The following is a 101,307-nucleotide window of genomic DNA, read 5'->3' as shown; positions in this document are numbered from 1 at the left end:
ATGTAAAACAACTTCTCTTTAATCGTATAGCGAGAACCTTTTCTGCCCATAGAAAAACTCCTCCTTAGGTAGGCAAGCTTTGATTATTTGCTTGTCTACCCAAAGAGGAGTATATCCCACTGCTTTTGAGATTAGTTTTTTCGGCTAGTTCGTTTAAAACATTTAATAAAAGTGTTTCTCTAGAAAAGATTGTCATGATTGCCTACCAGTTTTATAAATTAGTGGTGCGTTGAGCTTAGCGCTGATGACGTTACTAGTACTATCATGATTCAGTCACATTAAGCAGCCCATTGAATGATTTTTGAAAACGATACGCCTTTACAATGTCAGATACCATTGTATCTTATTTATTTAGGACGGTTCGGTCAAGGTCTGCTAGTAATTACAAATTTGAGCAGTAACTGTATGCTACTGACAGTGCGCTTAACTAACGAGCAAAAAATAGACGCTATCAGTGTATTCTAGCAGTTAGCAAAAAATAATTAAATCCGCTTGACTTATAGTCGGCTCTAACAACTATTATTAGTCTCGTTGGCAGATGTTTTTAACTATAATTCATCAAAAAGGGGATAACAATTATGAAGACAATTCAAATTGGCGCTAGTCAGCTCAAAGCGTCTGCGGTTGCGCTGGGTATTATGCGGATGGTTCGTTTAGATACCGATGCGGCAGCGAACGTCTTAGAGACCGTTCATGACCGGGGCGTTAACTTTATTGATTCAGCGGATATTTATGGTAACGGTGATTCGGAACGGATTTTCGGGCAGGCATTAAAACAGTCGAGTTTAAAGCGTGAAGACTTTTTTATTCAATCTAAAGGTGGTATTGTACTCGATCCTGAGAAGAGTTCTGGTGAACTAGTCTTTGGTCAACGCTATGACTTTTCTAAGCAGCATTTGATTGCAACGGTCGATAAGATCTTGCAACGGATGCAGCTGGACTACCTAGATTCGTTTCTATTACACCGGCCCGATCCGCTGATGGATCCCGCCGAAGTCGCCGCGGCGTTTGATGAATTGCAAGCTACTGGTAAGGTGCGTCACTTCGGTGTTTCCAACTTTAACCCGATGCAAGTCGAGATGTTACAAGCGGCAGTCAGCCAGAAATTGATGATCAACCAATTACAATTTGGTGTCATGCACACCGGTCCAATTCAGTTTGGGTTGCACACGAATATGCAGGATACGGCTAGCCTTAATCATGATGGCGAAATTATCGAATATTCGCGGCTACACCACATGACGATTCAAGCTTGGTCACCCTATCAATACGGCATGTTTGCTGGGACCTTTATTGATAATCCGAAGTTTCCAGAATTGAATGCGAAATTACAGGAATTGGCTGATCAATATCATGTGACTAAAAATGCGATTGCGACGGCTTGGATTTTACGTCACCCGGCCAATATGCAGGTCATTTTAGGTTCAATGAATCCGCAACACCTTGATGAGAGCATTGCGGGGACCGATGTGACGTTGACACGCCAGGAATGGTATGACGTTTACTTTGCAGCGGGCAATGATTTACCTTAATTTGAATAGTCCTTGTGATGATTAATTAATCATAATAGGTTTAGGTTCTTTCGAAACGGTTACTAGTCTCGAAAGAACTTTTTTGTGTGGTGCAATTGTGGTTGTTATAACTTGGTGTATTGATCAATTGCTGAATAAAGTCAGAATTGACTTTATTGGTAGTTAAGCGGTATTAATCATAAAATTGAGTAATGATAGATTATAAGGAGGAACGATTATTTGAACAAGGCAAGATTAGAGGCGTTTACAGATGCGATTATCGCGATTGTTTTAACGTTATTAGTATTAGACTTACCGCGGCCTCAAACTCCTTCAGTGCGGGCACTCTTTGCGGAATGGCAAAGTATTTATGTTTATATCATTACATTTACACTATTGATTTCAATTTGGCTTAATCATCACGATTTATTCGTGCAGGTCAAAAAAATCGATCGGGTTGTTTTTTGGGCGAATAGTTTCTGGTTGCTATGTCAGTCTTTTATTCCATTCATGGCCTCATGGATTACTAAATTTCCGCATTCAAAATGGCCCGCAGTATTTTATATTCTTACGGGTTTTGTTTGGATGTTGGCTTATCAGTTACTAGTAGCCGCCGTTAGAAGATTAAATCCACACATTCATCGTATGAGTAGTCCGGCATTAAGTGTTGTTTTTGGTGGCTTTTTAGTGGTTCTAACAGTCGCGTTAATTAATCCCGATGTGGGCTTGTTCCTAATCCCCGTTCACGCATTTGCTAGTGTTATTTTGGCGACTAAACGTAAGTGGCATTTACGCAAGTATTTTTAATATAAAGATGAAATTAAAAAGTAGGCTCATATCTGGTTTAGGCTAGTATCGCAATGATAACGAACGACAACGCCCGCAAGGTTGAATACTGAGTCCAATCTTGCGGGCGTTGCCGGTTAGTATTTAGTTGGTGTTAGTAGGAGTATGCTTATGGTTTGGTGACGATTCCTAGGTCAATCATAGATTGGGCGGTTGCAATAATCGATTCCGCAGCGGGACGGGGATGCCAATCCAACAATGTTTGGGCTTTATGATTGCTCGTTTCCGCGTAGGTGCCAACTAGTGAGGCGACCATTCGCAATTCTGGTCGGGCCTTAGCGGCTAGCTTAACCGCTGCATTGGGAATGGTTTTGGTTGGTAGCTGACTGGCAAAAGCTGGAAAGGCCTGTCTTAAGACATTTGCAACGTCAAGCATGGATAGCGTCTCACCCGTTGTGGCTAGAAAACGTTCGCCGTTAGCTTGCGGTGCGGTCATGGCAAGCAAGTGCAGACTAGCCACGTCACGAACATCAACATAACCGGAATCAACGTTTGGAACGGCTTTAACTTGGCCTTCTAAGAATTGTTGGATTTGAATATTGGAATGTGAATATTTGGCGGACAACACCGGACCCATGACGGCAACGGGATTGACCGTTGTTAATTCTAACCCGCGGCCCTCATGGTTAATAAAGTCCCAAGCTGCTAATTCAGCACGTGTCTTGGATTCTTGATAAGGATGGATCGCTTTCCAGTTGAGATCAGACCAGTCAGCTTCAGTGTAGGGGGTCGTACGATTTTTGTGACCAGCAAAGATGGCCCCGTACGCAGACGTTAACACGACTCGTTTAACGCCCGCATCACGACTAGCAGTTAGAACCCGCCGAACACCGTCAACGGCTGGTCGGATCATTTCAGCTTTGTTTTTGAAGTTGAGCTTTGGGGTTGGGGAAGCGACGTCGATCGCATAAGTGGCTCCGGCCATCGCTTCCGACCAGTGTTCATCATGCGCCAGGTCGGCCACAACAATTTCGAGAGCTGATAAGTCGGTGATACCACCATTGGTCAGCATTTCTTTAATAACGGGTGCTTTGGCTAATGAGCGGACCGTTGTGCGGACGGCGTAGCCTTGTTGTAATAATTGACGAATGATATGAATGGCGATAAAACCGCTACCACCAGTGACGACGACTAATTGTTTTTGCATGGGACTACCTCCAAATGAATTTATGAATTGCTGTTACACTTGTAACGTCTGTGCCAGTATCTTACAATGGGGTCACGACGAATACAAGGTAATCACGAGCATCTGTGACAGAATGGAGGAATTGTTATGGCAGCGACCAATCACGCGCAAGCAATCAAAAAGGATTCACAAACTTATTTAACTACGGCCTTATTACAATTATTAAGGACTCATGATTTAGATACGATTACGGTGACCCAAGTTGTCAAGCGAGCTGGGGTCAGCCGGATGGCCTTTTACCGTAACTTTACGACACTCGAAGATCTTTTGACAGCGTACTTCGCCCCGGCGATTGCAGCGCGGTTTCAGGACGTCTTGCAGCATGTACCGGCCAATCGGAAGTTATTAGCGATGGGTCAATTTTTTAGTGATTTTGCGCCGACGTTACGACTGGCTGAGCAACGTGGTTTTGAAAACATTATTCAACAACTTTTTAACGCTAATATGACTAATTATTACCAAGCAACGATGACTAATGGAATGCTCACGGCGGTGCAGCTTAAGTATTGGACAAGATTCATGAGTGCCGGGGTATACGCAATTTGGCGCGAATGGCTACTTGGCGGACAGTTGGAGTCCTTGACAACGATTCATGAAATACTAGCAACTTTGCAGACAGCAACGATGCAGGCGCTGACTCAGGCTCAAAAATGAGCAGTGGAAGAATGATCCTAAATTAGCGGTGTGAGGAGGTCGAAACGCCGATTTTAGCGTGTTGATTGGGTACTTATGAGCAATTGTAAAAGCCACCTAGCCATGCACCGGCAGAGCTCGGTGCGGTTAGGTGGCTTTTTTAATCAAATGAGCTGAGATTAAGCATCTTGGGCCGTGGCAGCAATGTCAACTTCACGGATATTGACATTTTGCGGCATGTCATACATGAACTTGACCGTGGCAGCTACGTGCTTGGGGTCCAAAGTCAGGCCACCCATGGAAGCTTTCCATGCTTCGTAATCGGACAGTGCCGACTTGCTAGTAACGTGGGTTAACAGCTCAGTTTCGGCTGCACCGGGGGCTACCAGCATGACGCGCACGTTCTTCGGCGCATTTTCTTCACGGAGTGTCTCGGATAGCCCGTGGACGCCAAACTTGGATGCAACGTAAGCGGCGTGATTGACGAACGTTTTCTTGCCAGCTAACGATGACATATTGAGAATCGTTCCATGTTCCCGGTCACGCATGTCATTTAGGACAATTTGAGTGCCGTTTAAAACACCCATCACGTTCGTATTAAGCATGGTTTGCCACTCTTGTGGGTCCTGATTTTGAACATTTCCTAGTAACATTAATCCCGCATTATTAACTAGTAAGTCGGTCTTGCCATACTTGGCTTCGGCCTTGCGAACGGCAGTTTCGAATTGGTGATAGTTGGTCACATCGACTGTGTCGATCATGGCATTTTCAAAGTTCGCAGATAAGGCGGCTAACTTTGCTTGGCGACGCCCTAATAGTAACAGTGGGTAGTTGTCAGCGGCGAATAACTTGGCAATCTCGGCACCAAAGCCAGAACTGGCTCCAGTAATGACGACTAATGGTTTCATTTTGTAATTCCTCCGTAATTTTGGATAATGGTTTTCGTTTGAATTTTCAACGATTTACAGTATACTTGGCTAGATTAAACGCGACAAGTACGCACTTTTAGGTAACCACCAATTGAGAGCAGGGAGTTAATAATGTTAAAAGAACGGGTAACTGCGCAACCACGCTACCGAAATGAATTTGATGCCACGATGCAGTTGATTCGTGGTAAGTGGAAAATCATGATTTTGTTTGAACTGGCCGAGGTTAAAGTCAGCCGTTTTGCTGACTTGCAACACCATATTCAAGCGGTATCGCATAAAACACTGGCGAGTCAATTGAAGGAATTGGAACAAGATGAGTTGATCGAACGGCATGATTTTAAGACCGCTCAGCCGCATGTCGAATACCGGTTGACCGCTAAGGGGCAGAGCTTGATTCCCATCCTAGATGCGATTTGTACCTGGGGTGATCAACATGTTGATCCAGCTTTGATTGAACGTTCACTGTGTGACGAATAGGCTAGTCTAAACGGGAGCGTGGGCTTTGTACGGCGCCATGGGAAAAGTACGTTGTCAGTCAAAAGCAACTAGCGGCGCTGTTTTGATGATCATTACTAAATAATCGCTTCAAGAATTTCTAATGACATTCTTGAAGCGATTATTTGTTATTCAATTAACTCGTGCTGTTTGAAAGCTGACAGCCAGCTATACGGGCTGTTTTATAAGATGAACCAACTATTGCCGCCGGGATGGGGGTGGGTCGTTATCATAGACGAGTACAACGCGGAATCGATGATTTGAATTAATCGATTGCCGTTACGGTGACAGCGACGACATCGCCAATGCTTTTGTGGAGTTTTGCACGAATATCCTTACGAATACCTAAGATATAACAAATACTACCATCAAGGTTTTTAACACCCATATTAACGATAGAACCGTTGTAAGGGACCTCATCGAAAGTGGCATGGACTTTGACGCGCCCCTTACCGAAAAGGTCGCGAATATCGAAGGGACAGGCCACGTAAGCCCCACCTTTGCCAATTGTTGCGGCTTGAATCGGTGCGTCAAATTGATAAGTCTTCATTATTATATGACCTCCGCCTAAGCGTAATTATGGAACGGCTTCATTTTTATAATCAGATTTCCATATTATCATAGCAAATTAGCAATTGTTGGTGAACTAAGTGGTCACTCACAACTAATTATAATTAAGGTGAACCGCTATTTGCGTGAAATATTAACCGGGTATATCGTTGGTATCAAAAATATTTATCGAAAAGTACAATTATTATACTAAATCCCCTTGCGAGCGGGGCAATCAACCGCTTATAATTAAACTGCTTTAAGTAAATTAAAAAAGGGTGTTTACATGAATTTTAAATCACAAAATCCAATTGATGCAAGTCAGTCGGAAAGATTCAAGCTTTATAAGTCGGGGAAACTTTGGCTGGTTGCTGGATTAACTTTCTTCTCATTTTTAGGAGGTTCCGTTCTTAACAATACAAACGTGCACGCTGATGCTACAAATGCAACGACAACATCGTCTTCAGCTGCAAGCACGGCCTCTAGTGCAAGTGTTGCAACGAGCTCTGCTGCTAGCGATGCGACGACTAAAGCGACCTCAGTTTCGTCAAGTGCTGCGACTCAAGTAACGAGTGCGGCAACAACTAAGACGACCAGTCAAGCAGCGACGGCATCGTCGAGTGCGGCCACTAGCCAATCGACCAGTACAGCATCTAGCTCGACTAGTCAAGCAACTAAGACGGCTTCGAGTGCAGCCACTAGTACTTCTGCAACGGCTACAAGCCAAGCAACCAGTGTCGCTTCTAGTACGGCAACCACTACTCAAGTAAGTCATACCGCAAGCAGTACTGCTGCCAGTGCTGCTTCAAGTACTGCAACGGTCAAGGCTGTTAAGGCCGCTTCAAGTACGGTAAGTAGTGCGGCGACGACCGCTACTAAAGCCACAGCTAAAGTTGCTGCCGTTGCTTATACCGCAGCAACGACGTCTTCAACGGATGTCTGGACGATTGGGGATACGACTCGGCCACGCGTTGATGTTGTTGACGTGGCGTCATATCAAAGTACCATGACGCAATCTGATTTCAATAAGTTAAAGGCTGCGGGTGTTAAGACGGTCATCGTTAAGTCGACTGAAGGCACTGATTACACGAACCCAGCTGCACTGAACCAAGCAAAGATGGCTAACAAAGCTGGCTTGAACGTTGATTTCTACCACTATGCAACGTTTAGCACGGCTGATGCGGCTAAATCTGAAGCGACTAACATGGCTGGTTTCTTAGTTAAGAACAATGTTTCAACCAAAGTTCTCTTGTTCGCTGACATGGAAGATTCATCTTCATACTCAGTTAACGCAACGGCGAACTTGAACGCGTTCTGGTCAACGTTAGATTCCTTTGGTTACAAGAATCACGGCGTTTATACGTCCAACTCATACTTATATCGGGATGCTGTTGTTAAGACAGTTGGCCAATCACGTGTATGGCGGGCCCAATACCCATACACGCCTTCTGCTAATAACCTTTGGAACACCAATGATGGTGCATGGCAATTCTCCGATACGGCACTCTTACCATCTGGTTCAGATTATACCGGTTACATTGATGTCAGCATCGATTACAATGGTTTAACTGAAGATAGTGCCGGGACCAATACATTCGTAACGACAACTAGTAGCAATGATACGACGACTAGTGAAGTAACGACTGACACTAGTGCTACGACCAATACGTCAACTAGTTCAACGACTAAGAAGGCCTCTGGTTGGTATACCTTTACCAAGAACACAGCCATCAAGAGCGCTGCCAGTGACAGTGCTAAAACCGTTGGAACTTATAGCAAGGGTAACCGCGTTTACTATAATGCTGAAATTACAACTAATGGTGAAACTTGGTTACGTTACTTAAGTTACAGTGGTAGCGAACATTTTGTTAAGATTGCCGCAGCTAAAACGACCACGACTAAGCCAGCCGCAAGCACTAGCAAGACGGTTACCAAGAATGAAACTGGCACTTACAAGTTTACTAAAACGACAGCTATCAAGGGTTCAGTTAGTGACTCAGCTAAGACTTTAGGGACTTACTACAAAGGTGACACGGTTTATTACAATGCCAAGGTTACTAAGAATGGTGAAACTTGGCTCCGTTACCTGAGTTACAGTGGTGCGCAACACTACGTTAAGATCAGTGGTGCAGCTACGTCAACGACTACCACCAAGCCAGCCACTAGTTCTAGCAAGACGGTCACTAAGGCTGAAACTGGGACTTACAAGTTTACTGGCACCACGGCCATCAAGGGTTCAGTTAATGATTCAGCCAAGACTTTAGGGACTTACTACAAGGGTGATACGGTTTATTACAACGCCAAAGTCACTAAGAACGGCCAAACTTGGCTTCGTTACTTGAGTTACAGTGGTGCGCAACACTACGTTAAGATTAGTGGTGCAGCCACAACAACGACGACGTCAAGCAAGTCAACGGCTACGGCTAGTGCTAAGACAGTTGCGCAAAGCGGGACTTACAAGTTTGCTAAGACGACTGCCATCAAGTCTTCAGCAAGTGATGCCGCTTCAACTGTTGGGACTTACTACAAAGGCAATACGGTCAACTACAACGCCAAAGTAACGACTAACGGTCAAACTTGGTTACGTTACACGAGTTACAGTGGTGCGCAACACTACGTTAAGGTCAGTGGCGGTGCCGCAACGACCACGTCATCTTCAGCAAGTAAGACGACGGCGGCTGCTGGTACGTACACATTTAAGACCACAACGAATATTCGGACCGCTGCTAGTCTAAATGCCTCAGTTGTTGGCCAATACTCCGCGGGCGAATCCGTTTATTATATTGGAACGGTTTCTGCGGATGGCTATCAATGGCTGAAGTACTTATCTAACTCTGGTGCTTACCATTACGTTGCTAAGATTGGCTAACAATTAGTTACCAATTACTAGTGCAATAACAAAACAGGCTTTGAGATCACGTCAAGCGACGCGATTTCAAAGCCTGTTTTGTTGTGTGATTGAGTTAGTGGCCTGTTCATCTTATTTTGACAAAAGTCGGCATAGACGCACTTAACAAAAAGTTTACACTGATTCGAACTTCTTTCAGCGGGCCTAAGCTGGTAGCTTTTGACACTAAAAGTTTGAAGCATGCTTCGTATTCAAGCACGTGTAATCGGTGCTGTAGTGAGGGGCTAATGTTTATAAAACAACTAAGCCACCAGCACCGTTGTCGTAGTCAGGTTTCTGAGCAGTGACAACCAGTTTTTCGTTAACAAAGGCCATTAAGCCCAGGCTGCTTAACTCGCGACCATAGCCGGAGCCCTTGACGCCACCAAATGGTAGTTCTGGTAAGGAGCTGAGGAAGGTGTTAACGAAGACCATCCCAGTTTCAATTTGTTGGGCAACCGCTTTGCCATGCGCCGCAGTTCCGGCGAAGACGATGCCACCTAAGCCCAGTTCAGAGTTGTTGGCTAAATCGATAGCTGCTTGTTCAGAATCAACTTTGAAGACTTGGGCAACTGGACCGAACATTTCTTCGTAAAAGAGGGGGTTGTCTTGATCAATGTCCGTTAAGATGGTTGGTTGGAAGAATTGGCCAGGTAAGTCGATTGGTTCGTTGCCATAAGCAACGGTTGCACCACCGGCAATGGCCCGGTCAACTTGGTCTTGTAGCTTTTCCTTAGCGCGTTTGGAATTCATCGGTGCCAGGGTAGTTTGTGGGTCCATAGGATCGCCAGGGACTAATTTGGCAAAACGTTCCTTCAACTTTGCTAAGAAATCATCGTACACATCCGCAGCGACAATAAAGCGTTTTGATGAGGTGCAGACTTGCCCAGCGTTGTATAACCGGACCCGCCATGCTAAGTTGACTGCTTCGTCAATATCAGCATCCGCTAAGACGACGAAAGCGTCCGAACCACCTAATTCCATAGAACTCTTCTTCAAGTTTGCACCGGCCGCTTTGGCAACCGCTTGTCCACCACGCTTAGAACCAGTCAGTGCGACGCCTTGGATGCGGGGGTCGGCAATAATATCGCTAACTTGATCATAGTTTAAGAAGAGGTTCGTTAGACTACCAGCGGGAGCACCAGCTTCTTCGACAATCTTGGCGAAGGCCGCAGCCGATCCCGGTGTATTAGAGGCGTGCTTTAAAATCATTGGATTGCCGACCATGTAGTTCGGTGCGAAGACCCGCATGATTTGGTAGTATGGGAAGTTCCAAGGTTCGACCAACATCAGGACACCGGTTGCTTGTTTTTCAATTTCGGCATCGCCCGTTGCTTGAGTGCTGATTGGGGTCGGTGCCAATAATTCAGCACCGTGATCAGCATAGTAATCAGCAATCATGGCGCATAGTTCGACTTCACCTTGAGATTCACTCAGTAATTTACCCATGTCGATTGTTGCAATTTTAGCTAATTCATCTTTATGTTCACGTAACAGTGCGGCAATCTTATGGAGGCTGGCTGCACGGGAACTAACGGGTTCATGACGCCATTGGTGATAAAGGGCGTCGCCGGTAGTTAAGGCCTGTTCGATTTGGTCAGTGGTTGCGTTGTCGTAAGTTTTAACAACTTCATTGGTATATGGATTAATTGTTTGATAAGCCATAGTAAACTCCTCCTATAAATGTTCAGGTATTGTAAACGGTTAATCTGCGATTGTATGGGACTGGTAACCGCCTTCACTATTGTACGCTACCACAAAAGTACGGACAAAGTCAGCTAATTTGACTTGACCAGCGCTAGTGTCAGAAGCATTTAGATCTGCATAAAGTCCTTCAGGTTCGCGCTGATAACGACTAGTTTGGACTAATGAAGCGGCAATTTTAACGGGAACACCGTGGTTCGTCAAGTTAGCTTGATATTGTTCATCTGAGATTTGTACCCATTGTAGATCGGGCATGTTTAAGGCGTCGCGCAGATCAGCAACGAATTGGTCACCGGTGAACGTATCACTGAAGGCATACTTGACGGTGATACCGGCTGGCGTGTGATCAATTAGGGGATAAACGACACTGGCAATGTCCTCGGGCGCAACGTATTTTTGTGCTGAAGCAGCAGGCGTGCTGGAATAAATTTTATGTTCAGCCTTGATTGTTGCTAAGTTACCGAACAAGTTAGCATAAAATCCGGTTGGACGGACAAAAGCCAGGTTAACCCCGTCAAGTTGTCGTAATTCATGTTCAATTAAGTTGTAAGCATGCAGCGAGCCAGCCACTTCATCGGCATCTGCGCCGATGCTACTGAGGTTGACGACGTTGGTGACGCCGGCATTTTCAATTGCCTGTTTCCAAATTTTAGCCTGAGCCACGGCCCCTTCGAAGGGATCATCACCGATACCACCAGAAAGCATGAGATAAACCACATCTTTGTCAGTAAAAGTGGTGGATAAGAAATCAACATCAGTCATTGTACCAATGGCGGCATGGGCGCCGATAGCTTCAATTGAAGCTTGGCGCTTAGGACTAGTTGAGATAACGGTGACGTCATGACCGGCTTGGACGAGCTTAGGAACAACGATCCGATTAATGTTTCCTAATGAACCTAACATTGCAATTTTCATAATTATAGAACCTCTTTAAAATTTGATTTTTATTTTTAAAAGATAAATCTATCTTTCAACGATTACTAGTTTAAAAGATAAATCTATCTTTGTCAAGCTTGAAAAAGATATTTTTATCTTTTATACTGAAGACATGAAGAAAAAAGATATGAACAAACAAGTTAAGATTCAAGATGCGGTTGCGGCTATCATTCTCGCTGAGGGTCCAGCCGGGGTTTCAACGACTAAGGTGGCTAAGCGCGTCGGCATTGCACAATCCAATGTTTATCTCTACTTTAAGAATAAACAGGCTCTGATCGATAGTGTCTATGCGCGTGAGACGAACCGAATTCTTAGTACTACCGACTTAGACCGATTAAGTGATTCAACAATCGATGTGACGACTCGGATTCGATTATATGTACAGCAGGTGTATGACTATTCGTTAGCCAATCCAGATAGCTTGACGATCATTCAACAGATCAAGGCATTGAATGGACAGGGGATGACGATTTCGGCGGCGGATGCCGATCCGAATAATATTGTCGCTAACTTATTAACGGCGGCTATCGATGCTAAGGTGATTAAGCAGTTACCGGTTAGTTTGCATATGGGGGTCGTGTTTTCAACTATTCATACGCATACGACGAATATCAGTAAGGGACGGTATGCTCAGGACCAATATACATTTGGTGATATTTTCCAAATGATTTGGGACGCGATGAAACAAGATTAGGAGGTTTAATGACAAAAGACGCGACTTAATTGATAGGCACGAGTGGATATCAATTAGGTCGCGTCTTTTTTTGCGTTCATGTAGCGATTAGTCGTCTTGAAATGACGGTTTAGTATCTTAAAGGCTGGTTGAATAATTCGGTTCATTGTGTATTCTTTTCAAGTGTCGGTGAGTGTTTTAAACTGTAGGTACCAGTTTGAGCAACCAATATGTAAGGGGGACTTTGATGGTACAGTGGGCAAAACGATTCAGTGAAACGAAGGAACCGGTTGTATTGATTAGTCATAATCAAAATAGGTGTGCCGGCAAAATAGTGGTGTTAATGATGAGTAGGCTGGAGTTGTGGGGTAGCTGATGAAGATTATTTTTGTGCAAACGCTGTTCCTATTCTTGTTTGTTAAGGTGCTTTTGCGTGATTGGCGGGTACTTAGTATTTGGGATATCAGTTATGCGGTGGTCAGTAGCCTAGTGAGCGGCTGGATTTTTTCAGTAATCGGGCAATATGCAGCATTGCCATTATTGGGACTGGTGGTGCTGTTTACTTGGTGGCATACACATAGCTTCAGTGAGTCATTATTTGTTAGCCTACAGGTGATTATCTGGTCAATTGTCGTCGATCATATCAGTTCACTTTTAACGTATATGTTGAAATTAGATGACGGGTATCTTTTGATTTTTATGGGATTACAGCTGGTTGGTTTAATCACATTGAATCTGATTTTAATGAATACGCATATCCAGACGACATTCAATCGTCCCAGACTGAACCGGGTTACGGCCTTGCTGCTACTCGCCATCTATTTATACATTATTGTCAGCGAGGGCCTCGACAGTGAATTGAGAATGGTCGTCAGTAACTTAGTTGTGTTGTTGGTCGTTATGGGGCTCGCGATTGCCATCTATGATGAGTATCGGGTTACGATTCGGGCCAAGTACCAGGTTCAACAACAACGCCTGCAAATCAAAAATGATACACGGTACATGCATGAAATCGAAACGCATTATAATGAATTGCGCCGGTTTCGTCATGATTATCAGAATATAATGTTGTCGATTAATGAGTATTTGAAAACGGATGATTTGGCAGGCTTACAGCAATATTACCAACAAAATATTGCCCCAGTGACCAAGCGCGTTTCGGATGAGCAGTATAATCTCGAAGATTTAAGTCGTGTTCAGGTCAAATCGGTCAAGAGTATTCTATTTAGCAAACTCAGCTATGCGCAATCACAGGGAGTTAAAGTTCAATTTGACTTGAAGCAAGTGCTTAATGGGGTAACGACGAATGAATTAGACTTGGCAATTGCGCTAGGTATTATTTTAGATAACGCGATTGAAGCCACGGCCGGTCACTATCACGGTGAGCTGATGAGCGCCATTTTTGTTACGGCCCACAGTACGGTGTTCTTAGTTCAAAATAACGTTTTTGATTCCTTGCCACCTTTATGGCAGCTAAAGGAAGCGGGGTATTCGACTAAGGGACAAGAGCGGGGCTTAGGCTTGAGTCAGCTCAGCGCAATTGTTAATCGAAATGAAAATATGATATTGGAAACGCGGTTATTGGCCTCAGCCTTTGTTCAGCGTTTAACGGTAAAGCGGGAATGATAAAATGATCAAAGTATATATTTGTGAAGATGATACTAAACAGTTACAAACCTTGCAGCAACTGGTCAGTAAAGTGATTATTGATCGTCAATTGGATATGGGATTTGGCCTAACGAGTGCCGATCCGCATGAAATATTAGCGCATGTCAAAAGTCAGCAACCAACTCAAGCCGTCTTTCTTTTAGATATTGCGTTGAATTCGGATATTAATGGCATTCAGCTTGCCAGTCAAATTCGTGATTTAGGCATCCGAAGTAAGATTATCTTTGTGACGACGCATACGGAGCTATCATTGACGGTGTTTCAGTATCAAGTGGAAGCCCTGGATTTTATCTTGAAGGATTTTCCGGATCGCTTATACGAGCGATTAAATACCGTCTTACGCGTGGCACAGGAGCGTTTCAAAGCTGAAGACAATGATCAAAATAGTTATATCCAAATCAAAATTGGCGAGACGATTCGATCGTTGGACGTGCAACACGTGTTATTTTTTGAAAGTTCAATGAGTCCACATAAGATTATCGTTCATTTAGATGATGGTGAACTTGAATATTACGGTTTATTAAAGGATGTGCCGGATTTGAATTCTGATTTTTATCGTTGTCATAAGTCATATGTCGTTAATCTGACCCGCATTCGGTCATTGGATAAACGGTATCGTCAACTAACGATGGCTAACGGTGAAACCGTCCTGTGTTCCGCAGCGGCCAGTCGCTACTTAGTAAGGCAGATTGGCAAAAACAATCGCTGATTGAAATCTTAGTCGATTTATATTGACGGCAGTAAAATTCAGATTGGCAAGATTCGGTTTGCTAACTAGTAAAATAATCGTTTCAGCAATTTGATTTCCCTGAAACGGTTATTTTTTTACTCTTTATTCAGGTGTATTGAATTATAGACCTAAGCCATTCCAATCAGTTCGCGCACATTTATTTTGAAATGATCTTCAACGGGCCAAATAAGGTCTTAATGGTTAGTCTGCCTGTCTTAAAACGGCCGTTGCGACGGGCCACACTAAATTATAATTAGAAGCAACCAGTTTGAATCAAGTGGGTTATGTTCGCTACAAGTGCGGCTGTTAATTATGGTCAAGGCGGGCTTGCCGTTATTCCGCAAGTCAAATCGCCGTACTGGGCATTGCCTATGATTTGAGCGTGACTTGTGATTGGTCACTAACGATAATATTGGTGATTAGTCGTAATAACTTAAGTGTGGGAGTGAATAGAATGTGTGGATTGGTTGGGTGCTTAACGGATCGGCGAAAAGTTGATAATGCCGCGTATGATCAGGTTGTGCGGGAAATGACTAAAATGATTGTGCATCGGGGCCCGGATGATGAGGGTTACTTTGCGGATGATAATATCACGATGGGGTTTCGCCGATTAAGTATTATTGATTTGGCGGGTGGTCATCAACCGCTGTCATATGATAATGAACGTTATTGGCTAACGTTTAACGGTGAAATTTATAACTATGTTGAGCTACGTGAACAGTTAATTCAAGAAGGCTACACGTTTAAGACGGATTCCGATTCGGAAGTGATCTTAGGGATGTACGCCAAATACCAGGCCAAGTTGACGACCTATCTGCGGGGAATGTTTGCCTTTGTAATCTGGGATAAGCAGGAAAAAACGTTATTCGCGGCGCGTGACCAATTTGGAATCAAACCGTTTTATTATGCGATTGCCGGGGATGATTTTTACTATGCGTCTGAGAGTAAGGCGATTTATAAGATTTTAAAAGATAAGCATTTTGATCAAGAGGCATTACAAGATTATTTGACGTTCCAATATGTGCCGGAAACTGAGACCCTGACAAAGGAAATCAAGATGCTGGCGCCGGGCTGTTCATTAACAAAACAGTTGGGACACGCGCCGCAAATCAAGCGTTATTATCATCGGGAGTTTCATCCAGTCGTCCGTTCTGAACAGGACTACGCGACACGGCTTAAGGAGACGTTGATTGATTCGGTTAAGATCCATATGCGTTCCGATGTCCCAGTTGGGGCGTTCTTATCGGGCGGGATTGATTCGTCAATTGTGGTGGCGATTGCCAAGCAGTTCAATCCAAATCTCAAGACGATCTCGGTGGGCTTTGAACGACCTGGCTATAGTGAATTAGACGTCGCACAGGAAACGGCTGCTAAGTTGAATGTCGATAACGTCCAAATGACCATCACGCCGGAAGCATTCATGGCAGCCTTTCCACATTTTGTCTGGAGCATGGATGATCCGTTAGCTGATCCGGCCGCTGTCCCGCAGTATTTCTTGACTAAGGAAGCCGTCAAGCACGTTAAAGTTTGTCTCACCGGTGAAGGGGCTGATGAACTTTTTGGCGGGTATACGATTTATCATGAACCCGAATCCTTGAAAGCCTTTCGGTATACGAAGCCAATCAACGGGGCCCTTCAACGGATAGCCGCGATGATGCCAGCAGGAATGCGGGGTCGTTCGTTGCTTATGCGGGGGACGACACCGTTAGAGAAGCGATACGTTGGCAATGCGTTTATCTTCAATGAAACTGAGAAGCAACAGTTCATGAAGCACTACAATCGTGACCATTCGTTCCAACAGACAACCCGGGTATTTTACGATGAAGCCAAGCATTATGATTTAATCTCTAAGATGCAATTTATCGATATGCACACGTGGTTAAATGGGGATTTGTTGCATAATGCGGACCGGACAGCGTTAGCCCACAGCCTTGAATTGCGGACACCCTTTGTTGATCGGGAGGTGTTCAATCTGGCAGCGGAAATTCCAGCCAACTTGCGAATTAGTCACGGTACGACGAAGTACATTTTACGAAAAGCGGTTGAAGATATTGTACCCGCGCACGTGTTACATCGCAAAAAGCTTGGTTTCCCAGTACCGATTCGGTTGTGGCTCAAAGATGAGATGTACGATTGGGCTAAAAATATTATTGTGACGTCGCAAACCGATCAGTATTTTGACAAGACATATTTCTTAAAACTATTGGATGACCATCGAGCGGGTATTCGTGATAATTCGCGTCAATTGTGGACCGTGCTGACCTTCATGATGTGGCATAAGTTATACGTGGAAGCTGATATGTTAATGGATAGTGTAACGGCCAATCATCTTGCTGAGCAAGTCGAAATCGGTTAAGCTGTTCATATTAAAGCTAAATAAGAACTCGTTCAACGTGCCAATGAGAATAAAAATCATCCAGCGACCTGATTGTCTTAATACAAATAGGTTGCTGGATGATTTATTTTGGTGGTTTTGTAGTTGTTTCGTTAGTCGATGACGACTTTAGTGCCATACTTGATGTTGTTATAGACCCACTTGGAATCTGCAACGCTCAGATGAATGCAACCGTGTGAAGACGGTCGCTTGCCAAGATCAGCAGCGTCTGATTTGATAAAGTGACCTTGGGCATCTACGGGTGTGGAGTGGAACAAATATTCACCATGGTTGAGCCATGAGACCCAGTAATAGGCACCTTCATCAACACTAGCGCTATAAAAATATTTTCCCCGTTCGGCTTGCACATGATAGGTGCCACGGGGTGTTTTGCGGTCAGCAGTTGGCACGCCACTGGATGCATACATTGTATAGAGAACGTGGTGATGGTTCATCAAGTATAGCCGTTGTTTAGCCAACGATACGTGAATCCATAAGTCCGGATAGCGGTTGACATTGGGATACGCGACTGTTTCGGATGATTGACGCCAGTTGATTGGTGTGCGCATGACCGTTGGTTTAGCCGTGGTTTTGGCTTTCGTCTTTGACACGACTTTTTTGGTGGTTACCGTTGATTGGCTAGGTCTGTGGGCATCACCAACAACTTTGACAGTGCCGACCGCCAGTAAGCCGATAACTAAAGTGATGCTAGTTAATAAAATTAATGTTGATTTGCGTTGCATGTTGCGCCCCCATAGTTGGTTGGTTCTGTCTGGCTCTGACTTGATAGTTAGTGGTAATAGTCAATACTGACCATTCAATCAGGACCTTCTCAGTAAAAGTGGAAACCAATCGTATATTACCGTTATAGCTTTCTGAAAGTGAAAATGCAACCCAGTCGAATGCTGGGTAAGTCGGTTTTACGAACAAATCGGGGTCGCGATGGTGTAAAGCGGGTATATTCGGGCTTTAAGTCAATTAAGACAGCCTAAAATGGCAATAATTGGTCTTCAAATAACACTGAAAATAAACAATAAATCCCAACTAAAAGTAGGAAGGCTGCCGGTGAAAATCGGGACGATTCATTGCTAACATTCCGAGTCGCCTCCTAATGAGGTTCCTGAACTAGTGACGGTTAAGTGGATTTAAAAGATAGTGACATAAAGAAAAACACTCAGCCTAGCGATAGGACAACCGAATTGGCGGTCATTGTTAAGCCGCTAAGCTTAGTGTTTTCGATGACCGTTTAAGACGACTACGGGTCATTTAGTTATTAATTTTGAACGCAATGCCGGTCGGTGCTTTTTGCGGGCCGCGCTAACCAAATTAGACCTAACAATAGGACTAAGCTAACAGCAACCATGATGGCACCAAAGATCGGTGTCCAGCCTAAGCCAAGGTTGGTCGTGACTTGACCACCAATACCGGAGCCGAGTGCGATACCGACGTTAAAAGCGGAAATATTTAACGCTGAGGCCATCGTAATATCGTGTGGTGTATTCTGTTCAGCTAACTGAACAATATAGAGTTGGAGCCCAGGGACGTTCATGAAGGCAAAGATTCCCATCAGTAGGACGGTCAATAGCCCTAGCCAGTGACTGTACCCGGTGACGCTTAGAATGAGTAAGGTGATGAGTAACCCACTGAACATCTTGAATAGTGCAATTAAGGGCCGTGCATTGGCCCAACGACCACCCAGTGTATTACCAAGGGCGACCATTAAGCCGTAAACGACTAGAATCAAAACGACAGCGCTCGCTGACCAATGCATCTGCTGTTCTAGTAGTGGTGATAGGTAGGTGTAAACTACGAAGGTACCACCGTATCCCAGCGCCGTGACGAGTAAGGCGAACAGTAGTTGTGGATTAGTGAGTACGCGGATAATCCCCCGGACCGTGGCTTTACTGGGTAACGGCAGATTACGTGGAATTAACCAGTAATCAGCTAACAAACCAATGACACCAATCATGCTAATAAAGATAAAGGACCAGCGCCAACCGCCTAATTGACCAATCATCGTTCCCAACGGAACACCAGTAACCGTTGCGACAGTCAGTCCTGTAAACATGATGGCAATCGCCGAGGCCCGTTTGGCAGGTGCGACCACGTCAGCGGCAATTACTGAGGCGACGGTCATAAAAATACCGTGAGCCAAAGCGGCCACGACCCGGCCTGCAAGTAAGACACCAAAGGTTGGGGCACTTGCTGCGAGTAAGTTACCAATAATAAATAAAATCATAATTAACATCATCAAGCGGTGACGGTTAAGCCGACCGGTGAGTAATGTCATGACGGGCGCGCCAATCATGATACCAATGGCGTAGATCGAGACGGTCAGCCCAGCTTGCGCCAAGTTGATGTGAAAGTTGCTAACGAGTAGTGGCATTAAACCAACACTAATAAATTCCGTTGACCCAATGGCGAAGGCACTGATTGCGAGTGCAAAAAGTGTCCAACTGGGATTAAACTGTTTTGTCATAAGATAAGCCTCCTGCTATTGCTAAGTTGATAAATAATGATTATACTAGCAAGTGACTTTTAGACAAGTACCGACTTTGAAGTGGAATACCCACTAAAAAGTAAGTATGGAATGGAGGGACAATTATTGGAAACCAAAACGTATCATATTGGGGTCGAGGCCACAATGGAAATTATTGGGGGTAAGTGGAAATCAATTATTCTGTGCCATCTGCGTACTCAGACGATGCGGACGAGCGAATTGGAACGCGCGATTCCACAAATCTCGCAGAAAATGTTAGTACAACAACTTAGAGAGTTGGAAGCCGCTAATATTGTGACGCGCAAAGTGTACCAACAAGTGCCACCGCGCGTGGAATACGGACTAAGTGATTATGGCCGGAGTTTGTCCGTTGTCTTACATGAGCTGTGCGTGTGGGGTGAGGATAATATTGATCGCCGCCGAGCTGCGGGTGAAGAGATTGCCTTGTTACATCGGGACGATTTATAGACAATGAGTTTAAATTAAAAATGGTGCGTCAAGAATGAAAATATTCTGGCGCACCATTTTTGATTAGGGGGAGTTAATGTTGGGTCGGTTGACGACTAAATAAACAACAAATCAGTGGAGTTAACTTATTGCTACTAGCTATTGTGTAGGGATTTGGCTAGGAGTTCATCTGCGAAACTCACTGGGTTGTTACTAAAGAACTGCGGGGGTATTTTACTATGCTTACTAAATATATAGAAATTCGCACAAATTCTGTACTAACCAGATTTAGTTTTGAAACTTAATATTAGTAGTAATGACTCCGCTTACATTTTCAAATGGTTATGATAAGCTTAGATTATTGACGATAAATAGACTGGAGTTGGTGAGTATGACGAAGGCAGTTATTTTTGATTTAGATGGATTATTGATTGATAGCGAGGTTATTTCATTAAAGATGTATCAACGAATCGTACAGGATTATGGGCAGACGCTTTCCATGGCGACTTATGCACAGGAATACAGTGGTAAGTCGGCGGTGACGAATATGCAACACTTGATTGAACGTTTTGACTTGCCGTTTAATGTTGATACTGGATTAAAGCGGGCGTTAACGTTGGAAAAGACGTTTATGCAGGATGGCGTTGAGCTCAAACCGGGAGCACGGGTGTTGTTACAGTTTTTACACCGGAATCATTATTCAGTGGCCTTAGCTTCATCTAGTATCAAGTCGCGGGCATTAGACATTTTGACGTCCCATGATGTGGCGCAATATTTCGACCAGTTTACCTTCGGACCGGATGTCGATCGTGGTAAGCCATATCCAGATATATTTTTGATGGCATGCGCCAAACTCCAACAACAACCTGCAGATTGTTTGGTTCTGGAAGACAGTGAAGCTGGCATTCAAGCGGCGACGTCCGCGAAGATTCCGGTAATTTGTGTGCCGGATATGAAACGGCCTAACCAGCCCTATGCTGATCAGGCGACTGCGATTGTACCGTCGTTAACGGATGTGATAACGCATTTAAAATCAGTTCGATAAGATTCAGTTGTAATTAAAGCATAAAGATTATTAAATTATTAATAAGGAGCGGTTGTCCGATAGAAAAACTGCTATACTACGAGGCGTAAATAAATCGCTGACAAGTTAGCCAGTGGAACGAAGGAGTCTTGATCAATGAAGAAATTGATGATTGCTGTAACTGGTTTAGCCATGGTGGCAACGCTGGGAGCAGCGGTACCCGTTACAGGGATTACAGCGAATGCGGCGACTAAGAAGACAACGGCTACGAAGAATGTCGCACCAAGTTTGAAGGTCAATGCAATTTACAATAATACGACGCAAATTACAGGTACGGCAACCAAGGGCGCTAAGATCACCGTAAAAAGTACGGCCAACGCCAAGAAAAATCTTGGAACTGCAACGGCCTCTAAAACGACGGGAAAGTACACGGTTAAATTAGCCAAGACATTGAAGGCGCAAAGCAATGTTTATGTGTACGCCAAGAATCCAACGACTAAGGCTTATTTCTACCGCGTCATCCGTGTTCAGACTGCCAAAACTACTGCCTCTTCAACTAAGAAGACGACTAACAAGACAACCACGACTAAGAAAGTGGCAACTAAATCGACGGCGGCCACTTCGTCATCCAAGAAGACGACTAAATCGTTTAAAGTCAACGCGCCAGCGGGTACTTGGAAGTCGAATACGACTAACAAGTACTCCCAAATCTTAACGTTTAGCGCTAAGAATGGCTTTAATCAGACGCTTTATAAGAATGGCAAACAAGTTAAAAAGCTGGTCTCGTATGCGAGTTATAGCATGACTGCCAAGACGCCAACGTTCTGGAAAGTCAGCTATAAGTCAGGCTCGACTACTAAGACCCTATATTTACGCTATACAGCAACTAATAAGTTTACGGTCGTTAATGCTAAAAATCAGATCGTTAAAGTTAAGGTTGGCAATGCCCCAGCAGCTGTTTGGACGTTTACCAAGAAGTGACGGGTCGTTAAATATCTTAAGTACGAACAATTCCTCGGTATTTTGGGGAATTGTTTTTTTGTTGCTTGCTGATCAATTAGATTGAACGTGGCCTAGTGAATATTAAAATAATTGAAAAAACGCAGATAGCTTATCGTCATTAGCAGGTTAGGTGAGCGCATATAAATTGGCCAATTTGGGCTGTTCATAGTGACCATGATGGAAAAGGCACTACAGCGTTGGTAAGTCATCTAGTTCGCTCGAAAAATGACTTGGTCGTGAGTCACTTCAAAAATGACCATCGTGCAGTTGTATCCATGAAGAATACTGAATAAACAAGTAAATGAAAATGGGTGTTCGTTAGCTGATACTTATCATTTAATTACGGTTATTAACACAAATAATATCACGGTGATAAAAATTTAATATTCGGATATCTGTAAAATTGTAAGTCTTTTTCTGAACGTCACAAACTGAAAATAATGTAAGATAATTAACGTCAAGAGATGTTAAAATACTATCTATGTGAAGGGAGCGATAGGCATGCAACACCGGCAATTATGGTATCGGGGCGGCCTGGGACTGGCACTAGCGCTAGTTGTGGTTGGATATCGTGGATCACGGACAGTTATTCGGGCGGTTCCCCGCGCACAATTGAGTGTTGATCAGAAAATGCCATCGACTAGCAGTGTTTTTTCTGCTTCGAAATTGACGTTGCAAGATGAGGCAAACAACTCGGCACCACAAGTGTCACCTGAGGCCCAGGAAAGTTCGGGACCTGACAAGCAGTCGGATTTAACATCAGGCAGTAGTACCAGTACCAGTAGCAGTGGTATCAGTAGTGGCAATAGCAGTGGCAATAGCAGTGGCAATAGCAGTGGCAATAGCAGTGGCAATAGCAGTGGCAATAGCAGTGGCAGTACAATACTGGAAAACGCTAAAAATAATCAAACATCAGAAACGGCGACGACCAAAGCGGCAGAAATGGTCAATGGGACGGTTAAAATGATCTTAGATACTAATGGCACATTGCATTTGAGTGGTGGGTCATTTGGTGCATCGCTAGGGTCAGCCACGGGGAGTTGGATTGTAAAAACCTTGACGGCTAACGGCTATCAACCGACCCAAGTTTCAAAGATCGTCATCGACGGTAAGATAACGGCAACTACTATGACTAATTATTCATATCTGTTTGCTAACTTACCTAATGTTACGGCGATTGATGGGCTAGCCAACCTTAATTTAACTGGCGTAACGGATATCTCGTGGCTATTTTTGAACTGTTCACAGTTAGGCGCGTTGGACTTGAATAGTTGGGATGTCAGCAGCGTCATCAGAATGGAGGGAACGTTTCAAAATTGTGCCAAGTTAGTTACGTTGAATGTTGCCAATTGGAACACGGATTCATTACAGTATCTAATTGACACTTTCAATGGTGACAGTTCATTAACGTCGTTACCAGTTGGCAAGTGGAATACCAGTAAAGTGGCGACGATGATGCGAACATTTACGGATTGTTCTTCGCTGACGTCATTAGACATCGCTAATTGGGACACCCGTGTCGTAACGAACATGTCCGCGATTTTTAGAGGAATGTCGAAGGTTAAGAGTTTACCCATTGATAAGTGGCAAACGGGACGCGTGGTTAATATGCAGTTAGTCTTTTCAGGTGATACTAGCTTGGAAAGTATTAACGTCGCTAATTGGGATACGAGTCGGGCCACTGCGTTGGATGGGACTTTTGCTAAGCTTCCTAATATCAAGTCCCTGCCACTCGACAACTGGAATACAAGTAACGTTCAAACGATACGGAGCACATTTTATGGCGATACTAACTTGACCCAGCTGCCGATTGACAACTGGAATGTCGGCAAAGTCTTTGATTTTAATTCAACCTTCAGTGGCTGTGCCAGTTTAACAACTGCACCGGTTGCGAATTGGAACACCCAGAGTGCCACCAATCTTGGTTATACTTTTGAGGGCATGACTAGTCTCACCTCGTTACCAGTAGATAATTGGCAGACTGGTACTGTCACGAATATGGCCGGAACTTTTTCTAGAGTTAGTCAGTTAAAGAGTCTCCCGATTAGTAAGTGGAATACGAAGAATGTACAAAATATGGCGGGGACTTTTTCTGAAATGAGTAGTGTCACGGCATTATCAGTAGATAATTGGCAGACTGGTAATGTGACGACAATGAGGGGCATCTTTACCAAAGTTAGCCAAGTTAAGAATTTGCCAGTTGGTAAGTGGAATACGGCGAAGGTCGTTGACATGGGACAAGTATTTTACGGCAACCCCCAGTTAACTAGTCTGCCCATTGAAAACTGGAATACAAGTTCAGCCACGGATTTTTCACAGCTATTTGCGGAAGATTCGGGTTTACAAACCTTGAGTCTAGGTGCTTGGAATACGACCAAAGTGACTAACTTTGAATCAGTTTTCCAAAATACCAGTCTAGACAAATTAGATTTGACTGGCTGGAATACCAACAGTGCGCAAACTTATACCAACGCTTTCAGTTCGAAGTTGCCGCCTAAACGTCTATTGTTGGGCCCCAGTTTTAACTTTTTTAAGAGTGAAAGTTGGCACTTGCCAAATCCTAGTAGTGAGGCACCTTATATTGGGAAATGGCGTAGTTTAAATAATAAAAAAGTTTATACTTCGGCTGATTTGATGACTAAATACGATGGTAAAACCATTGTTGGAGAATTCGAATGGGCCACTGGCAACACGATTACAGTAAAGTATGTGGACGCTGCTGGCAAGTCCTTGGCACCCGACACGAAAATCAGTGGTGCAACTGGTGATGCCTATCATATTAAACCAATTGAGATTGAAGGGTACGTGCCAGATCAACCAGATGGGGTTCAAGGGAATTTTACCGACAAAGATGAAACGATTACATTAATGTACAGTCCTGGAGGACTAATGTTTGCCTCAGCACCGCAGACCATTAATTTTGGTCAGAATCCGATTACTGGTAAATCAGAAAGTTACGGTGCCTCCTATGATACTGGGCTAGTTATTCAAGATGGCCGGTCAATAGGTTCAACGTGGTCGCTCAATGCAACGCTCTCAGCATCAGGCTTCACTAGTAAGCAGTCGGCACGACCATTAGCGGCTGTGCTCAGTTATAAGGATCAACAAACGGGTGGCGAGTCAATTCTTACGCCAGGTGTGGCACGGTTGATCGTCAATAACCATCAAACTGTTTCGAACCAAGGCGTCAATATCCTTGGTCAGAAAACGGCACTTGGGGCACTATCGTTACAAGTGCCAACCGATCGTGCCTTGACGGATACGTATCAGGCGACGGTCACTTGGACGCTTAATCAAGGGGTTCCTAATCGATGATGAAAAAAATAATGGTTAGGTAACATAAAATTTGTAAGACTGCTTGATTGTTGTTAGTAAGTTAGTTATGTATATTTACAATGTACCACAATAACTATTCTAGCTTAATGATTGGTTTCGGCCAGGGTTGGTTTTAGTTATGCCGCAAATAATGATATAGAGGAGGAGTGGTGTTGATGAAGCGTTTGGGGTTCATCACAATTGCCATCAGTACCCTACTTTGTTGGGGGTGGTTGTCAGCACCGATTATTGGTGTGGCTAGTACGGCTGAGAGCCCAGCAACGATTCGTTTCGACGGCCAGGCTGAGTCATCGAACTCAGACACTGGCGCTAATCAGTTACAGGTGACTGAAGCGTCAAAGTCGAGTCATTCGATTGTGCATCAGCCGAATGCTAGTCAAGCTGTTCATCATCAGAACCCGGGGTGGTTACCACAAACGAGTGAACAATGGTGGCTGAGTGCTTTCATTGGTGGTATTGGGTTATTGGTCGTTTTAATTGGTTGGCAATTGGTTAACTATCTAAAAAAAAGGAGTTCATTATCATGAAAAAAACATTATTAGGACTTTTATTCTCAGCAGCATTGATTGCAACATCAGGTTTGACCGCGAGTGCGGCCGATACGCCACAAACGTCTAATGGGACAGTTGGTTTCACTGGGGGCGACATCACTATTGATAATGGTGATACGGACTTAGCTGGTGCTAGTCTTGACTTTGGTACCAACCAAATCACCGCAGCTAACAAAGACGATAACTATGACAACACGAATAAGTCAGCGGCGGTATCCGTTGTGGACTTACGGGGAACGGCTGCTGGTTGGGATTTACGTGTGAAGCAAAATGACGTTTTTAAAAACGACAAAGCGGTTGCTAATAAAGAATTGACGGGTGCGATTCTAACATTGAATGGTGTTTTGGATTCAAATGCATCGACGACTGGTGCGGACGCAACGGCCAATACCGGTGTTGCGCTAGATACACTCAATAGTGACAAGGTTTTGATGACCGCCGCTGTGGGTAAGGGGAATGGTAAGAACGTGGCTGATATTGCTAAGTCACAACTAATGGTTCCCAAGACTACGGCACGAGCTACGGGAAGTTATAGTACAACGTTAACTTGGAGCTTGAATACTGCACCAGCGAATAGCTAATAAGTATTGATCGGAAAAATAATGGCTAGTAGGGGGTAATGTCATTTTTCCGAATCATGATTAGGGGGAGAAATGATGTTAACAAAGAGATGGTGGCAGTTAGGAATTGGTTTGCTAGTCGGATTAGTTAGTCTAAGCTGGGGACGAACGGGTTCGGCTAACACAGTCGGTTTTGAGGTCGCACCGGTGGCTTCCAAATATCAAATCGATAAGGCTGTTTCATACTATGATTTGAAACTAAAGTCTAGCCAAACAACCACTTTGGCAGTGAAAGTGACGAACACAAGTACCCATGAAATCACCGTGCATACGGCAATTGTACCGGCGACAACTAATCCCAATGGGGTGGTTGAGTATCAGGCAACGGCTGATGGCAAGAACATTGATTTGCCAGCTGATGCTAGTCAACTGATTACGACGGCGGCGAATAAGATTACCCTTGCTAAGGGAACCAGTAAGATCGTGACTTTTAAGGTGAAAATGCCGGCTCAGAAGTATGATGGTGTTGTCGTTGGTGGACTGAGTTTCTTAAAAAAGGCCGCCAAACAACAGAGTAAGAGCGCAATGGCGATTAAGAATCAATACGCTTACTCAGTGGCGGTCGTATTGCATGGTGACCACGCGCTCACCAAGAACAAGTTGACATTGGGTAAGATTGATGCGACGCAAAATAACGGGTATAACCAAATTAGTTTACCCCTACAAAATCGAACGGCCGCTTTCTTGAATCAAGTCAAAACTGATGTCCAAATCTATCGTCGTGGTAGTAACAAAGTGCGCTACAAGCAGGTCAATGAACATGGTCAGATGGCACCTAATTCAGTTTATGCCTTACCGTTACGGGTTGGCCGGGATGCGTTGAAACCCGGCCAATATACCGCTAAGTTGGCCGTGAAGTCCAAAAAGCAACATTGGACGTTCACCAAAGATTTTGAAATCACGCGTGATCGTGCGAACCAACTCAACAAAACCGCCGTGATTGAACATCATACTAACTGGGGGTTGTGGATCAGCCTCGGTCTGCTAGTCATCTTGTTGTTACTGATTGCTTGGTACATTCATCGCAAGCAGCTAAAGATCAAGCGATTAGAAGAACGGCTTAAAGATAAATCATAAATTCATAGCCATTAGTACTGTTATAAACGGACTCGGTCAGGTTGGCCGAGTCTTTTTTGTGGGTTCGGTGGCAATGAATACAAATTTACCTTTGCTAACTTACTCATTATCTTTTTGCAGGCAATGCGCAGCGGCTTGTTTCTAAGTATAATGAAAGTGTAGTTAACTTAAAGGATGTGAATGAAGATGAAGTATGAATGGCGTAAACAAGAAAAAACAACCTATGCTACTAAGAAGCAACCCCAACTGTTGACGATTCCAGCCCAAACTTTTATGAGTATCCATGGAACGGGGAATCCCAATGGCCCAGAGTTTCAGACGCACCTGCAAACGTTATATCCAGCTGCTTATGGGCTCAAGCATGCGTATAAGCAGTATGCGCAAACACAGGCGTGTGAATTTGATGATTACGTTGTTTTTCCGCTTGAAGGGGTCTGGTCATTGACGATTAAGGGACAGCAACTTGACCATCTTGACAAAGATGAGTTCAGTTATGACATTATGATTCGGGTCCCAGACTTTGTTCCCAATGAACTGATTGCACCGGCTTTGGCAGCGGTTAAAGCTAAGAAACAACTGCCAACTGAACAAATTAACGTGCAGCAGTTCGACGCAATGCAAGTGGCACAGATTCTGCACCTGGGTGCTTATGACGATGAACCCGCGAGTTTTGCCAAGATAGATGAACTGGTCGCCAATCAGGGGATGCATCGTACTAGCAAGATTCATCGAGAAATTTATTTATCCGATGCACGGCGGGTGACACCTGATAAACTGAAAACCATTCTCCGATATCGAGTGGCGTCGAATTAATGCGAAAACTTTTGACTGGCATTGGGCGTGAAGCACGAATATAATTTAATTATATTTTAACTCATATAAAATTATAATTAAGGGGTGCTGATAGTATGACGCAAATAGAGATTAGTGATCGGCTGAAAGCTTTATTGGTTGCGAAGGGCTTTGATAAGAAGCAATTGGTTTTGGTGACGGATGATGGTGGTGGCAAGTACTCTTTGCACGGGGGTGCTTGCAGTATTGGAACTAAATTTACGATAATCGTACTTGACCAGCCGGACCCCGAATACAACGTAACGGTGGTGAATGATCAAGGCCTCGCGCTTTGGACCTCCACATACGATCTCATTTTCTTTAACGATGGTATTAAGATGGATTACGATCAGGGGCGGATCGCTATTAAGGACAATGCTCATATGCTGGACAATGCCGTTCAAATCGCTAAAGGAGCGGAAGTTTTAGCTGCTTTTGAACAGGGCGTCCCAGCCGATAACCTAACTTGTTAATTGCGATATGAAGAAGGCATAATAATGAAGTCAGTTATTTTTGACGATTTTGGTAGTCCCGATGTATTGCGCATTGCTGACGTGCAACGGCCGGTGGCGACAACTGCGACCGTCTTAGTGAAGGTCATGGCGGTGGCCGTTAATCATGTTGATACGTTTGTTCGGAGTGGGGCGTTTAAGACGGCCCTGGCAGCACCACACGTGGCGGGACGTGATTTAGTCGGTGAGGTCGTAGCCAGTTCGCAACCGGACTTTCAAATCGGCGACCAAGTCTGGACGAACTCAATGGGCTATGAAGGCCGAATGGGCGCAACGGCCGAGTATGTGGCGGTGCCAACTGATCGCTTGTATCACGTTCCTGATGGCGTGGCGCCCATGCCACTCGTCGCGGCGGTCCATTCAGCTGCAACAGCCGCCATCGTACTTAACGACGTCATGGAAATTCGTCGCGGCCAGACACTCCTAATTGAAGGTGCCGCGGGCAACGTTGGCCGCAAGCTGATTCAACTTGCGCATCAAATGGGCGTGACGGTTGTGATAACCGCATCACCACGAGATTTTGCACGGTGTCAGCAGCTAGGTAGTACCGCCTGTTATGATTATCACGCGGGGTTTGCGGACCAGTTAACGACGGATCAGTGGACTTTTGACCATGTGATTGATACCTCGGGACGCGTACCACTGGCGATTAATTTAGCGTTATTACGATTAGGTGGTCAGGTGACATTGATTACGGCACCGCAGGATAACCAATTTGAGTTCCCTGTTCGCCAGTTTTACATGTCTCAACAACGAATCACTGGTTTTGTGATTAGCCATGCAACGGTTGACCAGTTAGCACAAGCGGCCAGTCGTTTAAACCGAGCTTTTAGCGCCGGACTGCTATTGGATGATCAGGTCAGCCAGCGATATTTTAAGGATGCCGCTCAGTGTCACGCTCAATTGGAAGCAGGCACGGATCATCACCAGCGCTTTGTGTTATTACCGAGTTGATTCAGCATAACGATTGAAAGCCTGATTAATTAATCAGTAATACTATGTCAACAATAGTATTGTAATTTTGGTGATTTAAAGTGATTACTTGGCAGGAGGACTGGACAGTCGGCTCCCGCGCGTCTAAAGTTGCGACCAATATTATCTGTGAAAGGACCGGCGTGCTAACAATCCGAAAGGTGATCGATACGGCGATCTTTACTAATGTTAATGGCATTCCTCCGTGGTAATACGCAGACTTGAAAAGAATATCGATGACGAAAGTCCAACACTTGTCAGCAAGGGTTGGACTTTTTGTGGTGCAGCACCAGAAGCAATGGCAGAAAAATAATTAATTTACTACCTATACTAGATTGTTGATATGAATTTATTTATTCGGATAGCCATCGATTGTTGGTGAACGGCTTTAAAGGAAGTTCGCCTAATTATCTCAAGCAACCCACGCTTGATAACGGTTACACGAACAATCCGGGTTTGTAAATATAGTTAACGTTATACATTATTAGCGCTGTTACTGACCAACCAATATAATGAAAATGTGGTCAAAGGAGTCGGCATTTAAATTAATTAATCAATCGTACAAGGTTATTGGGGGAGGTCACAAGTGATTTAGTGCCAGTAATTTATGAATTGTTATGAGAGCAATCATTGTTGATAATGACCACCGTTCTTAGTTGATGAAAGCTAAACAAGCGCTGGTAAATGAAAAAGGGGGATTTATACCATGAAGCCAATGTTAGGACACTTATTAATGGCAGGAACTTTATTATTAGCGGGTAGTACACCGATTGTTGCCAATGCTGCAGAAAATCGTAGTGGGAATACGGATATCAAAGCGGAATTTACGAAGAGTACGTCCACGGTGACGCCAGTTGATCCATCAAATCCTGATGTGCCAAGTACTGATGGCGATGGTGACAACGGGGCGGCAGCAGGTGGCGACCTGTCGCTGATTTTTGTGTCTAAATCGTTAGGATACGGGACGCATGAGCTGGACGTTTTAAATGATCAACAATATAAGGTTGACCCAACTAGTTCATATACTTTGCTATGGCAGGATAAGATGGTTGTAGAAGTTTCTGATGTTCGGGGAACCAATGCCGGCTGGAAATTAACGGTTACCGGCTCCAATTTAACAGGAACGGATGGTACGGCTGCAAAGGGCGCAACGCTCAGTTTACCAAAAGGTGACGTGGTCAACAGCGGCTCGGAGGCCAATGGTGCGGTTGCCACGGCTTCCGAAGTTGCTTTAAATGGTACGGTGGGATCAAGTGCCGTCTTAAATGCCGATAAGGGCGGTGGTTCTGGGGTAACTGTTAGTCGCTTAGATCCAAAGGCGTTGACACTGAATATTAAGGCTAATACGGTTAAGGCGCAGGCCTATAGTGCTAACCTGAATTGGACATTGAGTGATTTACCAACAAATTAAGCGTCATCGGGGCGAACGGCGCCCCAAGTACATATGTGAGTAATGGGGGCGAGAAGATGCAATTATTGAAGCGAATCATGGTCATTGTGGGAACGTTAATTTTAGGCCTGCAAGTTAGCAGCGTTAGTGGATTGGCAGCCAGTAGCGCAAGTAGCAGTAGCGGTAAAACCACGCAAAGCAATGACATCGGGTTTAGCGTGGCCGCGAAGATTCCGAATAATCAGATTGATCAACATAATTCCTATTTTGATTTAAAAATGACGCGTGGCCGACAGCAACAGATTCAGACGACGATTTATAACGTCACCAACGCTGACATCAAGGTTCGAACGGCGATTCATACGGCTTATACGAACGGCAATGGCATTATCGAGTACGTGACACCAACTAAAAGTTACGATCCTTCTTTGAAGTATCGAATGGACCAAATCACTAAAATACAGGGACCAACGACCATCACGATACCCGCAAACGGGTCGAAAGTGGTAACGGCGACGGTCACGATGCCTAAGCAAGCGGTGAACGGTGTGATTTTAGGCGGTTGGTATTTTAAACGGGTCGCCAATAAAGTCACCGGAAGTGTTAAGGGTTCCATGAATATTGCCAATCAGTATTCGTATGTGATTGGACTGAAATATACTGCTGGTATAGTGCCACAACCACAATTGAAGCTCGATACGATTACGGCGGGCATGCAGAATTATCGGCGAGGGGTGTTTCCACAATTACGCAACGTTACTGCGGTGATCGTCCCAAAACTAACGATTACGGCTAGGTTAACGAGTAAGAATAGTGGCAAGGTCATCAAGAACTTTACACAGAAGAATGTGCAATTAGCACCTAACTCAGTTTATAAAGTACCAATTTTGACAGGGACCAATCGTTTGCAGGCTGGTTCGTATCATGTCCGGCTAGTTGCTAAAAATACCGATCATCGATGGGTGTTTGATAAAGATTTTGTCATCAGTACGGCCGCGGCAGATAAGTATAATCAGGCTTCCGTTGATAATTCGGGAATGAGCGTTGGCTGGTTTATTCTATTCGGAGCGTTAGGCATGTTAATTATTGGATTAATCGGTCTATTAATCTTTTTCTGGATCAAAAAGCGGCGGCGTGCTTAGTTCGGTCAGTGAAATGGGGGAAGGACCATGCCGAATAAATGGTGGCGATTAATATTAGGGGTAATGCTCGTGCTGAGCTGGGCAATACCAGTGCGGGCGGCAACACACGGTCGCACTGAGATCAGTGTGGGGTTTTATGAGACTAAGTATAGTGCTGACCGGATTATTCCCGCCCGTGTGATTCCTGATGGTGGTCACCCGTACGTTATTAGACCAGCTGACCCGGGTACCCAGGGTCAGAGAAATCAGTCAGAGCGCAAGCCAATCCGCCGACAACTAATTATCGATGGCTGGTTGCGTGGGCAATCACGCAATGGTCAACAATTGCCCCAAACGAGTGAGCGGCTTGTCATTGGCAGTATCCTTGGTGGGATGGGGTTGTTAGCTAGTGTTTTAGCAGGCGCGTTGTACCGAATATTAAAACGGCAAGATGGGGGTGAACGGAATGCGTAACAGACGAGTAAAATGGTTACTAATTCTTGTATTCGGTATACTCGGCTTGCTGAATTTGCTGCCCTTAGAGGGTAACGCCGCGACTTTGACGAGCAAGATGACGGACGTGAAAGCTAATGCTGCTTTTCAGGCCGTACCGGGTGGTAATTCGGTTGGTAGTAATGTTGATAACGGTTTGCAAGCGTATCCAGCATTGGGCAATGTGTCCGCTAACTATGCGGATAATGGTCGAATTACGAGGCAGACGACCCAAATTACAATGACGATGACGGGTTCGATTACCTTAAAATCTAGTAACTCGATGTCAAAAGCTTATTTTGATATTATGGCTGGTCCGGCAAGTGGGAGCTACACCGGGGCGACATTAGTTACGGCTACACCTACTAGTCTTGGCAGTGGCAATTCGATTATGATTAGTTCTTCAAAACAGACGCAGACGTTATCGGTCAATTTTCAAAATATTAAAAGTGAGTTGCCAATCTATATTGGCTTCCGAATCACAGTGAATGGTGAGGAAGGTACCTATCAGCTGGGGCGTTTCAACGCGCAGACATTATCTCCTAAAATTACGGGGACACTTTATTCGACTGATACGACGATCAAAGGAACCGGGACACCCGGCAATACGATCAGTAGTAATGTTAATAGTGTGACGACGACGGTCGGAAGCGATGGAACGTACACGCTGAATCTTGGGACTGCACTCGGTACTTTAAGTAACGTCACCGTCACTGAGGTCGATGAGATTACCGGTGATAAGGGGACGGCGACCGCAGCGGTGACCCTCAAAAAACTAAATATTACTAGTTCAAAGACGGCAGTCGATCTATATCCTGGTGACTTAGATTCACTGACAAGTGATAGCGCGGTCGTCGCCTGGTTAGTTAAGCAAGCTGGCATCGTTGCGACAAATCCGGATAGTGCGACTGACACAATTACTTACGCGGCCGACGAGACTAGTTTAGCGAGCAAGTTGAGTAGTTTAGCTGTTGGTAGCAGCACCACGATCAATATTTATGGGAAAGGCAGTTCTGGGCTGAAGTCGGATGCTAAGGCAATTACTGTGACGATGCGGGATGGAACGTTGAGTTTGGGCACATTACCAGCAAGTTTGACGTTTGGCACCCTGACGATTCCGTTTAAAGAAACACTATATCAGCCGACAAATGCTTGGAACATCACTGTTAATGACACACGGAAGACCGGTTCACAGTGGTACTTACGGGCGACAGCAACTGCCATGAAATCCAGTACGCGGACCATGAGTGGCAACCTGATTTATCTGAACGCGGGGAACAAACAGGTGCTGACGAATACTTCGGTAACAGTCAGTTCTGGCAAGAAAATCGCGGGTACGACGAGCACTAATGCTGCAAGTGGTTGGTCGAGCAGTCAGGGTATTTTATTGGATGTCCAACCTAGTGTGCAAATTGACAGTTACAGTGGGACGATTAATTGGACCTTACAGGATACACCTTAAAAATTAATATAAGTGGTTAAAAGATATTGCAAAAGTATGTCGATTTGCAATGTCTTTTTTATGAATAATTAATAATAAGATTGTAAGGGCTTTGTTATAGTTTAATGCAAATTTATGTTTACAATATAGAGTAAAGGGTTTAATGAAGCCGTATTTCTGATATAGTAAAGTGAACTAACAAATGTATTAATATGATGAGGTGGTTGGCGTGTCAGCAGTACTTTTAGCGCTGTCGTTGATTTCTGGCGGTTATGAAATGTTGTTTTTAATGATTGGTTTTAGAGAATATGTCACTTGGCGGATTGCCATCATTTGGCTAAGTCTGGTTATCATTACGATGAGCCTGGGGGAAGTGGCTTCAAACTTATGGCCCCAAGTCCCCCTGGCTTATTTTTGGATCATCCCGATTGTTTGTGTGACCACCTTTATGAGTTCTCGGTTGTTGTACACCCAGTGGATTTTAATGTTACCGGTGGCAATCTTTTTGAATGCGCTTAAGCGATTAGTAGGGGCAATCATGGGTGTCATTGCCAAGGCCGTAGCCCAATCTGCATCGCCAATGTTATTACGGCAAGCTATAGGTCTACATTCGACAGCGGATATTAATCTCTTTTTAGCGTCGATTATGATGCTGCCGGTCATTATTATTTTAGGGATGTTAGCGCATCGCTGGTTAGTACAAGTGTCGGCCGCCGATTTCTTGCAACGGGCGCGTGTTAATATTAGCGATTACTTATTAGTTATTTTGTTTTTTGCTATTTACATTATTGCGTATGTTTTTGCGATGGAATGGTCAGTCAATGCGCAAACGTATATGGCAATTGCGGCTATCGTGACGTTTGGCATTATCGGGTCGTATTTAATTAGTAATAAAAACAGTCACTTGAATGATGCGCAGCTATTGCTACAAGTCTCAAATTACAACGAATTATTAAGCCACCATAACCGTGATTTACATTTGTTTAAACATGATTATGAGAATATTCTTTTGAGCATGTCGGCATTTATTCAGAACAATGATATGGCCGGCTTAAAGCGTTATTTTACAACGGAAGTAATGCCTGCCAGAGTAACCCTTAATCGTCAGTCGGGACTGAGTGATTTGAGTCGCTTGGATATGCCGACGGTCAGTGGTCTAATTTATGCAAAATATGAGGCAGCCAACGGTCAGAACGTTCATTTAGTGGTGACAATCTTAGAGAAAGTCACGTTAGCGGATATTCCACAGATAAAAGTAGTGCGGATTTTGGGTAATTTGCTGGATAATGCGACGGATGCTGCTGCCCGAGCGAATCATCAAGTGGCGCTAACTGTTAAAAATCGGGATGCTCACACAACGGTATTTTCGATTACAAATCAAATTCCAACGCATGAAGCGGTAGATTTATCAGTTATCAAGAAAAGTCGATTTACAACTAAACCAGGACATTTGGGTTATGGATTGAGTAGTATTGAACAATTAACTACAGATCAATTAGTTGTTAATTATTGTATTGAAGAGGGCAACTTTATTGCAGAGCTCATTATCAAACATTAAACTATGATTATGAATCGAAAGGATCTGAATTTGGTGGCATTACTAACAACATTACCTAATATTGGGCCAACATTAGCCAAACAATTGCAAGCCGTTGCGATTACGACACCCGAACAGCTAAAGTCAACGGGTAGCAAAGTCGCTTTTACTGCCATAAAAAAGGCCAACCCCCACGCTTGTATTCAATTATTGTATTCGTTACAAGGCGCAATTGAGAATTGCGCTTACCCACAGTTATCACCGGCAACTCGCGAAGATTTAAAACAATTTTTTAGATCATTGCTATAACTCATGAATGGCAATGTGAGCGCTGGTCGGAGAATTTAACGATAAGCTTTTAGATAATTAAGACCATACTTTTTTCACTTTATGTGAATTGGTTAACATAAAAATGATTGCTTTAAAGCGGTTATCCCAGATTACGAGGGATAACCGCTTTTGTGTATTGATTGTTAAATAAAAAATATTTGTTAGAATCATTAGTGTACAGCGGGATTAGTTAGCATTGTAAATTGTCAGATGGCAAATGTAAATAGTATTACTGCTAGACATCTGTTAAAATGAGCATTATTTTTGGGTTAACAAATTTTGACCAATAACGTAAAGGAGTTACAGATTATGGGGACAGAACTACAATTTGTACAATATTTACATCAAATGCGTGATTATAATGATCAGCACCCAACCACCAAGGGGCTGATCTTATTAGGTTACTTAGAACGAGATTTTATTCGATTTTACCGGGCCGGAAAGATTGAAGAAGGCATTCAATTTGCTAAGAAAAATCTGACCCGTTCGCGCGATTTATTAAATAAATTATCGAGTGAGGAAAAACAGCTGCAACTCAGTGCGCTGGTTGATGTCTTAGCTTTTGAGGGAATCCAAAATCATGCTGAGATTTATGAATTTGTTAAGCTACGTAATGATTATCACCGTTGGTTAGTTAAATTACCCGTGACGACGGAACGTTACCAGCCACTAGTTGTGCAGATTATTCGTGATTTTGCCGCAATTGCCAAACCGAACGCATTAGCTTATAACGCACATTTAGAGTCAACGCTCGATGTGATGTACTATACCAATGCTCACCTGCATGATCAATTATCGGTGAAAAAGGTATTGGCCCACGTCAATGCGCGGTGCAATCCTGAGTCAGTGCGGCGGTCGTTTAGTCAAGAGATGCATATGTCGATTCGTGATTACATCAATGCCAAGAAAATTCAGGAAGCTGAGCATATGTTGTTGGCAACGGATTTAACCATTCGAGCCATTGCTGCTGAACTCTGTTTCTACGATGCCGCCGATTTTTCAAAACGATTCAAGAAGGAGACCGGTCAAACGCCCTTAGAATTTCGACAACTTAATACACGAACTGATTAGTACTTGTATTTTTAAAGATAACCTTTTTCGCGTAAATACAAACCCCCGTTTTACTCGCATAAAAGCAGGTATACTATGTCTCAAAATTCAAAATATGTCGATATTTGACTAAAATTAACAGAGGCAAATTACTATGCGATATACACGGGGCAAATGGCGCGTAACCAATCCCAAGGTTTGGTTGTTTTCTAGTGTTTTAATTTTAGGTTGGAGAATTGTGCCGACAGTGGCTCAAGCAAGTGAAGCTGAGACGGTTACCATGTCGAGTCATTCGGTGCAGTTAGAAACGGATAGTCAAGACCAATTAACAGAAGTAGCACGGATTTCAAAAACTGCGGTAACTCGTGACCGCCACAGTGTGACCGCCCAGTCCAGCAAGTCAGCTGACAGGACTAGTTCGGAGCAATCTGCTACGACTGGCACTGTTGAGGCGGTCAGTCCAACGACTAGTGAAGCCCAACAGCGGTCAACACAGCAAGATAAAACAGCTGTTGAACAACAGGCAAGTGACTCAACAGCAGCTTCTGCGGGTGCCAGTACTAATCAGGCGTCAGCCGCAACAAGTTCTGATCAGGCGCCAGCAGCCAACTCAACTGGCACTCATCATGCGATTGATATGGCCAGTTCAGCTAGCGCACTAGGTGCTGACAGTGGGGCCCATTCTGAAAGTTTATCTGAGGCGCAACACTCAGGCGGTCAAGGTAAGACGATCGTTTCAGATTTATCGGGGACTGTTCATTCACAGTCATCAGTGAGTACCGTGACGACAACTACCCCTGTGAACTCAAATTCAAGCCGAGCTGTAGCGGCAACTGATCAAATGAGCAGCAGGGTTGAGAAAAGGGCATTGAATAAAACAAATGTCACTAAGTCAATAAACATATCAGTTGCAACAAAGCAACGGACAGTCACCGCTTCGTCGTTTTTGACAATAGTAAAGAACTTAGCCGATAAGAACTATCTTGATCAGTATACCAAACAGCATGGGCAAGCGGCTTTGATTGCTTTGATCCAAGATTGGTTGTCCACGTATCGAATTATTGCACTTACAGGAATTACGATTGTGAATAGTTCGTTTGATGGTAGTGTGGCTACGATTAGTGGTGGTCTGCACGTTATCAATACGGGGGCGACAATTCGTTCTGGCCAGGATGATGAATGGGAGACCATCATAAACGGTGGTTTGTCAGTGACAAACAATACAATCACGTTTACAACTACCAATGGATTGGTGGACCGTCCCGTAGCTAATCAGGATATGGATTTTACAAAGCCTCGGCCAACGGGAAATGGTGCAATCAAAGGTTTACCAAGCGTTACGGTTGATTCTTCGTTAATCAATGCGCAAGAATTTAGTCAAGCTCAGATCAATATTAGTGACTTTTATGATCAACTAGTTACTGCAGGGACTATTTTATCGGCAACTAATGGTGGCACGTTGAGTAAGATGCTGATTGGTGAGTCTGGAACTGCTGATTTGGGCTCTTATCAAGGACACCATTATTATGCCGTGAATATTGATTTGAATGACTGGCACAGTGGTATTCGGACCACTGGTTTTAATAATGATGATGTGGTTATTTATAACGTCGTCACGGCAGCACCAGCGTTAACCATTGGTGGCGGTTTTTCTAGTAGTACACCGAATCTAGTCTGGAACTTCAATCATGCCATGCGTATTCAGAATACCACGATGATAACTGGTAAAATCGTGGCACCACATGCTGTCTTTACAACTAATCAAAATGTTGATTCAGCGGCCGTTTTACAATATGGATATGGCGATGTTGACAGTGCTATTCGAGAGACGATTACGAGCCAAAACGAGCATAATTATGGTTTTGGTCAAGTGGTTACTGATGACCCGTTGGATTACTTAATTGCAGTGATTAAGTCGGATGGTACGAGCATTGATACTTTAGCTGGTTTTCGCCATCTACTAGCAACCGGGCAACTGAAGATCACGATTACAGATGCGGCTGGGACACGTTTATCAGGGTTGAATGCAGTTGATACACATATTGCGGGCCAGCATTGCTATCTAATCACTTACCAATTTGGCGATCAGACTGCAACGACTTGGTTGAACGTCCAACCATCGCATGAGCCCATAATACCTATCAGCCGGATACCGGAATATTCAGCGATAACGCGGACGATCAATTACCAAGATGAGCGAACTGGGGCGGTGCTTGCTGGCCCAGTTATACAAAATGTACGGGTCGTGCGATTTGCCATTTTTAATGCTAAAACTCATGAATTGCTCGGCTATGATACAAACGGCGACGGAATTGTTGATACTAGTGATGGGACAATTGCATGGCTGTTAGTACCGCCAACGGATCAAGATTGGGTACAGGTTGTCTCACCAGACTTATCTGCGCAGGGTTATCAAGCTCCTGATATTCCGGTAGTTGCGGGGCAAACAGTGATCATTAATGGTGGTGATAGAACGATGAATACAAATGTAATTGTCAAGTATCAGCAACAAACGCATATTGCAACGACGCAGCGAACGGTTACCCGGACGATTAACTATATCGATGGTGGAACACTGCAACCCATCGCGTCACTACATGCTGTTGTTCAAACGGTTAAGTATCAATTATTAGCTGTGGTTGCTCATGACGGAACGATACTTGGCTACGATACCAACGGGGACGGACAGATTGAGACACAATTGGCAGATGAAGCATGGTTGATTGTTGGTTCAGGGCCGTGGTTTGGCGCGGTTAAGTCGCCAGATCTGAGCCATGAGGGCTACGCAGCGCCGGACCTAAAAGTAGTGCCGGAGCAGATGGTTGCTGGGGTCGATGATAAAGATGTTACGATCAATGTTTATTACCGACTAGCAACTCAGGCCGTTACGGTGTATCAAAATAAACGGCGCGTTATCAGCTATATTGATCGACAGACCCATCAATCGATTGCCACGACCGTCCAGCAATTGGTTATTTACCAACGAACAGCAATTATTGAAAAAAAGACTGGCAAATGTTTAGGCTATGATTTAAACGGTGATGGATTAGTTGATACGAGTCAAGCTGATTATGCGTGGATTTTAGTTGGCAGTGGTCAATTTGCCGCGGTAACGTCACCAACGCTAGTCGTCCAAGGCTATACTGATCCGGACATAAGGACTGTAGCGGCTCAAACGGTCGCGATTACTGATCCGGACCTGATGACGACAATCGTGACTTATGACCATCGTATTATTACGGTAACACCAGGCAATCCTGCTCGACCAGGACAGCCAGTTGATCCTGACAATCCGAATATCTTGTTTCCAGATGAGTGTGGCGACACCGATTTAACGCACACCGTTACTAGAATCATTCACTATGTTTATGAGGATGGCACGACAGCCGCAGCCTCGGTCCTACAAACCGTCCAATTTCAACGCAATGCGATGATTGATTTAGTGACGGGCGAAGTGACATACCAAGAATGGGTACCAGTCTCGGTAACGGAAATGGCGGGCGTTATTTCACCAATTGTAGCGGGTGCCACGACCACATTAACAGAAGTGGCAGCCCAGCAGGTGAGTGTCACAACTGCCGATCAGGTTGTAGTGGTTACTTACAAGAAATCGGCAATCAAACCGGAAGAACCGGGTCAACCTGAGCAACCAAGTCAACCGGAAGAACCGGGTCAACCTGAGCAACCAAGTCAACCAGAAGAGCCGGGGCACCCTGAGCAACCAAGTCAACCGGAAGAACCGGGGCACCCTGAGCAACCAAGTCAACCAGAAGAACCGGGGCACCCTGAGCAACCAAGTCAACCGGAAGAACCGGGGCACCCTGAGCAACCAAGTCAACCAGAAGAGCCGGGGCAACACGAGCAACCGAGTCAACCGGAAGAACCGGGTCAATCCGAAAAACCAGGAGAACTGCAAAAACCGAGTCAGCCAGCTGATTCTGAGCAACCAGATGGATTAAGTGATCAAGCCAATTTGAGTCGTAATCAGGCTGAACAATCACGGACGTCACAGCCATCACAAGCAGAGTCAGATCAAAGCGTTGTGCAGACGAATCAGCAGAAAACAGCTGCGTCCGTTTCAGGTATTGGTTGGGTTAGTGCACCGGCGGTATCAAAACGTACCACTAAGCATCATCGGATGACGACCCTTCCCCAGACGGACGAGCAGAATACGCAATTATCACTCTTGGGGATGATTGGATTAGCATTGAGTTCAATTTTAGGTTGGCTGAAGATTAAGTCCCGCGATTAACAGTTGTGATATGATACCCGTTGTGAGTTGCGGATCTTTAGGAACCGGGATTGACGGGGTTAACGTTCCTTTGAGGGACAGCTAGTTTTGAATGATTAATATAGGCAATCACTGACGTTTCTTATTAAACGGTAGTGATTGCCTTTTATGATATCGTCGTTGGTACTTTTGATGCGGTCAGTTGACCGGTCGAAATGGCGACTAATAACTGAGCAAAGGAACGTACGCGGCACTTTTTGTAGTGACACTAAATGTCAGACATATGATAGTAGCAACTGGGTGGGGCGTTTAAAAAATTAAGGGTTATGCCTAAAAATAACATTTATCGTTGACAATTGTAAACGAAGGGATTAATATACACATATAGATTACAAGTGTAAACGATAATGAGAAAGGGACGAATAAAATGATGATTAAAGTATTAGTCTTATTAATTGGTGGGTTAGCAATTGGGTTTATTCTGTGGTGGTTCTTCGGGAAGCATGCTACGACAACGGTCACCGCGAGTGCGGTTGATGATTTACAGCAGGTTGATGTGGAGGTTAAGGGTGGCTATTCGCCAGAACAAATCGTGTTGAAAAAAGGGGTTCCGGCGGTACTTAATTTTACGCGCAAAGATGCATCTGGTTGTCTGGATCACGTGGTGTTCAGTGATTTCGGTATCAATCAGGAATTGCCACAAAATCAAGTTGAAGCAATTACGATTGATACGAGTAAGTCTGGCGAATATCAATGGGCCTGTGGGATGGACATGTTTCATGGAAAATTAATCATTAAATAGTGGGAGGAAAATCAAATGAGCGCACGACAACAAATCAATATTACAGTAGACGGCCATTATGACCCAGCAGAAGTAACGTTACAACAAGGTGTACCGGCCCAATTAACGTTTACGCGCACGAGTACGCAGGGGTGCTTAGAGCAAGTACATTCAACCGACTTGCACTTTACGACTGAGTTACCCCTTGACCAACCGCAAACGGTGACGGTACCAACTGATCGAGCCGGTGAATTTCACTTTAGTTGTGGGATGGACATGGTGAGTGGCAAGGTGGTGATTGCGTGATGAGCACGACGAAACGGTTTTGGATTTCATTAATATTTTCCCTGCCACTACTGGCTAATATGATTTTGATGCCCTTTGGCTGGATGCTTCCGGGTGGTGATTGGACGCAGTTGATTCTGACGACCATCATTATGGCTGTTTCGGCTCGGCCGTTCTTGCAAAGTTCGTGGGCGTCCTTTACTAAGCACCATGCCAATATGGATACTTTGGTGGCGATTGGCACCGCGACGGCTTATTTTTACAGCTTATACGCAATGGCAACGGGGCAAGCAGTCTTCTTTGAAAGTGCCGCACTTGTGACCACTTTCGTTTTGCTCGGCCAAGTCTTTGAAGAACGAATGCGGCACAACGCGTCCAGCGCGGTCGCAAAGCTAGTGGGCTTACAAGCCAAGGAAGCGGAAGTGTTACGCAATCAAGAATTTGTAAAAGTACCGTTGGATCAAGTAGTGGTCGGCGACATTATTCGGGTCAAGCCAGGCGAAAAAATTCCCGTTGATGGTGTAATTACAACTGGCCGCTCAACGGTTGATGAGTCAATGGTGACGGGAGAAAGTATGCCGGTTCAAAAAACGGTGGCGGACGCTGTCATTGGTTCAACGATTAATAGTAATGGGACCTTTCAGTTCAAAGCTAGCAAGGTCGGTGACCAGACAATGCTGGCTCAAATCGTTGAGCTCGTTAAAAAAGCACAAAACAGTCACGCACCGATTCAAAAGCTGACCGATAAAGTTTCTGATATCTTTGTGCCGATTGTGCTAATTATTGCTATCGTTACCTTCTTGACCTGGTATGTTTTCTTGAATGCTAGTCTCGCGAATGCCTTGATTTTTGCGGTCGCTGTGGTCGTGATTGCCTGCCCGTGTGCGCTAGGTTTAGCTACGCCGACCGCACTAATGGTCGGTACCGGCCGTGGTGCCAAGATGGGGATCCTGATTAAAAATGGTGAGGTCTTGGAAGCTGTCAATGACGTTAAAACGGTGATCTTTGATAAGACGGGAACGATTACGGTTGGTCACCCACAAGTGACCGATGTTATCGGCGACGAAGCCCAAGTACTGCGCGTTGCCACTAGCTTAGAGGCGGCTTCGGAACATCCTTTAGCTGCGGCAATATTAAAACGCGGCACGGCCCGTGGTATTCAAGCACCAACCGCCACGAACTTCCAAGCCATCGAGGGTAAAGGTGTGACTGCTCAAGTTGAGGGCCAATTAGCGGTGGTCGGTAATCATAAATTATTAACTGATGAGCCGATTAGTGCTGAATTACAACGCCAAGCCACTGAGCTTCAGGACGCGGCGAAAACGGTCGTGTACGTGGGCTTAAATCACGAAATCATTGGATTGATTGCCATTCAAGACGTCGCCAAATCGACGTCTGAGGTAGCCATTGCGAGTTTGAAAGCACGTGGCTTGAAGACGGTCATGTTAACCGGGGATAACGAACGGGTCGCACAAGCTGTGGCGGATCAAGTCGGTATTGATGAAGTGATTGCTGATGTGCTGCCAGGTGATAAGGCTGATCACGTTCACGCGTTCCAGAAGGCTGGCAAGGTGGCCTTTGTCGGCGATGGTATTAATGACGCCCCCGCGTTGACGGCGGCGGATGTTGGGATTGCCATGGGTTCCGGAACTGATATTGCAATCGATGCTGGTGGCATCGTGCTCGTTAAGAACGATCTGCGTGATGTTGACCGGGCGTTGGCATTGAGTAAGAAGACGTTTAACCGTATCAAACTTAATCTGTTCTGGGCTTTCGTGTACAACGTGCTCGGGATTCCAGTCGCGGCGGGCCTCTTCTTTGCCATTGGGCTGACGCTTAGCCCCGAATTGGCCGGATTAGCAATGGCCTTTAGTTCATTGTCCGTAGTCACGAGTTCGGTATTGCTAAATAAAGCTAAGATCAGTTCGAACGCCCAACCTGCGTAGACGATGAGCAGATAGCGTCGGATGAAATCGGGCTTGTTAAACAAGCAGAAATGTGTGTTAATGGTACAAAATATGCGGGTGTCTAACGCCAGTTCACGTTGTTGAGCTGGCGTTAGACACCCGCTTTTTGAGTCGACAATTTAAGGAAGAAAACTGGCTATAAATTCCTCACAATCAGTAAAAAAAAGAGTATTAGATTTACACTAATTAAGTATCATATCGTTAGTGTAAAATTAGAAGAATGCCCATTTAACGGAGATAAGTGTGGTGTTAAATGCTTTTGTAAGCGTTTGAATCAAATTGTGTATTGTGTAACAATATTAATTGTAAGCGGTTTACATACTATTTGAAACGAGGGTTTGAACATGAAAATTAAAGCAGCAGTGGTTGATAAAGTAAACGATCCATTTGTCATTAAAGATGATATTGAATTAGCTGAAATGAAAGCAACTGATTTACAAATCAAAATGGTTGCGACTGGAATTTGCCATTCTGATGAAGCAATTCGGCGGGGTGATGCGTCGTTAGGTTATCCAGTAATTTTAGGACACGAAGGTTCTGGAATCGTCGAAAAGGTCGGTTCAGAAGTAACTAATTTTGAAGTGGGCGACCATGTTATTCTATCATTTTACGCTGACGGAACATGTGATAACTGTCTGAAAGGCATGCCAACTAAATGTCGGAATTATGCCGACTATAACTTGAGTGGGACTCGTCCCGATGGTTCCGACCATTTCCAAGAAAACGGGCACCATATCAGTGATATGTTCGACCAATCTTCCTTCACGACTCATACGGTAGTTGACCAACGTAATGCGGTTAAAGTACCAAAAGAACTAGATTTACGTCGCTTGGGACCTTTAGGCTGCGGCTATGTCACCGGAAGTGGCACTGTTTTGAACAGTTTACAGCCGCGCCCAGGACAAACAATTGCAGTCTTTGGGACTGGTGCGGTTGGTTTAGCGGCAATGATGGCTGGTAAGATTTCTGGCTGTACCGAAGTGATTGCGGTCGACATTGTTGATTCACGGCTAGAACTCGCCAAAGAATTAGGTGCTACTCACGCCATTAACAGTAAGGAAGAAGATCCAGTTGAAGCAATCAAGAAGTTGACGCATGGTTACGGGGTCGACTTTGCCGTTGATACGACTGGGGTAGAACCAGTTATGGTTTCTGCAATCCACGCACTTGCTCAAGGTGGGACTGCTGCTTTGATTGCCGTTACGGCCAAAAATATCACCATTAGCTCATGGAACGATTTGTGTGTTGATGATAAGAAAGTCATTGGTGTTAACATGGGTGATGCCATCCCTGGCGTTGATATTCCACGGTTAATCGATTTCTATCAACATGGCATGTTCCCATTTGAAAAGACCGAAAAGTTCTATAAGTTTGAGGATATTAATCAAGCTAATGCTGATTCAGGTAGCGGCAAGACCATCAAACCTGTCTTGATCATTGATGAAGATTATCAACCGGGGAAATAGCTGCCGGCTGGGTGCCATCAGTTATGATGAATAACTTCTAAAACAGCGATGTCAAAAGTTGATTTTGACATCGCTGTTTTTTGCGTTAAACACAAGCCGCTTGGACGGCTTGCATAATTTGTGATTAAAATGTGCCGGTTAGGTAGATTCCTGTTCGTCAGCCGGTGCGCGTCCTATTCCGACCTCCGGGGCTGGGTGACAATTGCTGGAACGTAGCCGACGTCGATTTGAGCTAACGCCCAACCCGCGTCATCTCAAATACGAGTCTTATTCTAAGCCGGAAGTACCCCACTTCCGACTAAGAATAATTTGGCTACTGAGCATTGTCACCCAGCCCCTCCGGTCTCAAGAGTGTGAGGGGCCACGAGTTGAAGCCGAGCATTGCCTAGCCAACGGATTAATGCGGTTTTGGCATTAGTCCGTTGGCGTAGCAAGCACAGGCTTTAGTGGCCCCGAACTCGGTACAATTTGTTGTTCGCTATTTGATACTGGAACTTTAAACAAAGCGTTAGGTGTATTAAGCCCTCTGTCAAGAGCTTAAATCTTACTACACCAATTCAGGATTAGTGAGCTATCTCAATATCATTTTCACCCTGACAGTTGATTGACAAAATTATGGTTTATGAAAAACAATGACGAATTCACCAAAAGTTGGGTACGCACATGTCCGCCATTCGAACACTGTCCCGACTGGAAGGCGTTTCGGCCAATGCCCAGTGGTGAAATTTCACTTAGCAAGCGTCCTTGGCTTGGTTAGTGAAAGGCCAGTATTTGAGACGTGGGCTTCGGCTTAAATCTGTGCCCACCACGTTCCGGCAATTGGCAGAAATGCCTGGAGGTCGGTGTAGGACGAACTAACTAAACAAGTTTACGCTGAGTCGAACTTTTTCCCAGCGGTCCATAGCTGGCTGTTTTTGAATTTAAGAACCGGCAAGTTTTAATCACAAATCAGGACAAATTAATTTGCACAATGCGTGTTCTGATAGATATTCTTATCTGTGTTTGTCGGTTTATTGTTGCGGTGTTTATTTTGAATAGCGCGTCCAAACGTGGGGTGCATGGCATTGCCGAGTAACGATTCGAGTTGTAGAGAGGTCCCAATCAAATAATCGGTTCAAGAATTTACTATGAATTCTTGAACCGATTATTTGCTGTGAATGATTTAGTTAACTTTGAATGGGGGATTACTTGGCATCATATGCGGCTTGGAAAATCTTGATGATGTCTTCTTTAGTACCTTTGCGTGGGTTAGAGAAGGCGTTACCGTCTTTAAGCGCATTAGTCGCCATGTGTTCGAAGTCCTCGATCTTGGCGCCAATTTCCTTGATGGAATGCGGAATGCCAACGTCTTCGCTGAGTTGTTTCATCGCTTTGATAGCTAATTCGGCAGCATCACGAGTCGATAAGCCATCAGTGTTTTCGCCCATAATTTTGGCGAGCTCGGCGAAACGTTCGGGGCACGCGATTAGATTATATTCTTCAACGTAGGGTAAGAGCAGCGCGCAGCAGACACCGTGGGGTGCGTCATATTGGCCGCCGAGCTGGTGGGCCATGGCGTGCACGTAACCTAGATTGGCGTTGTTAAAGGCCATGCCGGCTAACATTTCAGCTTCGACCATGTGTGTCCGGGCTTCTAGGTTATGCCCATTGGCGACGGCTTCGCGTAATGATGTTTCGATTAATTTGATGGCCTGGATGCACTGTGAATCGGTAATCGGATTGTGATCGACAGAAACAAAGGGTTCGATAGCCTGGACAAAAGCATCCATGCCAGTTGCGGCCGTGAGTCCCTTAGGAACATCTAGCATGAGAGTGGGATCGTTAAAGGACACGAGTGGCATGTTACGCCATGAAGCAACGACGAACTTATAATGCGTTTCTTCATTCGTAATGACACAGTGACGGGTCAATTCAGAACCAGTCCCAGCGGTAGTGTTGACCGCAATCAGTGGTGGTAGGGCATTCTTGAGTGTTTCGATTCCTGCTAACTTAGTGATATCGTCGCCGTTAGTCATGATGATGCCGGCACCTTTTCCGGTATCGTGGGCAGAACCACCGCCAATAGTAATCAGGGAGTCCGCTTGATTGGCTTGATATAAGGCTTTAACAGCTTGAATGTTATGAATTTTAGGGTTGGGTTCAACTTGATTATAAATTACGTAGTCAATCCCGGCAGCATCCAGTGACCGCCGCACCTGAGCAACGGCGCCGTCTGGCAGACTTTCAAGAAATTTGTCGGTGACGATGACTGGCTTGTGCATACCAAGAGTTTTGGCACGCTCGCCGATTTTACTAATGACACCAGGACCGAAAAAGTTAACGCTAGGCATTAAGAAATCAAAATTACGTTCAGTCATATTAATAACCTCTTTTTATATTGTAATCGCTATCATTACTAATTTACGAATCAAATTATAGTCGTAATAATTACAATTTGCAATACTTTTTGGCTAATTAATTATATTTTTCACAATATCGTTTAGAAAAGGTGCGGCAATCACGGCATACCTGTTGTAACCAAGTGTTAAATGACGGTGAACTATAGTCCTCATGCTATTTTATATTACTGCCTACAAAAAGACGACTAATTACAAAGATTCACAATCTTAGTAATTAGTCGTCTTTTTAGTGTGATCCAATAGAAAAATTGGGTTAGTACCAGTGATGATGTTGCCAGAACCGTTTGGCCTTGACCCAGGAGCCGTAGCGCGAGGCGACGTAGGTATTAGCACGTTTTTCCTGATTGACGGGTGACAAGTTGCCGTGTAAGTATGAGCGCAACAATTGATAGCGACCGTAGCAGCGGCCATTACGAGCCGTATAACTGTATCCAGATTCACGATAGGCGATCCAATTTTTGGCAGCGCGGTTGGCTTTCGAAAGCTTGGCGTTGATCTTGGCAATTTGCTGGGCTTGGCTAAGCTTCTTGGAGGCCTGGGCGGTGATTGTGGTTTGTGGTCCAAGACTAGTAGTCACGTTAACGACGACCCCGAAGACACAACTAGCCAAAACTAATAGCAACATGGTTTTAAAGTTAAATTTTTTCATGATATGTATAACCCCGTTTTATATTTTCCCTAAGCTGATAAGTGTAGAATACGCCAATTATGTGTCAGCTATGTTAAAGAAAAGTTACTATGTTATTAAATGAACGTTTCCGTTATGAAATAGTTGTTGTCAATAACTGTTGCAGCAATTGTTTAGATGAATAATTGCGCTGACTATCACATGAAAAAATCATAATATTGTTAGGAAAACTAAAGCGCTTTATTGCCTTCGTTCGGTAATCTTAAATTGGAATAGCTTTACAAAAGTATTAAAGGAGTAAGTGAGGGAGTGCAATAATGGCAACAAAAGATAATGAAAAGATTACATTGATGGCGCTAGTCATGATGATCTTTACGACCGTTTTCGGATTTGCCAATAGTACGGTGGCCTATTATTTAATGGGTTACAGCTCGATTCTATTTTACCTAGTCGCAGCCGTACTGTTCTTCATCCCGTTCGCGCTAATGATGGCGGAGTTCGGGGCAGCGGTTAAGTCTGATAGTAGCGGGATGTACAAGTGGCTGGAAGTGAGTGTGAATGCGAAATTTGCGTTCGTGGGCACGTTCATGTGGTTTGCGTCGTACATTATTTGGTTAGTCTCAACGTCAGCTAAAGTCTGGATTCCGTTTACGACCATCTTCTTTGGGAGCGATCAAACGCAGCGCTTTGCGATGTTTGGTCTGAATGCGACGCAGATGATTGGGATTTTGTCCTGTCTATGGATGGTGCTAGTGACGTTCGTTTCCATCAAAGGGATGAAAGGCATTGTGCGGGTCACGAGTTTAGGCGGCCTGGCGGTGACCAGTTTGACGGCAATCCTGTTAGTGGTTTCGGGGGTCGTTTTAGCCTTGAATCACGGACAATTCGCACAACCGTTACAACATGTGATGACGTCACCAAATCCAAGTTATCAGCATCCAGTCGGGTTACTCGGGTTTGCCGTTTTCGCCATTTTTGCTTACGGTGGGCTAGAAGTTCTCGGTGGGATGGTTGATAAGACCAAGAACCCCGAAAAGACCTTCCCACGCGGAATTATTATTTCTGCCATCGTCATTACCTTAGGCTATGGCCTGGGAATCTTCTGCTGGGGGATTAGTACGAACTGGCAAGCCGTTTTGTCGAATCCAACGACTAACCTCGGTAATATTAGTTATGTCATGATGCAAAACTTGGGCTATGTTTTAGGGCAAGCGTTTGGTTTGAGTACAGCGGCCGCTAAGACAATGGGACTGTGGTTTGCACGGTACACCGGCTTAGGGATGTTCCTCGCTTACAGTGGGGCCTTCTTCACCTTAACTTATTCACCATTGAAGACGCTTATCTTGGGAACACCTAAGGAACTGTGGCCGAAGAAATTTACGAAGCTCAACAAAGCTGGTATGCCAAGTTATGCCATGATGGTTCAATGTGCCATCGTGATTGTGATCATCTTGGTGGCGTCCTTTGCAACGGCAGACGCGTCAGCCTTTTACAATGTGTTGACCTTGATGGCGAACGTTTCGATGACGTTACCATACCTCTTCTTGCTATACGCGTTTCCGAAGTTTAAGGAAAACCAGAACATTGTTAAGCCTTTTGAAGTGTACAAGTCATTGACTTGGACGAAAATTATTAGTTGGGTCGTGTTCATTGTCGTCTTAGGTGCGAATGTTTTCACGTTGATCCAGCCAATCCTGGAAACTGGGCAGATTCAAAATACGATTTGGATGTTAGTTGGACCAATTGTCTTCGGTGTGGCCGGGATTATTTGGTATCAAGTTCGAGAACGGCATGTCAATTAAATAACCAATTTCAAAATACCATTCGATTGCTGACTGATAAAACAGCATTGAATGGTATTTTTTAAGTGCCTTAATATGGGAAATTTAGTACACTCATTAGCAAAAGCTATCTAGGGGGGAATGGTCATGACATTGGGAACTGCGTTAAAGCAGGCACGCAAAGCCCAGCAACTCAATCAAAAGCAAGCTGCCCGGGGAATTTGTGCACAATCGATGCTGTCAGCAATTGAAAATGATCGCTACGTGCCGAATGCCCGGCTATTACTGGCGCTGTGTCAGCGATTAGGGGTCGCGGTTAGTACGTTGAGCCTAGCCGACGATTTTGAGATCAGTGCCGAGCAAGCGTTTAATGACCGCGTTCGGCAGATGTGCAATGCCCATCAGTATCAGCAATTGAAGGATTGGCTATTACAGCCAACCACTTTGGAACATGTTCAAACGGATGAGCAGACTCAGGCTTACTATTATTATCTGGGTGTCGCCTGTTGGCAGGTTGATCGCACATCGGATGCTGCACAACAAAATTTACGGCTGGCAATTGGTATGGCTGCTCCCAGCTCGCCGCCGACAACGTTGACACGCTTGGCCTTGATTTCGTTAGCCGTCGTTAAGGCGCACCACCATCCTCAAGCCCCAGTCGCGGCCTTAGTCACCCGGGCACTCGCTGACATTGATGCGAGTGCATATGAAGAAAATGCCAACATTGTTTTTTACCTCGCTGGGTTGGTGGCCTATGAACAACATGATTCCCAGTTGGCGGTGGCCCGTTTGACGCAGGGGTTGGCCTTTGCGACTACACACGATTCACACTACATGCTAGCCAATATTTATCAGTTGATGGCGCAACTCGCAATGGCGGCGGGGGAGACTGCCACGGCGCGGGTTGCCAGTCAACGGTCACAAGTTTTCAAAGACCTGTTTAAAGAACAAATTAACGACCGCCTGTAAATTATCAGTATTCTGATTTTATGTTGGCGTCCCCACCGTGTATTTTATAAGCACCAACTAAATACATGTGCACTTGATCTAATGGCCCGTTATTGATTTGGAGTGGTTGGCCGTAATAACGATGACCGGGTTAGGATGAACATTGGGGGTTATAAAATGACAACAGCATTATTTACCAATCAAGTATTAACACAGGCAACTCCAGCAACGGTGCGAGCATTGCTAGCAGATCCGCTGAACTTACCAGCATGGGCGACTGCCATTACCACGGTCAAGCCAACCGCGACGGGGTACGTGTTACAGCGGTCCGATTCGGCTTTTGATCAGCCGGAACAGTTGCAGGTTACAGTCGGCGCTGACCAGGTCGTTTATCACGGTGAGGGTGGCCAATTGGGATATGAAATTGTGTTCACCATGACGCCATTGGCCGAGCGAACTGCGGTCCAGGAAGAAGTCTCCCTTACGACTACACCGCCGAGCTGGCTGCCGTTGCCACTAGTGAAGCCCGTCATGCAACGAGACTTTCAGCGGAAGTTGGGTCAATTGGCAACATTAGCGGAGGAACAGCCGAATGACGATTAATGATGGGATGACGTTAATAAAAGTGTTAGTGACGTGGTGGTCTGTCAGTTGGTTATTACGGGCCACTTTGATCGGCGTTGTTGGAATAATTGCCTATCGTTTTTTGAAGCAGCGTCAATTTAAGTGAGTTAAGACGATGACAGCTTTTATGCCTAATATCTAATCGTAACTATTATTATTTAGTGTGCGTTTAACTATCATCCGAAAACTAATTCCGGTATTCTATGGGTATTCTTTTGAAGGAGGAAATCTCATGAATCAACCAGAATTACGTGACCCACGCTATTTATATAAGACAGATGGCTTTGATAAGCAGGATCAGGAGACACCCGCACTACAAGCTAAGATGCGTCCTGAACCTGATTGTGGTGAGAAGAGTTACCAAGGACATGATAAGTTGTTGAATCGACGCGTTTTGATCACGGGTGGTGATTCGGGAATTGGCCGGGCTACCGCGATTGCTTTTGCGCGGGAAGGTGCTGATGTTGCGATTCAGTACTTGCCGGGAGAGGAGCCGGATGCTGAGGCGGTTGCCGAACTAGTGCGCGCTGCGGGCCGTCAAGCGTTATTATTACCTTGTGATTTCAAGGATGTTGACGTTGTGACCGACCTCGTGGACCGGACAATCGCTGAATTTGGTGGTATCGACACCCTTGTCCTAAATGCGGGACAACAGATTTCACAACCTTCACTGGCTAAGCTGCCGATCGAACAGGTGCGTGCGACCTTCGAAGTGAATATCGTCGCGATGTTTGCGTTAGCTCAGGCGGCCTTGCCAAAGATGCCCGCTGGCAGTAGCATCGTCACCACGACTTCGATTCAAGCCTATGCGCCGAGTGGTCATCTATTAGATTATGCTGCGACTAAGGCGGCCATCAAGAACTTTACGATTAATTTAGCAGCCGAAGCGGCCGAAAAGGGGATTCGGGTCAATGGCGTTGCTCCCGGGCCAATCTGGACGCCCCTACAATTAGATCAAGGCCAGCCAATCGAGGCGCTGCCGAAGTTTGGCCAAGATACCTTGCTTAAACGAGCGGGACAACCCGCAGAACTAGCACCAGTGTACGTCTTTTTAGCTTCTAACGACGCGAGCTATGTGACCGCGCAAATTTATGGCGTGACTGGTGGCGGCGTGATTAATTAGGTGTTCACTGCAAGTTAATTCCTGGTTGGCTTGAATAAATCATAAGTGGCTACCTTGGATGGATGCATTCAAGGTAGCCACTTTAGTGTGTTTAATGATCTGATGAGGCGTTCATTAAGTAGTCCAGCGCTGCCGTTCCCACCGCTTTGGCTGCAATTAGTAAACAGTCTTCATTCATCATAAAATCAGGGCTGTGGTGCGGGTGGGTCTCACCCGGAGCTGTTTGACAGCCGGCATAGATAAAGGTGCTGGGTTTGGCTTGTGCAAAATAGGCGAAGTCCTCCGAGGGGTCTTGGGGGCCGCAGTCGAAAATTTTAGTGATTTCTGGGATTTGAGCGGCTTGAATACTGGTGATGACGCGCTGTGTCAGGGTTGCATCATTCATGAGTACCGGATAATTATCATCGTAATCAAGTGCAACTTGGACACCGAAAGTCGCCCCGACGCCGTTCGCAATTTTAGTAATCTGGTCACGGATGGTCTGGCGCGTGGTTTCGTCCATAATCCGTACATCGCCCTTGAGGGTGACTTGCGCTTTGATCGCATTGAAGGAACCGACGCCGTCGAATGAGCCGATGGTGACACTGCCGGTATCAAATGGGTCAATCCGGCGGGAAACAACGGTTTGTAAGGCGGTCACAAAGTAACTTCCAGCAACGATTGCATCGTTTGAGAGGTGGGGCATCGAGGCGTGCCCACCCTTACCCGTGAAGGTGACCGTAAAGTTAGCCCGCCCGGTCTGCGTCGCATTTAAGTGATAGGCGATCGAGCCCGTCGGCATGGTACTCATCACATGCAGCCCAATGACGTTATCGATGCCGTCTAGGACGCCAGCAGCCAACATCCCCTTAGCACCACCCGGTGATACTTCTTCAGCGGGTTGGTGGATAATGCGGACGCGACCACGTAGCTGATTTTTCAGTCCGAGTAAGGTCTTCGCCAGTACCATGAGATAAGCAGTATGACCATCGTGACCACAGGCGTGCATGACATTGGCGTTTTGCGATTTAAATGATAAGTGGTTGTCTTCTTGAATCGCGAGGCCGTCAAAATCAGCGCGTAATGCTAACTGAGGTCCAGGGTGACCGCTATCGATGTCGACGACGAAGCCGTACCCATCACCATAAGCAGTGGTTGAGACGCCCAGTTCACGATAGAACGCTTTGATGTAAGCTGCGGTTTGTTCTTCATGAAATGAAATCTCGGGGTGGGCGTGTAAGTGGCGACGAATCTTGATCATTTCCGGTTCCGCCGCCGTGAGTTGTTGCATGAGTTGTGCTTGAAGGGTCATTAGAATCTTCCTTTCTGATGCTAGAAGCGAGTATATTATAAATATAGCTGAGAGATGATAGTACTGCACTAATCTTTAGCTTAGCATGAAATGGCGGTTAATAGGTATCAATGTAACTATGGAATTTTCGGACGCTTTTTTAAGTAGTGGATAATAACTAAAAGGAATATTCTGCATTGCTCATGTCCTAGTAAGATATTAGATAGCCGCTCCAAGAATCGTGTCTGCAATTCTTGGAGCGGCTATTTTTTAGTCGATTCAAACATATAGTGTTTCTTAATAACAACGTTGAAGGCGCTTTTGTGAAAGCTTAGAAGTTCGTCACCTGTTTGATATTAACCTTTAAAGGTGGTAATTGAACTGCCTGACTGGTTTTTTTATTCGTAACTCTCTGCGTGACAGTTAAGCCACGGGTGCTATTTTTGATTTTTGCATTTGGAATAAATACTTTTGTAGTCGCACTTGCGTTCTTGATGGTTTTAATTACTTGACCGTTTTGTGCAATATTGATGGTTGCATCTCGAGAACCGATAAGCGTGTAATAGATACCTTTGGTTGTTCGCTCGGCACTAGTGACTTTAACCTTTGGGGTTGCGTATTGTTGGGACGGAATTGTGGCTAGCACCTGTTGCCCTTTCATTAATTTGAAATCTCCGTAGCCCTTAAACTGCTGTGCAAACTTGAATTGTCCTGATTTGACGTTGACGGTTCGAACTTTTTTGCCTTGATAAGTTAGCGTGAGGTGTTCGATTCCAATCGCGCGACCCTTTAGTATCAAGGAGTGTGATTGTGAACTGTAATTAGTTGTGATATTTGTAATCTTAGGTTGTACATGAAGATATTCGGTTACAGTGATGATTTCTCCGGGATTATTTGGAACACTATCAAAAGTGGTAGTCGTGGCATAACGAGCCTTCATACCATTAATATCGCAGGCTTGAATAGTATAGTACCGGTTTGCTGGATTCATTACAGATACACTATCAGTATTATTGTGCCCAATTCCCAGAGCATGACCTAATTCATGCTCTGCAACATTGGTACGTTCTGCTTTGGTATAATTATATTTTTCAAATACCGCTCGGTTGATGCGAACTTTGCTTGAAGTGATTTCGCCAGTAGATTTATTATAGGAAACTGAATTGTAGCCGGCCAGAGTCATGTCAGAACTTCCATCATACGAAGAAACGGTGGTTTTTGCTGTAGCTGCTTTCGTCCACGTAAAACCAGCCTTTTTCCAAGAAGCAGTTGCGTTGTTCCATACATCTTTATAGTAGTCGGAGGATGATAAATCTTGATAGTTTGCCGCTTGTTTATCATATCGATAACCTAACATCGGAGTGGTAGCTTTTGTTGATGCGTTGGCACTTAGAAGTCCAAAACTAGTTGTCAAGGAAATCGTCGCAAGTGTTGAAAAGATTCTTTTTGGAAAGCGCATTGTAAGTTCCCCCTTTTAACGATATTTCTTATAGATGAAATGAATTGAACGGCGGGCAAATATTTGCAATATTAAACGACAGGTAGTATCAATTTTTTCTCGAGATGAAAATTGATGTTTATAAATACAGAAGGCATAATGCGATTTGTATTTATTTAGTACAAGTATTATATCATCTTGGATGTTCCGTGAAAAAAATACTGTATAGTAAATAACTTATACTAATTTTTAAGCGCTTTATATAAATCAATTTGTATCTTTACATAATTTATCAGAGCGGAGGAAAGATATTGCTCCCACACATACTGAATTATTATCATCGTAATCTGTTTTTGCAAAAGATATGATATATTGATTGTCCTGACTGTTAATTTCAGGTACCCTAAACAGGGAGACCACAATTATGAGGAGGAACGATTGATGAAGATTTTGATGCCATATTTTAAGCGGTATCGACTAGACGTCTGGATTGCGATGTTGTCGGTCATCGTCTTAGTGTTTGCGACGTTATGGCAACCGCGATTATTGCAAGTCATTATGGAAGCTATTATCAAGAATGATCAGGCTACGGTATTCCGTGAAGGACTGATGTTGCTTGGCTTGGCCGTACTGGGAATCATTGGTGGGATCGTGAATACGATATACGCAGCCCGGGTGGCCCTTGGTGTGGCGACCGACTTGCGAGCTGACCTATACGCTAAGGTCCAGTCATTAGCCTACGCTGACGTGGAAAAATTTTCACCGTCCAACTTAGTGGTACGAATGACGAACGATATTAATCAAGTCCAACAGATTGTGATGGCTGGCTTTCAGCAGATTACCCGGATTCCATTACTATTCATCGGGGCACTGATTCTCGCTGTGATGACGATGCCTGAGCAGTGGTGGGTCATTGTTGTCATGATGGCGGTAATCTTAGGGGTCGCACTGATTGCGGTGCGGCGAATGACTAAATACTTTGCACAAACGCAACAAGATATTGAAAACGTTAATACGGTTGCCCGCGAAAACTTAATGGGGATTCGGGTTGTTAAATCGTTTGTTCAAGAACCAAACGAGATTAAAAAGTTTTCGGCCGCATCCGATGAATTAACCGCTGTGACCGCTAAAATTGGGTACTGGTTCGCTATTCTAATGCCAGCGTTCTTTTTGACGGCCAACGTGGCGGTCGGGGTCGCCGTTTACTTGGTCGGTCAAACGATTACGACGCACCCGGCCTATTTAGCAGCTATTACGAGTTTTATTTCTTATTTAATGCAGATTTTATTTGCCGTGATCAACGGGGGATTTCTCATGACTTTTGCGTCGCGGGCCGTCATCTCACTTGGTCGAATCGGCGAAGTGATGACTACCGAACCAAGTATGACCTACGTTGATGGCGACGCGGCGCCCGTAGCTGGTGATATTCACTTTGACCACGTAACCTTCACTTATCCGGGAGATGCGCAGCCAACGCTAAAAGATGTGACCTTTACGGTAAAAGCAGGGTCCATGCTGGGAATCGTTGGGGCCACTGGATCTGGTAAGACGACGTTGGCCCAGCTGATTGCGCGCTTGTATGATCCGGATAGTGGGACGGTCTCCATCGGTGGAATTGATGTGCGGGCCTTACCAGAAAAAGCCCTTCGATCCACGGTGGCCTATGTCTTACAACGGTCCACGTTATTTTCTGGCACGATTGCGGGTAACTTACGGCAAGTTAAGCCGGACGCCCAGCCTAGTCACATGCAATGGGCGGCTAATATTGCGCAGTCTGCGGAATTCATTGAACGGTTGCCACAGACGTACGATGCCCCCGTGGAAGAACGGTCACAGAACTTTTCGGGTGGTCAGAAGCAGCGACTAGCGATTACGCGTGGCGTAATTGCCAATCCAGAAATCTTGATTTTAGATGATGCGACTTCGGCACTCGATGCGCGTTCAGAAAAACTTGTTCAAGAAGCTTTGGATCGCGAGTTGAAGTCAACGACGACCGTGGTCATTGCCGAAAAAATTGCTTCAATTATTCGTGCGGATCAAATCTTAGTGTTAGATAATGGTCGCATTTCGGGCCAGGGGACTCACCACGAATTGCTTCAAGATAGTGCGATTTATCGCGCTATTTACCAAACGCAAAAAGCACGGGAGGAGGGCTTACATGAGTGATTTACGCAATGCTGGTAAATATTACTGGCACTATTTAAAACGCTACTGGTTAGGCTTCTTACTAAGTGTGATTCTGATTGCCTTTTCGACTTGGTGCATTGTGGTCGCACCGACTTATCTGGGACGAGCCGTGGAGGAGCTGACGCAGTACTTGCAGCAGTGGACGAATCAAGCGACTCGGGCACAAGCAAGTTTGCAACCGTTCAACCGGACCCTGATCATCTACGTCTTGTTGTATGTCGGTGATGCTAGCACGATTTTTATTGCGAGCTTGATCTTAGCACGCGTGACGGCCTTTTCGACCGGGACAATGCGGGTGGGCCTATTTCGGAAGATGCAACGGATGAAGGTTCAATACTTTGATACGCATAGTGACGGGGATATTCTGGCTCGGTTCACCTCTGACCTAGATAATATTTTTAATGCCATGAATCAAGCCTTGCTAGAAATTTTATTAGCCGTGGCTCAGTTTGTTGGCCTGCTAATTGTGATGTTTAATCAAAATACTACGATGGCGTGGGTGACGATGGCTTCTACGCCGGTTGCATTAATTATCGCGGCGTTTGTCATGCACAAGGCTGGCGTCGCGGTGAACCAACAACAGGATGATATCGGTCAACTGAATGGTTATATCAATGAACAAATTACCGGTCAAAAAGTCTTGATTACCAACGGCTTACAGCAGGACTCCTTGAAAGGCTTTCATCAGTATAATGGTAAGGTTCGCCAGTCAGCGTTGACGGGTCAAATCTGGTCAGGTATTTTGAATCCACTGATGCAAGGGATGTCACTGCTTAACACGGCAATTGTCATCTTCTTTGGCTCATGGTTAGCGCTGAATGGGAGTATGTCGACTGGAGCAGCTTTGGCGCTGGTCGTGGTGTTCGTTAACTACGCCCAACAGTACTACCAGCCAATTATGTCATTGACTAGTTTATATAGTATGATTCAGTTAGCGATTACTGGTGCACGGCGGGTCGATGAAGTCCGTAATCAACCGGATGAAGTGAGCCCCGCTAACGGTCAAGCGCTCGACGGGATTCATGATGAATTACTGATTGATAATGTGCGCTTTAGTTACTTACCAGGTAAAGAAATCTTGCATGGCGTGTCGATCCATGTGCACCGCGGTGAGATGGTGGCACTCGTTGGCCCAACTGGTTCGGGGAAAACGACGGTCATGAATTTGTTGAATCGCTTCTATGATGTTGATAGTGGTGCGATTACGTTTGATGGGGTGAATATTCAAGACTTTGATCTCCAGGTGCTACGGCAAAATGTCGGGATTGTCTTACAGGAACCCCAGTTGTTTACGGGCACGATTGCGGATAATATTCGTTACGGGGACCCAACGGCTAGTATGGATCGGGTCATCGATGCGGCGAAGCAGGCTAATATTCATGACTTTGTGATGAGCCTGCCAGATGGCTATCAGACGCGCGTTTCCGACGAACAGAGTATTTTTTCTGCTGGTCAAAAGCAGTTGATGTCAATTGCCCGGACGATTTTAACAAATCCCAAGTTGCTGATTTTGGATGAAGCGACTTCGAACGTTGATACGGTGACGGAAGCCAATATTCAAGCCGCAATGGACAACGTCATCCAAGGGCGAACCAGCTTTGTCATTGCTCACCGCTTGAAAACAATCCTGAATGCCGATAAAATCGTTGTATTGAAGGATGGTCAAATTATTGAACAGGGGAACCACCATGATTTATTAGCGGCAAACGGCTTCTATGCGGAACTGTATCGTAATCAGATGGTCTTTGAGTAATGAAAGTATAAGGAGTCGGACATGGCAGGGCAAGAGCAACAAGTGCGGGTTTCAATCCCAGTCTCAGCATTAAAACGAGCCGGGATTGATCGCGATGATCAGTTACAGTTAAAGGTGCGCAATGACGCACTAGTCTTAGAGAAGATTAAGCCACGTCAACCACAGTGGCAGCAATACTTGATAATCTGGCCGCTGTTGGTTGCAATCCTATCGGGGTTAGCCAGTTACGGGTACTGGTGGTTTCAAAAAGTGCGACCAGTTCCACTGACAGGTGCGCAATCAATCGGGAGTTTGACGATTGTGGCCGGTGTGGTTACCGGCGCAGTGCTATTTGTCGGCTTTTTCTTAAAAACGCGTAATGATCCAGAAAATCGATTTTCGCGCCATATTTATTGGCGGAACTTTCCAGTTATTACGATTGCGTTTATTATGATCTTAGCCTTTGCGCTGGTCGGGGCTTTCTGGGTATTAGAATTATTATTTCCAGATGTCATCTTCGATCGCTTTACATCTATGTTGCTACTGGTCCTGTTTACGTATTTTGCGGATGCGTTCATGATTAGCGCTGCGTTGACGATAAATGCGCGGTCGTTATCAACGATTTTAACGGTGGTGATTGTCAGTGGCTGTGTTATCTCAATGGCCGCCAATGGTCAACGGCGATGGTGGCAGCATAATTTAAGCTTTTTAGGGACGCATGCCGCTGAAAATGCCTGGCAATTCAACTTGACACTGATTTTTTCGGCGTTATTGATGGTCGTTCTGATTGACTATCTATTTGTTTCACTTAGTCGAATTTATCCGCGTACTTGGCGAACGTCAACCTTGCGGATATTGTTGACGTTGACCGCTGTCGATTTCGGGGCGGTCGGGCTATTTCCTAACAACCTGACGTTTCACTGGTTACATGACTTAGTTGCTGGTGGCTTGGTCACGTTGTTAGTCTTGTTGATTGTGGGGGTGCGGTGGCTATTACCAGCCGTGACGAAAGATTTTCTGTGGCTCTCATACGGCGTTGGCGTGGTGCTATTACTACTCAACTTTGGTTTTCGCTGGTTTGGGTATCCATCGCTGACGGCATTTGAGATTCAAGCCTTTGCGATTTCGTTTGGCTGGTTGCTGATGCTATTTTCACGTCTACAAGCGTTAGTCAATGAAGACCCGGAATTGTTGACGATTAAGTTGGAGCAGGAAAGTACGGCAGGGCAATAAGTGCCACGTTGTTTTGAAACGGTGGCTGAGTATATTAATAATAATTGAATCAGATAAAACTGGCTGCTAGACACGGTTTAAAGTGTCTAGCAGCCAGTTTTATTAATTATGGATGATTGTTGAAGCGGGTTAGGTGTAATTGATTACTTTTAAATGTTCACATTTAGCGATGCTGAGCCATCAATTTGACTTGTGGCAACATGTTATCAGTGCCCGGTTGAGCAATACCAAGGCTGGTATTTTCGTATGCTGTTGGCTCAGCAATAATCTTCATGATTAAATCAGCAATACTAGCGCGTGAAATCATGGTTCCTTTGAAGCGTTCACCTTTGTAAGTCAGTTCATAGTCAATTTTGGTATCGTCGGTCATATAGGCCGCACGAATAATTGTAGCAGGAATATCCGATGATTCAATTATTCTGGCCGCATGTCGCGTATCGTTTTTAGCAGCGTGACCGACTACCTGTTCGACCCAAGCGCCAAATGGATTAGGGGTTTCGTGGTAGAGTCCGGATCCTGTGACCCAAATAAGATGGGGCACATGATTGCGATTCATTGACGTGATAATGGTCTGTGCCAATAATGCCATATTCCCGGCTAGATTTGCATAGACGATATCCTGATTAGGCATAACAGTGTCTAGTAGCTGTGAATCACTGACATCACCTTGAATAACCGTTTCTCGTTCTGGTGAAGTGACTAGTAGGCGCCCTGCATTTCTTAAGACTAGTGTCAACTGGACGTCAGTTTCGGCTAAGAGTCGTTGTTCCACAATCCGCGCAATTCGACCGTTAGCCCCTAAAATTAAAACCTTGGTCATTCTGATCCTCCTCGTATTAGTGAATAGTGTAACCACCGTCAACAGCGACGGCTTGACCAACCATATAACTGGCAGCATCACTGCAAAGAAAGAGTACGACTTGAGCGACTTCTTCTGGTTTAGCTAAACGCCCCATGGGAATTTCGCGGATTAGGTCGTCCATCTCCTGTCGTTCAGTATCATCCATTCGGGCAACCATTGGTGTATCAATGATTCCTGGACACACGGCGTTGATCCGAACATTCCGGTCAGCGTATTCTAAGGCGCTACTCTTTGTCAGGCCTAAGACGCCGTGCTTTGAAGCGTGGTAGGCAGTTCGATCAGCAATACCAACGAGACCACCCATTGAAGAACAGTTTACGATTGCGGCTGGTGTTCCCTGAGCACGCATCTGTCGTAATTCGTACTTCATACTGAGAAACATGCCTTTTAAGTTAGTATCCATGACATGATCATATTCTTCAACCGATAGATCGGCGGTATCGGTGACTGGACTTTGAATCCCAGCATCGTTATAAGCATAGTCGAGGTGCCCAAACTGAGCAACTGCGAATTTCACCATTCCGGCGACGTCTTTAGGATCAGCGACGTTACACTTGAATGAAACGGCTGAGTAGCCATGATCGACTAGCTGTTGGGCTTCGTCTTTAGGTTCATGATGGCCAGCTAAAATGACGTGAGCACCTGCTTTGGCGAATAGAGTGGCAGCACTCAGGCCGATTCCCGTGCGTGCACCTGTAACAATAACGACTTTATCTGTAAAATTGAACATGACTTTCTCTCCTTAATTAATCTTCTTCAAACTGCATTTTAATATTTCTTGATGAACGGAATTGTTTCAAATCGCCAGCATTAATGTGACCAATTTTTTGAAGGTTACTAATCACTTCGCCAGTTTGCTCATAAAAAATCACTAAGCTGTGTCGCGGTGTCCAGTAGGCGATATCACCAACTGCATAGCCAGTAGTGTGTGCCCCGTTAGCAGGGAGTGCCTGCTGAAAACGATACGTCAATTCACGGTTATAAAGGTTGAGCATCGGCAGTGTTAGTGGTAGTTGTGAAAGTAACGCTGCGGTGGTGGCATTTTCTTCCAAATTTGCTGTGAAGTGGCGGTCGTTGGCTGTTATCTTCATTTTCTTCATTATCTAGTACCTCCTAAGCCAATGCGTTATATTCGTCATTACTAACGGGTGATAGCCATTCTGGTGTGCCTGCAGTGATGGCAATGTGACTGAACCAACTATCTTTAGTAGCACCGTGCCAGTGTTTGATACCGTCATGGGTGCTCACCACATCACCAGGATGTAATCGCTGTGCCGGTTGCCCGGCTTCTTGGTACCAGCCTTCGCCACCAGTGACTAATAAGATTTGATAGCCATTGTGATGGATATGCCAGTTGTTACGGGCTCCGGGTTCAAAGCTGACGTTGCTGACAGTTACGTTGACTTGCTCGTCTTTCACTAGAGCGTTGTGGTAACTTTTACCGGTAAAGTATTGTTGAAAAGCAACGTTTAAATCTCCCATTGCAAAAATGCCGTGTTGGACGCTATTTTCATTATTGTTCATTGTTAAAAACACCTTTCATTTAAAATTAATTGTGGGCTAAAATTTGAAGCTCGGCTTTTGTTAGTACGTTTCCCACTAGTTGTTCACGGAAGTCGTTGTAATAGAAGCGGTTATTCAATGGCAAGTTGTGCTTGAGTGCAAATACGGATAGTGTATATCGATGAGGCTGATCAGGTGGATTCGGTCCGGCATAGTGATCGGCGAAATACGAATCGTTTAACTGATAAAAGCGTGACATCCATGAGTTTTGACCTTGGGGGCCCTCAAAATTACGACTGAAATCGGCTGGGATTTCTGCCATGACAGGAATATTGGTCGCGAGCCAGTGAATGAACGGAAAACCCGTTCGTGGGACGGCGTCGTAATCAATGAGCGAAATAGCAAACGCAGTCGTTATTGCAGGAATTGATTTGATTTCAATTGGAAACAATAGAATCGGTTGGCCTGAGTGTTTGACGTTCGCGTTACTGGTATAGATTAGTGGTAAAAAGCCATCGTCTAAATCAACTTTAATTTGCATTAAACCGACCTCCTAGTAAAAACCAGGTTTGTTCCAAGCAGTATTGGGTTCAGCGACGCCAATGCTACTTCGCTGATATAATTGGGGATTGTGAATAATTTCAGTAATCAGGTCAGCAACGGCTTGGCGTGTCACCTGCGTATCTTTGAATGGCATCCCCTGAGGAATGACCTTGTAGTCCGTATGCTGGTCATTATTATATAGCCAGGCCATTCTTAAAAATGTATAGTTCAGTCCACTATTATCAATCACGGCAGCAGCTCGCTTGATTTCAGTATAATCACCCATCATTTGGGCATTCCAAATACCAAATTTACCAGCGACTTCATCGTAAATGCCTAAACCACCTGCGACAATTAGGCGCTCAACACTATTTTGCTTCATCGCATCGACAACATTTTGATTGGCGGTGGTGAAATGCCCCGTTGCCAAGTAAACGATATCTTGACCCGCGATTGCCGCCGTAAGATCAGCGGAATTATTCCAATTGCCGTTCGTGAGAGTAACCTGCGATTGGGCGGCGTACTGATGAAGCCGTCGAGTAGCTTGACGAGCAAATAGTGTGAGTTTAACATCGTTTTTTGCAAGTAGGCGTGGAATTAAATATTTTGAAATGTTACTGGTAGCACCTAATAAAATAACTTTTTTCATTGTAAGAACCTCTCTTTTAAAAAATAAGACTTAATAAAGTTGCTACGCCCAAACTAAGTACGAGGAAGATGAGGCAAAATTGCCAATTCCAACGTACCGAGACAGTTGCTGAGCTGACATGTAACAGGGTCGCGACAATCATGACGATACCTGCAAACGGTGATAACATGTATGCAACGACGCTTCCGATATTCAGACTCAATGCGATTAATAGTGGTGAAAGGGCAATGTGCATGGTCATAATAATCTTGCCAATTAGTGCTACTGATGCTAGTGGGTGAATGCCAATTAGGGAAACCAATACGACAATAATGGGAATTAAAACGACCAATAACCAGCCAAGGTGAGCAAAGCTTGGTGCTAACGCGTGGGTTAGTTCGCTACTGATAGTGGAATGTTGAAAACCGTACGTGAACGTGCCGATTCCAACAAAGAACGGCGCAAGCGCTGCACCGCTTGCAATTCCGTGTTGCCAATAATCAAGGCTAGCTTTTTTTAGTGCAAATTTGAAGGCTGTTTGGCCCGTAGTCGGCTTGAGCCCTAATGCCGTGACCCAAATCAGGACAATTAGTAAACCGGAAAGTGTAACAGCGTTCATTGAACTTACGACTTTGCTTTCCATTAAAACAAAGCTGAGTATTAGTAGGGCAATAACGGCCGCCACTAAACTGACAAGTGATGCGTGTTCGGTAAAACGAGTCTGCTGCTTAGTATTGGTTGTCACGGGCTGAATCCGCATATACGGTTGGTTATATTCCATCAAATACGCTAGCAATAATCCTAACAGGCCTAAAATCAGGCATGGTATGAATAATTGGGTCCACCCGACTTTAGTAACGGTACTGATTAGAAAGATTGTTGCTGCTCCAGGTGCCCATAATGTGCCGAGCGTAAATCCACGGGTTACGGCTGTTGCCGAAAAACGGGTGGCGTCTTTGACTTGGCGCTTGATACTGTCGCCTAGAATTGATAGGACAATGGCAACGGTCCCCATGGAGAGAATACTTGATAGTAGGTGCGTGACAATCATGACAAAGGTGAAGGTTTGTTTGGGGCCACGAATGTGCTTTTGCATGAATGCTTCGACAGTAGCTTGGTAGTTGCCAATGGTGACAGGGATTAAGAAAAGTTGCATAACAACTAGTAACACCACGATATCGACCATTGAAGTGATTGCCATGGCTAGACCGTTGATTGATAAACCCGTAGTACTTAGTAGTCCCAACCCAGCAATGAAAAAGATCAATGTCGCGACTTGAAAAGAGCGGCTTAAGCTTTGAATTCCGAGAATTGAGACCCCGATTGCAAGCACGGCATTTAATAGCGTCAAGTTGACGGGGACAATTAAGCTTAGTAACTGAATGATTATTAGGCTTAAAACTAGACTGTGATAAATCGTCGCTTTATTGATAGACCGTTCCATTCATGAATCGCTTCTTTCTAATATTGATCGTGGATTGTCGTCATCGATTAGCCTTGCTTTGTCGGGTAAATGGTAAATTCATTGACGTTGACGTCATCTGGTTGTGCAACTGCGAAGTCAACGACACGGGCCACTGCATCTGGGGTGATACCGACGGATGCATATAATTTATTCATACCTTGCTTAGCATTGGTATCGGTAATGGTGTGCAATAATTCAGTGTTGATAGCTGCCGGATAGAGGCTGGTGGTCCGAATATTGGTGTGTTCTTGAGCACTTTCCATGCGGATTACTTCCATTAAATTGCGTACTGCAAATTTAGTTGCACCATAGATGCCGGAACCAGCGAAACTCTTAAGCCCAGCTACTGAAGATGTCGTAATGATTTGACCATACTTTTGATTGGTGAAATCAGGCATTACTGCGGCGACACCGTTCAAAACACCTTTTAAGTTCACATCGATCATGGCATTCCATTCATCAGTTTTTAGTGCACTGATTGGTGAAGTCGGCATGATACCGGCATTATTGAAAATGACATCAATACCGCCAAATTCTCGCTTTGCTAAAGCAACTAACGCTGTTAAGTCTTCAGGCTTAGTCACGTCCGTTACGCGGTAAGTGGCTTGCCCACCTTGTTGCTGGATTTTATTGGCTAATTTCTGTAGGCGTTGTTCACGCCGTGCACCTAAAACAACTTTGGCACCATGGCTGGCTAACAATTTGGCACTTGCTTCGCCAATACCCGATGAGGCTCCTGTAATAACGATAACTTTGTTTTTTACTGACATATTTGTTTCCTCCTGATTAATTTTTTTGTTTATTTAAAATGTGATGGTAATTTAAGACGTCCATTGTGGAAAAATCATGACCGGAAAGCTGGATTTTTTCACCATAGGGTGATAGTGAAATTTGATTGTGCCCAATAATTTTCCAAGTACCGGAATAAATATTAGTGACGTGATGTTGGTTCTCCTTCCACTTGTGATCCGCAGTGAAAGTGATTTGTTGGTGAATATCTTTGTTGTGGTGATTGATCCAAACACCAACGACATCCGCTTCGGTCAGATGCGAGTTGTCCGAATGGGTAACACTTGTCTGTTGCTTGGTGGCTTGGTTAGACTTGTCGGGGGTTGGTGAGTGTTGCTGAACTGCATAGACGATGACGACAAGTGCAGCGACGGTAACAATAATTTGAAAAATAGTTTGCATAAACTTTTTGTTCAATTAATCATCTCGTTTCTGATGTGCTGTGCCTCAACTACAATGACTAGTATAGCCAGCAACGTGCCTCCTGAGAAGAATCCGTTAGTTAGCTTAGTATTAACTTTTAGTTTATACTAGAAGGCTAGGAGGTGACCGTTGTGGATTTTAATCAATTACAGACGTTTTTACGAGTTAGTGAGTATGGTAGTTTTACGAAGGCGGGGGAACAGAGTTTTATATCGGGTACTGCGGTGATGAAACAGATCAACCGGCTGGAAGCGGAGCTTAACCTAAAACTATTCGTCCGAACTGCGACCGGGGTCCAACTCACACCACAGGGTAAGAAGTTCCAACCGTATGTGCAACAGTTGCTCGATTTACTAAACACGGCCATTGAAGAGACGCGACGGGTCCGTTCAGACGATAAGCAACTGATTTTGTTGGGAACTTCCTTACTACATCCTGCTGATGCCTTCATGTCATTATGGAAAGAACTGGCACCAAAAATGCCTAAATTTCAGATTAGATTAGTTCAATTGCAGGAAGACTTGAATTCGAGAAATCGTGAGTATGCGATGCTTGGTCGGAGTAGTGATTTAATCGTTGGGACGTTCGATAGCACAACTTTGAAGCAGTCCTTTAGTGCGATAAAGTTGGGAGCGTATCACTTTGGAATTGCTGTCCGTAGTGATAATCCATTAGCCCAGTTGGATGAAATCACGTACAGTGACCTTGCGCATCGTAAAGTTCTGATGGTGTCAACGGGAATTAGTGAGAAAAATGATCTGGTTCGGAGTGAAATGTTGGCGGCAGAACCTAGTATTCAGCCAATTGATACTAGCGGGCGTTATGACATCAATACGTTTAATGAGACCGTTGAGGAGAATATCGCAATGATTTCGCTTACGCCGTGGAAAAGAATTCATCCGAATTTAGTTACAGTACCGCTGAAAACGTCCGTGACAGTACCGTATGGCCTATTAAGCACCAAGTTCCCGGGTAAGAAGACGGCAGATTTTCTACATGAATTTACGAAGTTGGTCCCGACTGAAACGCAGAGCCACTCATAAAATGACATTAAAAAGGCAACTGTTCGTGGTCACGGTACGTGCTGGTGAACGGGTGCCTTTTCGGGGCTTAAGTCTAATTTGAAACTTGCAATTATTTGTTAACGGATGCTGGCATTCAACCTGATTTTAATTTATAATTAGTTAAAAGAACATATGTTCTTTTAACGACAAATTATTGAGTCAGGTTTCATCCAAAAGTGAGTGTCATGGGGGCGAGCGACATGCGGCTATCGTTAAAATTCGATCAGCAGCATGAGATTTACTTTGGATTACCAGCAAAATGTTAAGGTGAACAACGACTGCGATTGTGCCGATTAATTGGAAGGGAGTCATTATATTGATGGAACAGCGAACATACATGGCAATTGATTTAAAATCATTCTATGCCTCAGTCGAATGCGTTGCTCATCAACTCGACCCATTGAATGCCAATTTGGTTGTCGCTGATACGAGTCGCACTGATAAGACGATTTGTTTGGCGGTTTCGCCAGCACTAAAGCAATTTGGTGTTCCAGGGCGACCCCGGTTATTTCAAGTTGAACAACGGGTCGCAACTTTAAATCGCGCCCGTGGTCGTCAGACTTCCTATCAGGCGGTTCGGCGGCATCGCTCAATTTATCGTGATCAGCTCCTCAAGCATGCTAATTTGGGTATCGATTATCGGGTCGTTCCCCCACGAATGAGTTATTACATGCAGAAGAGTGCTGCGATTTATGATATCTATTTGCGCTTCATTAAGCCAGAACACATTCACGTGTACTCGATTGATGAAGTCTTCATGGACGTCACAGACTACTTAAGTACTTTTCAGGTTTCACCGCACGCACTGGCAAAGACGATGATTCACGAGATTCAGGCCGAGACTGGGATTACGGCGACGGCTGGGATTGGTGCTAATCTTTACTTAGCTAAGGTGGCGATGGATATTGTTGCCAAGAAGATTCCCGCTGACGCTGACGGTGTTCGGATTGCACAGATGGATGAGCAGCAATATCGGCAATACTTATGGGCGCACGAGCCGTTGACTGATTTTTGGCGAGTCGGTCATGGCTATGCTAAGCGGTTGGCAGCCCTGGGGCTCAATACGATGGGTGACATTGCGCGCTGTTCACTAGGAACCTTGTCGGATTCTCATAATGAAGAACAATTATATCGTGAGTTTGGTAAAAACGCGGAACTGTTAATTGATCATGCGTGGGGCGATGAGTCGGCAACAATTGCTGACATCAAAAATTACCATGCTAGCGAACATGGTATATATGCCAGTCAAGTGTTGATGCGACCGTATACTTATACTGAAGGGCAGGCCGTGTTACGCGGCATGGTGAATAATTTGACACTCGAACTGGTTGCTCGCCACGTGGTGACAGATCAGTTGGGAATTCGTATTGATTACGATGCTAATGCTTCGTCAGTTGGCACGCATTATCAGGGTGCGGTCACCGAAGACTACTATGGGCGACAAGTACCAAAGCCCGCCCATACCACGGTGACATTAGCGCAGGCGAGTGCTTCACAACACGAGCTAGGGGCTGCGTATCAACAGCTTTATCAACAAGTCGTTAATCGTCAATTGATGGTTCGACGTGTGACCGTTATGGCGAACCATTTGGTCGACGAACAGCAGGTTAGGCGCCAACCTCGGTATCAACAAACTAACTTATTTGAAAATCCAGAAGTGGCCCAAGCGCAAGAACGAGACGCACAACGCAAACGTGAACGCGATGGGCAATTGCAACGCGCCATTTTGAAATTACAACGTCGTTCCGGGAATAAGAATGTCGTCATTCGCTTGGCAGATCTAAAACCGAGTTCAACTACGATTGAACGTAATGAGCAGATTGGGGGACATCGTGCCTAATGACAAAGGAAGCCAGTACTACTGCGTTATTTAATGATACGAGTCGCTATGCGGATATTTTAGAGTGCTCGCGACCTACTTCAAGGCATTTACCAATGCCCCAAGCAGACCGTGCTGCCCAATTTGCGCCGTTCGCGGCGTTGACTGGTTATCATGACTTGATTGAAAAACACGCTGCAATCTATGCCCATAAACACTATCCAAATGCTCAGGATAAAAGAGCTGTGGCGACCCAGTTGAAACAGATTGCAGCGTTACCAAAACTACCATTGCTCAACGTCGATTATTTTAACGATACCGTTGGCTATTATCAGACGGCAACCAGCCAGTTGGTGAAGCTCGATTGGCATCAAGCCCGGATTTATCTAACGGCACCAGCAAGTATTGCGATGGCCAATATCCGTAGCGTTTCTATAGCGAATTAATCTTAATTAAGGACGGTTTCAATGACTAAAATTAGTCGTTAGAACCGTCCTTTTAAGATTAATGATTATTTTATTTCGCGGTGATTTGCATTCGTCCGTGCTTTTTAGAATGATATAGATTGGCGTCGACGCGCTGATAAAAGGCCGTTGGTGATTGGTCATCAGCTGCTAATTCTGATAGGCCAATCGAGATCGACAGTTGGATTTGATGATCATTAACTGGTACAGCGATATGATTGATGGCCGCAAATAGTTGTTCAGCGACCGCAAGTGCTTCGGTTAAATCATAGTTGGGGAAGATAACGTTAAATTCCTCGCCACCGGTTCGATATAGTGAGATTTGCGGATTATTAGCATGAAAGACAATCGTAGCTACTTGGGCGACGTGCTGAAGAATTTTGTCGCCAGCCAAGTGACCATAAGTGTCGTTGACTTGTTTGAAGTGGTCGATGTCAAACATCAGCATGGTCAATTGTGAGCCGTTTTTCCGACTGCTTGTAACCTGATAATTAATGGCTGTTTTGTAAGCTGCAAAATTTTCGATTTTGGTCAGAGCGTCGTGATTAGCGAATGCGACCAGATTCTGTTTGAGGTGTGCATTGGCTGACAACATGCTGGCGTAGATATAGAGCAAGGAAGCAAAGACGAGTAGGTAGGTCCATTCTTGCCAATAAGTTGCCCATGATAAGTTGAACTTAAGCTTCATGAACCACCAGAGAACGGCCCCAAAACCAGCACAAGTGACTAAATAAAGTGCGACTTGTCCCTGTTTCGTTTGGAGTGGGACGTGTTTACGCAATCGGCCGAGCGCCGTAAAGAAGAGGATCAGTGTGACGGCGTGCCCCCACGACTCCCAGTAATACAAGGAGTGATTGAAGCCCATAAAGATAAAGACAAGCGGGTACAAGTAGTAATAGCGGACACGTACATTGAGAAAGTAGCCACAAAAGGTTAGCCCGATGAGCTGGAAATTCATGAAAATCCAGGCGTCGTTCTGGCCCACAACGGCAGTTTGCATCCCAAAGACAAATAACATCATGTAGATTAAGCCGTACCAGTCGGTAATAAGCGATTGGTCAACCCGCCAATGATGAGTATTGAAGAAGTTGATAATCCAATTTTGTGATACCCAAAAAAGGGTCAGCACGCCTAGGATGAAAAAAACACTTGTAATAAATGGAGTTATCTCCCAATGTGACCAAGTCATACGCAAACACCTTTCAAATCGCAAAAACTGCGTTGGTTCGAATTAAATGACGCCGGTATAAGTATATCCCTTTAACTGCTAAATAGCGACTGTGATTATGGACTTTAATTGGCTTTTTAGCCGTTATTATCAGGGAAAATCAGCGGGCCTCGCGCTAGATACGCCGAACGGCAATTAAAGCAGCGCAACAAGCCTGGGTTAAGGCTTAAAATGCCCGAGTTGGTGCGGTGAGCGTGGGGGCAGCATCGTTGACGAAGGCCGGGGAGTCGTCGTAATAATGCCCAGTTGGTCGGGACGTGCCGTAATAAAACCGGTGTTTACCAACCAAGCATTAATCGTTATCGGACCGACAAATTTAAAACCAACTTGTTGTAAGTGCTGTGCGATGCGATCGCCAGTAATTGTTGTGCGTGGGAGTTCATCATAATACTGGGGCTGGATAATTAATTGTTGATGGCCCAATTGTTGCCAGAGATAGTCTTTAAAAGACTGTGTGGTCCGAATTTGTTGAATCAGGCGAGCGTTGTGAATCACGGCTTCGATTTTACGACGGTTTCGTATGATGGCCGAATTGCTGAGGAGACCGGTGATTTGTTCTGGGCGATACGCTGCCACCACCTCAATTTGCCAGGCGTCAAATGCTGCGCTGAATGCTGAGCGTTTATTGAACACGACGGCCCAGTTGAGACCAGCGGCAAAACCGCCAAGACTCAGAAACTCAAATAATTGTTCATCGCGCTGAACCGGGATACCCCATTCGTGTTCAAAGTAATACCGGTAGCCGGCATCGTACGGATAGTAACGATTGAATAGTGGATCATCATCAAACCAGTTGGTAATCATTAAACAAGCCTCATTTCCAAATCAATTAGTAGACACTAACTAAATACGGTAAATGGGTCGGAAAACACGTGGATAAAAAAAACTTTTCCAATCCTCCTGAGAATGGAAAAGTTAACTTAAAGCGTGTTCAACGATGATCTTTGATTACAAGGTTAGTTGGCATGTGGCGAACGGTTTTCGTCGCGTGGTCACGCTTGATCTGAGCTAGAATGGTCCTCATACTGACTGTGGCAGTCAGATCTTTTTTAAAAGTATGAACACCAAAGCTGTCATAAGTGACATGGTCATTTTTGAGTGTGAACCAGTTCGGCTGGAGTTGCTTGGCATCTGCCTTAATGTGTTTATCAGACCAAACCAGATACTTAGTTTGCCCCTGGTCAGTGTAAATTTCGACCTGCCAACCCAAGCTGAAATCACTAACTTCTTGCCAACGCTGAATCTTTAAGTGCTTGATTGCGTAATAAATAATGCAGCTGTATTTTAAAGCAGGCTGTTTAGCAATGGTCGTTTCGGTAATCGGTTGTGGTTGTTGGATAACGCGTGATTTGTGAACCGTAGTTGTGGTGGCTCGCGGGGTGCGGTGTAGGGTGCTGAGACCAACAATGGTACCGATAATAAGAACAGTGATAATCGGAATCAGAATTTTTTTCATAAGAAACTCCTAACGAATAAAATTGTAAAACGTAAATATTACTATTTACAAGAATGGCATTTATTGCTATTCTTTAAAACGTAATGATTACTATTTAAAAAGGGAGTGGCAATTGTGAAACGTTTGTGGCTATTACTAGGTGGACTTGTTATTGGTGGGGGCTTGTTAACGGGCTGTCAGTCTAAGTCAACGACTGCTGAATCGCATAAGGTCAACATTGTTGCGACGACGAATTTTTATGGTAGTGTGGCAAAAGCTGTCGGTGGCAAGCACGTCAGCGTGACGTCAATTATCAACAAACCGTCCGTTGATCCCCATGATTTTGAGCCAACACCAACCGTGGCTAAGACGGTTGGTCAGGCTGATCTCGTCATCGCTAATGGCATCGGCTATGATGGCTGGATGAACAAGGTCGTGCACTCGACGCAACGAGCCAAATTGATTCGGGTCGGCGAGGACGTGATGCATCGCAAGGAAGGGGCTAACGAGCATCTCTGGTATGACAGTGCAACGATGCCCGCCACCGCGAACTATCTCGCTAATCAGTTAGCTAAAAAGCAACCCCAGTATCGCACGTATTTTAAGGCCAACGCCCGCAAGTACATCGCCACGCTTAAACCGATTCAACAGGAACAGGCCAAGTTACGAGCGAAGGCTAACAAGTTAAAGAATCGGCAAGTGTTAGTCAGTGAGCCCGTCTTTGATTACGCATTGACCAGTTTAGGGTTTAAGGTTGCTAATCAAGACTTTGAAAATGCGATTGAGAAGGGCACTGACCCAGCACCGCAAGTTATCCACAAGATGCAGCAGGCATTAAAGAGTCGGCAAGTCGCCTTCTTTGTGAATAACAGCCAAGTTAGTGATAAATTAGTGACTAACATGGTGTCATTAGCCAAGAAGAATCAGGTGCCAGTGTTGAATGTGACTGAAACCATGCCAGCTAAGTTGACTTATCAACAGTGGATGTTGGCACAGTATCGCCAGCTCAACCAGTTATTGTCCGATTAAGGGACGGACCTGCAAGGCGACGACGCCCGATTGCGCAACTTGGACGGGGGAATACAACGTTAGCATTTCTTGAACCATCTGTGTTACCGGCGTTCCCGGGGCACTGCCGACTTGAACGGCGGTGTATTCGCTCAGTAAGGATTCAAAACTAGCGAAACGCGTGATGTCGATGAGCTGAGTGGTGAGCTGCTGGCCAGTCGTCAGATCGATGAAATTTACAATGTCACCGACTTGTAAGGCTTGGCGTTTTGCATCGTTTAAACGGATTTCAATTGTTTTGAGCCCCGATTTTATTAACAGCCATTGTGGATGAATCAATTGCATGGTGGTCATTGAACGTCCTCCTAATCAGTTTAGTCTTAATTATAGTGGATAACTAACGAAATAGGGGCCTAAATAATGGCAATGATGTGCCTGAACACCGGATATTAGTGGTAGGTAGCTGGCGCCTGTCTATAATTAGGTTAACAATACAAGGGGAATGGCACAATTGGCAAAACGAACAGCGATTCCAGTTAGATTACAAATCGTTGGCACGATGAGCGCGTTAATCATCATGTATGCGTGGGGCCGCTCACTAATCGGCCAGCCGTTGCAATTGGGCAATCAACAGTTTACTTGGTTAGGGTTGGTTTACTTGACCGGCGCTTTTCTATTCTTGTTAGTGGCCCCATGGCTGACCAATCGCTTAGCGTTGACGCCGTTTGACTTCATAGCGATGACGGATCATCTGGCAATGGGGTGGTTGGGGTATCTTATCCTAATTTTAGTCGTTCCGATATGGTTTCAGCCGGCCAATTCCGGGCTTACACTCGGCGTGCTTTCCAGTGTGGTTGGTGGAATTTGTATGGATGTTCCACAGAATGTGACCTGGGGTATCCGGGTACCCTGGACGTACAACTCGCCAGTGATCTGGAAGAAAGTCAACTGGCTGACCGGACTATTGTTATTAATCGCCAGTTACGGCATGGTTGGCATCGGCTGGGTATGGCCCACACTGTTCCCAATCTATCAAGTGAGTGCCATTGTGGGAATTATCGTGATTGCGTTGGGCTATGCGCACCATTTGGCCCACTTGACGTAAGTTGTGTTGGTGATTATTAACACGGCAAATTGATATACGCGGATCATAATTAGGGGTCGCGAGTGGCACAAGTCACGTTAATCGTGGTTAGTTGAAGCGTTGTTAACAATCGTTGAACGGCAAAAAAGGCTGGAAAATTCCAGCCTTTTTTAGTGTCTTTTTAATAGAGGGCCCAGGCTTGCATGCCTTGTGCGTGGTACAAGTTAACTGCGGCGTCGATTTGTTGTTGAACGGAACCACCACTAATATGGATGTTTTGGAATAAACCGTATGCACCGCTTGCGCCGTTAACGACGTGTGGCTGCCAGTTAGATTCACGATTGATGATGTGATTCCAAGTTCCGGCGTCAACACCAGTCCGTGCTTGCATTTGACCGAGCACGTAACTTTGTAGGTTATCACCCGAATAGCTTTCAGTTGCCGGGGTAGTTGCTGGTGCCGAAGCAACCGTCTCGTTAGTTTGTGCTGGTGTTGTTTGAGTCGTAGTTGCGGCCTGTGTTTCAGCTGGCTGGGTTGGTGTGGTGACCGGTGCCTGCTGAACTGGCGCTGAAACGACCGGTGTCGCTGGTGCTTGACTAGTAAGGTCCTGGGCGTTCACCCCTGGAATCCGTAATTGTTGGCCTGGTAAAATTAAATGGCCGTGAATGTTGTTGGCTGTTTCGATTGATTCGATCGTCGTCTTATATTCTTGTGAAATTGCCCAGACACAGTCACCCTTCTTAACGGTGTAAGTTGCGTCGGCGTGTGCAGAAACAGTTCCGGCCAATAGTAGGCCAACCGTTGCAGCGGATGTTGTTAAGATTGTGGTTAATAATTTTTTCAAGTTATACTCTCCCATTTTTTGTAAGCAATCAGCGTGTCGTACAATTGTTGATCAACAAAAATTAGTATAGCGGCGACTTATTACTCGCATGTGTCGCTAATTTTAAGAAGCGATTGCGAGATTCTGAGAAAATTATGGGGAGTAAATATTTTACTGAATAGTTGAAGACTATCGTGACGGGACGTATCGGTGACAATATATCGGCTACTAATATAAAAAATATGACAGAAATAGCAATATAATAATTACTGAAATTACCGATAGTTGAGCCAGTTAGCAAAAATAGCGGCAATTACAATGTTTAACGTGACATTCCCAATATTAAATAGTTAATACCGGTATTGTTCTTATAAGTTTAAAAGGATGTTGATTATAGAAAGTAATTTAACGCAACAAAAAAAGTCGGGAAGGAATCCCGACTTTGTCTTAATAGTTTTAGATTAAAGGGCCCAAGCAGCCATACCTTGTGCTTCATATAAAGCAACGGCAGCGTTAACTTGTTCTTCAACAGAACCACTGCTGATGTGCATGTTCTGGAATAACCCGTAGGCACCACTAGAACTGTTGCGGACGTATGGTTGCCAGTTGGATTCACGCGTAATAATCGTGTTCCAAGTCGAAGCTGAGACACCAGTCCGTGATTGCATCTGACTTAAAACGTAACTCTTCAAATTGCTACCAGTGTAGCTTGAAGTCGTGGAGTCAGTTGAACTCGTTGAAGTGGTCGTCGCGGTTGTGTTGCTAGTTGAACTAGAACTAGTCGTTGAAGCACTTGAACTCGTTGTGTTTGAAGTCGTTGATGAGGTGTTGTTATCAGAACTGGTTGAACTCGTCTTAATAGATAGTTTTTGACCAGGTAAGATGTAGTGACCCTTGATGTTATTAGTCGTTTCAACATGATTGATAGTTGTGTTGAATTTTTGTGCGATGGCCCAAACGGAATCACCGCTCTTAACGGTGTAAGTTGAGTCGGCGTTAGCATTGAGGACACCGGCGAATAATAAACCAGCGGCTGCAGCTGAGGTAGTTACGATTGTACTTACAAGTTTTTTCAAATTAGACACTCCTATAAATTTTGTGATTATCGATTAAATAAGTTACTGACAAAAATCTTAACTGCGATGTCATTCGCAATCAACAGAACCCAGTCTAACGCCTCCGTGTTACTTGTTAGTGTCGCGAGTTTTAAGAACGCAATGCAAAGATTACAAGAATACGGACTTTTGTAATCTTCGTAACCGAACTGTGACTTTGAAAAAGGCTGGTTAAATCGGTTGATAGGGGACAGTGACAAGCTAAGTTAACCAAGTTAAGGCTTACCTAAAATTAACATTATGACGTGAAATCACCCAAAATTCAGCCATAAAAAAAGCCGATTATTTTAGTATAATCGGCTTTTAGTGCTTGAAAATGGCGTCAAACACGGCTATTTAACAGTTTATTCCGTCACTGGAAATGGATCTGCTAAACCGAGGGCTTGTTTTTCAGACTTCGCTTGAGCAATTTCCCCTTGCACTAATTCACGCGCGTGCGGATCACTATATAGGTTTAATTTGTAATCCACTTCCTTCAGATTTTTCATGATTTGGGCTTGCTGAGCAAGAATGGCATTGCGGTGAGTCGTCAGCAGCTCTCGTCGTTGTGCAATCGATTGGGGACCTGCCATGACATAACTGATATATTGGCGAATAGCACTGATTGCCATACCGGTATTTTTGAGGCAAATAATCGTATGTAATAGATGAAGATCACCGTCTGTAAATGCTCGGTAGCCGGATTCATTGCGACTGACAAAGGGAAGTAAGCCTTGTTTATCATAAAAACGCAAGGTGTACGCACTTAGTCCGACCTTATCAGCGACTTCTTTAATCGTATAGGTCAAAAAGATTCCTCCTAACACTTGCCTTAGAGTGTTGTCTAAGGTTTATATTAGCTATATTAACAAGCCATGATGAAAAAAACAACCAATATTCCGGGGGAATTAAACATGAATAAATCATTAGTATTAGTCACTGGCGGTAATGGCTTCTTAGCCAGTCATATCATTAAACAATTATTAACAGCGGGCTATCCGGTTCGGGCAACGTTACGGTCGTTAGATAAAGCAGCTGGCGTGAAGCAGACGCTAGCGGGTACACCTAACTTAGATCGATTGACATTTGTTGCTCTGGATCTGACACAGGATCAGGGTTGGGCCGAAGCAATGCGTGACGTGACGTATGTGATGAGTGTTGCGGCACCAGTATTTGTTAATCAAGGTCAGGCTTCTGATGAGGTCACTAGTGCGGCCAAGGTCGGCACGATCCGTGTTCTAAAGGCAGCGACGGCGGCCGGTGTTAAGCGGGTCGTCATGACTGCCAACCTTGGTGCCGTTGGCTTCAGTCGTTTGGATCATGATCATCCCGTCACTGAAGTGGACTGGACCCGCGAAGACCAACCGGGGCTTTCATTGTATGAAAAGTCGAAGTTGGTTGCTGAAGAGGCTGGCTGGGCGTATTGCAAGGCGCATGCTGATAGTCCAGAATTCACGACGGTTAATGCCGGTGCCATGCTTGGGCCATCGCTTAATGGGCACGTCACGGGTAGTTATAATCTAGTTAGTCGGATATTAACTGGGCAGATGATGCCAAACCTTAAAGTCAATGTCATCGACGTTCGCGATGTCGCTGACTTAGAAGTTCGGGCGATGACGGCGCCTGCAGCGGCCAATCAGCGTTTTCTAGCAGTGGCCGCCACACCAATCTCGATGCGGGACCTCAAAACATTGATTCAAGAACAACGGCCGCAGTTGGCTGCAAGCCTGACGAAACATTTGATTCCAGACTGGTTTGTGCGGGGGTTAGCCCCATTTAGTGGGCAATTACGCGAGTCTAGTTTGATGATCCGCATCAATCACGAGGTCAGTACCCAAAAAGCCCAGCAATTGTTAGGGTGGCAAGCGCGCTCAGCTGATACTGCGGTATTAGCCGCTGTCGATACACTGGTTAAGAATGATTTGAATAAATAGGACGATCAAAACGGTCTAGCAGTAGTATTTACTGCCAGGCCGCTTTTTGTAGCTACTTTAGTGGCAACCGGGCTTAGTTATTTTAACAAAAGTATACATTTTTAAAGTAAAAGTGTTGATTTTGAAATAGAAATAGGATAGTATTATTTCACGAGGAAAGCGTTTTCCAAAATAAATGACACAGAGGAGGAGTTTGATGGATAAGGAGCGACAGATGCCCAAGGATTTTTTCTGGGGCAATTCAGTGTCAAGTATGCAAACTGAGGGTGCTTGGGATGAAGACGGTAAGGGTCGTTCAGTTTATGATGTTCGTCCTGCGACAGCAACCACTTCGGATTGGCATGATGCCATTGATGAATATCATCGTTACGAGGAAGACCTTGATTTGATGAAGGACTTACATTTGAATATGTATCGAATTCAGATTTCATGGTCACGAGTAGTTCCAGATGGTAATGGTGAGTTTAATGCCGCTGGGATTGCGTTTTATGATCGGCTGGTTGATGCGATGCTGGCACGGGGGATTACACCGATGATTTGCCTGTATCACTTTGATATGCCGTTAGCCTTAGCTGAAAATGAAAACGGGTTCATGTCGCGCCACACCGTTGATGCGTTCGTCCGTTTTGGTGAAAAGATGATTGCCCACTTTGCTGACCGGGTTAAATATTGGATCGTGTTCAATGAACATAATTTATACTTTACCGACGAAGTCTTCAACATTTCAGGGTACACCAAGGGTGATCAAAGTGTTAACGACTTATACCGGATTTTCCACCATACTATGTTAGCGCACGCGCGCCTAGATGACTTTGTTCATCAGAACTACGATGACGTGAAGATTGGTGGTATGTTAGCTTACACCCCGGTTTATCCAGAAACAGCTAAGCCAATTGATATTATGGCGGCTCGTAAGAGTGACGAATTTTTGAACAACAACTTGAATGACGCTTACGTGCACGGGCACTATTCACCAGAAGTCCTGCGTTACGTTGAACAACAGGGCATCGATTATGATTTGCAACCAGGTGATGAAGCAATCATTGGCAAAATGAAAGCGGATTTTTTGGCCTTTAGTTATTATCGTTCAACGGTTATCAACGGGGATAAAATACCCGTTGATGCCGTTCCGAATCGTTATCTCAATTATTCATTTGAGGCCAACCGCTTTTTACAAGCTAATGAATGGGGCTGGGCAATTGATCCACTCGGTTTCCGCAACTTGATTACCAAGTTGTATGACCAGTACGAAGTACCCGTGTTCCCGATTGAAAATGGGATTGGGTTACGCGAGCACTGGGATGGCCAGCATATGATCGAAGATGATGAGCGGATTACTTATCATGAAGAACATATCAAGGCGATGAAAGATGCCATGTTGATCGACGGCGCTAAGGTACTAGGTTATCTCGGCTGGGGCTTGATTGATATTCCAAGTTCACACGCAGATATCGAAAAACGTTACGGAGTTGTTTACGTTAACCGGAGTAATCATGATCTAAAAGACTTAAAGCGGGTTCCCAAGAAGTCATATTATTGGCTGCAAGGGGTCCTAGCAAAAAATGGAGATGAATTGTAATGGAAAATAGTAGTAATGGTGCTGTTAGCAATTTCATTAATAACAAAGTTTTACCGCCAATAATGAAGTTCGTTAACACTAAACCAGTTAAAGCCTTACAAGACGGGATGGTCTACGCCTTACCATTTATTATCATTGGGTCCGTATTCTTGATCTTATCTAATATTCCAATTCCAGCTGTGGCTGCTGTTATTAAGGCCTCTGGTTGGGCAGCGTTCTTTAACCAGGCCTATACAGTAACGTTTGGGGTTCTCTCACTTTGGGCGGCCGTTGGGATTGCCTATGTGTATGTGCGTAACGAAGGGTATGAACCACTGCCCGCTGGGTTAACTTCCATGGCCGTATTCTTGCTTTTGCAAACGCTTAACATTGCCAATCCATTAGTAGCTGCGATGGGTAAAGCCGGTACTGGGATTACCAATGCTGCTGGGAATGTCGTGATGTCAGGTAGCGCCGTTTCACAGAATATCGATAAATTACCAAAGGTCCTACAAAATTTTGTGCAAGCACCCGTTACTGGGGTTGTTAATATTACCTGGCTAGGTGGTCAGGGGATGATTGCTGCCATTATTGTCGGTATCTTAGTTGGTTGGGCTTACTCCGCTATGATTCGTAAAGGTTGGAAGATTACCCTACCAGAACAAGTACCAGCCAGTGTTGCCAACCAATTTACTGCCATGATTCCTGCCGGGGTCATCTTGATTGTTGCAATGTTAATCTTTGCGGCCTTCAGTGCTTTCGGTAATACTGACATGTTGCAATTTATTTACAAGGTTCTTCAAACACCGCTTCAAGGATTATCCGATTCACTCGGTGGTGCGCTGGTTATTGCGTTCTTAGTGCCATTCTTCTGGTTCTTTGGGGTCCATGGTGGGTTGATCATGGGTGCCATTACTAGTGGGTTACTGATTCCGAACACGTTCGACAATGCTTCATTATATAAAGCAGGTAAGTTGACCGTTGCCCAAGGTGCCCACATTGTAACTAATGAATTCTACAATAACTTCATTAACTTAACTGGTTCTGGGATTACGATCGGACTTGTTATCTTTACGTTGTTTGCTGCTAAGTCCGTTCAATTTAAGACGATTGGTAAAGTTGAATTTGTGCCAGCATTATTCAACATTAACGAACCATTCTTGTTCGGGTTACCGATCGTGATGAACCCATTCTTGGCAATTCCATTCTTCTTGACACCGGTTATCGTGGCCTTATCCACTTATCTGGTCATCTACTTCGGCATTGTGCCACCATTGAATGGTTTCGCGGCACCGTGGACGACCCCAGCAATCATTTCTGGCTTCCTGATTGGTGGCTGGAAGATGGCTATCTGGCAAACAATTACGTTGGTCATGTCAACTGCAATTTACTTCCCATTCGCTAAGAAGTACGATGCTATCTTAACGAAGGAAGAAGGCGAAAAGGCCGCTGCGGAAGCTGCTGCTGGTAACGCTGAAATTGAAAAGATGTAATTATAGAAAGGAATTAAATAATTATGGCTGAAAAAATTATTATGTTGGCATGTTCTGCGGGAATGTCAACCTCACTATTAGTGTCTAAGATGGAAGCTGCGGCAAAGCAAGATGGTGTTGATTACAAGATCTTTGCCACCTCAGCGGCTGATATTGACCATCAACTGAGTCAAGATCCGCATCCCGATGTCTTGTTATTAGGACCACAAGTTCGCTACATGGCGAATGACGTGAAGAAGAAGACTGATAAGGCTGGGATTCCAATGGATATCATCAATATGTCCGACTATGGCATGATGAATGGTGAAAATGTCTTACAAGCAGCTGAAAAGTTACTCGGCGACAGATAATTAGGATTTAACCGGGAAAGTCAATGCAATCGTGAATCACCAACGTGTGCGGTGGTTGCTTTAACATGATTGGGACTTGTCCGAGTGATAATCAAACACTAACCAAATCCTAGATTGTTTTGGTGGTGGGCATCTCAGGATGTTATATATGTTACGATTCCTCACTGGCTAATTGCTGGTGGGGAATTTTTTTGGTGGTGGCTGTGGCCGCGATACGGTACTGCGAGGGTGTGCAGGCGAGTAAGCGAGAGAAGCATGTAGTGTGGACGTTACTTTGGCAGTGCTTAATTTTAAAGGACGGCTGCTGATTCAAAATGGCTATTAATCAAACAAATTAAATAAAACCCTTGACCTGAAACCCGTTCGAGCAGTTAGGATAAAGGTAATCAAAGAACGGTAGCTGGCCAGCGCCATTATGGAAATCTATTCATCAAATTCGGGAGGGTTTTATCATGGGACTATTTTCATTTGGTAAAAAAGTTAAATTATATGCACCAGTCGATGGCACACTGATAGATTTAGCCACAGTCGCTGCGGGTCAGACGGGGTTTGCGGTGACACCAGAACGCCACCATATCTTCAGTCCAGTAACGGGAACCGTCAGTGCCCTGATTCCGGAACAAAATGCGATCGAGCTGGCAGCTGGAAAGCTGACGGTACGGTTACGAATGGGTGTTAATACCAGCGCAACTCCGGCAACTTATGTTCATGAAGGCGACCAAGTGACACCAGAAACACCACTCGCTTTTGTGGATCAAGAGCAGGCTGCTGAAAATGGGGAGGATATGACGGTGTTGGTGGTTGTGGATAAAGGTGGGCAACCCGCTGAAAAAATCAGTTTATCCACAAGTGGACAAGTGAGCCACGACCAAGAAGTTGCCACGGTTGTTGCTAAGTAGGACGGATGAGGGGACTAATCGTGTGTAATTGTTTGCGATGAGCTGAGTCAGTATGAATTTCATCGCGTCACCATAGTTGATTGATGCAAGGTCAACTAGCAATTGCAATGCAGTTGTTAAATACGAAAACACACTTCAAAGCTGCTACGTTTGAAGTGTGTTTTCGTGTTCAGTTGATTTTTGATTGGCGGTTGCAAGTAACTCAATCTGCCGCAGAATGAGCCTGCCCTTGTCCACAAGCCATCAGTTCAGCTTGGTAGGCATCATTGATGCGATTGAGTGCTTGGTGAAATTCTGTGATAACTTTGTTCATTTGGCGCTGATACTTTTCATCCAACGAATAACCGTTTTGAACTTGAGTTTTAGGCCCCGTTGTTTGATTCAAGTACGCCTTTAAGTCATCGTCTGGCTGTAACTTTTCGTATAAATCGACATTGTCTAGTAAGCGGACGATCCGGTTGTATTTACCCGTAAAGGTCCGCCGAATAATCTGTATTCGGTGACGAAAGACATAGCAACCGGCCTGAATGACGGCTTGAGGTTCTGGGTAGGTTGTCGTTTGTTGGTAGTGTTGGACGATTTCAGGAACAATCTGCCGAATCGCATTATTGATAGTCGGTGTAATCAAGGTCGCCGCGATTTTAGTTGGGTCGGATACGCCCTGTTCAGTCTGTGAGGCCGAACTGAACAAGTCACTAGAAAGAATGTTCGGATTGGTCGTAGTTAGGTCCACATATTCCCATAGTAGGACATTGAATTCTGAATGATTGAGACCACCATTTTGAAAGACAGCGGTGACATATTCAGTCAAACTACCGTATAAAAGGTAATTAGTGGATACGTCAAAGTACGCAGCTACTTTAGCGAGTCGGTCCGCGTTAGCTAGCGTACGTCCCTTTTCCCAGTCATTAATTGTGCTTTTTCCAGCCAAGCCAATCGCAGATGCAAGTTTGGCCATACTTAAACCAGCGGCAATTCGAAGTTGGTGAATACGATTACCAACTTGTTGTTTATCAATCTGCAATTTGATTTCCCCCCTGATTGGTTCTTAGTATATTCTAACATAGGGAGGGAAGCGCTCGCATTGTTAACACTGAATATATTAGCACTTTCGACGATTGGTGTGGTAACGACAGATAAGTAGTATCAAGTGCTTAGTGATATTTATGAATAATTGTCATAAAAGCGGTGCTATTATTTACCGGCCAGCCGTCTAGTTGGATTTCATAAGGTTGTGCCGTACCGGGATAAATATGACCGGGAATCGCAACCTTTTGCCGGTGGTCGTGAATGATCAGGAAAAACATCGCAGGTCGACAAAGGATGGTCACGTGTGCGGCCAGGCAGTCGCTAAGCGTGGCTGCTAAATGCTGGCGAATGGTCGTTAGTCCCGCAGTCCCTTCATTAATAACGATCGACCAATCGAATGCCAAGTCTGAATAGGCGGCTAATGGTGTTAATTGTTGCATGTTGAATGCCTCCTCCAAGGTATTAATTAGACTAAATATTACTATTAGCATACATGAAAATAGTTGTGATGACGACCATCTGCGCTTGTTATGGCCAATTAATAAGCTGGCTTAACAGAGATCATGCGACAAGTGTAAATTGCCAGCGTATACTAGAAGTATTATGTGCAAAAGGAAGTGTCGAGAAATGCAACACCGGATTGCTGTGCTGGCAGATATTCATGGAAACTTGACGGCGCTTAATGCTGTGTTGGCGGATGCGCGTCAGCAAGCCGCGACGGATTATTGGTTCCTCGGTGATCTATTCTTACCCGGCCCGGGTGCCGAAAAGCTCTACCAGACCTTAGCGGACACTGCGCCGTCAGTATGGTTGCAAGGTAATTGGGAACAGGGGATTAATGCGGTCATGACTGGAAACGGGCGACTGGATGATCCTTCACAGATTTATTTTGCACGATTGACCGCGTATCTGGTGACCCATCTGAGCAAATCGCATTACGCTGAATTAGTGCAACGGCCCATTGCGACAACGATGGTCGTGAACGGGTTAACTTTTCAACTGGCCCATAATCAGCCGGAACGCTCGACTGGTCACGACCTGTATCCGGATGAACGCCAGTCTAATTTTGATCACCTAGCTGGTGATGCGGATGTGGCCGTTTACGGCCATACCCACCAACAAATTATGCGGGTGAGTCAGCGGGGCCAGCTCATTATTAATCCCGGGGCGACAGGCCAACCTTATAGTCCATACGCTAAGTTCATGGCTGATCAGCGTGCTCACTATGCAATCTTAACGGTGGATGACGCGGGTCGAATCAGTGTGGATTTTCGAAAAGTTGATTATGATATTAGCCTTGAGTTGACCGTTGCGCGTGAACAACAATTACCATATTTAGACTTATATGAACATCTTCGCCGGACTGGTTTTACGAGTACCCATGACCAAGCCTTATTGGGCAAACTGAACGCTAAGTTTAATTACGCTAATGAGGTACGACGATTTTTTGGCATGCAAGCGTGATAGTTAGTGGTAAGTTAGTGAGTTAACTCTTATAATGATTGAACAGGATACGAGGAGGGTTTTCATGAACTTTGCACCATCAGAATGGTTTGGCTTTAACAAGCGAGCTAGACATGATATGACGTTTACTAAGACTATCAATGGCGAGACCAGTACCAAGCAAGTGTACGGGCACTTTAACGTGTGGGCCCTGTTGTTCACGTGGTTTTATGCGCTGTTCAGTGTGCGGTGTCGAACCCCGTTTTTCTTACTGAAAACGGCGGTGCCATTCTTAGGCATGCTGTCGTTAAATATGGTGACGCAGCTGTTTTTTAGTGACCAAGTTGTCATGAGTATCGGGTTACTAGGCGATATTTGGTATGGTTTTATGTTTGAGACGTGGTTTAGAAATCAGCTGGTTGCAAATGGCTATCAACAAACGGCTTAGTGCGACAGGAATAGATTAGCTTATCAGGCTTCCCAGCAAGACGTGGGGAGCTTTTTTGATTGGGGTCGTTGACAAGTTTCTGGCTGGTAAAGTATCGCAACATAAATAATATCGTTTCTTTACAAACATCTGACTAAACACTTTACATTCCTTAACTATTCTTAAAAGTGCAGTTTGTTTTACGATAAAAAAGATGGAGTGATAATTTTATAATGATAAAGCCGCGTGTTTTAACGACCTTATTAGTTTGTTCAGCAATCTTAACAACGACGGTGACCCCGGCCGTCGCTGCAGTAACCCCGATGGCGACTCCGAGTGAGCAAGTTGCCGAACCAGTTGCCAGCCCGGCAGTTCCAACAGCAACCTTGAGTTTGGCAGTTCAAAATCAACAATTGGTTGATTTAATTGGGCAGACGCAGTGGCAAACCTATGGGCAGCCTGCCGTGACGAAGGACCCTGAATTTAACGACCAAGTGTTGAACTTGGATGGCAAATCAGCGTTTTACACGACCTTCACGGATCAGCAGTTTGCAAAGTTACAGAATGGGATGGCGATCGAGGCGTACTTTAAATATGATCCAGCCGCCGATGCCAATGGTGAACATGAGATCTTTTCTAGCCAACAGGGTGGTGGTTTAGGACTTGGGGTGCAAAACAATCAAGTCGTTTTCTTCGCCCATGATGGTTCCGGCTATAAGACTCCTAAAGGCACCTTACATAAGGGGCAGTGGGTGCATGCGGTTGGTGTGATCGATAAGAATAAGACGGCTAGCTTGTATTTGGATGGCCAGTTAGTCCAACAAGTGGCTATGCCCGGTGATTTAAAGCTGGCACAAGGAACCAAAGACTTTGTGCTGGGTGGTGACGCGGTTCCTGGAAGTCACGTTCAGTCAATGATGACCGGTCAAATTAGACAGGCCCGCTTGTACGATCAGACATTGACGTCCCAACAAGTAAGTCAATTGAACGTTGAAGCACAGGTCGGCAAGCAGCCGGTCGCACCCGTACCAGTCGACCAAACGATTGCGACGAAGCTCGTTGGCCCGAAGCGAATTGCGAGTGGGCACATTTATGGTCTTAATGTACACGCCCGGAAAATTAAAGCTACCGGTGCCGCCCCAATCACCATGGATGTCGTGTATGATGCGGCTAAGTTTGACTATGTCGGTGCAGAACGTCTCTTACAAGGGGGAAAGACGCAGATCCAACTGATTGCGCCTGGCCGTATTCGCCTGACTACGACGGCGAACCTTTCAAAAGCTGAATTTAAAATGTATGCGCAAACGCGGTTAGCGCACCTTAATTTGAAAGCTAAGGCCGCTGGTGAGACGCAGATCAAGTTTGAGCAGCTAACTAAAGATACAACCATTGAACTAGGGCCAGCCCAAACTGTTGAAATTCAAGGTAAGTACGCGCTAGATTACAACGGTGATGGGATTATTGGTGTTGGTGACGTGGCCCTGGCAAACGCAGCCGATAAAGTGGCAGCCGCCAAAGCAGCTGAAATCAAGCCTTATAAACACGTGGTCGTTTTAACGACTGATGGTGGTGGGAACCCCTGGGATCCGAAGGGAATGTACTATGCACAAGGTGCGGAGCAAGGAACTAAGACTCCCGTATGGACAACCAACCCAGAAATCATGAAGAAACGTCGGAATACGTATACGATGGACTTATTCAATAAGCAGTTTGCAATGAGTACGTCAGCGCGGGCCGTTTCACCAGCGATTTCGGCACAAAACTACATTTCCATGTTACATGGTCGGCCATGGGACACGCTACCTAAGGAATATCAAGGGACTAACGCGACCATGGGACAAGAATACTTTGCAGACTTTAACAAACCACAAGCAATGTTCCCATCAGTATTTAAGATGTTACAAGCCGATAATCCAACTCGGGGCGCTGCGGCTTTCTCAGAATGGGGACCAATCGTCAATAGCATCATTGAACCAGATGCCGCGGTGACTACTAAACAGTCAGCTTCGCTGAAATCCTTTGATGATGTGGCTAACTATATCGGCACGCCAGAATTTCAAAGTACTGGGTTAGTCTACATGCAAAGTGATTATATGGACGGTCAGGGACACGGTCACGGCTGGTACAATGACAATTACTGGGATAAGTACGCGCAATATGATGCGCTGTTCAAGCGAGTAATGGATAAGCTTGAAGCAACCGGTCACATTCATGATACGTTAGTCATTGCCAACGCTGATCATGGCGGTTCTGGCAAGAATCATGGTGGTTGGGATGAATATAACCGCAGTATTTTCATGGCGCTCGGTGGCGAAACGGTCGATAATGGCCGCCGTTTGCATGGTGGAAGCAATGCTGATATCAGTGCGCTCATCCTGAATGCTTTGCAAGTCCCACAGACACCACAGATGTTTGACAGTCAGGTCTTTGACTCATCGGCTTTTCTTAAGCAGACTGACCTATCGAAGAAGAAACGTTCAGTTGAAACGTTAAAGCTCAGTCGCAATGATCAGGAAGCAAAAGTTCAATTGACTCATAACCAAAACCGGCAACTGACGGCATTTGATCTGCAATTGGACTTAGCAGGTCGGGAAGTCGCTGACGTTAAGGTTCCAACCGGCGTGCAGATTTTACGGCAGACGGTCGCTAATGGTCAATTAAGATTAACAGTCAGTGCCAGCCAACCCGTGACTGACCTGGTGACGATTAAACTCGTACCAAGTAAGACGCGTGCGGCTAAGACCATCATGTTAAGTCAAGCAATGGCTGCCACTGCCGACGGTACAGAAGTGCTTGTGGATTTGGATAATGATAATCCACTGACGAGTACGGCTAAACCCGACGAAAACGGCAGCACGACGACTAAACCAGATGGCAATGGTACTGCGGTCAAGCCGGATGAAAATGGCAGCACGACAACTAAACCAGATGGCAATGGTACTGCCGTTAAACCGGATGAAAATGGTAGCACGACAACTAAACCAGATGGCAATGGTACTGCCGTTAAACCGGATGAAAATGGTAGCGCGACAACTAAACCAGATGGCAATGGTACTGCCGTTAAACCGGATGAAAATGGCAGCACGACAACTAAACCAGATGGTAACGGTACTGCCGTTAAACCGGATGAAAATGGTAGCAACACGACTAAACCAGGTGGCAATGGTACTACCGTTAAGCCGGACAAAAATGGTAGTAGCACAACTAAACCGAATGGCAACGGGACTGCTGTCAAACCCGACAAGCATGAAACTAGCACCACGGGGAGTGGGACAGTTAATACATCAGGTGCAGACAAAACGAGCACCAACGACAATGGCACTTCAATGACGGCCGGTACAGCTAGTTCGCATGCAAGTACAGTCACGGATCGGGTGACGAGTGGCACGGTATTGCCTGAAACTAGCTCGAGTGCAACTACTAATCATGGCAGTCATTCGACAGGTCATCATGGTAGCGGCTGGTTACCACAGACAGGTGAAGCGGTGCAACGCTGGCTAGCAGTCGCCGGCGGTGTGTTCCTCATGCTGACTGGTGCAATCGCGGTTTGGTGGCGGAAGCGACGCGCCTAGGTAAATATAACTTGGCACGATAATTTTGGAAGTAAGCACGGATGAGGCAGTTTCTGGGAACGGTGTGTTTCTCGAAACTGCCTTTTGTGCACGCTGATCAACGGTGGTGACGTCAGTTGAAGTACCAGAGCGAACCAGGTTGTAATGTCACTCCCTAATAATTAATTTCAAATTATTTAGCCTAATAGTTAGTTTTTGTTGTTATAGTCTAACTAAAGTGCTATGATAAGATTCAATAAAAATAAGGTATAAGATTTTTTCCACAGTTGTTTTTTTGGTAAACTTAATGACTAATAGTCACAGTTAAAGCCCTTGATATAAATAAAGGGGAGTTGGCACACGATATTGACGTACAGTAAGGTAGGGTGAGCGAGGATGAGCTACTTAGAATTAAAAGATATTCACAAGGCCTATTATTTAGGCAAGGAAGCTTTCCCAGTCTTGAATGGGATTAATCTAACTTTTGAACGAGGTGAATTCGTTGCGATTTTAGGGGAATCTGGCGGTGGTAAGTCAACGTTGATGAATATCATTGGTGGCTTGGATCGGCAATTTCAGGGACAAGTGTTATTGCAAGGAACCGCGTTAGATCATCACCAAGAGAAACAGATGGATCAGTATCGGCGTGAAACAGTCGGTTATATTTATCAATCATATAATTTGATCAACCATCTGTCCGTGTTAGACAATGTCCTGATCTCGTTAGATATGACCAAGTTAAATCGGTCAGAACGTGAGCAACGAGCTAAGCAACTGTTAACTCAGGTGGGGTTAGCGGATCAAATTAAAAAGTACCCGAACCAATTATCTGGTGGCCAGAAGCAGCGAGTTGCGATTGCCCGGGCTTTAGCGAGTGATCCGCAGATTATTATCGCGGATGAACCGACTGGCGCATTGGATTCTGAAAATACCACGGAAGTTTTGAAAATTTTGGATCAGATTGCGGCGGAAGGTCGGCTTGTAATTTGTGTGACACATTCGCAGGATGTTGCGAATGCGGGTACTCGAATCGTGCGCTTAGCTGATGGTAAAATCACGGATGACGAGCGGGTGAAACCCGCTTATCCGGTCGATGAAAATCGCCAACAGATTGCGGCACGTAAGTTACCGTGGTATGTGCCACTGAACACGGCGTTTAAACATCTACGCTATACTTGGACTTGGAACTTGATTATTATCATTGGGACAGCGATTGGTTTATTCGCAGTGATGTTGTTTAACGGGTTAGGTAATGGCCTCAAGGGGTATATTAATCAGGAAATCAATGATATGGTCAATCCCCGTGTCGTGACAGTGAGTCGGTATCAAAAATCGAGTCAAAGTCAGCGAGGCGGCAGCCAAGAAGGCAACCAGCAGGCAGCTGCCATGGGAGCGAGTGTGACGACGACCAATCAGCCAACGTTCAGTACGGCCCAACTGAGTAAACTGAAAAAAGTTGCGCATGTTCAGACCGTTCAGCCAATTTTGAGTGCAAGCAACGCGACAATTACAGTTGGTAATAAAGACTACACCGCTTCATCGTTAACAACGTGGACGGCTTCTAACCGGAAGTCGATTATTAAAGCTGGTCACGTGGCTGGTAAGAATGAAATCGTCGTCGATAAGAGTAGTGTGGCGAAGAAATGGTCATCTAAGAATTGGAAGCAATTGGTCGGTAAGAAAGTGACTGTGGCTTTTCAGACAACGAATAAGAGTGGTAAAAGTGTCACGGTTAAACGGCAATTAACGGTTGCTGGGATCACGGACAGCACGACTGGAAGTGGTGTGAACGCCGTGACCTACGCCACTATGAAAAATATGCGGTCAGCAAAGAATTTAAGTACGCAGCCAACTTCAGTTGCGGTGAAAGTTGATTCGCGGGAGCATAATGATGCTGTAACCAAGCAGATTAATAAGCTAAAGATTGATGGCAAACGGGTTTACCGTGCCACCAGTATTGCCAGCATGCTTGATACGGTCAATACGTATGTTAACTTAGCAACCACGATTTTGGCGGCAATCGCTGGAATTTCCCTACTAGTCTCAGCGTTAATGATCATTGTGACCATGTTCATGTCGGTCAGTGCCCGGAAGAAAGAAATCGGAATCTTACGTGCGCTGGGTGAAAGTCGCCGTGATATTCGGCGATTGTTCACGAGTGAATCATTGATCATTGGGGTCATCAGTGCACTACTAGCTACTGGAATTGCTTATGGTATTGGAGCTGCCTTGAATAAGGTCCTCTACCAAATCGCCAGCTACAATATGATTGAGATTCAGGTAAGTAATATTATCTCGACCTTTATCATTGCCCTGGTGATTGCTTTATTAGCAGCCATCTTACCAGCTTGGCGCGCCGCTCGGTTGAATCCAATCGATGCCCTCGCCGCTGATTAAGTAATTGTGAGTCATTAACTAAAATAGTCTGTTAGTAAAACGGTAATGAAGCCCAGAACGGGATTCATTACCGTTTTTTGTGCGTGGGGCCTTTGATGCTAATTTGCTTTACATATGTCGAAATTGACATATAATGAAGACAACTAAATAGAACACACATTGCGCGAGCCAATTTGTCATGAATCGTGATTAAAACGTGCCAAGTTTTTAAGTTCAAAAGCAGCCAGCTATGGACCGCTGGGAAAGTTCGACTCAGCGTAAACTTGTTTAGTTAATTCGTCCTACACCGACCTCCAGGCATTTCTGCCAATTGCCGGAACGTGGTGGGCATTGTCAGAAACACCTTCCAGTCGGGATAGCGTTCGAATGGCTGATAGGGATGTACTCAACTTTTGCTGAATTTGTCGTTGTTTTTCAATCTGACAGTTTTCTCAATCAACTGTCAGATTGAAAAAGTCTTGTGATAACTCACTATTTCTAAATTACCGTAGTAATAATTGAATATTTCGAAAAAGTGGAGAAGGCACTCTGATATTTAACTGAAAGGGTTCAGTATCAAAATAGCCAACGACAAATTGTACCGAGTTCAGTGGCCGTTCATCAGCCATTCGAGCGGCTTCCCGACTGGAGGGGCTGGGTGACAATGCTCAGTAGCCAAATTATTCTTAGCTGGAAGTGGGTTGCTTCCGGCTTAGAATAAGACTCGTATTTGAGATGACGCGGGTTATGCGTTAGCTCAAATCGACGTCGGCTGCGTTCCAGCAATTGTCACCCAGCCCTGGAGGTCGGATTAGGACGCGCACCGGCTGACGAACAACAATCTAAACTTGGCACGTTTTAATCACAGTTGATGCTAAATACTAGCACAACGCGTAAAGAAAAGTGGGTGAAATGATGCATTATGGGGTTTTAGCGTTAACGTTTTTGAGTGTCAATTTGGATTTTTTCTTGATGTTAGTTTTTTTATTGAAGAAGTATCGGTTGTGGCAGGTCTTGTTGGGCTATTTGTTGGGCAATCTTATTCTACTAACGGCAAGCTTCTTTGTGGGTAAAGCACTGACCTTATTTTTGCCAGAATGGTTATTAGGATTCTTGGGTGTGCTGCCGATTTGGCTTGCGTTTCACGACGATGATGATGATACCGCCGATCGGGCTGGTGGGTCGCCGGTGATTAACGTACTAGTTACTTATTTGGCCGTATGTGCTGGTTGTAATTTATCGATCTTTTTACCTGTGCTCGTTGGGGAAAGCATGGTACACTTTGTGATGACTTTAGGATTTATTGGTATATTGACGATGCTTGTCGTGCTTATCATTAACCAGGTGGCGGAAATCAAGGCTGTTCAAAAGCAAATAGCGGCTCATGGTGAACGGTTGATGAAAATTTGTTACGTGGTGATTGGCTTATATGTTTTCTGGGATAGTGGGCTAATTAGCCATTTAATCGCATTCCTATGATTGGTGAGAACGGAGGAATTGGCATGGAGGTCAGCGGGCCACTATTAACTGAGGCGGCTAAAATATACAAAGTATTGAGTAATGTTAATCGGATTAAAATCCTAATTTTTTTAGAACACCATGAAGCGGACGTCACGCAAATCGTTGAACATGTTCATTTGGCGCAGCCATTAGTCTCGCATCAGTTAGCAATTTTGTTTCAGTATCAGTTGGTATCTAAAACGAAGCGGGGGAAGCATGTCTACTATTGTCTAGACGATCCCCATATTTTGGAAATGGTTGATGCCATGATTGGACATGTGGCTCATGAAATTAAACATGAACCGCATCATGATTAATGACGGGAGGAAGTTGTGAAGGTTAAGATAACGAAACGACAGCTTATCAGTGGGGCAGTACTGCTAGCATTACTATTAATTGGACTGTTGATCTATCGCTATCATGGTACTTGGGAGATCATTCAGCATCGGGTATTTGATCAATCAGCACTGGTGGCCCAAGTTCGACGGCACCGCGCGATTGATATTTTATTAGTAGTTCCCTTATTGATTTGCTTTTCAATTATTCCAGGTGCCCCCGTGGCGACGATCAGTGTCGTTGCTGGCATCTGTTTCGGCAAAGGGCTTGGGGCAGTGTTAAATATTATTGGCATTACGCTGGGCAACTTGATTGCACAACGCTTTTTCGGACGGGTAACGGCTCGACGTGATCAACAGCCGTCAAAACTCGTGACGGCCATTGGTAAGATGCGGCACCCCTTATTAGGAATCGTGATTGGGTATACGATACCGTTTATTCCAACGTCATTAGTTAGTTTAGCGGCCATTGAAACGGCGGTGACACCCCGGCAGCTAGCCGCAGCAACGCTACTGGGCAGCATGCCCACGGCGATTATCTATGCTTGGGGTGGCGATGAACTGATTAAAGCGCACTTCAAGAATGCGTTGATGTTGGTTGGACTCTTGGTGCTCTTATTGGGGTTGTTGTGGTTGATACACCATGATCGTCAACGAGCAGTTGATTTGGATCATTAATAATTGAAATTATAAGCGGCGGGCACGCCTTCTTAATCATTGACTAAGAGGGTGTGCCCGCCGCTTTGCCCGTAGCCGTTATGATGCAACTGGCTGGGTATGCTTGAATTGATTGATTTGAGTTGTGGTCAGTGTAACTGTCTTATATGGTAAGAAATGTTCAGACAGTTCTGAGCCTGGATCGGCCTGAAAGATCTCGACCGTGTCGTCAGCTAAGTCTAGCTGATAGACACGCTGCGCATGCGGGCTGTCAACATAAATAGCGGTAGCGGTGAAGGGCCGCCAGGTAAAATTAGTCGCCGGTAATAAGTGCCATTGTTCTAATGCGTCGTAGGTTTCGTTTGGTGTCATAATCGAATCCCCCTTCAGTGACTATTATAGTATGTTTAGGTTAATAGTCAAATAATGTTTTGTTAACCTAAAACCCCCGTTTTCACATTGAAAACGGGGGTTTTGAGGTTATTTTAATTGATTTAACGAATAACTAAAACTGAAATCGGTGCGTATTTTGCCATATAAGCAGCTTGGCTACCAAAGTGTTTGGCAATCCCCTTTTTGGCTAGGGAGCCAATAATGAGTAAGTCCGGTTGAACGTGGGGGATGACTTCCTTAACGATGGTCTCACCAGGTTCGCCTTCCGCAATCATTGCGTGGACTTTGGTAACGCCAGCAGCTTGGGCTTGCTTTTGATATTTCAATATATGCTGTTCAAGTTCTTGGCGTTCCCCATGAATGTAGTCTTTACTGAGCGCTTGATAGACGTTCATTTCATCATTTTCAAGAATCGAGATAATGACCAGTTCGGCACCATCTTGCTTCGCTTGGTGGATTGCATAGTCAAAAGCAAGTAAAGCATCGGCAGAATCATCAACACCAACGAGAATCCGGTTGAATTTAGTCGCCATTATTTGTTGGCCTCCTTTGCTGCTGCAGCAAGTTGCTGTTCAACGTAACGTTTGTTACCGCGTTGTAGGTCGAAGACGGTCCAGACAAGTAGGGCTAAGATAGCGGCAATCAAAAGGTAGGCTAGAATTTTAGAAAAAGTCTGTTCGCCAGCTGAAGGATTATCGCCAAAGAAGCCTAAGATTGAATCTGGTAGACCGAGTAAGTTTAAGAAAGTCAAACCGATGACGGATAACCAACCTAAACCTTTGATCCAAAGTGAGTTTTTGAATCGTTTGCCCATTTCTGCCGCGCTGTCAGTCATCATTAATAGTGGCAACATGGAGAATGGAAGGGCGAAAGCCAGAAAGACTTGTGAGTTATTCATCAGATTATTCAATGCAGTATGCTCGTCGATTGCACTCTTACCACTAGTTAATAGCACGCAAATGAGGACGGGAATAACGGAGATCAACCGGGTCACTAACCGCCGTAACCAGAGTGGCATCCGCATGTGGACGAACCCTTCCATGATGACTTGCCCAGTTAACGTACCGGTAATTGTGGAGTTTTGCCCAGAAGCCAGTAACGCGATGGCGAAGAGGGCTGAGAGCGCCCCAGATTTAGCAACACTGATTAAAATACCATTGCTTAACATTGATGTATTGGATAATGCTTCATAAAGACCGAAGAATGAAGGATCTTTAACAGCGCCACTCTTAAAGACGGCAACGCCCATAATCAATAATAGTGAATTAACCACGAAAGCGAATGAAAGTTGGATATTGGAATCCCAAGCAGCGAATTTAACGGTCCGCGCGACATCTTCCTCATCGTTGTGGTCAATCTTCCGCGTTTGTGAGATGGCTGAATGTAAGTACAAATTGTGTGGCATGACGGTGGCACCGATAATCCCTAAAGCACCAGAAAGTGGCGTCATACCGTTTACTGAACGACTTGTCGAGAAAGTGTCAGCGGTTGGGACTAGGCCCTTGATCACACCGCCCCAATCAGGGTTGGACAGTGCGACTTGATAAACGAATACGAATAAGATAACTAAAATCAAACAAACCACGATGGCTTCGATTTTCCGAAAACCGATTTTGGTCAATAATAGCAAAACTAAAACGTCAAGCACGGTAATAAACACCGCAATGACTAACGGAATGTTGAATAATAAATAGAGGGCAATCGCAGCACCGATAACTTCGGCAATGTCGGTCGCCATGATGGCTAATTCGGTTAAAATCCACAAGACGATTCCGAGTGATTTACTCGTCCGCGCCCGAATCGCTTGGGCCAGATCCATCTGACTCACGATACCAAGTTTAGCCGCCATGTATTGTAGTAGCATCGCAATCAAACTTGATATCAAGATGACAGACATTAGCATGTATTGGTAGTTTTGACCACCGGTGATGGAAGTTGACCAGTTACCGGGATCCATGTAACCTACCGCAACTAAGGCACCAGGACCTGAATACGCAAAGAGGGTTTTCCAGAAGTTCAGATTCTTGGGAACCTCGATGGTACCGTTAATTTCCTCTAGTGAGGGGCCGTTAGCATATTCAATCAATTTATGCTTCCGGTTTGGGGTGTTCGTCTTTTCGCTCAATTAAAAGACCACCTTTCTATATCTCTAAATCTTTGAGCCGTTGTCATTGTACAATAAATAAAAGTAAATGGAAATACTTTTTTAGGTATGCCTACAAAATAATTAAAACAGTTTGATATAAAACATTCTAATTGATAATAATATTTTTAACTTACTAAGCAGTCAACCAAGCAGACTAAAACGCTATGACGGAAATCATTGTCGTAGCGTTTTGGTTCGCGATTCTCAAAAAATACAACACGCGCAAATCGCCGGCTTCATCGACTTGCTTAGAAACTTATCTTGCCGAACAATCACCCGTCGCGTACGATGTGCTTGGAGGTGTGAAAATGAATTTTTTAGATAATTTAAAAATTATTCGGCAACAAAAGAAGATGACTCAAACTGACATCGCGACACAATTACACGTTTCACGACAGACGATTTCAAGCTGGGAGAATGGTCGAAGCTATCCAGATATTGGCATGTTGGTGCAAATTAGTATGGCGTATGATTTTTCAGTCGATCAACTATTGAAGGGAGATTTAGGGATGTTAAAACACTACGAGGCTCAGTCGGCAAATAATCGGCGGCAGCAGCGCTTGGTGGCAATCAGTTATGACTTAGTCGTTGGCCTACTATTTTTAAGCTATTTGCACTATTTTTTGCATTGGAACGACGGCATCGTGACGATGGTCATTAATGGTGGGTTGATTGTGATGACCACGACGTTGATTATGAATTATAATTATTTTGATGATTGGGCAACCACTAAACGCCAGGCGTGGCAATTAGTGGGGGTTATTACGATGTTGGCGGTTTTAAATATCGCGTTGGTGTGGCCACAACTAGCTAGTCAGATCCCATCAACCCAGTTCTTAAATCAACATGCTGGTGCATATTTAGCGGGGAATGTGAGCGGAAAATTAGTTGGTGACTTCTTGCATCTCTTTATTTGGACAGCGGCGGCCGTGATGGCGATTGAAATTCCGCTCAATCGGGCGAGAAAGACTTCAGATTAGGCGTTCAGGTTGTGGATGGTGTTATTAAATGCTGCGACCACTATTTAGCAGCAATCGAGTCACGCTCAACGATCATTTTGGCACCTATGATAATGATGAGTTATCGGCTACGGCAAGCCGTTTTTAATTCATGATTGTCGCAGATTTTGGTTATTCGTTGATGTGCAACGGCCCCATGATGATGCCAACTAGCTGCAGAATTAGCTGATGTGGACAGTTAAAGCTGGTTGGCGTTTTGTGTATGTGAATTATTGGGGTAAAACTGAATAGTTGCCATCGCCAATAGTTAACTGCTGTGCTAAGATTAAGTTGTGTTATTTTTACTCATAAAAATGAAGATACAACTTAAACAGAATTCTTTCACAATAATCATGTTTAAGTGAAGAAAGTCAGGTGTAGTAACCATGAGTAAGCCAGATTCGATTAAAGTTGATCAAAATGAGGAAACGGTTACTGAAATTTTAGAGCCAGCAGCAGAATTAGATAAAAAAATTATTTCACCCGTTAAAGAAACCCGTAATCAGGCGATTCGCTATATCTTGTGGGGATTGATCAGTGTTGCGGTCAACTTTGCAACTTTCTATACGATGTACCACCTAATCGGACTCGAATACCAGGTCGCTAATGTTATTTCCTGGGTCATTGCCGTTCAAGTCGCGTTCTGGGTGGACCGCTTGAAAGTGTTCGACCATCATTCACACCACGTTTATCGTGAAATGGGTAAGTTCTATGCGACCCGGATAGTGACGTACGTCGTTGAAGCGATTATTTTATGGTTGTTGATGTCAGTATTGGGGAGCTCGGCGGTACTAGCCAAGATTCTTGGGCAGGCCGGCGCCATCATTGGGAACTTCTTGTTCTCGAAACTGTATGTTTTTCGAAATAAGTAGCCACATCAAGACGGGAATGAAAATTCACGTCTTTTTTTGTTCAGTGGGGTGCCGCGGTTGTTAGAATGACGAGTAGGTGTGTGAAAGCGGATTAAGATTACAAGTAGATTGCGGTAATCCTAAATATTCTTAATGATTCACTAAGAGCTATGTTTAAGTGGGGTGTCATGTGGTTTAATAAACTTAAATTATTGCTTGTCACCATGTTAAAAAATTAAGAGGAGCGCACAGCATGCTAAAAAATCTAATGCGCGGAATCAAAGCGCTGTGTCTAATCGGCCTCGTGTTATTTGGGTGGCGCAACTATGATACGCTTGCCCCGCGCGCGGCAGCTTTATATCAGACGAGTCGTCAGAATCTAGCGGCTGCCTTGTCGGGTGACTTATCTAGTCATTTGTTGGGTGCTGATGATACTAGCAGTGCTACCGAAGATTCGGCGACTAACTCAAGTAAGCAATCATCAAGTCAGCAGACGGATAAGACTGCGAGTGCCAGTTCGGTCACTAGCTCGAGTTCGCAAGCAACTAGTTCAACAACGCAAGCAACACCGATTGAATCGATCGTGCAGAACGCCACTTTAAAGAAGACGTATTATTATTCCTTCGATCATAATGTTCCCAAAGCGGCCCGGCAGGTCTTTCTTGAAGCTGTCGCGACTTATAACCAGACTGGGTTAGTCCATCTGGTAGCTGGTCAAGCCAGCGGGTCACAAAATTCAGTGACTTTTTCGATGTATCATAAAAAAATGACGACTGGTGCGACCAGTGTTGAACTTGGTCATGGTGGCCCTGATATTACTAAGCAAATTAGCTGGCGAGGTATCCAATATTGGAATAACGCGACGGCTAGTCTTAACGGCTCATACGCCTCAGCTTTCAGTAAATCGGTCGCAGTTCATGAGTTAGGTCATGCGTTAGGGTTGGATCACAGTTCATCGACTGAATCCGTGATGTACCCGGTTTCACAAGGTAAGAGCACGTTGTCAAGTGCTGATATTGCGGCCCTGGAAACAATTTATCAAAAGAATGCGTAATTTATTTTCGTAATACCAAACAAAATTTAACCACTTTTCAAATTTTGACCTATAATCAAGGTGTATCAAAAATTAGAAAGGAAGTTGTTTTAGTATGGCTGCAGCAGTTGAAATGAACAGTATGTTAGACGAAAAGATGACGGACGTGTTTGATTGGAGCGACTCTAAGTTACCCGTACGGGATGCGATTTGGAATCACTTTATGGACGCTGATAGTCATGATACTGACAAGACGGCTGACGAAGTAGCGCCTTATATGAGTATGGACGAAGCTAAGCTCAAGAGCGAAGTTGAAAAACTCTTAAAGGCTTAACTAGAATAACGACCATGACGGCCTAATTTTTGAATGGGAACTGATTGCCAGTTTAGTAATCAGTTCTTTTTTTATGCTTTTAATCCGGCTGAATAAGCTGGTTGGTCAGGGGGGCCTCTCAACCGAAGCTAATCAAGACCAAAAATAATTTTTTTGAATTACTGTCGACACTATGAGCCCGTAGTGGTTTACCTTTTAATTAATGGCAGATTGTAAAATTTAAGTTGAACATTTAAGTGGACAGAAAAACCCATCAAGGTCTTTAATGGTGTTACCACACAATCCATTAGAAAGAAGGACCTTGATGAGCACCACTATTTT

92 protein-coding genes are annotated in these 101,307 nt (G+C 44.8%); 60 read left to right on the top strand and 32 right to left on the bottom strand.

The genetic code is table 11. The features are described 5' to 3' along the window. The first annotated feature begins 578 nt into the window (after positions 1–578). Both MZO41_RS11995 and MZO41_RS11990 read left to right on the top strand, forming a co-directional pair. On the top strand, positions 579–1,532 hold the full coding sequence (locus MZO41_RS11995) for an aldo/keto reductase (RefSeq protein WP_003642346.1): 954 nt from the start codon (positions 579–581) through the stop codon (positions 1,530–1,532). A 219-nt stretch (positions 1,533–1,751) separates the two neighbouring features. Then, positions 1,752–2,318, top strand: a complete 567-nt coding sequence (locus tag MZO41_RS11990; protein ID WP_003642345.1) for a TMEM175 family protein — start codon at positions 1,752–1,754, stop codon at positions 2,316–2,318. Between the two features lie 148 nt (positions 2,319–2,466). On the opposite strand, the gene MZO41_RS11985 is transcribed toward MZO41_RS11990, so the two are convergent. Continuing rightward, complete coding sequence (locus tag MZO41_RS11985) at positions 2,467–3,504, bottom strand: SDR family oxidoreductase (RefSeq protein ID WP_003642344.1); 1,038 nt, start codon at positions 3,502–3,504, stop codon at positions 2,467–2,469. Positions 3,505–3,630: 126 nt separating this feature from the next. Between MZO41_RS11985 and MZO41_RS11980 the strand changes: the two genes are divergently transcribed. Further along, complete coding sequence (locus tag MZO41_RS11980) at positions 3,631–4,197, top strand: TetR/AcrR family transcriptional regulator (RefSeq protein WP_011102040.1); 567 nt, start codon at positions 3,631–3,633, stop codon at positions 4,195–4,197. Between the two features lie 158 nt (positions 4,198–4,355). Here MZO41_RS11980 and MZO41_RS11975 read toward each other — a convergent pair whose 3' ends face one another. Beyond that, the gene (locus MZO41_RS11975) at positions 4,356–5,084 is read right to left on the bottom strand and encodes an SDR family oxidoreductase (RefSeq protein WP_003642342.1); all 729 of its coding nucleotides are present in this window, start codon (positions 5,082–5,084) and stop codon (positions 4,356–4,358) included. Positions 5,085–5,216: 132 nt separating this feature from the next. On the opposite strand from MZO41_RS11975, the gene MZO41_RS11970 reads away from it, so the two are divergent. Further along, positions 5,217–5,582 carry a winged helix-turn-helix transcriptional regulator gene (locus MZO41_RS11970; RefSeq protein ID WP_011102039.1) on the top strand — a complete coding sequence of 122 codons (366 nt, stop codon included), beginning with the start codon at positions 5,217–5,219 and terminating at the stop codon, positions 5,580–5,582. 283 nt (positions 5,583–5,865) lie between these two features. Here MZO41_RS11970 and MZO41_RS11965 read toward each other — a convergent pair whose 3' ends face one another. Further along, entirely contained in the window at positions 5,866–6,150 is a 285-nt protein-coding gene (locus MZO41_RS11965) for a DUF1905 domain-containing protein (protein ID WP_003642340.1), read from the bottom strand. A gap of 285 nt (positions 6,151–6,435) precedes the next feature. Here MZO41_RS11965 and MZO41_RS11960 point away from each other — a divergent pair, with 285 nt between their 5' ends. Further along, complete coding sequence (locus tag MZO41_RS11960; protein ID WP_033608962.1) at positions 6,436–9,018, top strand: SH3 domain-containing protein; 2,583 nt, start codon at positions 6,436–6,438, stop codon at positions 9,016–9,018. Positions 9,019–9,288: 270 nt separating this feature from the next. On the opposite strand, the gene MZO41_RS11955 is transcribed toward MZO41_RS11960, so the two are convergent. Both MZO41_RS11955 and MZO41_RS11950 read right to left on the bottom strand, forming a co-directional pair. Further along, positions 9,289–10,701, bottom strand: coding sequence for an NAD-dependent succinate-semialdehyde dehydrogenase (locus tag MZO41_RS11955; protein ID WP_003642338.1), 1,413 nt, complete (start codon positions 10,699–10,701; stop codon positions 9,289–9,291). A 39-nt stretch (positions 10,702–10,740) separates the two neighbouring features. Next, the gene (locus MZO41_RS11950) at positions 10,741–11,655 is read right to left on the bottom strand and encodes an NAD(P)H-binding protein (protein ID WP_011102037.1); all 915 of its coding nucleotides are present in this window, start codon (positions 11,653–11,655) and stop codon (positions 10,741–10,743) included. Between the two features lie 133 nt (positions 11,656–11,788). On the opposite strand from MZO41_RS11950, the gene MZO41_RS11945 reads away from it, so the two are divergent. From MZO41_RS11945 to asnB, 4 genes are all read left to right on the top strand, one after another. Further along, on the top strand, positions 11,789–12,370 hold the full coding sequence (locus MZO41_RS11945; protein WP_003642336.1) for a TetR/AcrR family transcriptional regulator: 582 nt from the start codon (positions 11,789–11,791) through the stop codon (positions 12,368–12,370). A gap of 354 nt (positions 12,371–12,724) precedes the next feature. Next, positions 12,725–13,975, top strand: coding sequence for a GHKL domain-containing protein (locus MZO41_RS11940; RefSeq protein ID WP_003642334.1), 1,251 nt, complete (start codon positions 12,725–12,727; stop codon positions 13,973–13,975). A 4-nt stretch (positions 13,976–13,979) separates the two neighbouring features. Then, positions 13,980–14,726, top strand: a complete 747-nt coding sequence (locus MZO41_RS11935) for a LytR/AlgR family response regulator transcription factor (RefSeq protein WP_011102036.1) — start codon at positions 13,980–13,982, stop codon at positions 14,724–14,726. Positions 14,727–15,201: 475 nt separating this feature from the next. Beyond that, entirely contained in the window at positions 15,202–17,103 is a 1,902-nt protein-coding gene (gene asnB / locus MZO41_RS11930) for an asparagine synthase (glutamine-hydrolyzing) (protein ID WP_021355894.1), read from the top strand. Positions 17,104–17,234: 131 nt separating this feature from the next. Here asnB and MZO41_RS11925 read toward each other — a convergent pair whose 3' ends face one another. Both MZO41_RS11925 and MZO41_RS11920 read right to left on the bottom strand, forming a co-directional pair. Continuing rightward, positions 17,235–17,864, bottom strand: coding sequence for a L,D-transpeptidase (locus tag MZO41_RS11925; protein WP_013355928.1), 630 nt, complete (start codon positions 17,862–17,864; stop codon positions 17,235–17,237). A 530-nt stretch (positions 17,865–18,394) separates the two neighbouring features. Continuing rightward, positions 18,395–19,600, bottom strand: a complete 1,206-nt coding sequence (locus tag MZO41_RS11920; RefSeq protein WP_003642330.1) for an MFS transporter — start codon at positions 19,598–19,600, stop codon at positions 18,395–18,397. Between the two features lie 111 nt (positions 19,601–19,711). Here MZO41_RS11920 and MZO41_RS11915 point away from each other — a divergent pair, with 111 nt between their 5' ends. From MZO41_RS11915 to MZO41_RS11810, 22 genes are all read left to right on the top strand, one after another. Then, positions 19,712–20,089, top strand: coding sequence for a winged helix-turn-helix transcriptional regulator (locus MZO41_RS11915; RefSeq protein ID WP_003642329.1), 378 nt, complete (start codon positions 19,712–19,714; stop codon positions 20,087–20,089). Positions 20,090–20,459: 370 nt separating this feature from the next. Continuing rightward, positions 20,460–21,113, top strand: a complete 654-nt coding sequence (locus MZO41_RS11910; protein ID WP_003643386.1) for an HAD family hydrolase — start codon at positions 20,460–20,462, stop codon at positions 21,111–21,113. Positions 21,114–21,248: 135 nt separating this feature from the next. After that, the gene (locus MZO41_RS11905; protein ID WP_022638464.1) at positions 21,249–22,073 is read left to right on the top strand and encodes an Ig-like domain-containing protein; all 825 of its coding nucleotides are present in this window, start codon (positions 21,249–21,251) and stop codon (positions 22,071–22,073) included. 522 nt (positions 22,074–22,595) lie between these two features. After that, positions 22,596–25,409, top strand: a complete 2,814-nt coding sequence (locus MZO41_RS11900) for a BspA family leucine-rich repeat surface protein (protein WP_063487726.1) — start codon at positions 22,596–22,598, stop codon at positions 25,407–25,409. Between the two features lie 176 nt (positions 25,410–25,585). Continuing rightward, a complete protein-coding gene (locus MZO41_RS11895) occupies positions 25,586–25,957 on the top strand; it encodes a cell surface protein (RefSeq protein WP_003642325.1) in 372 nt (123 codons plus the stop codon). Next, the gene (locus MZO41_RS11890; RefSeq protein ID WP_013355925.1) at positions 25,954–26,562 is read left to right on the top strand and encodes a WxL domain-containing protein; all 609 of its coding nucleotides are present in this window, start codon (positions 25,954–25,956) and stop codon (positions 26,560–26,562) included. Before MZO41_RS11895 ends, MZO41_RS11890 begins: the two co-directional genes overlap by 4 nt. A gap of 72 nt (positions 26,563–26,634) precedes the next feature. Beyond that, the gene (locus MZO41_RS11885) at positions 26,635–27,678 is read left to right on the top strand and encodes a WxLIP family cell surface protein (protein ID WP_024002322.1); all 1,044 of its coding nucleotides are present in this window, start codon (positions 26,635–26,637) and stop codon (positions 27,676–27,678) included. A 180-nt stretch (positions 27,679–27,858) separates the two neighbouring features. Continuing rightward, complete coding sequence (locus tag MZO41_RS11880) at positions 27,859–28,491, top strand: GyrI-like domain-containing protein (protein ID WP_013355923.1); 633 nt, start codon at positions 27,859–27,861, stop codon at positions 28,489–28,491. A 95-nt stretch (positions 28,492–28,586) separates the two neighbouring features. After that, positions 28,587–28,982, top strand: a complete 396-nt coding sequence (locus MZO41_RS11875) for an iron-sulfur cluster biosynthesis family protein (protein ID WP_013355922.1) — start codon at positions 28,587–28,589, stop codon at positions 28,980–28,982. Positions 28,983–29,006: 24 nt separating this feature from the next. Further along, positions 29,007–29,975 carry a quinone oxidoreductase family protein gene (locus tag MZO41_RS11870; RefSeq protein ID WP_022638729.1) on the top strand — a complete coding sequence of 323 codons (969 nt, stop codon included), beginning with the start codon at positions 29,007–29,009 and terminating at the stop codon, positions 29,973–29,975. A 724-nt stretch (positions 29,976–30,699) separates the two neighbouring features. After that, complete coding sequence (locus MZO41_RS11865; protein ID WP_003642319.1) at positions 30,700–31,404, top strand: WxL domain-containing protein; 705 nt, start codon at positions 30,700–30,702, stop codon at positions 31,402–31,404. Positions 31,405–31,460: 56 nt separating this feature from the next. Next, positions 31,461–32,525: a WxLIP family cell surface protein gene (locus tag MZO41_RS11860; RefSeq protein WP_013355919.1), complete on the top strand. Its 1,065-nt coding sequence runs from the start codon at positions 31,461–31,463 to the stop codon at positions 32,523–32,525. A gap of 27 nt (positions 32,526–32,552) precedes the next feature. Further along, positions 32,553–32,978, top strand: coding sequence for a cell surface protein (locus MZO41_RS11855; protein WP_011102025.1), 426 nt, complete (start codon positions 32,553–32,555; stop codon positions 32,976–32,978). Next, the gene (locus MZO41_RS11850; RefSeq protein ID WP_013355918.1) at positions 32,971–34,458 is read left to right on the top strand and encodes a WxL domain-containing protein; all 1,488 of its coding nucleotides are present in this window, start codon (positions 32,971–32,973) and stop codon (positions 34,456–34,458) included. The genes MZO41_RS11855 and MZO41_RS11850 overlap by 8 nt, the downstream gene beginning before the upstream one ends. 208 nt (positions 34,459–34,666) lie before the next feature. Continuing rightward, complete coding sequence (locus tag MZO41_RS11845) at positions 34,667–35,995, top strand: sensor histidine kinase (protein WP_015380918.1); 1,329 nt, start codon at positions 34,667–34,669, stop codon at positions 35,993–35,995. A gap of 3 nt (positions 35,996–35,998) precedes the next feature. Then, complete coding sequence (locus MZO41_RS11840) at positions 35,999–36,283, top strand: TfoX/Sxy family protein (protein ID WP_003642314.1); 285 nt, start codon at positions 35,999–36,001, stop codon at positions 36,281–36,283. A 330-nt stretch (positions 36,284–36,613) separates the two neighbouring features. Further along, a complete protein-coding gene (locus MZO41_RS11835) occupies positions 36,614–37,375 on the top strand; it encodes a helix-turn-helix domain-containing protein (RefSeq protein ID WP_003642312.1) in 762 nt (253 codons plus the stop codon). Positions 37,376–37,508: 133 nt separating this feature from the next. Then, positions 37,509–41,606, top strand: coding sequence for a mucin-binding protein (locus MZO41_RS11830; protein ID WP_013355917.1), 4,098 nt, complete (start codon positions 37,509–37,511; stop codon positions 41,604–41,606). Between the two features lie 406 nt (positions 41,607–42,012). Then, complete coding sequence (locus tag MZO41_RS11825; RefSeq protein WP_003642310.1) at positions 42,013–42,387, top strand: cupredoxin domain-containing protein; 375 nt, start codon at positions 42,013–42,015, stop codon at positions 42,385–42,387. Between the two features lie 15 nt (positions 42,388–42,402). Further along, positions 42,403–42,672 carry a cupredoxin domain-containing protein gene (locus tag MZO41_RS11820; RefSeq protein WP_015380916.1) on the top strand — a complete coding sequence of 90 codons (270 nt, stop codon included), beginning with the start codon at positions 42,403–42,405 and terminating at the stop codon, positions 42,670–42,672. Next, on the top strand, positions 42,672–44,597 hold the full coding sequence (locus tag MZO41_RS11815; RefSeq protein WP_013355915.1) for a copper-translocating P-type ATPase: 1,926 nt from the start codon (positions 42,672–42,674) through the stop codon (positions 44,595–44,597). The genes MZO41_RS11820 and MZO41_RS11815 overlap by 1 nt, the downstream gene beginning before the upstream one ends. Before the next feature lie 365 nt (positions 44,598–44,962). Next, positions 44,963–46,084: an NAD(P)-dependent alcohol dehydrogenase gene (locus tag MZO41_RS11810; RefSeq protein WP_003642307.1), complete on the top strand. Its 1,122-nt coding sequence runs from the start codon at positions 44,963–44,965 to the stop codon at positions 46,082–46,084. A 1,184-nt stretch (positions 46,085–47,268) separates the two neighbouring features. Here the strand turns inward: MZO41_RS11810 and MZO41_RS11805 are convergent. Together MZO41_RS11805 and MZO41_RS11800 are read right to left on the bottom strand one after the other, a co-directional pair. Beyond that, positions 47,269–48,441, bottom strand: a complete 1,173-nt coding sequence (locus MZO41_RS11805) for an iron-containing alcohol dehydrogenase (RefSeq protein WP_003644879.1) — start codon at positions 48,439–48,441, stop codon at positions 47,269–47,271. Positions 48,442–48,736: 295 nt separating this feature from the next. Next, complete coding sequence (locus MZO41_RS11800; RefSeq protein ID WP_003642303.1) at positions 48,737–49,132, bottom strand: aggregation-promoting factor C-terminal-like domain-containing protein; 396 nt, start codon at positions 49,130–49,132, stop codon at positions 48,737–48,739. Between the two features lie 296 nt (positions 49,133–49,428). Here MZO41_RS11800 and yjeM point away from each other — a divergent pair, with 296 nt between their 5' ends. The 5 genes from yjeM (at position 49,429) to MZO41_RS11775 (ending at position 53,587) form a co-directional block, all read left to right on the top strand. Beyond that, on the top strand, positions 49,429–50,913 hold the full coding sequence (yjeM, locus tag MZO41_RS11795) for a glutamate/gamma-aminobutyrate family transporter YjeM (RefSeq protein ID WP_003642302.1): 1,485 nt from the start codon (positions 49,429–49,431) through the stop codon (positions 50,911–50,913). Positions 50,914–51,039: 126 nt separating this feature from the next. Further along, entirely contained in the window at positions 51,040–51,861 is an 822-nt protein-coding gene (locus MZO41_RS11790; RefSeq protein ID WP_003643380.1) for a helix-turn-helix domain-containing protein, read from the top strand. 156 nt (positions 51,862–52,017) lie between these two features. After that, positions 52,018–52,443 (top strand): SRPBCC family protein, encoded by a 426-nt coding sequence (locus MZO41_RS11785; protein ID WP_021356411.1) that lies wholly within the window; start codon positions 52,018–52,020, stop codon positions 52,441–52,443. Next, the gene (locus MZO41_RS11780; RefSeq protein WP_003642299.1) at positions 52,433–52,570 is read left to right on the top strand and encodes a hypothetical protein; all 138 of its coding nucleotides are present in this window, start codon (positions 52,433–52,435) and stop codon (positions 52,568–52,570) included. Before MZO41_RS11785 ends, MZO41_RS11780 begins: the two co-directional genes overlap by 11 nt. Before the next feature lie 126 nt (positions 52,571–52,696). Beyond that, complete coding sequence (locus MZO41_RS11775; protein WP_003642298.1) at positions 52,697–53,587, top strand: SDR family oxidoreductase; 891 nt, start codon at positions 52,697–52,699, stop codon at positions 53,585–53,587. A gap of 91 nt (positions 53,588–53,678) precedes the next feature. Here the strand turns inward: MZO41_RS11775 and MZO41_RS11770 are convergent, their stop codons facing one another. Both MZO41_RS11770 and MZO41_RS11765 read right to left on the bottom strand, forming a co-directional pair. Then, the gene (locus tag MZO41_RS11770; RefSeq protein ID WP_003642297.1) at positions 53,679–54,878 is read right to left on the bottom strand and encodes an amidohydrolase; all 1,200 of its coding nucleotides are present in this window, start codon (positions 54,876–54,878) and stop codon (positions 53,679–53,681) included. Between the two features lie 310 nt (positions 54,879–55,188). Then, positions 55,189–56,316, bottom strand: a complete 1,128-nt coding sequence (locus MZO41_RS11765; RefSeq protein WP_003642296.1) for a matrixin family metalloprotease — start codon at positions 56,314–56,316, stop codon at positions 55,189–55,191. 420 nt (positions 56,317–56,736) lie between these two features. Here MZO41_RS11765 and MZO41_RS11760 point away from each other — a divergent pair, with 420 nt between their 5' ends. Genes MZO41_RS11760 through MZO41_RS11750 form a run of 3 tightly spaced genes read left to right on the top strand, consistent with a single transcriptional unit; the run spans position 56,737 to position 61,447 of the window. After that, entirely contained in the window at positions 56,737–58,461 is a 1,725-nt protein-coding gene (locus MZO41_RS11760) for an ABC transporter ATP-binding protein (protein WP_011102016.1), read from the top strand. Beyond that, positions 58,454–60,235, top strand: a complete 1,782-nt coding sequence (locus MZO41_RS11755; protein ID WP_003642294.1) for an ABC transporter ATP-binding protein — start codon at positions 58,454–58,456, stop codon at positions 60,233–60,235. Before MZO41_RS11760 ends, MZO41_RS11755 begins: the two co-directional genes overlap by 8 nt. Before the next feature lie 21 nt (positions 60,236–60,256). After that, on the top strand, positions 60,257–61,447 hold the full coding sequence (locus MZO41_RS11750) for an AbrB/MazE/SpoVT family DNA-binding domain-containing protein (protein WP_003642293.1): 1,191 nt from the start codon (positions 60,257–60,259) through the stop codon (positions 61,445–61,447). A gap of 163 nt (positions 61,448–61,610) precedes the next feature. Here MZO41_RS11750 and MZO41_RS11745 read toward each other — a convergent pair whose 3' ends face one another. The 9 genes from MZO41_RS11745 to MZO41_RS11705 are packed head-to-tail and all read right to left on the bottom strand — an operon-like array spanning position 61,611 to position 67,639. Further along, positions 61,611–62,267 (bottom strand): NAD(P)H-binding protein, encoded by a 657-nt coding sequence (locus MZO41_RS11745; protein ID WP_003642292.1) that lies wholly within the window; start codon positions 62,265–62,267, stop codon positions 61,611–61,613. A 16-nt stretch (positions 62,268–62,283) separates the two neighbouring features. Continuing rightward, positions 62,284–63,039: an SDR family NAD(P)-dependent oxidoreductase gene (locus MZO41_RS11740; protein ID WP_003643376.1), complete on the bottom strand. Its 756-nt coding sequence runs from the start codon at positions 63,037–63,039 to the stop codon at positions 62,284–62,286. A gap of 16 nt (positions 63,040–63,055) precedes the next feature. Beyond that, positions 63,056–63,409 (bottom strand): cyclophilin-like fold protein, encoded by a 354-nt coding sequence (locus tag MZO41_RS11735; RefSeq protein WP_003643375.1) that lies wholly within the window; start codon positions 63,407–63,409, stop codon positions 63,056–63,058. 13 nt (positions 63,410–63,422) lie between these two features. Further along, positions 63,423–63,833 carry a cupin domain-containing protein gene (locus MZO41_RS11730; protein WP_003643374.1) on the bottom strand — a complete coding sequence of 137 codons (411 nt, stop codon included), beginning with the start codon at positions 63,831–63,833 and terminating at the stop codon, positions 63,423–63,425. A 25-nt stretch (positions 63,834–63,858) separates the two neighbouring features. After that, on the bottom strand, positions 63,859–64,353 hold the full coding sequence (locus tag MZO41_RS11725) for a YbhB/YbcL family Raf kinase inhibitor-like protein (protein WP_003643373.1): 495 nt from the start codon (positions 64,351–64,353) through the stop codon (positions 63,859–63,861). A 12-nt stretch (positions 64,354–64,365) separates the two neighbouring features. Continuing rightward, positions 64,366–65,004: an SDR family oxidoreductase gene (locus tag MZO41_RS11720; protein WP_003643372.1), complete on the bottom strand. Its 639-nt coding sequence runs from the start codon at positions 65,002–65,004 to the stop codon at positions 64,366–64,368. 16 nt (positions 65,005–65,020) lie between these two features. Continuing rightward, a complete protein-coding gene (locus MZO41_RS11715) occupies positions 65,021–66,427 on the bottom strand; it encodes a hypothetical protein (protein WP_013355913.1) in 1,407 nt (468 codons plus the stop codon). Positions 66,428–66,474: 47 nt separating this feature from the next. Then, the gene (locus tag MZO41_RS11710; RefSeq protein WP_003642284.1) at positions 66,475–67,218 is read right to left on the bottom strand and encodes an SDR family oxidoreductase; all 744 of its coding nucleotides are present in this window, start codon (positions 67,216–67,218) and stop codon (positions 66,475–66,477) included. 16 nt (positions 67,219–67,234) lie between these two features. After that, positions 67,235–67,639: a hypothetical protein gene (locus tag MZO41_RS11705; protein ID WP_171831424.1), complete on the bottom strand. Its 405-nt coding sequence runs from the start codon at positions 67,637–67,639 to the stop codon at positions 67,235–67,237. A gap of 152 nt (positions 67,640–67,791) precedes the next feature. On the opposite strand from MZO41_RS11705, the gene MZO41_RS11700 reads away from it, so the two are divergent. From MZO41_RS11700 to MZO41_RS11690, 3 genes are all read left to right on the top strand, one after another. Continuing rightward, positions 67,792–68,703: a LysR family transcriptional regulator gene (locus MZO41_RS11700; RefSeq protein WP_003643369.1), complete on the top strand. Its 912-nt coding sequence runs from the start codon at positions 67,792–67,794 to the stop codon at positions 68,701–68,703. 340 nt (positions 68,704–69,043) lie between these two features. Continuing rightward, positions 69,044–70,564, top strand: coding sequence for a Y-family DNA polymerase (locus tag MZO41_RS11695; RefSeq protein WP_003644890.1), 1,521 nt, complete (start codon positions 69,044–69,046; stop codon positions 70,562–70,564). After that, positions 70,564–70,989: a hypothetical protein gene (locus MZO41_RS11690; RefSeq protein ID WP_003642280.1), complete on the top strand. Its 426-nt coding sequence runs from the start codon at positions 70,564–70,566 to the stop codon at positions 70,987–70,989. Before MZO41_RS11695 ends, MZO41_RS11690 begins: the two co-directional genes overlap by 1 nt. Positions 70,990–71,059: 70 nt before the next feature. Here the strand turns inward: MZO41_RS11690 and MZO41_RS11685 are convergent, their stop codons facing one another. The 3 genes from MZO41_RS11685 to MZO41_RS11675 all read right to left on the bottom strand — a co-directional run bounded on the left by MZO41_RS11685 (position 71,060) and on the right by MZO41_RS11675 (position 73,691). Beyond that, a complete protein-coding gene (locus MZO41_RS11685) occupies positions 71,060–72,196 on the bottom strand; it encodes a GGDEF domain-containing protein (protein ID WP_003642279.1) in 1,137 nt (378 codons plus the stop codon). Positions 72,197–72,394: 198 nt separating this feature from the next. Next, complete coding sequence (locus MZO41_RS11680) at positions 72,395–73,039, bottom strand: DNA-3-methyladenine glycosylase I (RefSeq protein WP_003644892.1); 645 nt, start codon at positions 73,037–73,039, stop codon at positions 72,395–72,397. Positions 73,040–73,166: 127 nt separating this feature from the next. Further along, positions 73,167–73,691, bottom strand: a complete 525-nt coding sequence (locus MZO41_RS11675; protein WP_003643365.1) for a hypothetical protein — start codon at positions 73,689–73,691, stop codon at positions 73,167–73,169. A 114-nt stretch (positions 73,692–73,805) separates the two neighbouring features. Here MZO41_RS11675 and MZO41_RS11670 point away from each other — a divergent pair, with 114 nt between their 5' ends. Beyond that, the gene (locus MZO41_RS11670) at positions 73,806–74,699 is read left to right on the top strand and encodes a metal ABC transporter solute-binding protein (RefSeq protein WP_003643364.1); all 894 of its coding nucleotides are present in this window, start codon (positions 73,806–73,808) and stop codon (positions 74,697–74,699) included. Here MZO41_RS11670 and MZO41_RS11665 read toward each other — a convergent pair. Continuing rightward, positions 74,685–75,032 (bottom strand): ASCH domain-containing protein, encoded by a 348-nt coding sequence (locus MZO41_RS11665; protein ID WP_003642275.1) that lies wholly within the window; start codon positions 75,030–75,032, stop codon positions 74,685–74,687. The genes MZO41_RS11670 and MZO41_RS11665 overlap by 15 nt on opposite strands. A gap of 148 nt (positions 75,033–75,180) precedes the next feature. On the opposite strand from MZO41_RS11665, the gene MZO41_RS11660 reads away from it, so the two are divergent. After that, the gene (locus MZO41_RS11660) at positions 75,181–75,783 is read left to right on the top strand and encodes an SdpI family protein (RefSeq protein WP_003643363.1); all 603 of its coding nucleotides are present in this window, start codon (positions 75,181–75,183) and stop codon (positions 75,781–75,783) included. A gap of 160 nt (positions 75,784–75,943) precedes the next feature. Here the strand turns inward: MZO41_RS11660 and MZO41_RS11655 are convergent, their stop codons facing one another. The 3 genes from MZO41_RS11655 to MZO41_RS11645 all read right to left on the bottom strand — a co-directional run bounded on the left by MZO41_RS11655 (position 75,944) and on the right by MZO41_RS11645 (position 78,488). Beyond that, entirely contained in the window at positions 75,944–76,606 is a 663-nt protein-coding gene (locus tag MZO41_RS11655; RefSeq protein ID WP_003643362.1) for a LysM peptidoglycan-binding domain-containing protein, read from the bottom strand. A gap of 440 nt (positions 76,607–77,046) precedes the next feature. Further along, positions 77,047–77,661, bottom strand: coding sequence for a LysM peptidoglycan-binding domain-containing protein (locus MZO41_RS11650; protein WP_003643361.1), 615 nt, complete (start codon positions 77,659–77,661; stop codon positions 77,047–77,049). A 383-nt stretch (positions 77,662–78,044) separates the two neighbouring features. Next, the gene (locus tag MZO41_RS11645; RefSeq protein WP_003643360.1) at positions 78,045–78,488 is read right to left on the bottom strand and encodes a MerR family transcriptional regulator; all 444 of its coding nucleotides are present in this window, start codon (positions 78,486–78,488) and stop codon (positions 78,045–78,047) included. A 105-nt stretch (positions 78,489–78,593) separates the two neighbouring features. On the opposite strand from MZO41_RS11645, the gene MZO41_RS11640 reads away from it, so the two are divergent. The 5 genes from MZO41_RS11640 (at position 78,594) to MZO41_RS11620 (ending at position 83,913) form a co-directional block, all read left to right on the top strand. Then, positions 78,594–79,613, top strand: coding sequence for an SDR family oxidoreductase (locus MZO41_RS11640; protein WP_003643359.1), 1,020 nt, complete (start codon positions 78,594–78,596; stop codon positions 79,611–79,613). A gap of 196 nt (positions 79,614–79,809) precedes the next feature. Next, positions 79,810–81,192: a glycoside hydrolase family 1 protein gene (locus MZO41_RS11635; protein WP_003643358.1), complete on the top strand. Its 1,383-nt coding sequence runs from the start codon at positions 79,810–79,812 to the stop codon at positions 81,190–81,192. Next, a complete protein-coding gene (locus MZO41_RS11630; RefSeq protein ID WP_003642268.1) occupies positions 81,192–82,664 on the top strand; it encodes a PTS sugar transporter subunit IIC in 1,473 nt (490 codons plus the stop codon). The genes MZO41_RS11635 and MZO41_RS11630 overlap by 1 nt, the downstream gene beginning before the upstream one ends. A 23-nt stretch (positions 82,665–82,687) precedes the next feature. Next, positions 82,688–83,014 carry a PTS sugar transporter subunit IIB gene (locus MZO41_RS11625; protein ID WP_003642267.1) on the top strand — a complete coding sequence of 109 codons (327 nt, stop codon included), beginning with the start codon at positions 82,688–82,690 and terminating at the stop codon, positions 83,012–83,014. Positions 83,015–83,466: 452 nt separating this feature from the next. Beyond that, entirely contained in the window at positions 83,467–83,913 is a 447-nt protein-coding gene (locus MZO41_RS11620) for a PTS glucose transporter subunit IIA (RefSeq protein WP_003642266.1), read from the top strand. Between the two features lie 202 nt (positions 83,914–84,115). Here the strand turns inward: MZO41_RS11620 and MZO41_RS11615 are convergent, their stop codons facing one another. Next, positions 84,116–84,937, bottom strand: coding sequence for a helix-turn-helix domain-containing protein (locus MZO41_RS11615; protein WP_003642264.1), 822 nt, complete (start codon positions 84,935–84,937; stop codon positions 84,116–84,118). 130 nt (positions 84,938–85,067) lie between these two features. Then, positions 85,068–85,382, bottom strand: a complete 315-nt coding sequence (locus MZO41_RS11610; RefSeq protein WP_022638467.1) for a hypothetical protein — start codon at positions 85,380–85,382, stop codon at positions 85,068–85,070. A 187-nt stretch (positions 85,383–85,569) separates the two neighbouring features. Here MZO41_RS11610 and MZO41_RS11605 point away from each other — a divergent pair, with 187 nt between their 5' ends. The 7 genes from MZO41_RS11605 (at position 85,570) to MZO41_RS11575 (ending at position 95,252) form a co-directional block, all read left to right on the top strand. Further along, positions 85,570–86,406, top strand: coding sequence for a metallophosphoesterase family protein (locus MZO41_RS11605; protein ID WP_003642262.1), 837 nt, complete (start codon positions 85,570–85,572; stop codon positions 86,404–86,406). Between the two features lie 64 nt (positions 86,407–86,470). Continuing rightward, a complete protein-coding gene (locus MZO41_RS11600; RefSeq protein WP_003643357.1) occupies positions 86,471–86,833 on the top strand; it encodes a hypothetical protein in 363 nt (120 codons plus the stop codon). A gap of 212 nt (positions 86,834–87,045) precedes the next feature. Beyond that, complete coding sequence (locus MZO41_RS11595) at positions 87,046–90,384, top strand: alkaline phosphatase family protein (protein ID WP_013355909.1); 3,339 nt, start codon at positions 87,046–87,048, stop codon at positions 90,382–90,384. A 375-nt stretch (positions 90,385–90,759) separates the two neighbouring features. Continuing rightward, positions 90,760–92,760 carry an ABC transporter ATP-binding protein/permease gene (locus tag MZO41_RS11590; protein WP_003642259.1) on the top strand — a complete coding sequence of 667 codons (2,001 nt, stop codon included), beginning with the start codon at positions 90,760–90,762 and terminating at the stop codon, positions 92,758–92,760. Positions 92,761–93,651: 891 nt separating this feature from the next. Beyond that, positions 93,652–94,218 (top strand): cadmium resistance transporter, encoded by a 567-nt coding sequence (locus MZO41_RS11585; RefSeq protein ID WP_003643355.1) that lies wholly within the window; start codon positions 93,652–93,654, stop codon positions 94,216–94,218. 23 nt (positions 94,219–94,241) lie between these two features. Beyond that, the gene (locus MZO41_RS11580) at positions 94,242–94,556 is read left to right on the top strand and encodes an ArsR/SmtB family transcription factor (protein ID WP_003643354.1); all 315 of its coding nucleotides are present in this window, start codon (positions 94,242–94,244) and stop codon (positions 94,554–94,556) included. A gap of 15 nt (positions 94,557–94,571) precedes the next feature. Next, positions 94,572–95,252 (top strand): TVP38/TMEM64 family protein, encoded by a 681-nt coding sequence (locus MZO41_RS11575; protein WP_003642256.1) that lies wholly within the window; start codon positions 94,572–94,574, stop codon positions 95,250–95,252. Positions 95,253–95,330: 78 nt separating this feature from the next. On the opposite strand, the gene MZO41_RS11570 is transcribed toward MZO41_RS11575, so the two are convergent. From MZO41_RS11570 to MZO41_RS11560, 3 genes are all read right to left on the bottom strand, one after another. After that, positions 95,331–95,603 carry a hypothetical protein gene (locus tag MZO41_RS11570; RefSeq protein ID WP_003643353.1) on the bottom strand — a complete coding sequence of 91 codons (273 nt, stop codon included), beginning with the start codon at positions 95,601–95,603 and terminating at the stop codon, positions 95,331–95,333. 122 nt (positions 95,604–95,725) lie between these two features. After that, positions 95,726–96,157 carry a universal stress protein gene (locus tag MZO41_RS11565; protein ID WP_003642254.1) on the bottom strand — a complete coding sequence of 144 codons (432 nt, stop codon included), beginning with the start codon at positions 96,155–96,157 and terminating at the stop codon, positions 95,726–95,728. Beyond that, the gene (locus MZO41_RS11560; RefSeq protein ID WP_003642253.1) at positions 96,157–97,749 is read right to left on the bottom strand and encodes an Nramp family divalent metal transporter; all 1,593 of its coding nucleotides are present in this window, start codon (positions 97,747–97,749) and stop codon (positions 96,157–96,159) included. Before MZO41_RS11560 ends, MZO41_RS11565 begins: the two co-directional genes overlap by 1 nt. Positions 97,750–98,078: 329 nt before the next feature. On the opposite strand from MZO41_RS11560, the gene MZO41_RS11555 reads away from it, so the two are divergent. The 4 genes from MZO41_RS11555 to MZO41_RS11540 all read left to right on the top strand — a co-directional run bounded on the left by MZO41_RS11555 (position 98,079) and on the right by MZO41_RS11540 (position 100,986). Further along, entirely contained in the window at positions 98,079–98,750 is a 672-nt protein-coding gene (locus MZO41_RS11555; RefSeq protein WP_013355907.1) for a helix-turn-helix domain-containing protein, read from the top strand. 404 nt (positions 98,751–99,154) lie between these two features. Beyond that, positions 99,155–99,640 carry a GtrA family protein gene (locus MZO41_RS11550; RefSeq protein ID WP_003642250.1) on the top strand — a complete coding sequence of 162 codons (486 nt, stop codon included), beginning with the start codon at positions 99,155–99,157 and terminating at the stop codon, positions 99,638–99,640. Between the two features lie 232 nt (positions 99,641–99,872). Then, positions 99,873–100,673, top strand: a complete 801-nt coding sequence (locus tag MZO41_RS11545) for a matrixin family metalloprotease (RefSeq protein WP_252129685.1) — start codon at positions 99,873–99,875, stop codon at positions 100,671–100,673. A 94-nt stretch (positions 100,674–100,767) separates the two neighbouring features. Then, a complete protein-coding gene (locus tag MZO41_RS11540) occupies positions 100,768–100,986 on the top strand; it encodes a P8 family protein (protein WP_003642248.1) in 219 nt (72 codons plus the stop codon). The last annotated feature ends 321 nt before the right edge of the window (positions 100,987–101,307 follow it).

The sequence above is a fragment of the Lactiplantibacillus sp. C232 genome, from assembly GCF_023806725.1.
Taxonomy (GTDB): Bacteria; Bacillota; Bacilli; order Lactobacillales; family Lactobacillaceae; genus Lactiplantibacillus; species Lactiplantibacillus plantarum.
Note: the sequence above shows the minus strand (reverse complement) of the source record. Positions and strands in the feature narration are given on the sequence as shown.

Coding starts and splice junctions, on each gene's coding strand:
- MZO41_RS11995 (WP_003642346.1), top strand. CDS start 579: ATGAAGACAATTCAAATTGGCGCTAGTCAGCTCAAAGCGTCTGCGGTT.
- MZO41_RS11985 (WP_003642344.1), bottom strand. CDS start 3,504: ATGCAAAAACAATTAGTCGTCGTCACTGGTGGTAGCGGTTTTATCGCC.
- MZO41_RS11980 (WP_011102040.1), top strand. CDS start 3,631: ATGGCAGCGACCAATCACGCGCAAGCAATCAAAAAGGATTCACAAACT.
- MZO41_RS11975 (WP_003642342.1), bottom strand. CDS start 5,084: ATGAAACCATTAGTCGTCATTACTGGAGCCAGTTCTGGCTTTGGTGCC.
- MZO41_RS11970 (WP_011102039.1), top strand. CDS start 5,217: ATGTTAAAAGAACGGGTAACTGCGCAACCACGCTACCGAAATGAATTT.
- MZO41_RS11965 (WP_003642340.1), bottom strand. CDS start 6,150: ATGAAGACTTATCAATTTGACGCACCGATTCAAGCCGCAACAATTGGC.
- MZO41_RS11960 (WP_033608962.1), top strand. CDS start 6,436: ATGAATTTTAAATCACAAAATCCAATTGATGCAAGTCAGTCGGAAAGA.
- MZO41_RS11955 (WP_003642338.1), bottom strand. CDS start 10,701: ATGGCTTATCAAACAATTAATCCATATACCAATGAAGTTGTTAAAACT.
- MZO41_RS11950 (WP_011102037.1), bottom strand. CDS start 11,655: ATGAAAATTGCAATGTTAGGTTCATTAGGAAACATTAATCGGATCGTT.
- MZO41_RS11945 (WP_003642336.1), top strand. CDS start 11,789: ATGAAGAAAAAAGATATGAACAAACAAGTTAAGATTCAAGATGCGGTT.
- MZO41_RS11940 (WP_003642334.1), top strand. CDS start 12,725: ATGAAGATTATTTTTGTGCAAACGCTGTTCCTATTCTTGTTTGTTAAG.
- MZO41_RS11935 (WP_011102036.1), top strand. CDS start 13,980: ATGATCAAAGTATATATTTGTGAAGATGATACTAAACAGTTACAAACC.
- asnB (WP_021355894.1), top strand. CDS start 15,202: ATGTGTGGATTGGTTGGGTGCTTAACGGATCGGCGAAAAGTTGATAAT.
- MZO41_RS11925 (WP_013355928.1), bottom strand. CDS start 17,864: ATGCAACGCAAATCAACATTAATTTTATTAACTAGCATCACTTTAGTT.
- MZO41_RS11920 (WP_003642330.1), bottom strand. CDS start 19,600: ATGACAAAACAGTTTAATCCCAGTTGGACACTTTTTGCACTCGCAATC.
- MZO41_RS11915 (WP_003642329.1), top strand. CDS start 19,712: ATGGAGGGACAATTATTGGAAACCAAAACGTATCATATTGGGGTCGAG.
- MZO41_RS11910 (WP_003643386.1), top strand. CDS start 20,460: ATGACGAAGGCAGTTATTTTTGATTTAGATGGATTATTGATTGATAGC.
- MZO41_RS11905 (WP_022638464.1), top strand. CDS start 21,249: ATGAAGAAATTGATGATTGCTGTAACTGGTTTAGCCATGGTGGCAACG.
- MZO41_RS11900 (WP_063487726.1), top strand. CDS start 22,596: ATGCAACACCGGCAATTATGGTATCGGGGCGGCCTGGGACTGGCACTA.
- MZO41_RS11895 (WP_003642325.1), top strand. CDS start 25,586: ATGAAGCGTTTGGGGTTCATCACAATTGCCATCAGTACCCTACTTTGT.
- MZO41_RS11890 (WP_013355925.1), top strand. CDS start 25,954: ATGAAAAAAACATTATTAGGACTTTTATTCTCAGCAGCATTGATTGCA.
- MZO41_RS11885 (WP_024002322.1), top strand. CDS start 26,635: ATGATGTTAACAAAGAGATGGTGGCAGTTAGGAATTGGTTTGCTAGTC.
- MZO41_RS11880 (WP_013355923.1), top strand. CDS start 27,859: ATGAAGATGAAGTATGAATGGCGTAAACAAGAAAAAACAACCTATGCT.
- MZO41_RS11875 (WP_013355922.1), top strand. CDS start 28,587: ATGACGCAAATAGAGATTAGTGATCGGCTGAAAGCTTTATTGGTTGCG.
- MZO41_RS11870 (WP_022638729.1), top strand. CDS start 29,007: ATGAAGTCAGTTATTTTTGACGATTTTGGTAGTCCCGATGTATTGCGC.
- MZO41_RS11865 (WP_003642319.1), top strand. CDS start 30,700: ATGAAGCCAATGTTAGGACACTTATTAATGGCAGGAACTTTATTATTA.
- MZO41_RS11860 (WP_013355919.1), top strand. CDS start 31,461: ATGCAATTATTGAAGCGAATCATGGTCATTGTGGGAACGTTAATTTTA.
- MZO41_RS11855 (WP_011102025.1), top strand. CDS start 32,553: ATGCCGAATAAATGGTGGCGATTAATATTAGGGGTAATGCTCGTGCTG.
- MZO41_RS11850 (WP_013355918.1), top strand. CDS start 32,971: ATGCGTAACAGACGAGTAAAATGGTTACTAATTCTTGTATTCGGTATA.
- MZO41_RS11840 (WP_003642314.1), top strand. CDS start 35,999: ATGATTATGAATCGAAAGGATCTGAATTTGGTGGCATTACTAACAACA.
- MZO41_RS11835 (WP_003642312.1), top strand. CDS start 36,614: ATGGGGACAGAACTACAATTTGTACAATATTTACATCAAATGCGTGAT.
- MZO41_RS11830 (WP_013355917.1), top strand. CDS start 37,509: ATGCGATATACACGGGGCAAATGGCGCGTAACCAATCCCAAGGTTTGG.
- MZO41_RS11825 (WP_003642310.1), top strand. CDS start 42,013: ATGATGATTAAAGTATTAGTCTTATTAATTGGTGGGTTAGCAATTGGG.
- MZO41_RS11820 (WP_015380916.1), top strand. CDS start 42,403: ATGAGCGCACGACAACAAATCAATATTACAGTAGACGGCCATTATGAC.
- MZO41_RS11815 (WP_013355915.1), top strand. CDS start 42,672: ATGAGCACGACGAAACGGTTTTGGATTTCATTAATATTTTCCCTGCCA.
- MZO41_RS11810 (WP_003642307.1), top strand. CDS start 44,963: ATGAAAATTAAAGCAGCAGTGGTTGATAAAGTAAACGATCCATTTGTC.
- MZO41_RS11805 (WP_003644879.1), bottom strand. CDS start 48,441: ATGACTGAACGTAATTTTGATTTCTTAATGCCTAGCGTTAACTTTTTC.
- MZO41_RS11800 (WP_003642303.1), bottom strand. CDS start 49,132: ATGAAAAAATTTAACTTTAAAACCATGTTGCTATTAGTTTTGGCTAGT.
- yjeM (WP_003642302.1), top strand. CDS start 49,429: ATGGCAACAAAAGATAATGAAAAGATTACATTGATGGCGCTAGTCATG.
- MZO41_RS11790 (WP_003643380.1), top strand. CDS start 51,040: ATGACATTGGGAACTGCGTTAAAGCAGGCACGCAAAGCCCAGCAACTC.
- MZO41_RS11785 (WP_021356411.1), top strand. CDS start 52,018: ATGACAACAGCATTATTTACCAATCAAGTATTAACACAGGCAACTCCA.
- MZO41_RS11780 (WP_003642299.1), top strand. CDS start 52,433: ATGACGATTAATGATGGGATGACGTTAATAAAAGTGTTAGTGACGTGG.
- MZO41_RS11775 (WP_003642298.1), top strand. CDS start 52,697: ATGAATCAACCAGAATTACGTGACCCACGCTATTTATATAAGACAGAT.
- MZO41_RS11770 (WP_003642297.1), bottom strand. CDS start 54,878: ATGACCCTTCAAGCACAACTCATGCAACAACTCACGGCGGCGGAACCG.
- MZO41_RS11765 (WP_003642296.1), bottom strand. CDS start 56,316: ATGCGCTTTCCAAAAAGAATCTTTTCAACACTTGCGACGATTTCCTTG.
- MZO41_RS11760 (WP_011102016.1), top strand. CDS start 56,737: ATGAAGATTTTGATGCCATATTTTAAGCGGTATCGACTAGACGTCTGG.
- MZO41_RS11755 (WP_003642294.1), top strand. CDS start 58,454: ATGAGTGATTTACGCAATGCTGGTAAATATTACTGGCACTATTTAAAA.
- MZO41_RS11750 (WP_003642293.1), top strand. CDS start 60,257: ATGGCAGGGCAAGAGCAACAAGTGCGGGTTTCAATCCCAGTCTCAGCA.
- MZO41_RS11745 (WP_003642292.1), bottom strand. CDS start 62,267: ATGACCAAGGTTTTAATTTTAGGGGCTAACGGTCGAATTGCGCGGATT.
- MZO41_RS11740 (WP_003643376.1), bottom strand. CDS start 63,039: ATGTTCAATTTTACAGATAAAGTCGTTATTGTTACAGGTGCACGCACG.
- MZO41_RS11735 (WP_003643375.1), bottom strand. CDS start 63,409: ATGAAGAAAATGAAGATAACAGCCAACGACCGCCACTTCACAGCAAAT.
- MZO41_RS11730 (WP_003643374.1), bottom strand. CDS start 63,833: ATGAACAATAATGAAAATAGCGTCCAACACGGCATTTTTGCAATGGGA.
- MZO41_RS11725 (WP_003643373.1), bottom strand. CDS start 64,353: ATGCAAATTAAAGTTGATTTAGACGATGGCTTTTTACCACTAATCTAT.
- MZO41_RS11720 (WP_003643372.1), bottom strand. CDS start 65,004: ATGAAAAAAGTTATTTTATTAGGTGCTACCAGTAACATTTCAAAATAT.
- MZO41_RS11715 (WP_013355913.1), bottom strand. CDS start 66,427: ATGGAACGGTCTATCAATAAAGCGACGATTTATCACAGTCTAGTTTTA.
- MZO41_RS11710 (WP_003642284.1), bottom strand. CDS start 67,218: ATGTCAGTAAAAAACAAAGTTATCGTTATTACAGGAGCCTCATCGGGT.
- MZO41_RS11705 (WP_171831424.1), bottom strand. CDS start 67,639: ATGCAAACTATTTTTCAAATTATTGTTACCGTCGCTGCACTTGTCGTC.
- MZO41_RS11695 (WP_003644890.1), top strand. CDS start 69,044: ATGGAACAGCGAACATACATGGCAATTGATTTAAAATCATTCTATGCC.
- MZO41_RS11690 (WP_003642280.1), top strand. CDS start 70,564: ATGACAAAGGAAGCCAGTACTACTGCGTTATTTAATGATACGAGTCGC.
- MZO41_RS11685 (WP_003642279.1), bottom strand. CDS start 72,196: ATGACTTGGTCACATTGGGAGATAACTCCATTTATTACAAGTGTTTTT.
- MZO41_RS11680 (WP_003644892.1), bottom strand. CDS start 73,039: ATGATTACCAACTGGTTTGATGATGATCCACTATTCAATCGTTACTAT.
- MZO41_RS11675 (WP_003643365.1), bottom strand. CDS start 73,691: ATGAAAAAAATTCTGATTCCGATTATCACTGTTCTTATTATCGGTACC.
- MZO41_RS11665 (WP_003642275.1), bottom strand. CDS start 75,032: ATGACCACCATGCAATTGATTCATCCACAATGGCTGTTAATAAAATCG.
- MZO41_RS11660 (WP_003643363.1), top strand. CDS start 75,181: ATGGCACAATTGGCAAAACGAACAGCGATTCCAGTTAGATTACAAATC.
- MZO41_RS11640 (WP_003643359.1), top strand. CDS start 78,594: ATGAATAAATCATTAGTATTAGTCACTGGCGGTAATGGCTTCTTAGCC.
- MZO41_RS11635 (WP_003643358.1), top strand. CDS start 79,810: ATGGATAAGGAGCGACAGATGCCCAAGGATTTTTTCTGGGGCAATTCA.
- MZO41_RS11630 (WP_003642268.1), top strand. CDS start 81,192: ATGGAAAATAGTAGTAATGGTGCTGTTAGCAATTTCATTAATAACAAA.
- MZO41_RS11625 (WP_003642267.1), top strand. CDS start 82,688: ATGGCTGAAAAAATTATTATGTTGGCATGTTCTGCGGGAATGTCAACC.
- MZO41_RS11620 (WP_003642266.1), top strand. CDS start 83,467: ATGGGACTATTTTCATTTGGTAAAAAAGTTAAATTATATGCACCAGTC.
- MZO41_RS11610 (WP_022638467.1), bottom strand. CDS start 85,382: ATGCAACAATTAACACCATTAGCCGCCTATTCAGACTTGGCATTCGAT.
- MZO41_RS11605 (WP_003642262.1), top strand. CDS start 85,570: ATGCAACACCGGATTGCTGTGCTGGCAGATATTCATGGAAACTTGACG.
- MZO41_RS11600 (WP_003643357.1), top strand. CDS start 86,471: ATGAACTTTGCACCATCAGAATGGTTTGGCTTTAACAAGCGAGCTAGA.
- MZO41_RS11595 (WP_013355909.1), top strand. CDS start 87,046: ATGATAAAGCCGCGTGTTTTAACGACCTTATTAGTTTGTTCAGCAATC.
- MZO41_RS11590 (WP_003642259.1), top strand. CDS start 90,760: ATGAGCTACTTAGAATTAAAAGATATTCACAAGGCCTATTATTTAGGC.
- MZO41_RS11585 (WP_003643355.1), top strand. CDS start 93,652: ATGATGCATTATGGGGTTTTAGCGTTAACGTTTTTGAGTGTCAATTTG.
- MZO41_RS11580 (WP_003643354.1), top strand. CDS start 94,242: ATGGAGGTCAGCGGGCCACTATTAACTGAGGCGGCTAAAATATACAAA.
- MZO41_RS11570 (WP_003643353.1), bottom strand. CDS start 95,603: ATGACACCAAACGAAACCTACGACGCATTAGAACAATGGCACTTATTA.
- MZO41_RS11565 (WP_003642254.1), bottom strand. CDS start 96,157: ATGGCGACTAAATTCAACCGGATTCTCGTTGGTGTTGATGATTCTGCC.
- MZO41_RS11555 (WP_013355907.1), top strand. CDS start 98,079: ATGAATTTTTTAGATAATTTAAAAATTATTCGGCAACAAAAGAAGATG.
- MZO41_RS11550 (WP_003642250.1), top strand. CDS start 99,155: ATGAGTAAGCCAGATTCGATTAAAGTTGATCAAAATGAGGAAACGGTT.
- MZO41_RS11545 (WP_252129685.1), top strand. CDS start 99,873: ATGCTAAAAAATCTAATGCGCGGAATCAAAGCGCTGTGTCTAATCGGC.
- MZO41_RS11540 (WP_003642248.1), top strand. CDS start 100,768: ATGGCTGCAGCAGTTGAAATGAACAGTATGTTAGACGAAAAGATGACG.